We start from the raw sequence: 112,954 nt of genomic DNA on the forward strand, positions 1-112,954 counted from the left end.
ACTCTTGACGAAGCGGCGCGAAAACGCGCGGTAGCCGGAGAAGATATCGGTGAAGTCAGGGCCGAAGATCATCCGGTAGAGCAGGTTGAAAAGCCGGTTGCCGAGCGCATGGCCCTGACGGCCGGCATCGTCATGCACGCCGCGGCGAGTGCCGACCACCATGTCGGCGCGCTCCGTCAGCAGCGTGCGCACCAGCTCTTCGGCATCCTCCGGGGCATAGGTGCCGTCACCGTCGGCGATGATGTAGATGTCGGCGTCGATATCGGCGAACATGCGGCGCACGACATGGCCCTTGCCCTGGCGCCGCTCGCGCACGACATGCGCGCCGGCAAGCATTGCCTGCAGAGCGGTGCCGTCGGTGGAATTGTTGTCGTAGACATGGATCGCAGCATCGGGCAGCGTCGCCCGGAAGCCCTGGACGACAGGGCCGATCGTCGCCGCTTCATTATAGCAGGGAAGCAGGACGGCAATATTCAGATTGTCGGTACGCGATCGGGCCATGACTCTACTCGTTACACTTAAAGCCGCGCCCAGCCTAAATCACGCGCCGTTAATAAGACCCTATGACGCAGGCAAAATCGGCAGCTGCCACAAACGGCTTTACGCTTTCTTGATCGGCGGCGGCTAAGCTTCGCTATCTGGAAACGAACCGCTAACCACAATGAACGCTGTGCAGTCGATCGCCCATGCATCCTCCGTGACCGGCGCCCCCAGGGGCGGGGTACGCGGCCTGCTGACGCGTCTCTGGCCAACCGTCATCGCCTATAGCGTCATCCTTGCGGCCGCCATCCTCATCACCAAGCTTTCCGGTGCCACCGATTACGTCGGCCCCGACAATGACGACGGAATGCGTCTCGTCGAAGTTCGAGATTTTCTGGCTGGGCAGGGCTGGTTCGATCTGATGCAATACCGTCTCGGCCTCGACGGCGGCACGCTGATGCACTGGTCGCGGCTGATCGACCTGCCGATCGCCTCGCTGATCTGGTTCTTCGGCCTGTTTGTACCCCATGAGACGGCCGAGGCGCTGGCGCTCGGCGTCTGGCCGGTATCGCTCATCCTGCCCGCTATGCTCGCCATGGCGGTTGCCGGTCGGCGCATCGGCTCCGTTGCCGCCATGCACATCAGTCTCGGCTTGACCGGTCTTGCGATCTACACCGGAAACCGTTTCGCGCCGGGCGCCATCGATCATCACAATGCGCAGCTGGCTTTGGTCGCGACGATGATCGCGATGCTGCTGGATCCCGAGCGTCGCGCCTTGAGTTATGCGGTCGCCGGCATCGCGGCAGCGGTTGCCATCGCCATCGGCGCCGAGACGACACCTTTCGTCGCCGCGGTCTGCCTGACTATTGCCCTGCTCTGGGCATGGGAGGGCGAAGATTTCGCTGCCGCCGCGAGGGCCTTCGGGCTGGCGCTGGCGATTGCGATCAGCATCCTCTTCTTCGCAACAGTGCCGCCCCGGCTTTATTCGGTGGTCACCTGCGACAATCTCTCGCTCGGCTATTACAGCCTGGCGGCGATCGGCGGCGGCTTGCTGTTGTTTTCGGCGGTTTTTGCCAGCCGCCTGCGCCGGCCCCTACGCTTTGCCGCGCTCGCCGTCGTCGGCGCCGGTGTTTTCGGTTCGGCGATCGTGATTGCACCGCAATGCCTGAGCGATCCGCTGGCCAGTCTCGATCCGATGCTGGTCGAGCTCTGGCTGAGGAATGTATCGGAAGCGCAGTCGTTTTTCGTTCTCGGGCGCACCGATCCCTTCTCGATCGGTGGCTTCTATGCGGCCGGCCTGTTCGGTATCGCCGTCTGCATCTTCCGCATCGTTCAGCGTGACCGCGTGCAGATCCACCTTATCCTGCTCTTCCTGCTGATGACGAGCTGGGCAATCGCACTGGTCCAGGTGCGCGGTTCCACGTTCTCGAACCTGATCTCGATCCTGCCGCTTGCCCTGCTGATCATCGATATCAAGCGCATCTCCAACGGCGACAGCGAGAATGTCGCCGCCGCCTTCATCTATATCGTGACCGTGCTCGCCAGTGCTCCGGCCGCCTGGGCTGTCGGAGGTGGGTTTATCTCGCTGCAGATGGAAAATGCTGCCCAGAAGAAGGCAGCGAAGCCGGCAAAGGAAATTTCCTGCACATCGCAAGCGGCGCTGGCGCCGCTCGCCGGGCTACCGGCCGGACTGATCTCCGCGCCATCGGAAATGGGCGTGCCGATCCTGCGCTTCACCAAGAACCGGGTTCTCTCCGCGCCCTATCATCGCAATCAGGGCGGCATGCTGACGGAACTGCATATCGGCATGGCGGAGCCGCAGGAGGCGGAAGCCTTCCTCAAGGGGACTGGCGTGACGGCGCTTGCCTTCTGCCCCAGCGACCTGCAGACGCGCGAGATCGCCAAGCTGAAGCCGGATGGGCTCTATGCGCAGCTCGGCAAGGGGAATATCCCGCCCTATCTGGAACCGCTTCCGAAGGCGGCCGACGTGGGCGTGCAATTCTTTCGCTATCGGCCGGCGATGAATTGACGCCGGCAAGTTTCAAGGATGGAATAAAGCATGTCGCGCAAAACTGTGCGGCGGTTTTGCGATAACGACATGCGTTTGAGATAAGGGCCTAAAGCGCGAGGAGCGATCTGAAAGATCGCGACGCGCTTTCAGTGTGAGACACGCGTGGCGCGACGGAGGCGCTGTTTGGCAAAGAGCCCGAGCACGAAGAGCATGAGGCCGCCATTATAGCCGAGCACGGCATAGACGAATGCCAGAATGGACACTGGGCCGGGCGAGGTTATCGCCGCCAGCGCGAATGTCATTCCGATCAACGCGGCGACCAACGCGATCACGCCAGCCGAGCGCATTTGCCCGGCGCTGATGCCCAATGCTGCTGCTGTGAGAATAATCATTTCAGCACCTTCCCAGAGATAACGAGGGGAAGCATAGGAAGCGCCAACTAACAAAGATTTACCGGCAGGCTTTGCCGAAAAGCCTTTGTATTGCGGTGGTTAGCAATCCCTTTCATGTGAAACGCATTGTCTAACTATACGTTCCGCAACAAAACAGATTTACTCGATTTTGTTGTTTGTCCACCTGGCTGCAACGAGTGCATGTGCGGGATGCGTTGAGACGAGCGCGCTCGACGCAACGGCGACGAACCCTCCCGCCAACGATTTCAACGGCCGGGAAAACCAAGCCCCGCCCCCAATGCCGACCTTCCCGTTTACCGCTGATCGACATAGAAAGGAGGGATGAGCAACGTCTTCGACAGCGATTCGCCGACCAACCTTGCCGAATATTCGGTTTCGGAGCTTTCCGGCTCGATCAAGCGCACCGTCGAAACCGCCTTTGACCAGGTTCGCGTGCGCGGCGAGATCTCCGGCTATCGTGGGCCGCACTCCTCGGGCCATGCCTATTTCGCGCTGAAGGACGACCGCGCCCGCATCGACGCCGTCATCTGGAAGGGCACCTTCTCGCGGCTGAAGTTCCGCCCGGAAGAAGGCATGGAAGTCATCGCCACCGGCAAGGTCACCACCTTTCCGGGCTCCTCGAAATATCAGATCGTCATCGAGACGCTGGAACCGGCCGGCGCCGGCGCGCTGATGGCGCTGATCGAGGAGCGCAAACGCAAGCTCGGCGCTGAGGGCCTGTTCGATGCCGCCCGCAAGAAGCGGCTGCCCTTCATGCCCAGCGTAATCGGCGTCGTCACCTCGCCGACCGGCGCGGTGATCCGCGATATTCTTCACCGCATCTCCGATCGTTTTCCCGTGCACGTCCTTGTCTGGCCGGTGAAGGTTCAGGGCGAGGGATCTGGCGAGGAGGTGGCGAACGCCATCCGCGGCTTCAACGCACTGGAGCCGGCCGGCGCCATTCCGCGCCCGGATGTGCTGATCGTCGCGCGCGGTGGCGGCAGCCTGGAAGATCTCTGGAGCTTCAACGACGAAATCGTCGTGCGTGCTGCGGCCGAAAGCGAAATACCGCTGATCTCCGCCGTCGGCCATGAGACCGACTGGACGCTGATCGACTATGCCGCCGATGTCCGTGCTCCGACGCCGACAGGGGCTGCCGAAATGGCGGTGCCCGTCAAGGCGGAGCTCGAGGCGCAGGCCGCCGCTCTTGCGGCACGCCTGCAGGGCTGCATGAACCGGCAGATGGATCAGCGCCGCCAATCGGTGCGCGCGCTGATGCGGGCATTGCCGTCGCTCGATCAGCTTCTCGCCTTGCCGCGCCGCCGTTTCGACGAGGCGGCGACCGGCCTCGGCCGCGGGCTGGAGCTCAACACCATCAACAAGCGCCGCGGCTTCGAGCGCGTCGGCTCGCATCTGCGCCCCGATCTGCTGTCCGGCCGCATCGCCGAGCGCCGCCAGACTCTGAACGAGCGCATGGCCCGGGCCGAGCGCATGGTCGAGCGGCTGATCGACCGCTCGAAATCACGCGTTGACCGCGCCGAAGCAATCCTCGCCTCGCTGCCAGCCCGGCTGAAGACCCAGACCGACCGCGGCCGCGAACGCCTTGGCAATCTTTCGCGCCATGCCGATACGGCGATCCGCCACCAGCTGACCCGTGCGCGCGCCGAGCTTTCTTCGCAGGACCGCGTGCTGCAGTCGCTCTCCTATAAGAACGTGCTGAAGCGCGGTTACGCCGTCATTCGCGATGAGGATAACAGGCCGGTCTCGCAGGCTGCTCAACTCTCCGCCGGCATGGGCATCGCCATCGAATTCGCCGACGGTCGTGTCGGCGCCATGACCACGGAAGGCGGCACACCGCCGGCCGGTGCCAAGAAGCGCAGCGTAAAACCCGCAGAACCGCCGAAGCAGGGAAGCCTGTTCTGACAATGCGGATCCTGCTGGTACTTGCCCATCCACTGCAGGACAGTTTCGCCGCCTCGGTGGCGCGAACGGCCCGCGAAGCACTGGAAGCCTCCGGCCATGTCGTCGATCTGCTCGATCTCTATGCCGAGAATTTTGACCCGCACCTTTCCGAAGCTGAACGCCGCGGCTATTTCGACGTGCCTTATGACACCTCAGCCGTTGCCGATATCGTTGTCCGCCTGAAGGCGGCCGATGGCCTGATCCTCGTCTTTCCGCAATGGTGGTTCAATTTCCCCGCCATCCTGAAGGGTTTCTTCGACCGTGTTTTCGCCCCCGGTGTTGCCTTCAGCCATGACGCCGCCGGCGGCCGTATCGTGCCGCAGCTGACCAATATCCGGCTGCTCTATGCGCTGACGACGACAGGCTCGCCCTGGTGGCTGGTGCGTCTCTATATGGGCGATCCGGTGCGCCGGCTCTTGAAGCGCGGCATCGCCGCCTTCTGCTCGAAGCGGCTGAATTTCAAGATGCTCAGCCTGCACGACATGGACCGCGCCACCGATGCAAAGCGGACGGTGCATCTCGATCGCGTGCGCAAGCTGCTATCGGCGATCCGCTAAAGCAATTCCAGCAAAAGTGTGCAGCGGGTTTGCGTTCTAGCGCATGCTGCTGGGGCTGCGCGGTCTCGTCCTGAAGCATGATCCACGTCGCTTCGAAGGATCACCTGAGGCACGCGCTCGCGCCAGCCTCATCCTCAGGTGCCCCGGAGGGGCCTCGAAGGACGGGACTGGCCGCGCCAGCATTCTGTCAGCCCACGATGATGCCGCTCAGGCCCATTCGCCCTGCCGCATCACCGGAACCCGCGAGCCATCAGGCTTGAGGCCGTCGATATCAACCTTATCGGAGCCGATCATCCAGTCGATATGGATCAGGCTGGAATTACCGCCCTGCGCCTTGATCTGCTCCTGGCTCAGTGTCGCGCCATCGAGGAAGCATTTGGAATAGCACTGGCCGAGCGCGATGTGGCACGAGGCGTTTTCGTCGAACAGCGTGTTGTAGAACAGGATGCCGCTGGCCGAGATCGGCGAGGAATGCGGCACTAGCGCCACTTCGCCGAGCCGGCGTGCGCCCTCGTCGGTATCGAGCACCTTGTTCAAGACCTCTTCACCACGCGAGGCCCTGGCTTCGACGATGCGCCCGCCCTCGAAACGCACCTGGATATTGTCGATTAGCGTGCCCTGGTGCGAGAGTGGCTTGGTGCTCGACACATGGCCTTCGACGCGAAGCGCATGCGGCGTGGTGAAGACTTCCTCGGTCGGGATGTTCGGATTGCAGGTAATGCCGTTCTTGGCGGTGGAAGCGCCACCGTGCCATTCATGTCCGTCGGCAAGGCCGATCGTCAGGTCGGTGCCCGGCCCCTGGAAATGCAGCGAGGCGAAGCGCTCGCCGTTCAGCCAGGCGGAGCGCTTGCCAAGATTGGCATTGTGCTCGGCCCAGGCGGCAACGGGATCGCTGACATCGACGCGCGAGGCGGCAAAGATCGCCTTGGCGAGCTTGGCGATCGCGATCGGTTCCGGATCGTCGGGGAAGACCACCTTGGCCCAGGAGGGGTTCGGGTAGGAGACGATGTTCCAGTTGATGTCGAAGTTCGAGATCTTTTCCAGCGCCGGCTTATAGGCAGTGGAGTTGGCGCGATTGGCGCGGCCGACCTTGCCGGCATCCTGCTCGGATAGCAGCATCGGATTGTCGCCGGCGACCGCGAGGCGGGCCGCCCCGTTGGCATAGGCCTTGGCCATGCCCTCGTAGAGCCAGCCGGAGGCGCGGTCGAAGCTCTCGTCGCTGCCATATTGATAGCGCGCCAGTGTCGTCTCCTCGTCGGAATAGAAGGCGGAGACCAGCCCTGCGCCGGCCTGATAGGCGTGCTTGGTGATCAGGCGAACCAGCGGCAGCGCCACGACAGGCGCGGTGATCACCAGATCCTGACCTTTCTGCAGTTGCAGCCCGACCTTGATGGCGACTTCCGCAAGCTTTTCCAGCTTGACGGGATCAACGGTGTTCTGGCTCTGGGGCATGAAAGTCATGGTTCAACCTGCCTTCTGTCATCGACGGTGGGAGGCTGGAAGACTTAGACCCGTTTGCGGCGAAAATGAAGCGTATTGCCGCCGAATTGCAAGCGGCCGGATATATGTACGGCCGCCGGACGCGCTTCAGGCGGCGGCAGCTTGCCTGAGCAGGATTGAGTTATGCTTTTCGAGGAATTCCATCAGCCGCTGCGGGTAGTCCGCGCCGACGGCGGCCCTGACGCTCGCCCGCTCGGAGAGCGCCTTGCGCCAGCGCGCCACCCGCTCAAGCCCTTCGAAGATGCCGCTGTCGCCGAGCGTGTCGAAGAGATCGAAATACCGGAAGACCGGCGCGAAGACGGCGTCGACGAGGCTGAAGTCGTTGCCGGCGAAATAAGGCCCATCCGTCAGCACACCCTCGAGCGTCGCGAATTTGGCGATGAGCGCCTTGCGCTTGGCCTCCAGTGGGTCCGCATCCTGTGCCGTCTCATAGCCCCAGAGATCGGAAAGCACGGACGAGCCGAATTCCATCCAGCCGCGATGGCGGGCACGCGTCAGCGCGTCTTTGGGATGCAGTGCGACGCCCGGCTGCGTTTCCTCCAGATATTCGCAGATGACGCTGCTTTCGAACAGCACCGCCTCGCTGCCGTCCTCTTCCTCGATCCGCAGCAGCGGCACCTTGCCGAGCGGCGAGATCTGCAGGAACCAGTCCGGCTTGTTGGCAAGATCGATGTTGATGCGCTCGAAGGGCACGCCCTTTTCGAGAAGCGCGATCGCGGCGCGCTGCACATAGGGGCAGAGATGATGGCTGACGAGGGTAAGTTTGCTCATGACGGTCTCCATGCGGCGATGATAGATGTAACTGCATCTAATATCGCTTGCGGCGGAATTCAAGATAGATGTAATTGCATTTATGTCCGAAAAAACGTCGAATCCGAGCGAAGCGGTCACCTCTGCCTGGACGAGCATCATGCGCGCCCGCGAACGCTTGCTCGCTGCCATCGAAGCCGATCTGAAGGCGGCCGGCATGCCGCCGCTTGCCTGGTATGACGTGCTTTGGGAATTGACGCGCTCGGAAGATGGCAAGCTGCGCCCTTACGAGATCGAAGAGCGGACATTGCTGGCGCAGTATAATCTTTCCCGGCTGATCGATCGGTTGGAAAAAGAGGGGCTGGTCCGGCGCGAGGCCTTCGCTGAAGATGGGCGCGGCCGCTGGGTGGTGATGTCAGATGCCGGCCGAAAGCTTCGCGAGCGCATGTGGACCGTCTATGCCAGATCGATCGAGACCCATATCGGCTGCAAGCTTGCCGACAACGAGGCGAAGACGATCGCTGACCTGCTCGACCGCTTCCTCTAGAACAGGATGATTTTAGGCCGGTTCATGTTGTCCGAAAACCGCTTACACTTTTCGGCATCATGCTCCGATCAGGCAATCAGCGGCGCGGCGACAGCCTTCAGCACCTTCAACGCAGCCTTCGGATCGAGCCGCACCTGCAGCCCGCGCTGCCCACCATTGATATAGACCAGCGGTTCGGCAAGGGCGGCTTCCTCGATCGCCGTCGGCACGGTCTTCTTCTGGCCGAACGGGCTGATGCCGCCGACATGATAGCCCGTCAGCCGCTCGGCATCGGCAGGCTTCATCATGTTGGCCGATTTGCCGTGAAAGGCGCTCGCAACCTTCTTCATGCTGACCTCGCGATCCGACGGTACGACGACGCAGACCGGTTTGCCGTCCACTTCCGCCATCAGCGTCTTCAGCACCCGATGCGGCGCCTCGCCGAGCGCTTCGGCCGCCTGCAGCCCGACACGCTCAGCATTGGGGTCGTAGTCATAGGCATGAACTGTGAAGGCGACGCCCGCCTGCGAAAGAAGCTGTGTCGCGCGCGTGGTCTTGGACATCTCTTTCCCTCGTGAGCTCAGCGGGCCGCCTGTCAGCCTCCGAGCATACCGGCGTAAATCTCCGGCTTGAAGCCGATCAGCAGCTTGCCCTTCGCCTCCAGCACCGGCCGCTTGATCATCGACGGCTGGTCGAGCATCAGCTGGATTGCTTTCTCCCGGGTGAGGTTCTCGCGGTCGGCATCGGGCAGTTTGCGGAAGGTGGTGCCGGCGCGGTTGAGCACGGTGTCGAGGCCGGCTTCGTCGATCCAGGCTTCGAGATGGGCGCGGTCGATACCCAGCGCCTTGTAATCGTGAAACTCATAGGCGACGCTGTGTTCTTCCAGCCAGCTGCGGGCCTTCTTCATCGTGTCGCAATTCTTGATGCCATAGATGGTGACGGCCATGCCCGATCGATCTCCTTGTGATGGCAGCGAGATAACATGCACAAAGGCCGGCGCAAACGCCGTGCGACGTTTTATCCCCGAACGCGTCGACAATCGCAGCAGGACAAAACCGGCCTCGTTCAATTCTCCAGCGTGCCGGCCTTGCGGGAGGCCTTGCTGGGTTCGTCGCAGGCGATCTTCATCAGGTCGCCGCGCCGCCGCACCAGCCGGTCGGAGGTTCGGGTCAGGATCAGCCCGTCCTGCGGCGCGGTGAGCTCGATGCTGCCGCCCGGCTGTCCCGGCCGGGTGACGATCGTCACTAGGCGGTCGCCTTCCGCAATCTTCTCGCCGATATCGCGATGGAAAAGCACGGCGCCGCCTTCTGGAGTGCGAATGATCTCGATATTATCGAGCGGCACGGCCGGACCGGAAAATGGCGTTGCCGCTGGCTTCCCGTCACTGACGATCCCCCGTGTCGCGAGGAAGTGCCAGAGCCCGTCGGCATCCTTTTTCGCCAGCACCGGATCGACATCGCGCTTGCCGCGCAGCTCGACAGTGACGGAGAGTTTGCCGGGCAGCCGGGATTGGCGCTCGCCGGGAACTTCATATTTCCATGCAAAGCCGACGGCCTCCTCGAAGGCCGAGCTTTCGCCGTCCGAAAGCAACACGGCCTCCATGTCGAGTGAAGCGGCGAGATCGGCCGCCTCCGGCCAGAAGGCCTCGTCGATATAGGCATATTGCAGGGATTCGTCGTCGCAATGCAGGTCGAGCACGAGATCGGCCCCGAGCGCCATGTGCAGCAGCTGCCGCTTCAACCTGTCGGTAGCCGGGTAATCATCGAGGTCTTCGATCAGCGCGGCGCGATCCGCAACGGAGATCAATGGGAAATCCCGGTTGAAATTGGTGCGCGAGCCCAAGTCGAAACGGCCCTGCAAATCGCCGAAATGCGACTGCGCCGCACCGATCGGATTGGCCTGCGGCACGATGGTGATATCGCCGGCGATCCCGCCTTGGCTCTCCGCTTGCCGCAGCCTCTCGCAGAGGAAATGCAAGAGCACTGTTCCCGGCAGCTCGCCGGCATGCAGGGCCGCCTGGATATAGGTCTTCGGCGCCTTCGGATCGCCGCCCGTAAAGCGCAGCACCGGCAACCGCCACTCCGTTCCCGGCGTATCTCCAGGGATGATGATCTCTGAAACGTCCATGCTGATTTCGCTCCCCGTGCAGCACCTGAACGAGCTTTATGCGCAGAAGCTAGGCAAGCGCAAGCCGTGGCCAAGCGCATCAGCGGCACGGCCTTGCGGTCGGAGAGAAGCGGCTGAAGTGGACGTTCGACCGAAATTGCAGCATCGCGATCTTTCCGGGAAGCCCGGCGCGCGCAAGAAACGGGTTGAAACAGCGGCCGTCTCATACGATTTTGAGGTCATCGCAAACGCGGAGCCTTTGTCATGGCTGAGACAATGCACCACTATCTCATCTTCGAAACCGCGGGCGGTTTCTGCGGCATCGCCTGGAGCGATGCCGGCATCACCCGTTTCCAGCTGCCGACCAAATCAGCGGAAGCGACCGAACGGCTGCTGTTGCGCCGCCTGCCGGATGCCGAATCCGGCGCACCGACGCCTGCTGTGCTCGAGACGGTCGCTGCGGTGAAGCGCTACTTCCAGGGCGAGGAGACGGACTTTTCCGGCGTCGAACTCGATCTTACCGGCCAGGATGCCTTCTTCCGGGATATTTATGCGGCGGCACGGCGTGTCGGCTGGGGCCGCACGACCACTTACGGCGCGCTGGCGAAGGAGCTCGGTGTCGGGCCGGAAGCCGCCCGCGACGTCGGTCAGGCGATGGCGAAGAACCCGGTCGCTTTGATCATCCCCTGCCACCGGGTGCTGGCCGCCGGCGGCAAGATCGGCGGCTTCTCCGCTCCCGGCGGTTCGTCCTCGAAAGCCCGCATGCTGGAACTCGAAGGCGTCCACCTTGCGCCGCCACCGCCTGCCCAGCAGTCGCTGGGTTTCTAGAGCAGTTCCGCAAAACCGCTCTAGACTTTTGCTGGAATTGCTTTGGCAAAGTCTCAGCGGATCAATGCGGGCTGGCTGTCGGCCGGATGATGATCTCGCTGACATCGACATCATCAGGCTGGCTGACGGCGTAGAGGATCGAATTGGCGATGGCCTCGGGGCTGATCGTGATCGCCCTGAACGCCTTCATGGCATCCCGCGCCGTCGGATCGGTGATCGTCTCGGCCAGTTCCGATGTCGTCGTGCCGGGGGAGATGACGGTCACCCGGATGCGATCGGTTTCCTGCCGCAGCCCGTCCGAGATCGCCCGCACTGCGAATTTCGTCGCGCAATAGACCGCCGCGGTCGGAGAGACGCTGTGGCCGCCGATCGAAGACAGGTTGATGATCTGCCCCGATCCCTGCGCCTTCATGATCGGAAGGGCCGCCGCGATGCCGTAGAGAACGCCTTTGATATTGACGTCGACCATCCGGTCCCACTCGTCGACCTTGAGGGCGTCTAGCGGCGAGAGCGGCATGACCCCGGCATTGTTGACGATAACGTCCAGCCGGCCGAATTCGGACTTGGCAAAGCCTGCGAAGGCTTCCACATCCGCCCGGTCGGTGACGTCAAGCTTTTGCAGGCGCACCGACCCACCCTTTGCCGCGATGTCGGCGGCGAGTTCCTCCAGGCGCTCGGTGCGGCGCGCGCCAATCAGGACATGGGCGCCTGCGGCAGCCAGCACCTTTGCCGCAGCCTCTCCGATACCGCTGCTGGCTCCGGTGATGGCAATGACTTTTCCTTTGATCTCAGACATTTCAAGCTCCATTTGCACGCCGCTCGCCTGGCGATACGGCTGAGGGTTTTCTTGGGGTTTAGCTTGGGAAATCGGCGCTGAGCGTCGTCTCCGCCCAGGCTTCGAAATTTGCGCGCAGCGCATCGAGCCGTTCGCGGGCGATCGTCAGGGCAGGTGCGCCGAGCAGCAAGCGCAGCGGCGGCTCGTCCGCCTCGAACGCCGATATGATTGCTGTCGCGGCTCGCACCGGATCGCCCGGCTGGTTGCCGGAGACCGACCGGGTGACCTGGCGCCGCTTGCCGGATGTCTCGGCATAGTCGTCGATGATCGTACTGGATTCGACCATCGACCGGCCGGCCCAATCCGTGCGGAAGGCGCCCGGTTCGAGGATCGTCACATCGATGCCAAGCGATTTGACCTCATGCGAAAGCGATTCCGACAAGCCTTCGACCGCAAATTTGGTGGCGTGGTAGTAGCCGGTTGCAGCAAAAGCGACGAGCCCGCCGAGCGAAGAGACGTTGAAGATATGTCCTTGCCGGCGTGAGCGCATGCCCGGCAGAACCTGCTTGGTGACAGCGATCAAACCGAACACATTGGTTTCGAACTGAGCGCGTATCTCGGCATCGTCGCCCTCTTCGATCGCCGAGAGGTAGCAGTAGCCGGCATTGTTGACGAGGACGTCGATTGCGCCGAAATGCGTTTCGGCGTCGTGAACCGCGCCGGCGATGGAGTTGCTGTCCGTCACATCGAGTGCAAGGGCAAGCGCGCGGTCGCCGTGCTCTGCCGTGAGATCTGCCAGGGTCTCGGGTCTGCGCGCCGTCATGACGGCGCGCCAGCCGCGCGCCAGGACCGCTTCGGCGAGTGCCCGGCCGAGGCCGGACGATGCGCCGGTGATGAACCAGGTGGGTGCTGGGGAAGACATGATCGTCATCCTTTCCGGCCGGCAAATGCGGCCTTATCCTTGGTGATGTTGCCTTTCAGGCCGCACGTCATTGGCGGCGAAGCACCATGCCGCCATGATGGAGGGTATTGCCGTCGACGAAATCGCCGTCGGCCGTAAAGCCCGTGTCATCCCAGTATTCGATGTGGCTTCCGGTGACTTCGTAACGGCCGCGATAGGCGCTTTCGCGGTTTCCGCGGGCTTCGTCGTAACGGCCATTGGGCAGAAGTTCGTGGCGGATGCGGCCATCATCCGTAACCCACATGCCGACATAGGGGTGTTGCTGCATTCTGTTCTCGCTTGTTTGTTGCTGCTGATCTCGGTCGTTCACGGCATCGGTGGCGGACGAACTGGTCGCCGTACCAGCAAGGGTGACCGCCGTGAAAAACTGCAGAACCGGGCTTTTGAAAATCCTTCGCATTGCCTTGCCTTTCGAAGAGAATCTGCCGATGCGTGGGTCTTGGCGTTGATCTCGACTTGAAAGATAGCGTGCCCATCCGCGGCGATTAAGTTGCCAATCGAGGATGCCTTGGTTAGGAATGCTAACCAATGGTCGATGATCTCGAAGGCATTTCAGTTTTTCTTGCGGTGGCCGAGGCGCGGAACTTCCGGCTTGCCGGCGAGCGGCTTGGCGTCACCCGCTCCGCCGTCAGCCAGGCCCTGCAGCGCCTGGAGGATCGGGTTGGCGTCGCCCTGGTCCAGCGCACGACGCGTAGCGTCAGCCTGACCGAAGCCGGCGAAGTGTTCTTCGACGCGGTTCGTCCATCGGTCCGGCAGGTCAAGGATGCGATGCAGACGGTGCGAGAAATGCAGGCGCGCCCGAGCGGCCTGCTGCGGATCACCGTTTCCTCGATCGCCGAGAACTTCCTGTCCGGCACGTTACTGGCCGGTTTCATGGAAGCTTGCCCCGACATCAAACTCGATATCACCATCACCGATGACGAATTCGATATCGTCGAGGCCGGTTTCGACGCCGGTGTCCGGCTGGGCGAAGTGATCGAGCAGGACATGATCGCGATTTCAGTCTCCGAAGAGCAGCGACAATGCGCGGCCGCATCCCGCAGCTATCTCGAGCGCCGCGGCCATCCCCGCCATCCCCGCGACCTGCAGGATCATGCCTGCATCGGATGGCGGCCACGCCCGGATACGGCGCCTTATCGCTGGGAGTTCACTGAGAACAATCGCGACTTCGACGTCTCCGTCGATCCCGTCGTCACGACCAACGACATGGGAATGATGATCCGCATGGCCTGCGCCGGAGCAGGCATCACCTTCGGCATGGCGGAAACCTTCCAATCCTATATCGAACGCGGGGAGCTCGTGCCGCTGCTGGAGGATTTCTGCCCGCCATTCCCGGGCTTCTATCTCTACTACCCCAGGCGCCAGAGACAGCCGCTGAAGCTGCGCGCATTGGTCGATTATGTCCGCAGATTTGACGGGCTCTAGACTTGCGATCTTCGATCGCAAGGTGCAACGCCTGAGATGGCGGAGATTAAGATACTGCCGCCTCGCCGGCGAGCGCCTGGGTTGCCTTAGGCTGAGGACGCAGAAGCAAATAGAATGCGAAGACGTGGGTGATCATCAGCAAGGGCACGTAAATGATCGGGATCGCGTATGCGGCGCCCAATTCCTCCGCCCGCGCCGGCAGGCCGGCCTGGATCGCGTGATAGTAGTCGAGCACGAGGTCGCCCATTCCCACGAGATTGAAGGCGACGACGAACAGCCAGAAGACCGGACGCATGCGGATCGTGACGAGCGCCAACATGGCGAGCAGCCCGGCCGCGAGGTCGCCATAGGCAGCCAAGATGGCGAAGCTGGTGGGCAGGTTGGGACCGACGACGCGGGGCAGAATGAAGACGAGCCCGAAGAAGCGGAAGCTGTGCAGAGTGGCGATGGCGCGGTGCGCCTTGACCCTGTCCATCGATTTGAGCCAGGGCAGAATATAGGCGCCGAAGCAAAGCAGCCACGCGACATAGCCGAGCGCGAGATGGGTTTGAAAGATGGATTCCGTCGACATCGGGGCACTCCTGATTTGTGGGGTCCAGATGTACGGCCGCTTCCCGCGATCGACTATTGGCGATAATATCGATGCGGTATGAAGCAGAACTTCACAGTCAGGCAAGGCGCGCTCGACGGCGTTGAGGCGTTTCTGAGCGTTGCCCATCACCGTAGCTTTCGCAGAGCAGCCGCGGAACTCGGGGTGACCCCCTCGGCAGTCAGCCAGGCCGTACGCGCTCTTGAGGAGCGTGTCGGCGCAGTACTCTTCATCCGCACGACGCGCAGTGTCGGTCTGACTGAAGCCGGCGAGCGGTTCCTCACGCGCGCAAAGCCCGCTTTCGAGGAACTGGTCGCCGCAAGCGCGGTTGCGCGTGAGCTCGGCCAGAGACCGGCTGGACTGTTGCGGCTCACCGTGCCGCCGTCAGTGGTGCCGATCCTGCTGGAGCCACTGATTGCATCCTTCTGCCAGGCCTTTCCCGAGATCGAGGTGGAGGTCGCCGCGAATGAGGAACTGGTCGATATCGCGGCCGAAGGATTTGACGCCGGTATCCGGCTCGGCCAGTTCATCGCAGCCGACATGGTCGCGGTCCGGCTGACGCCGTCCTTCCCGCTGGTGGTCGTCGGCAGCCCCGAATATCTGCACCGGAGAGGGCGGCCCGAGCGTATCGACGATCTGCGTCAACATGCCTGCATCCGCATGCGCCGCTCGAACGGCTCAATCGCGCCGTGGTCGTTTGTCAGCGGCAAAAAGCCGATAGAGGCTGTTGTCTCCGGGCCGCTGATCGCCCATGATTTTCCCACCATGCTGGGAGCCGCCGTCGAAGATATGGGGCTTGCGCAAGTGCCGGAGCCAATCGCCGCCGGACCAGTGAAGGCGGGAAAACTCGTCCGCGTCCTGGAGGCGTTCGCACCGATGGCGCCGGGTGTGTTCCTCTACTATCCCAGCCGTCATCAAGTGATGCCGAAGCTGCGGGCTTTCATCGATCACGTGAAAAGCCGGGCCGACGCTGCCGACAAAACCCGAATTCACATCGATGACAAGCAAACACCAGCCACAAAAATGCGCTGAGGTGGGACGCGCGGAATTCCATTGAGTTCGAACACCTGAATGACGCTCAAGATTGCCCATGACACGCGGTTTTGCTATTCCCGATCCTCAAGGGATCGGTGGTGGCGAGTCTACCGATCATGGCTCCAGTCTCACGGCCTGGCAGCCCGAGCCCCACGATCATCCATCCTGTTGTCGGAGAACATATGCTCGACGAGGTCTTTCCCATTCCGACCAGGGCCTTGATCCGCCAGGGCGGGCGGGCCTGTTTTTTTCGTCTCGTCAATACGAGCCCCCTGTTGATACAGGTGCAATCGGGAACGAAGATCGTCATGGCAGATGACAAGGCTTTGCGCCTCGAGGCGGGCGCCTACGGCTTGCTGCCCGACTATCGACCGTTGACGATGGAGAATATTCCCAAGGCGCCGCAGAAGTATCAGACCCTGGCGCTTCCCGTTCCGCGACAGCTCTTCGAGGAAGCCTATACCAGGATGGGATCGCTCGCCGTTCCATCGAGGCCTGTCCCGACAGGCACCTCGAAGCTGCCGGAGGAAGCCGCGGCATTGTTTGACTATTGCTGTCAGCCCGGCAATCTGACGAGGCTTCCCGGCGCCATTGCCAAGGCTCGTTTGATGGAGCTGATCACCTGGTTTGCGCTCTGCGGAGCGGTGTTGGGCCAATGCCAAAGCCCTCGGCTCGAGGACCGGCTGCGGCAGATGATCGAAAGTGATACGACCTTTGATTGGACGCTTGCACACGCGGCGCGCTCGTTCAACATGAGCGAAGCGACGCTGAGGCGTAAGCTGGCCGCCGAGAATACCGGCTTCAGTGAGATCTTGAGCGATACAAGGATGAATCGCGCCTTAGGCCTCATTCAAACCACAACCCTGCCGATGGCGCAGGTCGCGCTTGAGGTCGGTTACGATTCCCCGTCGCAATTCGCGGCGCGGTTCAAAGAGCGGTTTGGCGTCAATCCACGCCATGTGCGGGGCGGCTCTGAGCGTTTTGAGCGGATCGGGGCAGAAGTTGAGCATAGCGGGGCAGATGCACTTGCTCGGTGACGATAGTTTTCCTGCATTATCAACCGCAGGAAAACAGAATGCGTTTTATCACAGCAGTACTTCTCGCCACATCCGTCTTTGGCGCGACGGCCGCACAGGCCGAAATGAAGCTCACCTCGAAGGATTTGACCGCCGGCAAGGCCATGGCCGATGCACAGGTCTTCAACAGCTTCGGCTGCGCCGGCAAGAACATCTCGCCGGAACTGACCTGGTCGGGTGCTCCCGAGGCGACCAAGAGCTTCGCCATCATGGCTTACGATCCGGATGCTCCGACCGGCTCGGGCTGGTGGCATTGGTCGGTGTTCAACATTCCCGCAAATGCCTCGGAGATCGCCACTGGCGCCAGCGGTGACAAAAAGCTTCCCGCAGGCACTGTCGAAGGTCACACCGATTTTGGTACATCCGGCTATGGCGGCGCATGCCCGCCGGCCGGCGATGCGCCGCACCATTACCAGTTCACCGTCTACGCGCTCTCAGTGGATAAGCTTCCGCTTCCCGATACCGCGCCGGCCGCCATGGTTGGCTTCTATGTCAGGGCAAATACGCTCGACAAGGCCTCCGTCGAGGTCACCTACGGCCGCTGAAGCCGGATAGCAGTCGTCATCCCCTAGGACAGCGGCCGGCCGAGGTAATTGAACCTCGGCCGGCCGTTTCCCGTGTGGGCTTATTCGGCCCGTAACCTTAGACCGTCATTGCTTCCCAGCAAATCAATGGACCGTCTTCGGCATCGATACGCTCGCCGGCGCGAATGAATCCATTGCGTTCAAGGACACGCTGTGACGCAATGTTCGCAACCCCGGTCTCTGCGGAGATCAGAGCAACGCGAGGGTCGCTCCGCCCCCACTCCAGCAACTGGCCTATGGCCCGCGCGGTGCATCCACGGCCCTGGCGCGAAGGCGCAATCCCATAGCCGATATGGATGTTTCCATCTTGTGGAACTCGAACGATGGAGCAGAGGCCGACGATCTCGCCATCCTCCACGATCATCCAGGCCGACGGCGAGAATTCAGCGCCTATGTCAGTCGCGAGGCGGTTCAACATCTCCAGTACTTCAGGAGGCGCAATGGTGCTGTCTTGGACAAGGCGCAGATGACGTGGCGCGATGCCCTTCAGCAGCGCTTCAAAATCATGAGACGTTAGTTCGATAATCATAGTCTTCTCGACACTAGACATGCGCCAGCATTGGGCGCGCTAAGGCCGAGCGATAGAATGGAGGAGTAGCTCTCGGTCACGATGCCGAGCGCCATCATCCTTACCGCCGCAGCCGGTGAGTTCTGGATCGTTACGACGGCAAACAAAGGCATTCTCCTCTAAGATGGAAAAGCGAAAACAGTGCCGGGCGAGGATCGCAAGACGCTCCGATCGGGCGGCACCGGCTGATCCATGCCAAACCGCAAGATCGGTCGGGCGCTGGTTGCCGGAGGAATCTAGTTTGAGCTGCCACGGAGACCAAGGCGAATGACCGCAGCGCTTCGGAATTATCATGAGCGGATGCAGCGAGTGCTGGATTATGTCGACCGGCACCTCGATGACGATCTCGATCTTGACCTTCTGAGCGGTGTCGCGGCTTTCTCGAAGTTTCATTTCCACCGGCAGTTTACGGCGACCTTCGGATTATCAGTGCATCGCTATATCAGGCTTGCCCGCATGAAGCGCGCTTCATACCGGCTGGCTTACAGGGACGAAGAACGCGTCACTGACATAGCGATGGATGCCGGTTACGACGCACCGGATGCCTTCGCCCGCGCCTTTCGGCAACGGTTCGGGCAGTCGCCTTCGTCGTTCCGGAAGTCTCCTGACTGGGAGCCGTGGCTTGCCGCCTTCGGGCCTCTCGACAACGCAAGGAGCAAGCTCATGCAGAAGACTTTTACCACTGACGACGTGAACATTCGCAATGTGCCCACCACGCCGGTGGCGATTATGGAACACCGGGGCGACCCGGCGATGCTCGGCGCCACCATCCAGCGGTTCATCGCCTGGCGCAAGGCCGCTGGCTTGCATCCCAAGACAAGTCCGACCTTCAATGTCTGGCGTTCCGAGCGGCGTCCTCAGTCGCCTGCCGATTATAGCGTGGACCTTTGTGTCGGGACCGATCAACCGATTGAGGCGAACGGCAAAGAGATCAAAGCCGGCGAGATCCCTGGCGGACGCTGCGCGGTGCTGCGTGTCGTCGGCAACACCGACAATCTGGAGCCCGCCGCGCTCTACCTTTATCGCGACTGGCTTCCGGCCAGCGGCGAGGAAGCACGCGATTTCCCGATCTATTGCCAGCGGCTGAGCTTCTTCCCCGAGGTGCCGGAGCATGAGGCGGTGGCGGAACTGTTCCTGCCGCTGAAATAGCGCCCTCTGGCGGCGGCCTGTCCATTCTGATCGCCGGAAGCGGACAGGCTGTTGTCCACCACATCAGGTTGCGGATTTATGCGCACTTCAAAAACCAATTGCGATATAAAACCAGTTGAGCTAACTTACAACCGATTGCATAATGCAATCAGACATGCGGATATGCTGTTTAAGGAAAGGAAGTGAGTATGGCTAAGCTTGTGTTCGGAATGAACCAGTCCCTGGACGGCTACGTCGATCATATGGCGTTTGGGCCAAGCCCCACACTCTTCCGCCACTTCATCGAGGAGGCTCAGCGGCAGGCGGGCAGTGTGTATGGTCGCCGGATGTATGAGGTCATGCGTTATTGGGACGACGAACATCCTGAATGGGACGCAGAGCGACAGGCCTTCGCGGCAGCGTGGCGGAACCAGCCGAAATGGGTCGTCTCGCGCTCGTTGACGTCGGTCGGTCCCAACGCCAGGCTTGTTGGGGAAGATCTTGAGGCCGCGATCCGCAAGCTGAAGGCGGAACGCGACGGGGAGATCGAAGTTGCCGGCCCCAATTTGGCGCAAAGCCTCACCGAACTTGGCCTGATCGACGAGTATCGAATCTACCTGCACCCCGTCGTGCTCGGTCACGGCAAGCCATATTTCGCCGGACCCCGGCCGCCGCTCCGCCTGATGGCTCATGACCGGATTGGCGAGGATGTGATCAGGTTGACCTACGTTCCGGCCTGATCGGGCGACTCGCCAGATGAAAATCGCAGCTTGGCTTCCGACCGGATTACGGCAGGCGTCGCCGGCGACCTGCCGGGCGTCAGTCGGGCGATATGGACAGCCCCGCGAGAAGCGGAGCATACGCGGCGAGCCTGCGGGATACGAACTCCGTGAAGAGCCGGACGCGCTTCGTCTTGCGTGTCTCCCCCTGCGTCAGAAGCCAGAGCGTTCCATGCATGTGCAGGTCGGTGCCCGGCACCCTCACCAATAGGGGGTCGGCATCTCCGACGAAGCACGGCAGTGTCGTCATCCCGAGCCCTTGCCGTACTGCGACGATCTGCGCCTCGCCGTCCGTGGTCCTGAACGGAACCCCTGTGGTGCGAACATCACCCTCGCGGACCCAATCCGGAATTCCATGAATGCTTATGACGATCCACCGGATGGGATCCAACGCGCCCGCACGCCATGCGGCCAGTCGATCGCGAGACATGTAGACGCCGCTGAAGAGCTCCGGTCCCTTCAGGCCGTGAAGATTGAGCGGCAGGGTTTTGCGGTCGTAAACGACGCGGATCGCCACGTCGGCCTCTCGGTTGGTCAGATTTGCCAGCTCGCCGGACGAGATGATTTCCATCTCGATATCGGGATGCAGAAGCGCGAAATCGGCGAGATCCGGCATGAGCAGATGTGTCGCAAGGGTTGGAGCCAACGTCACCCGCAGAAGCCCGCGCACGCTCTGGTCGCGACCGAAGACGCGCGTCTCCAGCTGGTGCGACGACGCTTCCATCTGGTTCGCGAGCTCGAGGACCTCCTCGCCCGCAGCCGTCAGGCGGTAGCCCGAAGGCAGCTTTTCGAACATCTGCGCCCCGAGGCGTTCCTCGAGCTGAGCGATGCGTCGCAGCACGGTCGAATGATACATCCCGAGGCCCTCGGCGGCAGCCCGCACTGAGCCTCCGCGCGCCACGGCAAGAAAGTAGCGAATGTCATCCCAGTCGATCATGGTGCAATCCAGCACCGCGCGGTGCGCCTTCCAAAGCCCGTATCCAACGCGTCGTACAGCAGTACGGGCTGTCATCATAGCTTATGTCGACGAGCGCGGCTCAATTCCGAACGACAGACACCGATCGTCGCGGCTGGCGCCAGACGTCCAGGCGGATCGATTTTGCACCACCGATGTGCGCGCTTCCGCACTCAACGCCTGACTCCGGCGGACCTATTTGGAGGGTCTCGGGGGCGTCCCCGAACGATCAAAGGCAGAGCCTGGAAGGAGAAGTCATGGGAAAGCTTGAGGGTAAGGTTGCGGTCATCACGGGTGGATCGAGCGGCATGGCGCTGGCGAGCGCCAAGCGGTTTGTTGAAGAAGGCGCCTATGTTTTCATCACGGGCCGGAGGCAGGAGGCGCTCGACGAGGCCGTCAAGTTGATTGGCCGGAACGTGACCGGCGTGCGCGGCGACGCGGCCAATCTCAACGACCTCGACCGTCTGTTCGACACGGTCAAGCGGGAAAAGGGCAGCATCGACGTCCTGTACGCGAGCGCCGGCATGGGCGAAGCCGTCCCACTGGGCGAGATTACCGAGCAGCATTTCGATGCGGCCTTCAACCTGAATACGCGCGGCACGCTGTTTACGGTTCAGAAGGCGCTGCCGCTGTTCAACGATGGCGGATCGATCTTCATGACCGGGTCAGTTGCTTCGGTGAAAGGTTTTCCTGGCTACGGCGTGTATTCGGCGAGCAAGGCGGCGTTGCGCTCATTCGCACGCACTTGGCTCAACGAACTCAAGGGCAGGAATATCCGGGTGAACGTGCTGAGCCCGGGGCCGATCGCCACACCGATGCAGGACCAAGTTCTCACCGAGGATGCGAAGCGGATGTTCGAATCTCTGATCCCGCGGGGAAAGATGGGTCGTCCTGAGGAAATCGCGGCGGTCGCGCTGTTTCTTGCTTCAGACGATTCGAGCTTCGTGAATGGGGTGGAGCTGTCTGTCGACGGCGGCTTCTCGGCCATCTGAATTCGCGCCGGATCGCCGGAACTGGCTGACCCGTCCGGCCGTGCGGAATTCGTTCACGGCAGGACGTCTCCGCGAAGGTCGCCACACAGTGGAACGGATAACCCAGCGCCGTTGACGGCCGGGGAATTAATAGCAACACGGATTGGAGAAGCATTATGAGCTATGCGATTGTAGGGTTCGGTAAGATAGGCCAGGCCCTCGCCCACGCCTTCGCCCGTAAGAACATCAAGGTGGCCGTCGCGAGCCGCCGGCCGCCCGAGGCGTTGGCGCCGCAGGCTCGGGCGATTGGCCCCACGGTCGTCGCCAAGTCGCTGCGGGATGCGCTCGAGGCCGACACAATCATCTTGGCGGTCCCGTTTGAGGAGCATCGCGAGGTTGCGAAGGCTCTGCCGAGCTGGAAAGGCAAGACGGTCATCGACGCGATGAACGCGTTGGTTCCCCTTGAGGAGCTGGACGGTCTCCCGTCCTCCGCCTTCGCAGCGAAGTCGTTCACCGGCGCCAAGTTCGTGAAAGGGTTCAATCACCTGATTGCCGCCACCCTGGCTGCCGACCCGGTCGTCGAGGGCGGCCACCGGGTCGTCTTTCTGTCGAGCGACGACGAGGACGCGATCGCTCCCGTGGCGGATTTGGCCAAACAGCTCGGGTTCGCACCCGTCAAGCTGGGAAAGCTCAACGAGGGTGGCGCGCTGGTGCACGCACGCGGCCGCACTTGGGGCCAGCTCATCTTCCAGGATTTGTTCAAGAAGGAGCAGTAATCGATCTAAGGCCGTGTGATTTGGCCCGAGAAGTACGATGGCCTAGGATTCGCTCGAGTGTCCTCTGCCATCCGATACTACCCCACGGTACTCCGCGTCACTCCCACTCGATTGTGCCCGGCGGCTTCGACGTAACATCGTAGACCACGCGGTTGATGCCGCGCACCTCGTTGATGATGCGGGTCGCGGCGCGGCCGAGGAACTCCATGTCGTAGTGGTAGAAGTCCGCCGTCATGCCGTCGACGGAGGTGACAGCGCGCAGCGCGCAGACGAATTCATAGGTGCGCCCGTCGCCCATGACGCCGACCGTCTGGACTGGCAGCAGCACGGCAAAAGCCTGCCAGATAGCGTCGTAGAGGCCGGCCTTGCGGATTTCGTCGAGATAGATCGCATCGGCCTCGCGCAGGATCTCCAGCTTTTCGCGGGTGATGCCGCCGGGGCAGCGGATGGCCAGGCCGGGGCCGGGGAAGGGGTGGCGGCCGATGAAGCTGTCGGGCAGGCCAAGCTCGCGGCCGAGCGCGCGCACCTCGTCCTTGAAGAGCTCGCGCAGCGGCTCGACGAGCTGCATCTTCATGCGCTCCGGCAGGCCGCCGACATTGTGGTGCGATTTGATCGTCACCGACGGGCCGCCGGTGAAGGAAACGCTTTCGATGACGTCGGGATAGAGCGTACCTTGGCCGAGGAAATCGGCGCCGCCGAGCTTCTTGGCCTCTTCCTCGAAGGTCTCGATGAACAGCCGGCCGATGATCTTGCGCTTGGTTTCCGGGTCGCTGACGCCTTCGAGTTCGCCGATGAAGCGGTCGGAAGCATCGACGTGCAGCAGATGCAGATTGTAGTGCTCGCGGAACATGGCGACGACGCCCGCCGCCTCGTCCTTGCGCATCAGCCCGTGGTCGACGAGGATGCAGGTCAGCTGGTCGCCGACGGCCTCGTGGATCAAGAGCGCTGCGACGGAACTGTCGACGCCGCCTGAAAGCGCGCAGATGACGCGCTTGTCGCCCACCTGCGCGCGGATCTGCTCGACCGCCTTCTGGCGATAGGCCGACATCGACCAGTCACCCTTGATGCCGGCAATGTTGTGAATGAAGTTGCCGATCAGCTTGGCGCCATCCGGCGTATGCACGACTTCCGGGTGGAACTGCACGCCGTAATATTTGCGCTTCTCGTCGGCAATGAAGGCGTAGGGCGCGTTGGAGGAGGTGGCGACCACCTCGAAACCATCCGGCAGCGCGGTGACGCGGTCGCCATGGCTCATCCAGACCTGATGGCGCGAGCCGGAGGACCACAGGCCCTCGAACAGCTGGCAGTCCCTGTCGACCTCGAGGAAGGCGCGGCCGAATTCGCGGTGATGGCCGCTCTCGACCTTGCCGCCGAGCTGCATGCACATCGTCTGCTGGCCGTAGCAGATGCCGAAGACTGGCAGGCCGCTGTCGAAGATGATCTGAGGCGCTCGCGGCGATCCCTCGTCCACCGTGGAAGCCGGGCTGCCGGACAGGATCACGGCCTTCGGCTGCAGGCGGTTGAAGCCCTCTTCGGCCGATTGGAAGGGAACGATCTCGCAATAGACGCCAGCCTCGCGCACGCGACGTGCGATGAGCTGGGTCACCTGGCTGCCGAAATCGACGATGAGAACGGAGTCGGGATGTGCTGTCTGGGTCATGGCGAGGCTTTAATGAAAAGCGCTTCGCCTGGCAATGCGGGAAATCGGCGGTATCGGGTTTTTATTGTTCCAATTGTCCCGCATTCAAGGGCTCAGAACCAGAATACCCCGTCCTCCAGTGCGGTGAACAGGCTGTCGACGCCGTAAGAGAGCTTGCGGTCGACGATGTGCAGATATTCGGTCCAGCCCGAAATATGCTGCAGCTCGACGGCGCCGTCGGAAATGCCGCGAAGGCCGATCAGCGGCAGCTTGTAGCCCTGGCAGGCGCGCAGCACCGCATAGGTCTCCATGTCGACCATGTCGGCGTCGATGCCGGTATAGGCGGCGCCCGAAATGATGTTGCCGCCGGTGGAAAGACTTGCTTCGGCAATGCCGGGAATGCGCAGCGGCAGTTCGAGCGTTGCGGGCAGGTCGAGAAAGGGTGTCTTGCCCTTTTCGAAGCCGAGCGGCGAGGCGTCCATGTCGCGGTAGGAAACCGAGGTCACCTGATAGACTTCGGTCTGCTCCAGTTTCGCGGAGCCGGCCGAACCGAGGGACACGACGAGATCGGGCAGTTCGTCGACTGCATCCAGCCGCGCCAATGTCTTGCTCAGCGCGATGGCTGCCTCGACCGGGCCGACCCCGGTCATCAAAGGTTCGATGCGCGAACGCAGGAAGGGACCGTATTCGGCCTCCGCCGCCATGACGAAAAGGATGGATTTCCCCGCGACCGATTTCAGTTCGAACTTCATCCCGTAATGCCCTCTCTACCGCGGATCACCATCATCGTTCCGGTCATGGAGGCGATGAGTTTGGCCGGCCCGTCGCTGATCGCGTAGCCTCGTCCGTCGGCGACGATGATGGTGGAGCCGGGTTTGGTGATTTCCCCGCGAAACAGGAAACGATCGCCACGCCCCGGCGACATGAGATTGACCTTGAACTCGATCGTCAGGATCGAGGCTTCCGGGTCAATGACGCTGTAGGCGGCAAAGCCGCAGGCCGAATCGAGCGCTGCGGAAATGATGCCCGCATGCAGGATGCCGTGCTGCTGTGTCAGCTTGACGTCGAAGGGAAGCTCGATCTCGACGACGCCGTGCTCGACGCGCGTCAGCTCCGCGCCGATCGTTTCCATCGCCGCCTGGCGCGCAAAATTGCGGCGGATTCGCGCGCGGAAATCGCCCCTGTCAGTCTCGCTCATGTCTGCCCCTCTTGCAGCCGCGAAAGTGGCATGGCGCGCCGCATTCGACAAGCTGGACATTGCTGAAATCGGTCCGGGCGGCGATGGAAACCCGGGACCGTGTCGCCGGGGCAACCTTTCACCTTTGCGCCGCCGCGCAAGCCGGTAGCTGGCCAGTACCGTTGGATTGTGGCGATCCGATGCGAAGACGATTGCAGCTTCGCGCGGTGCGCGTATTCTCCGCACCGGGTCGCGAATGATGGAGCGCCGGCATGACGACGATATCGCAATCGGTCCGGAATTTCGAGACCTGGCTGGCCGGCGAACTCGGCGACGATCTCGTCAAGGACGATCTCCGGGAGAAGCACGAGAAGATGCGAAGCGACGATTTCGTCTTCCTGCGCGCCACCTATTGGCGCTGGTGCGAGATCATCCTCGATATCTGCCCGGAACTTACAGGCGCGCCTGAGGTGCTGGCGATCGGCGATACGCATCTGGAGAATTTCGGCACCTGGCGCGACATCGAGGGCCGGCTCGTCTGGGGCGTCAATGATTTCGACGACGCGGCGGTGATGCCCTATGCGCTGGATCTCGTTCGCCTTGCGGCAAGCGCCATCCTGGCGCGCGGCGACGACGGTCCCTCGGTTCGCATGATCGGCGAATTGATCTTGAGCGGCTATCGCAGGGGCCTTGAAAATCCGTTGCCCGTCATCCTCGAGCGCGACCACAAATGGCTGCGCAAGGCGCTGATGCTGCCGAATTCCGAACGCCGGGAATTCTGGGAGAAATACGAACTGTTGCTTCCCGGCAGCAAGCCGCCGCCGTCAGCCTATATCAAGGCGCTCGCCGCCGCGCTGCCGTCCGGGGCAGGGCCCTTCGTGCCGAAGCCGCGCAGCGGCGGCACCGGCAGCCTTGGCCGGCCGCGTTTCGTCGCCTATGCCGAATGGCAGGGTGGGCCGGTGCTGCGCGAGGCGAAGGCGCTGCTGCCGTCCGTCTGGTCGCTTCGCCACAGGCCGCAGGACGTGGCGATCCATGCGGACGAGATCGCCAATGGACGGGCGCGCTCAGCCGATCCTCACTACCGGGTCTCCGGTCGTATCCTCGTGCGCCGGCTCTCGCCGAACAGCTGCAAGATTGAAATCGACCGGCATCCCGAGATCTTGCTTTCGCCGACGATGCTGGAACTGATGGGCTTCGAGATCGCCAATTGCCATTCCGACGATGCGGCGGCGGTTGCAGCGATCCTGAAGGACTTGGCGGTGCGGGGAAACGAATGGCTGCACGAGGCGGCAAGGGCCGCGGCATCGAGCGTCAGCGCCGAGCAGAAAGCCTATTCCCGCGCCGGCTAAAGCAATTCCAGCAAAAGTGTGCAGCGGTTTTGCGTCCGGAATTGCGCCTCTCTGATTTAGATCCGCACGATGTGCTGATCCCAGGCGACGTCGCTGCGGGTCGACAGGAAATCGCCATCATAGGAGGAAACGGCAAAGCCGCCTCTTGCCGGCGCGATGCCCGCCGCATCGGGAACGACGGTCTCGGCCAGCACCTTGCCCGACTTTGCGTCAAGGGTCACCGAGGCGCCGCCCTTCGGTGAGGTGATGCCGACAAGACCTTCGCTGCGATTGACGGCGATCGCCCCGACGTAATTGGCAAGCCTGCGCGTCGTCTCCTCCGGCAGGTCGATGAAGGAGAGATCTTCACCCTTGGCGAAATGGCCGACGAGCGGCGGCAAATCCTTGCGGTGGCCTTCATACTGGCAGGCGAACCAGATGCGGCCCTCGCCGTCGAGATCGACGTGGCGGGTGGAGAGTTCTGCCCATTCCGCCGGCAGCACATGTTTTTCGACCAGCGCCCCGGTTGTCGCATCGATCAGCGCCAGCGATGGCTGCATCTCGCCGAGATTGAGCTTGGTGCGGCCGAAATCCGGATGCGTCTCGATGCCGCCATTGGCGACGATGAGAAGGCGTCCGTCCTCGGAAACGGTTATGTCGTGCGGACCGATGCCGTAGGTCTCGAATTCGCCGATGCGGGCGAAGCGGTCGGTGGCGTCGTAGAGGCCGATCATGCCGCGATTACCGTCGAAGTCGTTCTCGCTGGCGTAGAGCAAACGACCATCGGGAGAGAAGGCGCCGTGGCCGTAAAAATGCCGGTCCTCCCTGGAGTTGATGACAACAGGCTCGCTTTTGTTCCAGGGATCGAAGATCATCGCATAGGTGCCGGGCCGGCGCGCGAAGGCGACAGTCTTGCCGGTGCTGGCGCTGAAGGCCATGCCGTGAGCGCGGGCGGGAAGCGCCACATGATCGACGATCTCGCCACGCTCGGTCACGGTCGCAATGGCAAAGGAGCCGTCGGCTGCACGAATGCCCGATGCATAGACCGCATCGGCCCGCTCCAGCGCCATCAGCGACCTCGGCGCCAAGGCCGCAAGGAAGCCAAGGCCGGCCGCCTTGACGAAGTTGCGTCGGTCGATCGCGGCACTTGGCATCATCGTCTCAGTCTCCGTCCGAAAAGGAAAAGCCGGCTGAAAGGCCGATGGCCGCGCCATATTCGTCGCTGATCCGGGTGATCAGGTCGCGGCTATCGGCAAGCAGCGTATCGAGCTTGGCCTTCTCCGCATCGCTTGTGGCGACATCGATGTCGGGATTGAGCTTCGGCACACTGTCGAGCAGCGATTTGAAGTCCTCGTCGATCGAGGCGGCAATCGGCTGCTTGTCCGGCGGCAGCAGCTCGGCCATGCCGGCCTTCTGCCAGAGCGTGCGAAGGCCCTCCAGATTGGCGGCCATCGATTTCCAGGTATTTTTGGAGCGCCAGTAGATCGCCATGCGCGGCCGTGGCGCGGTGTCCTTGCCCTTGTAGAACTGTTCCAGCCGCTGGTCGCGGACATTCTCAGCACCATGGACGAGAATGCCGAGCAGCGCCGTCACCGCTTCCTTGTTGTCCATGAAATCGTTGCTCTGCGGGCCTGGATGTTTCCAGCTCGCCTGCACGCCATCGGGCTTTTCCCAGGCGGCGACGACTTCGCCGGCCTCACGCTGGATATTGCCGGCGACCGCCTGGCCGTAAAGGCAGCGGAAACTGCCTTTCTGCCCGACGAGATCGTCGGAGCCATTGCCGTAAAGCACGTATTCCAGCGCCGTCAGGCCTTGCAACGCAACACTCTTGCCGGCGATCGCATCAACGGTCGCATCCTTCGGATCGGCCTTGGCGATCAGCGCCTGCACCTGCTTGAGGCCGACGCCCTTGCGGTCGGGATAAAACAGGATGTGCTCGAAGAGATTGTCTTGGATAACAGGTCCGGTCTGGACGATCTCGATGATCGACCAATAGCGGATCGTATCGTCGAAGGTGGACTTTGCTTTGTCGAGCGTCTGCTGCGTGCCGTCGGCGCAAAGATCCTTCATCGCCGTCGTCAGCCGGGCGGCCGATTGCTGCATGTTGCGATAGCCGGGACGGATCACGTCGTCGACGGCGCGCTGCATGACGGCGGGAACGGCATCCTCGTTCAGCCCTGCCGGGGGAGTGGCCGTCTGGGCGGTCGCTGATGTCGCGAGGCCGAGCAGAGTAAGGCAGAGCAGGGGGTGCCAAAGGCGCATCAAAGTGACTCCAGGAATGTAATCAGGGCCGCCCTGTCGTCGGTCGACAGGGAGGAGAAAGCGTTGCGGGCCTTTTCAGCTTCGCCGCCATGCCAGAGAATCGCCTCGGTGAGGCTCCGCGCACGGCCGTCATGCAGGAAAAAGCTGTGTCCGCTGACAGTCCGGGTCAGTCCTATACCCCATAGCGGCGGCGTGCGCCATTCACGTCCGCTTGCAAGGCCAACCTGTTGCCCGTCGGCAAGACCGTCGCCCATATCGTGCAGGAGAAAGTCGGAATAGGGCCAGATCAGCTGGAAGGATTGTGCCTTGTCCGGCGTATCCCGGCGGGTGACGAATTTCGGCACATGGCAGGAAATACAGCCCGTTTCGTAGAAGATCCGCTTGCCCCTCAGCGTCTCGGGGAAGCTTGCCTTGCGGCGCGAGGGAACCGCGAGATTTTCGGAATAGAAGGTCACGAGGTCGAGAATGGGACCCGGCGCTTCTTGCGCGCCCAGCCGTTTCTGCACCCCTGTCGGCATATCAAGGCATTTTTCTTCCGCCCTGGTGCAGTCGCCCTGCGCCTTCGGCTGATCGGGCGTCGAGATGCCGATATCATTGGCGAAGGCATCCGCACTCTGGTCGCGCACCGTAGCGTTCTGTGCCTTCCAGCCAAATCGTCCGAGCGCGATCTTGCCGCTGCGATGGTCGCGCACGATCGCCGCCTTCCCCGAAATGCCGTCGCCATCGGTATCGTCCGGATCGGCATGGGCGAGGATATCGGCTTCGGGAATGGCCTCGATCAGTCCGAGGCCGATCATCGCCGAGGCGACACGCGGCGAAATCGTCGTCGCGGGATCGAGCGGTCCATAAGCGGGATTGACAACCGCATAGCTCGGCCGGCGCAGCGACACGATCTCGCCGTCGCCGAGCGTCACCCTCTCTTCCTGGTAGCTGATCGCCATCTTTCCTTCGGCAGCAAGGCCGGGAACGGCGAGGTCCTGCAGCTGATGGCCGTAGGCCGGATCGGGAAAATTGACGACATCAGCCTGCACGATCGCCTTTTCTTCCTCCGGCGTCCCGGCCGCGCGGGAAAGCCGCAGCAACATCGAGGTGGCGCTCGGGCCTCCCTCCGGCGGTTTGCCGCGGCCGTCATTGACATGGCAGCTCATGCAGGAGCGGGCGTTGAAGAGCGGCCCGAGACCATCGGAGGCCTGCGTCGAGGAGGGAGCGGAAACCCAGAGCTTGCGGAAGAGCGCGTTGCCGAGCTTGAAATTCTGCTCTTCGTCGAAGGGGATGTTGGCCGAAATATGCGAGAAGCTGTCCTCGGTGACGGGGTCGATCGAGGTCGTCGCCCCTGCCTGCATCGCTTCGTATTGTTCTGCCTTGGAAAAATCCGCCGTTGGCCGGGTGACCTCGGCGACACGTTTCAGATCGGCCGCGGAAAGGTCGCTGCGTTTCGTCGGCAGATCGAAACCGGCGGCGATGCTGACGGAAAAACCGGCAAGCGTGGCGCAGAGCACTGCGCTGGCGATCAATCGGCGGGCCGGGGCATGCGACATTTCAGGGTCCGGGCCGCCTCGGCTTTCGAAGCGGCCCGCCTTTTTGCTTATTTGAAGACGGCGTTAGGATTATCCAAGCTGTCGGAACCTTCAAGCTGAACCGTGCCGAGATCGAGTGCGGCAATAACGCGCTGCACCGATTTCGTCTGGTCGATCAGCCCGTCGATGGCGGCCTGGACGACGGCATTGCCTTCCTTGTTGCCCTCGGCGATCATCTGGTCGTACTTCTCGACCGTCTCGCCGCGCTTAGCCATGGCGTTCATGGCATCGAGCGTCTTGTTGAGCTTGCCTTCCACTTCGGCATCGAGCGCCTTGTCCTTGGCGGCCACCAGATCGTGCAGCGACGGGCCGCTGAGCTTGGTGCCGTCGACGCGGGTATAGTTGCCGGTATAGGCGGCGGCGATGCCGATCGCGTCGTTGAGATGCGAGTTGTAGGTATTGTCCGAGAAGCAATCATGCTCTTCCTCGGGATCGTGCAGCAGCAGGCCGAGCTTCATGCGCTCGCCGGCAAGCTCGCCGTAGGAAAGCGAACCCATGCCCGTCAGGATCGCGACGAGACCGGCCTTCGGATCGGCTTCGACGTTCTTCGTCGCAGCACCGTCCGGCGTCCAGTTGTCGGTCATTTCCTGCAGGTCGGAAACGAGCAGGGTGGAGGCGGATTTCAGATATTCGGCGCGACGGTCGCAATTGCCGTGCGTGCAATTCTTGAGATCGTAATCCGTTGCCGGACGGTCGCCGGCGCCAGGCCCGGTGCCGTTCAGATCCTGACCCCAGAGCAGGAATTCGATGGCATGATAGCCGGTCGCGACATTGGCTTCGATGCCGCCGGCCTCGGCCAGCGTGCCGGAGAGGAATTCCGGCGTCAGCTTGGAGGCGTCGACATCCTTGCCGTCGATCTTGATCGTCTTGTTGGCGATGACATTTGCCACATAGAGAGAGTTTTCGTCGCTCTCGGTGCCGTAAGAGGCATCGACATAGTCGATCAGGCCTTCATCGAGAGGCCATGCGTTGACCTTACCTTCCCAGTCGTCAACCATCGGATTGCCGAAGCGATAGACTTCCGTCTGCTGGTAGGGAACACGTGCCTTGATCCAGGCGTCCCTGGCGGCCTTGAGCGTCGCGTCGGTCGGCGCCTTCAGGAAGGCGTCGATGGCGGCGTCGAGCGCCTTGGCTGTCGTCAGCGAGTCTTCGTATTTCGCATGCGCCACATCGGCATAGTGTTTCACTACGGCGGCAGCATCGGTCTCGGCATGCGCGGGAAGGGCGAGCAGGGCGGCGGGGGCGATCGCCAGCACGGCTGCGCGGAATTTGCGGTTGAGCTTCATGATCCTCTCCTGTGACGGGATTTTCCGTCTAATCGGGCTCCGTCTCTTCGCCCAAAAGCAAACTGGTGTCAAACACTCTAGTTTGGAATGATTTTAAGAATGGACAGGCGCGGCCAACCGGTCATTTTTGAACGGCATCTGCTTGAAAAATCGGCAGCAACCGTGCCATTTCGCCGCGGCATCGCCATCCGTTGCAGGCCTCCGCTAAGCCGCGTCAGCCCTTCCGCTGCATACGGCAAAAGAAGAAGCCGTCCGTGTCGGTGGAGGCGGGCGTCAGCGTCACCGTCAGGCCGTCGGAAGAATGCGGACGCGGGGCGTCCTTTCCAAAGAGCTGGTCCCAGGCAGGCAGGGCGCTGACGATCTGAAAATCAGGATTGGCGGCCGTGAAGCGGCGCGCCTGTTCCTCGTTCTCCTGGGGCAGGACCGAGCAGGTGACGTAGATCAGTTCGCCGCCTGATTTGACGAAGCTGCTCGCCTGCGCCAGCGCGTCCTGCTGCTGGGCCGTGCGTTCGTCGAGGTTCTTGGCCGTCAGCCGCCACTTCGTATCGGGGCGGCGGCGCCACGTGCCGGTGCCGGTGCAGGGCGCGTCGACCAGCACCTTGTCGCAGCGTTCGGCAAGGGCGGAGAGCGCCCTGGCGTCGTCATGCACCTGGACATTGCGCGTGCCTGCCCGCTTCAGCCGCTCGATGATCGGCGCCAGCCGTTTGCGGTCGGCGTCATAGGCGTGAACCTGTCCCTTGTTCTGCATGGCGGCCGCCATGGCGAGCGTCTTGCCGCCCCCGCCGGCGCAATAGTCGAGAACCTGTTCGCCATCATGGGCGAGCACCAGGTCGGCGACGATCTGCGATCCCTCGTCCTGAACTTCGAACCAGCCCTTTTGGAACGAAAGCTCGGCTGTCACGTTGGGAAGACGCGAGGCGCCTTCGCCGGCGGCAATCCGGATGCCGTGGCGGGCGATCTTCGCTGCATGCGCGTTGGCTCTTTCGAGCGCCTTGACGACCTTGTCGCGGGAGGCCTTGAGCAGGTTGGCGCGCAGATCGAGCGTCGGGCGGGCGGCGAGTGCCTGTGCCTCGGCGAGCCAGCTGGCACCGAAGGCCTGTTCGAAGGAGGGTTGGACCCATTCGGGAATATCGCCGCGGATATGCGGCGGCGCATCGTCGAGGGAGCGGCTTTGAAAGGCCGAGGCGGCGTCGGCTGAAAGCGGCGTCGGCGCAAACTTGTCATCCGCCAGCTCAGTGGCAAGACTGTCCGGGGTGAAACCCCATTGGCGGAACATGACGGCATGGGCAATTGCCGCGGCACTATCGTCATCCATCAGCCAGGCATGGGAAAGCCGCATGCGCAGTGCGTCATAGACGATGTTGCCGATCGCAGCACGATCGCCGGAACCGGCGAAGCGGTGCGCGAGGCCCCAGTCCTTCAGCGCGTCGGCGACGGGCCGCTTGCGGGCATCGATGTCCGCGAGCACTGAAATCGCCCCTTCGAGGCGGCCGCCCAGACGCATTCACATGTCTCCTGTTGCCGTGGCGTGTGAACGACCAGCGCAAACGCGATAGTCACGCAGTGGATTGTTCACAAGTCTCAACCGGGTGGTAACCGCGATTGACGGCAAGAGCAAGCGCCGCTTCCGGCGCCTCAGCTGATGACCTGGTAGCAAACCTTCGCGGTGCCGGAGCTCACCATGCCGATATTCTGCGCGGCGGCGCGGGACAGGTCGATCACACGACCACGGATGAACGGACCACGATCGTTGATACGAACGACGACAGTGCGGCCATTATTGCGGTTGGTGACCTTCACCTTGGTGCCGAAAGCAAGCGAACGATGTGCGGCAGTCAAGATGGCAGGGTTCATACGTTCCCCGGAAGCAGTTTTGGAGCGAAGTGCGTACCATGAAGCACCGCCACAGCCATTTGCAGCAAAACCTTCCGCCGGAAGCATGGAAGAACAGGCGGCAATAGTTGCGGCGACGATAATAGAACGACGTATTTTCTTCAAAACAGAGTATCCCTCAACTATTGAACTCACGCCCTTGCAGGCGGCGGGGCTTAAATCTGCGAAAAAGTGGCGAAAAAGTGCCGGATGTGTTCACGGAATATTACAATCTGTAACATTCGTGAGTGCGGTGATGGAATCTCAGGAATCCATGCCGCCCTCAAATGTGGAAAAAACCTAATAAAATCAGCTAAAATCCGAACGAATTTTCCGAAGGGATAGTTAACGGCCTGGCGTTCACGAAAATCGCGAAAATATTTTTCCGATTTCGCCATATTTGTTGCCACATTTGGGCAAATTTAAAGGCCGTTAACCATAAGATGCGGCGAAAATTGTCCAGCCAAAGCGGCAAAGTAGGAATTTCCTACTCATTTTGGATGAGTGCATTCGTCGCAAACGGGACTGCGTTCTAACCGCGCCAGCGTCCGTCCTGCCACAATTGCGCAAGCGACATCGGATAGTTCGGGAAGGAGAATTCGAAGCCGGTGGCCTTGAGTTTCGCGTTCGAGATGCGTTTGTTCTCGCCGTAGAAGGAGCGTGCCATCGGCGTCAGTTCGGCGGTCTCGAACGCCTGCTCGGGCGGCGGTTCGACGCCCATCAGGCGGGCTGCCTCGACGATCACGTCCTGCGGTGGGCCGGGCCGGTCGTCGGTAACATTATAGATGCCGCCGAGACCGCGCTCCGACAGGAAGTGGGTCGCGGCACCGATATCTTCGACGCGAATGCGGTTGAACACCTGGTCCTTCTTGATCAGCCGTCGCGCCGTGCCCTTTTCCAGATTGCAGAAGGCATTGCGGCCCGGCCCATAGATCCCGGAAAGACGAAGCACTGCCGCCGGCACGCCGCGCTCCCGGCCCATCGCCAGCCAGCCCTCTTCTGCCTCGAGCCGCTCCTTCGACCGCCCGGAAATGGGCAGGCACGGCGTTTCCTCACTCACCCAGGCTCCCTTGTGATCGCCATAGACGCCGACGGTGGAGAGATAACCGATCCATTCGAGCTTCGGCAGCAGACTTGCGCCGTCCTTGTCAAGCAACCGCAGCAGCGGGTCGGCCTTTCCAGGGGCGATCGACTGCACGAGATGCGTTACACCAGTCAACGCCCGGCGCAGCTCCTTTTCCATGCTCTCGCCGTCGAAAAGGAATGCTTCGATGCCATTCTGGCGGAGCACGTCCATCTTGTCTGGCGAACGCGTGGTGCCGGAAACACGCACGCCGTTGCCGGCAAAGGCCTTGGCGATCGCTGTGCCGGAATAACCGCAGCCAAAGATCATCACATGCATCAGCCCACTCCCGCCAATCGCCATTCGTTCAGGACGTCGTCATCCTTCTCATCCGCCCTTTGTGCGGCAAAGACCGAGAATTCGCCAGCCTCCATCAGCCGTGAAAGCGCCCAGACCGCCATGCCACGCACTACGGGCGAGGGATCGTCCGAAAGCTCGCAACATGGCCCGATGAGCACCTTGTCGCCGGAATTGCCGGCGGCGATCAGGACGTTGCGGACGAAGCGGTCGCGGCCGATCCGCTTCACCGGCGAGCCGCTGAAAAAGGTACGGAAGGCGGCATCGTCAAGCGTCAGCAGAAAGGCGATCGACGGCTCCTTCAGATCTTCCCGCGCCTGCAGCTTCATCTCGGAGGCGGAGCTTGCGAACTTGTTCCAGGGACAGGCGGCAAGGCAGTCGTCGCAGCCATAGATTCGATTGCCGATCAGCACTCGCAAATCGGCGTCGATCGGTCCCTTGTGCTCAATGGTGAGGTAGGAGATGCAGCGCCGCGCGTCGATCTGGTAAGGCGCCGGAAAGGCAGCCGTCGGACAGATGTCGAGACAGGCGCGGCAGGAGCCGCAATGATCGCTCTCCGGCGCGTCGATGGCAAGATCGGCGGTGGTGAACATCGTGCCGAGAAACAGCCAGGAACCGTGCGTGCGGCTGACGAGATTGGTATGTTTGCCCTGCCAGCCGAGCCCCGCCGCCGCCGCTAAGGGCTTTTCCATGACAGGCGCCGTATCGACGAAGACCTTCACGTCGGCGCCGGCCCGTGCCGCAAAGCGCGTGGCGATTTCCTTCAGCCGGCCCTTGATGACGTCGTGGTAATCGCGGTTGCGGGCGTAAACGGAAATTGCCGCTTTATCAGGCTTGTCGAGGATACCGCGGGGATCTTCCTCCGGTGCGTAATTCAAGCCGAAGACGACGACGGAGCGCACGTCGCTCCAGAGTGTGCGCGGATCGCCGCGCCGGTCGCGAGTCTCCGCCATCCAGTCCATCGTCCCGTGGCGCCCGGCATCGATGAACTGGCCGAGACGCTCCTTGGCTTGCGGGATCGCGTCCGGGCGCGTGATGCGGCAGAGATCGAAGCCCTTGGCAGCAGATTCCGCCCGAACGAACTCGGTCAAATTGTCGCGGCGGCGGCGCCCTTTGTCGTCATTGTCAGGTTCGGGCATGAAGAGCCCTCGTCAGAAATCCAGATCGGCATAGTGTGAAACCGGTGTCAGTCCGCGCACGCGCTCGGTCAGCATCGGCCGGAAGGAGGGACGTGACTTCAGCCGCTGGTACCAGTCCTTGACGACGGGCGAATCCGCCCACTCGATCTCGCCGAGATAATCGAGGATGGAGATCGAGGCCGCGGCGGCCAGGTCGGCATAACTCATCCGCTCGCCCGCCAGCCACTGACGCGAACCGGCGAGCCAGGTGAGATAGCGCATATGCTGGCGGATATTCGCGCGCGCCGTGCGTAAAACCTTGGAATCTGGCGCTCCACCGCCCTGATCCGCTGTCATCTGCAACTTGTAGACACGCTCGCGGGCGAGCGGCTTGGTCACGTCGTTTTCCATTTTCTGCATGAACCATTCGGTCAGCCGGCGGATTTCCGCCCGCTGGAAAGGATCTTCGGCGAGCAGCCGCCGGTCGCGCTTCAAGACGCCATGCGTCTCGTCTAGATACTCGGAAATGACGCTCGCGCCGCAGAGCGCGCGCATGCTGTCGTCGACATAGACCGGCAGCGTGCCGGCCGGATTGAGCGCCAGGAAATCCCGGCGCTTCTCCCATGTCTGCTCTTCGATCAGATCCGCCTGATAACCGTATTCCGCCAGGATCAGCCGGACGAAGCGAGATGCGGATGACATGGGATGATGATAAAGCGTGGGCATCGATACTCGGGCGTTGTGATTGCTGTTACAGGACTGTGTGGCAGCTCAATTATAGCGCCCTAGTCATGACTCATTGGTTGAAGCTATAGGAGCTTGGCCCCGCCAATACAAGCGAATCGGATTTTTCAGGCCACCTGATAGTGGCGAAACACGGTCTAACGAACGAATGGAAGCGGCAGCCTGATCGGCCCAAGCGCTCAGGCCCGACCGAACTTTAAACCGGAGACAATGTATGGATTATATAAATGCTGCAATTCTCGGCGTCATAGAGGGGATCACCGAGTTCCTGCCGATCTCGAGCACCGGCCATCTGATCATTGCGGAGCAATGGCTCGGACATCGGTCGGATATGTTCAACATCGTTATTCAGGCGGGCGCCATCCTCGCCGTCACCATCATTTACTGGCGTCGGCTGCTGGATCTGGTGCTTGGCTGGCGTGATCCTGCCAACCGCGATTATGCCGCCAAGCTGATCGTCGCCTTTCTCATCACCGCCGTTCTTGGTCTGGTCGTCAAGAAGCTCGGCTTTGAACTGCCGGAGACCGCGACGCCGATTGCCTGGGCGCTCATCATCGGCGGTATCTGGATGATCTTTGCCGAATGGGCCGCCGCCCGCAGGCCGCCTCATAAAGAGATCACCTGGCTTGTCGCCATCCTGGTCGGCATCGCCCAGATCGTTGCCGGCGTCTTCCCGGGAACCTCGCGCTCCGGCGCCACGATCTTCGTCGCCATGCTGGCAGGCACGGGCAATCGCGCCGCTGCGACCGAATTCGCCTTTCTCGTCGGCATCCCCACAATGTATGCCGCAAGCGGCTATGAATTGCTGAAGACGTTCAGGGATGGTGGAGCGGCAGGCGAAGACTGGACGGCGCTCGGCGTCGCCTTCGTCGTCTCTACGGTCGTCGCCTTCATCGCCGTCAAATGGCTGCTTGCCTATATCAGAAGCAACCGGTTTACCCTGTTTGCCATCTACCGCATCATTCTCGGTGTCTTGCTGCTCGGCATGGCCGCGACCGGCTTGATTGCCTGAGACATCCGTCCCGCATTGCATTCGCGCAACTCCCGGCGCGAATGCAATGCCCGCCGGACTTCTCGAATAGACACTCGATTACCGGCAGGGCGCCGATTTTCAGATAGGCGATGTTGAGGGGATACGCTCCTGCCGCCGTTTTGAAACAGGCGATATTGAGCGGTGATCTGGAAGCGCCCTGTTTTAGGCGTTCCGGTCGACTGCTTGCTTGGAGCAGCATGCCGGCCCAGGGCCGGCCTTTCGTCAATGGATGATCGAAGCCGTCGAGCAAGGATCGACGCCGTAGGCCGGCGAGCAATCGCCCTTTACCGCCGCGACCGAACCGGGTGCAACGAAAGAGCCTGCAAGGATAACCAGCGCCGCACACGCAAACAGGAGCGCGATTGACTTGCCCATTGAGAAATGCCTTTCACAGTGATTGCCGCGCGCGACCGCAGGCGTTGAGTCCGTTGGAAGACGCGCGGGTTTGGTAGTCAGTGGAATGGCAAATAGCAATAAACGTTCCTGCTAAATTTGGCGTTAATTCCACAAAAATTCCGATGCGTCTTTTATGCAACGCCGCTGAGTATGCCGAGCACCAGAACACTTCAAACTTGCGCCGGGCTTTGCGGGACACGCCAACGCCAAAACGCCGCCCGCGGTATCGGCGGACGGCGTTATCGTTCCTCGGAAAAGATGGTTAGGCGGCCTTGCCGGTGCCGGTGTACTGGCCGTGCGGACGATAGTGCACCAGGTAGGAGCCAAGCACCGATGCCACCATGGTGGGCGTAATACCGAGGCCCTTCAGCGTGCGGCCTTCCGCCTCGGCTTCCGGGGAGACGACATTGTCGCGCTTCAGCAGGCGCACCTGGTCCGGCGTGATCGGCGGCGTTATGAAGGGGACCAGCGAAGCGATGCTGCCGATCATCGAAGCGATGCCGAAGGGCAGGGATACCAGCGGGTTCTTGCGGCACGTCACCTTCAGCATCGTCTCGAGACATTCGCGGAAGCTGAGCACCTCAGGCCCGCCAAGCTCATAGACCTTGCCGCCGGCGACCTTGCCGTCGACGGCACGGGCGACGGCCTCAGCGACATCCTCGACATAGACAGGCTGGAATTTCGTCTTGCCGCCGCCGACGAGCGGCAGGATCGGCGACATGCGCGCCATCTCGGCGAATTTGTTGAAGAAGCTGTCCTCCGGTCCGAAGACGATCGACGGACGGAAGATCACCGCATCGGGCTTGACCGAGAGGATGGCCGTTTCGGCGCGACCCTTGGTGCGGCCATAGTCCGAATCGGATTTCGCGTCGGCGCCGATCGCCGAAATATGCGTCAGCGTCGCGCCTGCCCCGCGCGCCGCCTCAGCAATCGCACGACCGCCGAATTCCTGCACGGCGTCGAAAGTGTTGCGGCCGACCTCGTGCAGAATGCCGACGCAGTTGACGACGTGGCTCGCACCGTCGACGGCCCGGTCGATCGAGCTGCGGTAGCGCAGGTTCGCCTGCACGAAGGAGATCTGGCCGACATTGCCGAGCGGCTGCAGAAAGCCGGCGAGATCGGGACGGCGCACGGCGACGCGGATGTTATAGCCGCGCTTGGCCAGCGCCCGAACCACGTGCCTGCCCACGAAGCCGGACCCTCCGAACACGGTGACGAGCGGCGGCAGGTTGGCAAGGGTCATGGCAGGCTCCTCGAAAGGCTTTGCGGAATGCTTGATTGGCTTCGTCTTAGCCGAATCCCGGCGCGACGGGAAGGCCTATCGTACCGTCAGTTTTGCGGGATGCGAGACCGCTCTAGACCCCTTCGACGACGACCATTTCCGCATCCGCGACTTCCTGGCGGATTTTCGCGGCGATCTGGTATTCCGGCGAATTATAGCAGTTGACCGCATGCTGCATCGACGGGAATTCGATCACCACGTTGCGGACGCGCGCCTTGCCCTCGAGTTCGGTGAAGGCGCCGCCGCGCGCCAGGAAATTCGCGCCATACTTTTCGAAGGCCGGCTTGGCGGCCGCCACATAATCCTTGTAGCGCTCGGCATCGCGAACGTCGACACGGGCGATCCAATATCCCTTGGCCATGGTCTTCTCCCTTTTGTCGTTGAAATTATTAGCGGTTTGCCGGCCAGAGCGCCGACACCATCTCGCTGAGGATGGCACGGGCGGCATCTCGGGGCTCCGGCGCCTTGACGACAGGCCGGCCGACGACGAGATGCGTCGCTCCCGCCTTCAGCGCGTCGAAAGGCGTCATCACCCGCTTCTGGTCGCCCTTGTCGCTACCATCAGGGCGAATGCCGGGGGTGACGATCGCCATCTCGGGTCCGACGATTTCGCGTACCTCAGCCGCTTCCGCCGCCGAGCAGACCACGCCGCCCATGCCGGCCGCGCGCGCCTGTTCGGCGCGGCGCAGCACCAGGCTGTGCGGATCCTGGCTGTAGCCGGCATCGGCAAGGTCATCGGCATCCATCGAGGTCAGCACGGTCACGCCGAGCAGGCAGAGGCCGGAGCCGGCCGCGGCCTCGACCGCCGCCTTCATCGTTTTCGGATAGGCGTGCAGCGTCAGCATCGACATGCCCATCTTGGCGATGTTCTCGACGCCGGAGGCAACGGTGTTGTCGATGTCGAGCAGCTTCATGTCGAGAAAGATCTTCTTGCCGCTGGCGGCAAGATCGCGGGCGAATTCCAGGCCGCCGGCAAAGACCAGCTGATAGCCGATCTTGTAGAAGAGAATGTCGTCGCCGAGCGCGGAAACCAGTCTTTCCGCCTCGCCGATCGTTGGAACATCCAGGCCGACGATCAACCGCTCGCGTGCGTCCATCTGAAGTCACCCCTGCCAGTCTTCGATGGGTGTCCAGTCGCATGATAAGCGGCGGTCCGCAAGACCGAAAGCATAGAGATTGCCGCCACCGCCCGGCTGGTCACGGTCGCGGGAGATCGGCCTGCCCGCCAGATGGCATTTGAGCAGCGTGCCGACGCCGCCATGGCCGACAAAGGCGATCGGCGCCGTCGCATCATGCGTGGCAAGAACGGCGTTAACAGACTCGACGATGCGGGCTTGCGCGTCGACGGCGCACTCCCAGCCCTTGAAGCTTTGTTCCGGATGGGCAAAGAACCAGTCGGCGGCTTCTTCGAATTGCGGCGGCGGCAGGAAGCCGGTGGCCGAGCGGTCGTTCTCATGCATGCCGTGGACGATCTCGATCGTCACGCCGGAAGCTTTCGCCAGGATTTCGGCCGTTTCGATCGCCTTCGTCTCGTCGCTGGAGATGATGCGCTGCAACTGCCTGGCCCAGCCGCTCTCTGTCGCTTTGCGGGCACGCGCCGCGCCGACATCGGAAAGCCCCCATTTCGGCACCGGCACGTTGGCGTCGATCCTGACCTGCGGATGAGTGATGTAGATCCCGAACATCTCAGCCGCGCTTGTAGATCCAGAGCTGCGCCGGCGGAATGTTGCGCATGACGAAGTCGAAATGCTGGATATGGTAGCGGTCGGGATTGGCGGCGATCGGCGAGATCGCCCCATAGGAAATCTGCACCATCGGCCGGCCGGCCGGCAGTCGATCGAGCAGGCTTTCGAGCAGAGAGATGCGCTTCGCCATCGGGAAATTCAGAAGCGGAATGCCCGAGACGACGGAATCGAAGGTGAGACCGCCGAAATTGCCAAGAGTGGTCTGAAGATCGAAAGCGTCGCCGTTGATGAAGTGCACGCCGGGATAGGTCCGCAGCAGATGTTTGTGGAAATCCGTCGAATATTCGATCGCAACGAGATTTTCCGGACGAACGCCGCGGCCGAGGATGGCCTTGGTGATGGCGCCCGTGCCCGGCCCGAGTTCTAGCACCGGCAGCCCGGAATGGATATCGACGACGCTTGCCATGCGCTTCGCCGTGATCGAGGAGGTCGGCACGATCGAGCCTACCGTCTTCGGCCCCTGCATCATGCCTCGGAAGAAGCGGATCTCGTCGTCGAACCTCTTCCCGAACCGTTCCTTCACCTTGACCCGTAAGCTCATTCTCCACCCATCCGCATGTTGATCGAATGCCTTAATATGCCGCTTGTCGCTTAAGGGACAAGGATTTTCGCAACAAGGACATCGGCATCAACAGTTCATGCGGCTTTCGGCGCGGAACCGGGCATGAGATCGGCCAGCCTTTCGGCCAAGTGATCGGCGTCGACAGGTGCGCGCAGCTTCACGTCGGTATTGTCGAAATAGAGATAAACGTCGCGGCCCTTGGTGCGCGCCGCTACGGGCGCCAGCACCCGCGTCGCATTCTCAGGTTCTCCGCCCGTGGCCCAGGCGCGGATGCGTTGCGCCCAGATGTCGAGTGCTTCGTCCTCGTAGCCGCTGACATAGAGCTTTTCGGAGCCATGCAGGCGGCAATAGACGAAATCGGCGGTGATATCCATCAGCAGCGGCCATTTCACCGTATCGGCGCAGACGAGAGCGACCTTGTGACGCCTGAGCATGTCGATGAAGGCGGGTGAGCGGAAGCTCTCGTGGCGGATTTCGAGCGCATGGCGGATCGGCTGGTGCCCGTCGCTTTTAAGCCAGGCCGGTCCCTTGATATGCCAGTCGTGGCGCTTCGCAAGCGCTATCGCCGCGTCGCGGTCGTGCGGCAGCAGCGACAAAAAACTTTCGAAAAGGGATGGATCGAAGGCCATGTTCGGCGGCAATTGCCAGAGGATCGGCCCGAGCTTGGGACCAAGCCGCAGCAGGCCGGAGGCGAGGAAATTGGCGAGCGCCGTCTCGATATTCTGCAGCCGCAGCATATGGGTGATGAAGCGCGGTCCCTTGACCGCGAAGATGAAATCATCCGGCGTCTCGTCGCGCCAGCGGCCGAAACTTTCGGGCCGCTGCAATCCGTAGAAGGTGCCGTTGATCTCGATCGACCGGAAGTGGCGGGCGGCGTAGGAAAGCTCCTGCTTCTGCGGCAGGTCCTCCGGGTAGAATTGGCCGCGCCAGGGCGCATAGGTCCAGCCGGATATGCCGATGCGCACCGTTCCCGTCCTTTTGGTCATGGGATCCTCCGTTTTGACAGGAGGAAAAACGGCAAGCGGTCGCCTTCGTTCCCCTCAGACGCGCATCGGCATCAGCACGTAGAGCGCATCGTCGCCCGCCGTGTCGCGGATCAGCGTCGGCGAGCCGGCATCGGCAAGCAGGAAGATCGCTTCCTCGCCGGAAAGCTGGGCGGTGATGTCGAGCAGGTATTTGGCGTTGAAGCCGATTTCCATCGCATCCGTGTCGTAGCCGACGGCGACTTCCTCAGTCGCACTGCCGGAATCGGGATTGTTGACGGTCAGCATCAGCTGCCCCTCGGAAAGCGCCAGCTTCACGGCGCGTCCGCGCTCGGAGGAGATGGTCGAGACGCGGTCGACGGCCTGTGCGAAGGTCGTGCAGTCGACGCGCATTTCCTTGTCGTTGCCTGTGGGGATGACGCGCTGATAATCGGGGAAGGTGCCGTCGATCAGTTTCGAGGTCATGACGATCGAGCCGATCGTCAACCGGATCTTGGCGTCGGAGACCTCGACGGTCACCGTCGTCTCGGGATTGTCGACCAGCTTCTGCAGTTCGCCGACCGTCTTGCGCGGAATGATGATGCCGGGCATGCCCTCGGAGCCGGAGGGCGCATCGACATCGGCGCGCGCCAGCCGGTGGCCGTCGGTCGCAACCGCCCTGAGTTTCAGCTCGCCATTGCTCTCGATCGTGTGGAAGAAGATGCCGTTGAGATAATAACGCGTCTCTTCCGTCGAAATCGCGAACTGCGTGCGGTCGATCAGCATCTTCAGATCGGTCGCCTTCAGCTTGAAGGAATGTGTGAAGTTACCGGCTGTGAGATCAGGGAAGTCCGACTCCGGCAGGCACTGCAGCGAGAATTTCGAGCGGCCGGACTGCACGGTCATCGCGCCGCCGTCGGTGCTGGTGGCAAGCAGCACTTCCGAGCCGTCGGGGAGCTTGCGCACGATATCGTAGAGAAGATGGGCGGGAACGGTAGTGGCGCCGGGCTGCTCGACGCTTGCAGGCGTCGCCTCGGTGATTTCGAGGTCGAGGTCGGTCGCCTTCATGTCGAGCTTCTGGCCGTCGGCCTTGAGCAGTACGTTGGACAGGATCGGGATCGTGTTGCGACGTTCGACCACGCGGTGGACGTGGTTCAGCGATTTCAACAGGTTTGACCGCTCAATAGTAATACGCATGGGATGCTACCGCTTTCGACCGTGACTGTCCGGGCGCGTCGAGCACCCGAAGAATGCTGTCCCGGCTTGAGGCCGGGGGAGTGGACGGGCAAAATGGCAGACTTCAGCATTGCTTTGCAAGAGGCATGGACGCCGGCACCCCTGCATTTGCGGTTTTCCAGAGCAATGCTCACAGAAATCCGAACCCTTGCCGAAGCCGTGCCGCTCGCCCATAAAGGCTTCGATGCCGGCGACGAGCCGGCGGGACGAAAGCAAATGGCATGAATGAGGAAACGACGGCGGACGCCGCCAGCCGGCGAAGCTTCCGCCTGCACAATGCAACGGTGCCGGCAAGGCCGCTGGAGCCGGCGCTCTATCTCGTCGCCACCCCCATCGGCAATCTCGGCGACATCACGCTGCGGGCGTTGGAAACGCTGGCCGGCGCCGATGTGCTTGCCTGCGAAGATACGCGCGTCACCCGCGTGCTGCTCGATCGGTATGGCATCCAGAACCGCCCCTTCGCCTATCATGAGCACAATGCTGACGAGGCCGGTCCCAGGCTGCTGCAGGCGCTCGAAGCCGGGCGCTCGGTGGCGCTGGTCTCCGATGCCGGCACGCCGCTGGTTTCCGATCCCGGTTACCGGCTGGCCCAACAGGCGATCGCGGCAGGGTACCGCGTCATTCCCATTCCCGGCGCTTCCGCGCCGCTCGCAGCCCTTGTCGGTTCCGGCCTGCCGAACGATGCCTTCCTTTTCGCTGGCTTCCTGCCGGCCAAGGACAAGGCCCGCCGCGACCGTCTCGGTGAACTTGCCGCCGCACCCGCGACGCTGATCTTCTTTGAATCGCCGCACCGCATCGGTGCAACGCTTCTGGCCGCCGCCGATGTGCTCGGGGCCACGCGGCCCGCCTCCGTCTGCCGCGAGCTGACCAAGACCTATGAGGAGTTCCGTCGCGGCACGCTTGCCGACCTCGCCGCCCATTATCAGCAAGTGGAAAACGTCAAGGGCGAGATCGTCCTCGTGATCGGTCCGCCAGAGCCGGTCGAGACTGATGAGGCCGATGTCGAAGCCATGCTGGCCGACCTGTCGAAGTCAATGCCGACGGCAGGCGCCGCCACCGAGGCCGCCCGCCTCACCGGCCTGCCGCGCAAGGTGCTCTACCAGCGCCTGCTGGAGATCAAGAACACCGATGGGCGATAATGATCTCACCGCCATCAGGAGGAAGGCGCTGCGCCGGGGCCGCATGTCGGAATATGTCGCGGCCGCCTTCCTGATGCTGAAGGGCTATCGCATCCTGGCTCTGCGCCACCGCACCCGGCTCGGCGAGATCGATATTATTGCCCGCAAGGGCGATCTCGCCGTCTTCGTCGAGGTCAAGGCCCGCCATGGCGAGGCCGCGGCGGTCGATGCCGTCTCTATCGCCGCGCAGAAGCGGATACGGGCGGCAAGCGATCTCTGGCTCGCCCGCCAGGCGGACCAGGCTCGCCTTTCCCAGCGCTATGATATCGTGGCGATCATGCCCGGCCGCCTGCCGCGGCACTTTCTGGATGCGTTTTAGCGCCTTTATGGTCCAATCCGTTTTCGAATCGTTAAACTTTTAGTTCCCGCGTGAACGAGCTTCTTACGACTCTCTGCTACCCCAAATCTCGGTAGGGATAACAATTGGGGATTGTTTCATGGCCTGGAAGCTGATGCTTGCAAGTGCGGTCGCCATGGCCGCGCGCTCCGCGCCTTATGCCGTGGCGAAGCCGGCCGGGAAATCCTTCGTCGCGCATGCGAGCGATCTGCTGCCATTGAAGCCGACGCCGATCAATCCGGACTGGATCGTCAGCGGCAATCCGCAGGCCCGCACCGCCGAACATTCGCGCGGCCATGACGAAGCATCGCTGACGGCGATCTGGGATTGCACGGCGGGTGAATTTCGCTGGCGCTTCGGCTGGGACGAGACCGTGATGATCCTCGAAGGCGAGGTCCATATCACTGCCGAGGATGGCACCGAACGCACCTTGCGCGCCGGCGACGTCGCCTTTTTCGCCGGCGGAACCTGGGCGAGCTGGCGGGTCGACAATTATGTCCGCAAGGTCGCCTTCCTGCGCAAGCCCTTCCCGAAGCCCTTGGCGATCGCCTACCGTCTCCGCAACATGCTGCGCAACAGCGGCAACCAGGGCATCGCCGCCTGACGATCGACTTCGATGTTCGGGCCTATGCGCTAATCGGGCTGAGGCGGGGCGGTTGTTTCGCCCTTCAAGATCTCGCAGGCGAATAGGATCGGATTGTCGAGGTCGGGCGCGGTTTGCTTGTTCAACAGAACGGCCACCGCAGCTGCGGCTATATCTTGAATCGGCTGTTTCACTGTCGTCAGGCGTGGCGTTGTCATGCTTGCGAGCGGGATGCCGTCGAAGCCGAGGATCGAAAGGGCTGCCGGTATCGGGATTCCCAGATCATGCGCCGCCCTCATGCAGCCGATTGCCTGCTGGTCCGAACTTGCAAAGATCGCCGTCGGCCGCTCGTTTCGCGCGCGGGCCAGAAGATAATTTCCGGCGGAACGGCCGCTCTCGTAGTCGAAGGCCGCCTCGGCAATCAGCGGTGGTCCTGCCATTCGTGTGCCGTCTGCCTGCTCCCCCGCCTGCTCGATTGCATCGAGATAGCCCCTGAGTCGATCGTTGGCGGGGACGGAGTGGCCGGGCCCCGAAATGAAGCCGATGCGGCGATGGCCGAGCTGCAAAAGATGCTCGACGCCAAGACGAACGCCATTGCGGTGATCGGCGGCAATGCCGGAATATCCTGGCATAAGCCGGTCGACGACGACGATCGGCAATCCCTTCGGCAGCTTGAGTGTGTGGAAATCATTGCTGGGAACCAGTATGATGCCGTCGACCTTTCGGCTTGTCAGCTGTTTTATGCGGTCAGCCTCCTTGGCCGCATGATCAAACGACGTCATGACGATGATATTATAGCCGTGATTTGCCGCCGCTTGTTCCGCCGATTGGACAAGTTCCGCGAAGAAGGGATTGGTCAGATCCGGAATAACGATGCCGATGAGGCGGCTGACCTTGCCGCGCATGCTTCTCGCCGACGGGTCGGGCATATAGCCGAGGTCTTTGATGATCGCTGTGACGCGCGCCCGCAATTCCTTCGTCACCGAGGGATGATCATTCAAAATTCGCGAAACGGTCCCGGTGGAAACTCCCGCAAGCTTGGCAACCTCTCGAATCCCGACCTTTGACATAACGGAAACAGTGGCCCTTTCTCTGCGCCTTCGGAAGACACCGAAGGGCGCCTGATCGAAGCTTCCAGCTAATGGTCTTTACCGCCCTCGTCAAAGGGCTACATTTCAATATTGACCGCCAGTCTCCATAGCATGAGCGCGGGCCAGCGCTCAATGGAAACGGTTCATCACATGCGCACCGATATGAGCCAAACATAGGAGCAAAAGCGGGCGATTGGCTTCATTTCCACTGCTTGACAATTTTTAACGGCGTGCTACCCAGATATCGTTGGAAACGGTTCATTGCCGCAGGCAACTCAGGTGGAGCTGAGCCCAGGGCCGTTCGGAGGAAAAAATGTCCAATTCTATGAAGCGTGAATCCGTCTTGATCAATGCGCCGCGCCGTGCGGCATTGAAGCTCGGACTTGCCGGCACCTTGGTGCTTGCGCTGTCCTGCGGCGTGTCGCCCGCCTTTGCGGCCGGCAAGCCGAAGGTCGGCCTGATCATGAAATCCTTGTCCAATGAGTTCTTCAAGCAGATGAAGGCGGGCGCCGACAAATATGCGGCCGAGAACAAGGACAAGTTCGACTTCAAGGCCGTCGGCATGAAGGACGAGCGTGATTTCGCTTCCCAGGTCGATGCCGTCGAAAACTTCGTCACGCAGAAATACGATATCATCGTTGTCGCGCCGGCCGATTCAAAGGCCATGGCAACCCCGCTGGCAAAGGCGGTCAAGGCTGGCGTCAAGGTCATCAACATCGACGTGCCGCTCGATGCCGATGCGAAGAAGAAAGCCGGTATCGATCTCGCTTTCTTCGGGCCTGACAATAAGGGCGGGGCGACGCTTGCCGGCGATGCGCTTGCCAAGGATCTGGGACCCGGCGCCAAGGTCGTCATCCTCGAGGGTAACCCCGAGGCCGACAATGCCAAGGAGCGCAAGGAAGGCTTCATGGACTCGGTCAAGTCTGGCAAGCTCGAGCTTCTCGACAGCAAGACGGCTCATTGGGAGACGGAAGAAGCCAATACCGTCATGACGAATTTCCTGACGAAATATAAGGATATTCAGGGCGTTATGGCAGCCAACGACTCGATGGCCCTCGGCGTCGTCAAGGCGCTCGATGCGACCGGCCAAAGCGGCAAGATCAAGGTTGTCGGCTTCGACAACATTCCGCCGGTCCAGCCGCTGATCAAGGATGGCAAGATGCTTGCCACCGTCGAACAGTATGGTGCGCAGATGGCGGTCCTCGGCATCCAGTATGGCATGCGCGAACTTGCCGGCGAGAAATTCACCGGTTGGGTCAAGACCGACATCAAGCTGGTCACCGCAGCGGATCTCAAATAGTTGGGATCGCCCGCATCGCGCGTCTGAAAAATGACGCGCGGCAGTGTACGGGAAGCGCCGGCTGCGGCCGGCGCTCACCGCTAGCAACCGATTGACGCGTTGATCGCTTCAGGTGAGGCTCGCTTCCGAGCCCCTGGGATGCGTGCTGCGTGGTGTTCGAACAGAGCGTGCATGAGGTCGACGTGTCAGACGCAGCAGATGACGAGATTTTGAGGCTGGAAGGGATCGGCAAGCGCTTCCCGGGCGTCGTGGCGCTCAAGGATGTCTCCATGCGGATCGGCCGCGGCAAGGGGCACGTTCTTCTGGGCGAGAACGGTGCCGGAAAGTCGACCCTGATCAACCTGCTCGGCGGCGTTTTCAGGCCGGATGACGGTCACATCCTGTTTGACGGCAAGCCATACCATCCGGCCTCGCCGCTGGAGGCATTCAAGGCGGGCATCCGGGTCATTCACCAGGAACTGCATCCGCTTTCCAACCTCACGGTGGCAGAAAACCTGCTGTTTGAGCATCTGCCGCGCCGATATGGCCTGGTGAACTATCAGGCGATGAACAGCAGAGCGGCGGAACTCCTGGAAGAGGTCGGCCTCGACGTGGCTCCGACGACACTGGCGAGCCGGCTCAGCGTCGCCCAGCTTCAACTGGTCGAGATCGCCAAGGCGCTTTGCTACGAAAGCAAGCTTCTCGTTCTCGACGAACCGACGGCAACCTTGACCTCCAAGGAGGTCGATCGCCTTTTTGAAATTCTCAAGCGCCTGAAGCGGCGTGGCGTGACCACGCTCTACATCTCTCACAGGCTGGAGGAGATCTTTGACGTCGGCGACGATGTGACGGTGCTGCGCGACGGCCAGCATGTGATCACGCGTCCGCTGTCCGGACTTGCTATTCCTGACATCGTCGAACTCATGGTCGGGCGGAAGCTTTCGGATCATGGCATTTTTCGCAGCGACAGCACCGTCTCCGGCGAGGCGCTCGGAGTGTCCGGCCTGAAGGTGACGCGTACTAGCCCGGAATTGTCATTTTCCGTGGCGAAGGGGGAAATCGTCGGCATTGCCGGCCTTGTCGGCAGCGGCCGGACGGAGGCGGTTCGCGCCATATTCGGCGCCGATGCCAAAGCGACCGGCGAAATTCGCGTGAATGGCGAGCCGGTTGAGATTCATTCCCCGAAGGACGCCGTTGCTGCCGGGCTCTGCCTGGCAACCGAAGACCGCAAGATGCAGGGCTTGATGCTCGATATGAGCTGCGCCGAAAATGCCACCATAACCGATCTCGCCAAGATCTCCCGCAACGGCTTGATCATGCGAAGGGCGCAGGATGATCATTCGCAGCGCCTCGTGCGCGAACTGCGCATCAAGACCCCGTCCATCCATCAGGCCGTCAGGACGTTTTCCGGCGGCAACCAGCAAAAGGTCGTCATTGCAAAATGGCTGTTCCGCGGTCCCAAAGTGCTGATTTTCGATGAGCCGACCCGTGGAATCGACGTCGGTGCAAAGGCCGAGATTTATGAGCTTCTGTGGAAGTTTGCGGCTCAGGGAAAAGGCGTTCTGGTCGTCTCTTCGGATCTGCCGGAGCTCATGGGCATTTGCCATCGCATCATCGTATTTTCCGACGGCAAGATATCGGGCGAAATAGTTCGGGAACAATTTGACGAGAGCAGGATCCTTTCGCTCGCCTACAAGGAGTACAGTCGTGTCCGCCAACATTGAAAAACAGACCGAGGCGAAAGAGGTGAGCGTCTGGGACAAGCTTATTCGGATCTCGCTGAAGGAGGCGGGCGTCGCCATTGCCCTCATTCTGATCCTGGCGTTTTTCTCGGCGACGGCGCCCTATTTCGCAACGCCGGAGAACTTCCTGAAGATCTTCGTGCAGATTGCCATCAACACCGTGCTTGCTGCGGGCATGACCTTCGTCATCCTCGTTGGCGGCATCGATCTCTCGGTCGGGTCGCTGCTTGCCCTTTGCACGGTGATCGGTGCGACGATCATGATCAATCCGGCGTTTTCGCCATGGCAGGCGATTGTTCTCGCATGTCTTGCGTCGATGGGCACGGGTGCTGCTCTTGGCGCTGTCAACGGGTGGATTTGCGAGAAGTGGAAGCTTCCTTCCTTTATCGTCACCCTTGGCATGCTGAACGTCGCGAGCGGCCTGGCGCGCGTGGTCAGCGACAATTCGACGATCACCGGTCTGCCTCAGCCTTTCGTCGATTTCGGCAACCTGATCTTCTGGGGCATATTTCCGTCGATCTTTCTGATTGCGATCGTCGTCGTCCTGATCGGCTGGTTCGTGCTGCGCTACACCGTCTTCGGGCGCTTCGTCTTCGCGATCGGCACCAACGAAGAGGCTGTCCGGCTATCGGGGCATGAGCCCAAACGATACAAGATTGCGGTCTTCACGATCTCAGGGCTGACGGCCGGCATTGCGGCCATGGTCTATCTGCTCCGTCTCAATGTCGGCAGCCCGGTTGCGGGCATCGGCTACGAGTTGAATGCGATCGCCGCCGTCATCATCGGCGGAACCAGCCTTTCGGGTGGCAAAGGCTCGATTGTCGGCACGCTGGTGGGCGCCTGTATTCTGCAGGTGCTGTCGACGGGATTGCAGCTCTTGGGCGCCGACGACAATATCAAGCCGATCGTCATCGGCGCCGTCATCGTGCTCGCCGTCATTCTCGATAGCTATCGCGGCCGTTTGATGCGGAAACTCGAAACGCGGTGAAAAGCAATTCCAGCAAAAGTGCGCAGCGGTTTTGTGTCCGGAATTGCGCAAAAAACAAAAATGCTCCAGTGCCGAAGCCCTTGATTGGCCGTTGCGTTTGATATCTGGCCGACCTACATCTGTCCGGCATTCAGCGAGGGATGGAAATGGCAAAGATCACCAATGTAGCGGTCCAGATGGATCATGTCGCAAGCATCAATATCGCGGGTGATTCCACCTTCGCCATGAGCCTGGAAGCGCAGGCGCGCGGCTACAGGCTCTTCCATTACACCCCCGACCGCCTGAGCTTCCGCGACAACCGGCTCTATGCCAGCGTCGAGCCGATGGTGCTGCGCGACGTCAAGGGCGATCACTACGAGCTTGGCGCGCCGGAGCGCGTCGACCTCGCGACCATGGATGTCGTGCTGCTGCGCCAGGATCCGCCCTTCGATATGGCCTATATCACCGCGACGCATCTGCTCGAGCGCATCCACCCGAAGACGCTCGTCGTCAACGATCCGGCCTGGGTGCGCAATTCGCCGGAGAAGATCTTCGTCACCGAATTCTCCGATCTGATGCCGAAGACGCTCATCACCAAGGATGCCGCCGAGATCCGCCGCTTCCGCGACGAGATGGGCGATATTATCCTGAAGCCGCTTTACGGCAATGGCGGCGCCGGCGTCTTCCATTCGACCCGCGACGACCGCAACCTCTCTTCGCTGCTCGAAATGTTCGGCCAGCTTTTCCGCGAGCCCTTCATCGCCCAGCAATATCTGCCCGACGTGCGCAAGGGCGACAAACGCATCATCCTGGTCGACGGCGAATTCGCCGGCGCCATCAACCGCGTGCCGGCCGAACACGACAGCCGCTCCAACATGCATGTCGGCGGCCGCGCCGAGGCGACCGAGCTGACGCCGCGCGAACAGGAAATCTGCGCCCGCATCGGCCCGGCGCTGAGGGAGCGCGGCTTCCTGCTCGTCGGCATCGATGTGATCGGCGATTACATGACCGAGATCAACGTCACGTCGCCCACAGGCATTCGCGAGGTGAAGAAGTTCGGCGGTGCCGATATAGCAGCCCTGCTTTGGGATGCGATCGAGCGCAAGCGCGGCTGAGCCAGCCGCCCATGACCGTTCTGGTCCCGCGACCGAGCGCAACCAAGGTCACAGCGGATGCTTGACTATGTTCTTTGATTGTTCTTGTTTTATTCCGGCTTCCATGCCAGATTGCAACCGCTGGCCCTAATGCATGTCGCCCAAAACTGTGCAGCGGTTTTGGGATCACGACATGCATCGAAAATGGCTGCAGGGCGGTATATAAAAGTTTGCGGCAAGGGGATGGGTTGATGGTCGCGCGTGTCAGTACGGTTGCATTTCAGGGTATCGAAGGTGTGCCGGTCGAGGTCCAGGTCATGGTCGCTCCCGGAAAGGTCGGGATGCAGATCGTCGGCCTGCCTGACAAGGCGGTTGCCGAAAGCCGCGAGCGCGTGCAGGCCGCCCTCCACGCCTCCGGCCTGGCGCTGCCGGCCAAGCGGGTGACCGTCAATCTGGCGCCTGCTGACCTGCCGAAGGAAGGACGTTCTCGGCCACTTTCGTCACATTGTATGCAGACGAAAAAGCAGCGTAAACAACGGTACTTGAGACGGTTTGCTCTCCATATGCGGTATGGAGACGATGTGGAAAATCAGCGCAGTTTTTTAGGCAATCTCATCGGACACTTCCTGCTTCGTTCGTAGGCTCCATTTGTCTACGAACCGCTGCTTTTTGAAGTCGATGAGTGTCGTGTCCAATTAAGATTGGACCGTATCGGTCTTTGATCGGGTGATTTCGCCGCCGAAGGCGTAGATCCAAATTACAAACTCGCGATCAACGAGGCTTACATTTTTGCGGGCCGCAAATTCCCTTTCAGTGGGGCAGGCTCATAGAGCAGACAGCGAAGCCTCACCGACTGTTCAGTGGGCTGCGATCGCATCACGTTAGGCTACGGCTGACACTGCGCGAAGACGTAGAATCCCGGCGCGCAAAACCTTCTTCACAGGCAAAAGAAATAAAAGTAAGATCTCAGCGAATCGAAATAAACGCAGGAGTTAGTTATGTAGTAATTGTTGACAATTTGCAAGGGTGAAAATTCATCAATCTCAGTCCTTGCAAATATTGCCGCGAATCCTTTGGTGAGGCCCATCGAATCCTTGGTTGTCGGACCAAAGGACATTGATTTAGCGCGCAGCAACACTTCTGACATCGAGAAACGTTCTGTAATACTTATGGTAACAAATAATGGCGGATGAACAAAGTTATGTATTCTCGATACCGGGTCATCCGACACGATACCACCTGACGCCAGTTTTAGGACTCTACGGCGGAAAGTTCTGCGCGTCGCTCTCGCGAGCGTGGAAAACTATCTTCGGAGATAAGTTCACCGGAAACACCAGCTATCGATATTTCCAATACACAGTGAGCGCGCTGGTGTGGATCGCAGGAAAGGCCGCTTACCTCCAAGATGGGCCGGAAGTAAGAGTGTTTGCCGCGTGCGTGAAGGGTCGCCAATCGCTGTTGCCACCGTCGGACATCGAGGCATGCCTAGCAAATATGTTCGATTCCTTGTGCGATGGAAGCGACGAGAGTCTCAGCCGGGCTAAGAAGGCTGTGGCAATTAACTCCAGCATTGAGAGTATCAGGGCCGGCTTTGGCCATCTCGCGGACGCCGGCTTTTTTCCGTACCACGAATTCTCAGCAAGTGTCCCAGAAATGGCAGGGTCGCAAACGCCATCTATCGCGACGCTCTTAATCGATGCGGGAAGGTTCGATCTGGGTGGTATGGACGCGGAGACCGCGCCCCAAGCTTTCGCCGCCAAAAACGTCGATGGCTTAGAGGCACTTCGTTCGTCCCTCTGCGATGAATTCGAAAGTGAATGGCGGGCGTTTACCTGGGGCCAAGAATTGATGGAGGACCCCAAGATTCCAGGCGGGGAAGAGACCTCGGAGATCCTAAAAGATTACGTTGGCATTGGAACCGTCGATGTAAAGGAATGGCTCAAGGAAAAATTGGGACTAAATGACGATCAATATCTTGGATTGGTCGCGAAGTTCATCCGAGATAGGAACCGCAGAGATTTCAAATATAGCCTGAAGAAGTTTTACCGGTTGATCAAAAGCGCCGGGGGGCACTACGCCGTTCATAGGCTCGTGATGCCGTCCTCGATTGCCGCGAACGCAGCCTACCATATCGTGGTGATCGACACTGTACTCAACGATAGCTCAGTGGCGTCCCTGCCGGCGGAGCTGTTTACGGGAAAATTGAAAAGAGGAAGTGTGGAGATAAATACACTTCACACCCATAAATCCAGAAAGAACGGCCATCGGAAGAATGTTGTCACGGCAAGCGTCAAGAGTACGGCGGTTGCTGAAAACGACGACACCCTATTCGTTTCAACGCGATTTAAACGTCAACTGTCTTTCAAAACTGTCATCGACCGATGGCTTAAGATGACAGAGACGATTCGAGAAAATCCTCGGGTCTCGGCCGCGCTAAAAGAGCTTCTTTGGGTATATCAAAGGCCTGGACAACAAAGAGTTCGGACCATAGCGCATTCCATTATGACGGAATGGTGGCCGGCGTTCTTAACCCGCATATCGGGTGATCCCCTCCTAGGCGGTCTTCCTCTGACAAGAATGGTGATCCGGAAGACCGCTTTGAACGGCAAGGCGGAACTGGACGATCTGCAGTACGCAGTGAACACGGGGTTGGGCAATCATGCACCGGGCCCGATGCCATTCTATTATATGGATGAAAGAGGCGTGAAATCGGTCTTGGCGTCTCTGATCCGAAAATTCCTGGACAAATGGGAAGCTGTCGCGGTTGGGGGTATCGAGAGAGCCGCCGAGGCGCTGGGTTTGAGTCAACGAGATCTTGATCGTCGTTTTCAACTAGGCCTGAGATCGGGTCTCGACTTTGCTAACGTACGCCCTCGTGCTGAAACGGCTCCTCCAGAGGACGTCGAGACGATGTCGTTCCTTCCAGACTCGGTTCGATTGCTTCCGGTGACCGAAGCGTCAATGTCAAACCTTCATCTGGCACGCCGCACCCTCGAAACCAAAATGCAAGAGATGCTTCATACCAACCCTGAGCGCTTCATTAGAGCGTGGGTTCCGTGGTTGGCGATCGTGCAGGTCTACGAAGAAAAGTTGCGCGAAAGTCGCTTCGCAAAAGCCTTTGAAACGATCTGCATTGCAATCGATTCCGGATTGGAAAGCGGCGCGGTCGAGCCTCTCTACATTTGGTGACCATGCCAAAATCCCTCACCGGCAAATAATAGGAGGAACAAGTGCTCGTTGAAATCAGCTCATCAAACGATACCAGAATCTATCATGATTATGTCATGGGCAGACTTCCACATCGGCGATGGTTGAAAGGGGGCAGGTTCGAAAATGACCGATGGGTCATAGAAACACAGAACCCGGACACGATGCGGCTCACAAGTCGTACTATTTCCTTCGATGCGCTCTTGACTCCTATGCCATATCAAAAGCGGCTCAATGACGCTGGCTTGGAGAACGACTTGATAACCGCCAAGCTGCTTGTGTTTTATAGCCTCGAACCTGCCCCTGTCGGTTGGAATGAAAGTGCGTCTTCAGTCGACATAGATTTCAAAAAATTTTTAGTTTTTTTGCAATGGCGATACGACCGGGGCATTCCCAACAACCGAGCTCTCACCGGCGGATGGCATAGGGAGTTTGAGCAGTCCTTAAAAGAGAACGGTCGTGAAGGGTTGCTGAGGTTATCGTCCCGCGTCGACACTCTTGTGAGCATGTATCGCGCTGACGAAATCGACATTCCTTTGAAAGCCGGCCACAGGTCGGCTTCACCTCAGAAAATTGCAGAGCTGTTAGGGATATATGGGGCGAGAAGTCTGACGCCGGAAGCGCGAAGGGTTTTGGATAAGTTTCTTCTAAGCGCGGGCGTCGCCGGAAAAGCGGTGATCGCTCGTCTGAATCGTGAAGGGCTGGACGACGAAGATGACGAGGCGAAAGCCAATGGTAATACTGTGTACAAGATGCTGTTTGTTTGGTTCGCGTTGTGGAAACTTCGAGGCAAGCTTACCCACGACCCAATAGGGGTCAAAGCCTACAACAGCCCGAGACACATCTACAAAAGCATCCGTGGTTGGACGAAAAGGTGCGACCCATGGCCAGACCCACCGAGCTATCAAGCGAGTTGGCTTATCAATTCGGCACTTACTTTGATCCTCGATGATGCCACCACACACCTCTTAAATCTGGCGGAGGCCCGTGCACGGAACAATACCGAGCGCGCGCACCAACAACTAATCAAGGCCAACCAGCGTCTACAGAAACTTGGCGCTGAGGAAATCACTCCCAATGTCGCGAGTCGCGTACGTCAGGATCGTACCGGTCTGCGTTATGCAATCTACGAGATCCTGGTCGCCGCATGCGTCATCGTAATCGCTGCGTTCTCCGCGAGACGGAAAAACGAGATTTTCGCGCTCAAGGTCGGTTGTATAGAACTTGATCCAAACGGTGCCGTCTGGCTTCACTCTCTGATTTTGAAAAACAAGAAGGACGTGGATCGCATTCCCGTGCCGAAGTCGGTGCAAGTGGCCGTCTCTATCCTCGAGCGGTTGCGCGAAATAGGTGAAACGCCAGCGGACAATTGGCTGCTGCAATTCAACTGTGTCTTCACCGGCCAACTGATCGATGTCGACATCAATGCTTGCCTAACCTCCTTTGCTGCGTGGTGCGAGACTCCACCGCTGCCGGATGGAACGAAGTGGAATTTTTCTGCTCACCAGTTGAGGAAATTTTTCGGTATCACTTACTTCTGGAGATATATGTATCCGAACTTAGCGGCACTGAGCCTACAGTATCGACATTTCAACCCAGAAACGACGATGGGCTACATATCGTCTCGGTCACGGAGCACGATTAAGCTTTGGGACGAGAGGCAGGCAGCAGAGCAAAGACGCTCAGCAACCGAACGGGCAACCGTGGAACGTTTGGTAGTTGTGGAAAGTAGCAGGCTGCAGTTTACCAAAGATATCCTACAGTCTGTGGCGGAAGGCGCTGTCCTCTCGGGTCCCCTCGGGCGGCTCCTTACGGACGAGATCGATGCTCTCAAGAAACAATTTGCGTCAGAAGTGCATATCACTGGCGCCACGGGTGCGCCCGCAACTTTCCTGGATGCCTTGGCTGGCTTAGCTAAGGAGAGAATGTTGCGGGTACACAAAGAAGGTCATTCGCTATGTGGCCTGGGCCAAAACCCCGCAGATAACGCACACGCCTCTTGTTTGAAGTTGAAGTCCGATGTGACAGGGATTCCGACCGCTGTCTTCGATGGTCCAGACTTCACATTTGCGGACGAAGGTGGTTGCCTTGTTTGCCCTCATAGAGCGGGCCTACCAGTCCTTGCGCCTTTTTGGGACCGTGAAGTAGCGTCGGCGTTCGCATCTCTCCGCGAAGCGAATGATGAGCACCTTGTTTACGTCGAACAGCGCGTGAAACTCCTGAACACTCACGCCGGAGCTTAATGCAATGGCAATAGAATCATCTGCGCTGAAAAAACAGCCGTCGCGAGCCAAGTCGCTCAGTAAGGGAAAAAAGGGCCCATTTGTGCTGGAAACCTTCCGTGTGAAGGTAGAAGCGATGGAGAGGTCGTACGAGATCGCCAAGAGTGCGAAGAAGCTCCCAGATTACTGGCCGAAAACGCTGGAAGACTTCCGAGAGTGGGACGATCCAGGCCGAGGGATTTTCAAGTTCTCGGATCCAACACTGACTTCTCCAAAATGCCCGCAAGGATATAAGCTTCTGCGCGAGCGCTTAAACGAGGTGCGAAGAAAACTGTCCGAACTCGAGGTGGCAGTCGGATCGCTGGCGCCTGGTGACACCGTAAAGTCTTTGAAAGCCGTTGTCGCCGCGCAGTCAGAACAATTGACGCGGCTGCTGATGTTCGCGTCAGAGTTCAGGGATGAGATCGCTCGATTATCGCCAAAGAGCAAATACCTTACGTCGGCGTGGGATTTGTACTGATGGAACTTGCTGCGACACGAGTGATCGCGAGAGCGTCTAATCTACGGGTTGGTGGACGAAAGGTGAGCAAGCTCGTGACTTGCTTTAACCAACGCGAGGGCAACGTCAATGCCTTGAACCGCTACCTTACTACCTTAGCACTTGACGGCGCCGGATGGCGGACGGTCGAAAAGGCCGCTTATGCGTTGGCGGATTTTTGGGATTATCTTTTTTTCAACGCCATCAGCTTCAGAGAGGCGGACGTAGACGACCTGAAGAATTATGCAGCGTCCGGGTGCTCACGTTTCGGAAACGTGGTGACTTTCAATCCTTTAAGCAAAGTCAACTATACCGAAACAGATGGAGCCAAGCTTAATACCATACTGGCTTTTTATCGTTTCCTTGCAAAGGAGCCCGGCGTCGTCCTTCGCGAGCGACGAGGTGATACGCTCGCCACGATTCACCTTAAGAGGATTGGGTATAAAATCGACGACCACAGCACGCCCATCTCGGTGCAGTATCGGGAAGAGCAAAAACAAAAAATACGAAAGGGTCGCCCCACCCCGAGCGACGAAGAGGCAGGGGAGATAATTACATCGACCCAGATTGAAGTTGATCTGAATCGTCGAAGCACCTGGTTTCTGGTGGCGAACTTAATGCGTTTTGCCGGATTTCGGGCGATAGGCTGCTCCAACGTATGCCTGAGTGCTATCTATGCGGCTTTAAGTGAAGAAGCCGTGTTCTTGAAGCGGGGTCTTAACACGAGACTTAAAGACGCAAACGACGACTGGAAGACGCAGCTCGAAGTGAAATCTGCCCTCAACGAAATGCTTCTTCAGAGAAGAAAGTTCGTTCCAGTTTCTATCGTCGAGAAAGGGGGCTCGTCGCGTCTAGCACCTGTGCCCATCGGCCTTTTGATGGAACTGTTGGATTACGTTTGGGCTGAGCGCATTCAGTTTATCGAGAAGCGGCGACGAAGACGCAATTCCTACAAGCCGCCGGATGAGATATTCCTGTCGTACAAGACAGGCTCTGCGCTTCAAAGTGATTCGATCAGCAACAAGATGTCGAGCATTTTCAAACGTTGCATGATCCCCGGCAGCGGACATCGGCTGAGGGCAACATTTTGCCAAGAGGTAGTGCGCGATCTCTATCTTCGAGACAGGGCGCTTAATGGCAGAGCGTGGCAGCCCGACGTCGTTCTGGCGCTCGCACGTGACATGATGGGCCACCTAAGTGTAGAGACACTGGGGAGTTACCTCAACGACATTGTCAACCAAGAAAACGCCTACAACGGCGAGCCGGTGCTTGTTCGCGATACCGAGGATGCGGCGGTGCTTCGAGGCCTCACCGACGTTTACGAAGGTGAAAACGCAGAGTGGGTGCGTGCTGAGTTGAAACGAATTTTGATGGAAGCGGGTGGCAAGCCTCGAAAGGAATCGAATATGTTTCGTTCGCTGGAAGAACTCGAACTTTCTCTCAACCCGTGATGAGCAAAAGAGATGGTCAAGGGGACAAAACCAGAGTCGACTAGAGCGGTTCCTTGCTTTTCGGAATCGGGGCAGGATTCCCGAATCATCGGATTTGTGATTCATCATGGATGCTGGAATGGAGGCCAGCATCCATGACACGACCCTATTCGAATGACCTTCGCGAGCGTGTTGTTGCAGCCGTTGCGGCCGGGCAGAGCTGTCGGACCGTGGCAGATCGGTTCGACATTGCCGTCTCGTCTGTGGCGAAGTGGTCGCAGCGCTATCGAGCGACCGGCAGCGTGTCGCCCGGCAAGATGGGCGGCCATCGCCGGCGTATTTTGGAACCGCATCGTGCCTTCATCGTCGAGCGGATCGAACAGACCTCGCACCTGACGCTGCACCGCCTGAAGGACGAACTGGCCGCCCGCGGCATCACCGTCTCCCACAATGCCATCTGGCAGTTCATGCGCCGCGAAGGCCTGAGGTTTAAAAAACACCTTGTTCGCCCTTGAGCAGGGCCGCGCCGACATTGCCCGGCGCCGAGCGCGCTGGAAGGCTTGGCAAGACCGCTTCGATCCGAAACGGCTGGTGTTCATCGACGAAACCTGGATCAGAACCAACATGGCGCCCTCGCGCGGCTGGGGACCGAAGGGCAAGAGGCTGCGCGGCTTTGCACCGCATGGCCGCTGGCGCACGCTGACCTTCCTCGGCGCCTTGCGCTGCGACGAGCTCACCATTGCGTCTTCGACGGTCCGATCAATGGCGAGTGTTTCCTTGCCTATGTCCGCCAGCAGTTGATCCCGACCTCAAGCCCGGCGACATCGTCATCCTCGACAATCTCGGTTCCCACAAAGCCAAGGCCATCCGCGATGCCGTCACGGCGGCCGGGGCGAGGTTGTGGTTCCTGCCGAAATACTCCCCCGACCTCAATCCGATCGAGCAGGCCTTCGCCAAGATCAAGCATTGGATGCGCCAGGCCCAAAAGCGAACCGTCGAGGACACCTGGCGCCATCTCGGCCACCTCGCAGACACCATCAAGCCAGACGAATGCGCCAACTACTTCGCTAACGCAGGATGCGCTTCGGTCAAAACATGAAACGCTCTAGCTCGAATTCGTGATTGCCGTTCCCTGGCTGCAGAGATGCGGTCATTGATCAGGCGTGAACTCACTAGGCACTCCCCGGCCATCGCGATGATGAAGCCCATATGCCAGGAGTTCCATCCCAGAACGCCCCTACGAAGGTGACCCGAGCTAGCAGCGGCATAAGTGTCCAGGTCACTCGCGCTGCCGCTAGTTTAGTCGCTCTATGCGGCGCAGGCTACATATGGATCTGCGCGCGTATCGAGGAACATCTGCCTGACGAGTAGACCGTTCGCCTCCGCCTGCGCACGCGCAAAATTTGGAAGTTCCTGCTTGGCGCGCCGTACGTCATCGAGATCCATATGTTGCTCACGTTCGTCGAGATCAACTCGCAGGACGTTGGGCTTTCCGACGAGCAGATAGGCCTGGCCAAGTGCATTCTTGCTCTGTGCGCGGCACGCGAGCCGAAACAGCAGCGGGACCTTCCGCGAGACCCCCCAGGCCAGCTTGCCTCCCTCAAGGTGCTGCTTCGCCAGCTTTACCGTCTCATCGCCCGTTCCGATCGATAGGATACGAATGTTCTCGCGAGGTACGTCGTAGCACGCGAGCACATCGACCAGGGCGTTCATGATCGGATTGTTGGCCCAGATCCCACCATCGAGCATCAGATACCCGTGACTGTCGACGGCGGAAAGATACGACGGCGCGGCTGCCGTATGGAGCGCAACGTCCACGAATGCCTTGTGTCGGTCCATCTTGTAGTCGGGATGATGCGGCGTCTTATAGATGAAGGGTTCCCCGTACTTCCCTTCGAAGCACGGGATGACAGCGCGGCAGGTCGCGGCGCCCAAGACCTCCTGATCGAATACGCGAAGCAGTTCATCGCGCAGGTTCGTGCCACGGTGCTTGGGACGGAAGAGAGACTTCAGCCAGTGCCAGGGACCCATCACGAAACCGGGCTCCGGAAAGATGAACTCTCCCCTCTCGGTGTAGATCTTCGATATTTCGGCTGCGGTTTTCCCGGATGCAAGGCCGAGCGCGATAATCCCTCCTGTGGAGGTTCCCGCGACCATGTCGAAATGATCCGCGATGGATTCGCCGCCCAGATACTTTCGCTCGATCTCGGCCAGATATGAGGCGCCGAACAGTCCCCTGATGCCCCCGCCGTCGAGCGACAGAATGCGGAAAGGCCGGTCCTTCGGCCACGGTTGCTTGATTCGGGTGTGCTCGATCGTTCCGTCCGAACGCCGCGGAGGATTATAGGTCATGGGCGGTTCTCAACGTTAATGCGGCGTCCATTCGAGGGAGGATGGCGGCCGCCACCGTCCCAGACGCCCGTCATAAGCCAGAATTCGTAACAAGCCAGCCAGTCGATCGCCCAAGGCACGGTCGTTTCGGACACCAGCCGCCAGCCGCTCCACTGCTCTCGAGCAGGGTCAAACAGGCAGAGCACTGGATCGTTGTCGCGGTTATAGACGTGGGGTATCGATCCTTCCGGATTGCCCGGAAGGCGCGTCAGGCCTGGAGAAAGCACTCTTACCTCGGGGCCGTCGAGCACCATGTCCATGCTGTATGCGATCTCGACTTCGTAGGGCCGGCTATGCGGCTTCAGCATGCCGCGCCAGATGATGGCTTCAGCGCGGAAACGACGCTGTGCGAACAAGGGCCACGCCGCGCTCATGGCGGCGGCCTGCTCCTCGATGGTGTACGGAAGGAACGACATCAAACCGGGTCCCCGAAGAAGTCGTGCCTGCTGGCGCTGATTGGCGACGCCGTCTTCGGTGACGCCAGCGCTGGCGTGGCTACTGCGGAAGCCGGCAGCAGGATTCCGCCCGTTTTCGTATAGCTCTGCGTTGCGCCCCGGACGGCGTCGCCGTTGTCCTGGGCAAGCTTCCGGATCGCCTCGGTCACGACATAGTCGCCGAAGAGCTGGCGAAGCCGCTTGGGAACGTCGATAGGATCCAGCTTGCCGGAGCGGACTTGATCGACCGCCGTCACTAACTCGACGAGATCGCCTGCAAATTCTTCCTGCTGCGCGATGGATTCGGGCCAGCGATCGGTGAACTCGTCCTGATCCCAGGTGGGATTCACGACGACAAGAGTCCTTCCAAGCGAAGTTGCCCTACGGATGTCGACGATGAGAAGATTGCACAGAGTAATCAGTGCGTCGGTCAACGTTCTGTTAGGCACGGCGGAGCATGCTGCGTAATGGGCGAGCAGCACGGAGGGTGCCATCCTGCCGGTACGGCGCTTGCGGTCGTAGGTGATGTTCCTGTGGCGCTTCACGAGCTGCAGCGCGAGCGTCGCCGTGTTCTTGACGACGAAGGGTGTCTGATCGGGAACCTCATCAACTTCCGCGTCGGCGCGAATCCTGTCGTAGACTTCCCACTTGCGCCTGAAGGCTTCAGTGACAGCGGTTTCGACAGGCGTCCGTTCCTTGTAGTGCTCGGCAAAGCCATATGCATTGCTCGGCACCTCGCAGTCGTCGGCAGAAGGATTCGGTCCCTTCGCATGCATGATCTGGCTGCGTCGCTCGGGGGTACCACCTTCCCGAAAGGCGGCGCTGACGTCGAGATGCATCTTGTCGGCGTAGATGAGAGTGACGCAGCGCGTCTGCCGGATGACCTTCTCGACCGGGTAGTCGCTCAGGGCAGCCTCGAGTGTCAAAAGCACCCCGAGCGGACCGAGCCGGCGGTACCGTGCGGCAAGCTGGGCGATGATGTCGATGTCGTATTCGTCGTCGGTTCCCCGCGTCGAGATCGTGGCATCGATGGCCATGGATCCCTGGGGGTAGAAATGCTCGATGCCGTCGCTGAAGAAAGTGGTCGCCTCGAGATGGCGACGTACGGCTTCGTAGCGGCTGATCGCTTTGCCGTGCAGCGAAGGCGGAAGCTGAATGTTGAACGCGATCTGCGCCAGGATCCGGTCGGCCGGATCGAGAAACGGATCAATCCCAGTGAAGGCACTCATGTTCATGTTCGATTTCCTTTGGAGGTTTCTTCGACTTCACAATGTTCACACGCATGCTGGCTCCCTTTTGTTCACTCTAACTTAAGTTAAAGTATCGCTACTCCGAACAAGATGGGAGCGTTGCCTTCCAGAGTCAAGGGCCGTAGGATACTTCTACACCGAACAACAAAAACCAAGAACGGTCCCATCATGGCACAACCAACATTCGGCAAAAGAATCAAGGAGCTACGCACGGCGAAGGGGTTGACGCTCGATCAGCTCGCAACCGCAACTGCCTCTTCGAAGAGTTACATATGGGAGTTGGAGAACAAGGATCCTCCGCGCCCCAGTGCAGAAAAGCTCGCAGACATTGCCGCAGTCCTTGGAGTCACGACCGATTATCTGATTGGACGCGAAGAAGTCACGCTGGCCGACGCCGAGGACAAGGCATTCTTCCGGGAATACAGCCAGATGTCGGAAGGCACCCGGAAAAAGATTCGAGCTATGGCAAAGCTTATGGGAGGAAAGGCTGACGATGACTAAGTCGCCCCGTAGCGCCGCAAACAACATCTCTCTTATGCTGAATACAGTCCTCGGCGCTGACCGGTTCGAACGGGGTCCTGTTAACGTCGCCGAACTCGCCCTCGAATACACCAAGCAAATTGAACCGAGCAGCCATATAGAGAGGATCGTCGCCGATGATCTTCCAGACTGCGAGGGTGCACTGGTTCCCGGCGAAAGCAAGCCGCGGCGCTGGGCGATCATGTACAATCGGAAACAGAGTGCAGGCCGACGAGCCTACACTATTGCGCATGAGCTGGGGCATTTCGTGCTTCATCGAAATCTTGTCGACGACGATCCCAATTTCGATGGCGGCTTCTACTGCTCAAAGGACGCCGTTGAACACGGCGTCGGTCGGAACATCGAGAAGGAGGCGAACGAGTTTGCGGCCACGCTCCTGATGCCGCTCGACGATTTCCGAAAATTCATCCCGTCCGACAACCTGGCGGGCCTCGATCGCCTGGGCGAAGCCACCGAGAGATATGGGGTGTCGTTGACAGCGGCCACGCTCAGATGGCTGGAATATACTAAGACGCGGGCGATCGCGATCGCATCAGTCGATGGATTCGCGCTCTGGGCCAAGTCGAGCGATGCGGCGTTCAAGTCTGGTAGGTTCATCCGGACGAAAAACGAGATTTTCGAGCTGCCAGCCGCCTCAATGGCGGTCCGGAAGGAATTCGGAGAGGATTCGGTGACAGGTATCCCTCAGGCCGCCGGCGTCTGGTTCCCCGAGCCTGCGATCGAGATGTGCATGCGGACGGATCGGTACGATTTCGAGCTCACCTTGCTTCACTTCGAGGGAAAGGCGCCCGCCTGGCAGGCCGAGGATGAACTCGAGGACGCCTACACGCAGTTCTTCAAGATTGCTGAACCTCGGCACTAAGAATTTAAATCAATGGCCCTTTTCGACACGAAGAAACGCACACGAACTTCGCCAATGCGGCCAGGCGAGAAGAGTTATGATTTCTACGACACCGCCGGACGTGCGTCGTTCGACATCTATCGTGACTTGGTGAACGGATGGATCAGCGAGTTCCCAGACGCGGAACAGGCAGAAGTCATCAGCCGGATGAAAATCGGTACCAACGCGCAGTACGAGCAGACCCTTGCCGAGATCGTGATCTTTTTGGCGTTGACCCGCTTGGGTCATTTGGTCGAGATTCATCCCGAATGCCCTCATCCGACGCATCGCCCGGACTTCCTTGTGCGGAACCACCAAGGAGACGTCCTGGCTTATGTCGAAGTGACGTCGTTCGGTCCTGACCAGAAGATTGTGGCAAGGGATCATCGAGAAGCAGAAATCTATAACGCTCTTGAAACTGTCGATCTTCCGGCCGGCTGGCTGCTTGGCTACGAGGTGGATGTTCACGGGGCCGGATCTCCAAGTCTAAACAAGTTGAAAACCGAGGTGGAGCAGTGGGCTCAAGAGGCGTGCGGCGAAGATTCTACGCAGATGCCCCGACGCATATTTGAGGCGCAAGACTGGCGAATCGATCTGACGCTTCTTGGAGGCTTCAGGAAGGACAAGCAGTATGAGCGTAAGATTGGCGCGGCCATGGCCGGCGTCCGCGAGGTTTCACCACAAGTCGACCTTCGACTGGCGCTTCGCAATAAGGCGAGAAAATACCGGATCGAGAACGTGCCCTATGTCATCGTCGTTGCCGACTGCAAGAATTCGATACCTGTGGGCGATCACGTGGAGGACACTCTCATCGACGGTCTGTTCGGGACTCGGCACGTGGTATTCAAAAAGCTGGCAGATGGGTCCTTCGAAACGTTCGACGATCGAGGCGACGATGGCTTCTGGGGCCGGCACGGAGCTCCACGGAATCGAAATGTGAGCGCCGTGGCGATCTTGCCCGAGCCCAACCTTTGGAAGCTGCGCGACGACCGCTGGCAGCCAATCATCGCCTATAATCCATTTGCAATTAACCCCGTTTCAAGTGACCTGCTACCGCTAGCTGGCTTCGGTAACGTTGACAACGAGGAAGGCTATGGTCACATAGAAGGAAGCTGGCTCGCCGATCTATTAGGTCTTCCGGGGGAATGGCCACCTGCCGATGAGTAAGGCAGCCACAAGAGATCACATGGAACTGCTGGAATTCGATCTGGACAAGCCGACGGTTACGAGAGTGCCGTCTCCGGGAATTTGCATCTACTGCATGGAGACGACCGAAGGACTGACTGACGAGCACGTCATTCCGTATGCACTCGCCGCGAACACAATGATCCTAGAAAACTCCTGCTGCCTATCTTGCCAGGGCATCATCACGAGCTACGAGCAGGATGTGTTGCGACGGCAGCTAGGGATATTCCGCATCCAAGTGCAAGCGCCTTCACGAACCCGAAAGAAGGATCGCCCGACCCACGCGGACGTTAAGTTTATGGAGGTGGATGCCTCCGGGAGGATCTTGCGCGATCTCGTCACCAAGAGCATCCCGATCGCTGAGCTTCCTGTCGTCTTCGCGCTTTGGCAGTCGCCGCCACCTACCATCCTCCAGGGGCGCATAAATTCGCCCAGCAAGCCGTGGTCGTTCGTGGAAATGGACGTCGTCATGCGCTTCTGCAAAGAGGTCGGTGAGGAAACAGGCGCCACGCTCGTCGCGATGAAGGTCGCCGACGTGAACAAGAACAACTACCTTCGCTCGCTCGCGAAGACTGCTCACGCCGTTGCCACTGCTCGTTACGGTGTCGGGTCGTTCGAGCCTTATCTCAAAGACATCATCCTGAAGCGATCTGACGACCTCGAGCGGTATGTGGGGGATGTGCCCGGCCAGAGTCCATTCGAGGAGCATCCGGCCCATACGATGCAAGTGTCTGTGGGGGGAGTTTCTGATGGCCCCGCAGCCGGATCGCTCGTTGTGCGGATCCAGCTCTACCCGAGCCTGAAGAGCCCAGAACATCTGATAGTAGTCGGCAAACCTACCCGGAACCTTGACCCGGATTGCTGAACTGCAGCCACGGCGCCGTGCAAAGGAGATTCGCTACCAGTGGCTCGTCGACACAGGATGCTTGGACTTTTGTGTTCGAGCTTTGCTCATCATTCTCCGCAAATCCAGTCTCGAATCTTGTTTAAAAGATCAGACCATTTTGTTATGCAGGAGCACCTACGGTTGCAAATGTTGGAAAGGTGACAATTTTCGAGGTTTGGTGATTTTTAATCTGTTGACCAGCTACGGGCGGCATGGCTCCCTCCCATTTTGCAGTTCCTGGTGGCCGCGAATCCTTTAACGTGGTCGAGCAGTCCCTTCAATGACACAGCCCGTTTGACTTGCCATTTGAAAGATGCAGGCGCACGAGCGTTCGAGACGTCTGAATTAAATTGATCTGTCGTGGTGCAACAGGTGGCAACGGAAATAGAAGCCACGAAAGATGGTGTGTATGAGCGAACAATTCTTCGAGAAGCCGATCCTGAATTCGCCTTACGCTTTTCCGGGCCGCCATTGGGAGCTCGATGAAGATGGGCAGCCGACCAACCAGATTATTGAGACGCGCCGACGTTCGGACCTGATCACTCCTGTCCCGAAGCCGAAGATGCGCCGGCAGAATCAGAAGCAGGGTTCGTTGATCCTCGGCGGCGACGATGACCTTTCGACTGAGGAACAAGAATACAACCCGACTCCGATCATCAACGAGATTCGGACCTACGTCGAAATCTGGCGCAATCTTCCAAACCCGGATCAGTGGCTCGTCACCCCTGAAACGGCTCGCCTGTTGACGCATTGGCGACACCACCAGTTTGAGGGCATCCGCCCGTTCTTCTGTCAGATCGAGGCGGTGGAGACGGCGATCTGGCTTGTCGAGGTCGCGCCGAAGCTTGGCGCTCGGGTCGCGAAGTTCTGGGCGCACGTCAAGGGCGGCAACGAGCAGGCCAATCCCGAGTTGCTTCGCCTGGCGTTGAAGCTCGCTACCGGCGCGGGCAAGACCACAGTAATGGCGATGCTGATCGCGTGGCAAACGGTCAACGCCGTGCGGCACCCAAACAGCAAACAATTCTCGCGCGGCTTCTTGATTGTCGCGCCGGGCATCACCATTCGCGATCGTCTGCGCGTCCTGATCCCCAACGATCCTGAGAGCTATTACAAGCACCGGGAGATCGTGCCGCCGGACATGTTGGCGGATATCGACCGCGCCAAGATCGTCATCACCAATTATCACGCCTTCAAGCAGCGCGAACGCATGGAGGTTGCCAAGGGCACCCGGATGGCGATCGAGGGATGGCGCGGCGAAAAGCTTCAAACCCTCGAAACCGAAGGCCAGATGCTTCAGCGCGTCATGCCAGAACTGATGGGTATGAAAAACATCGTTGTGCTGAACGACGAGGCGCACCACTGCTATCGCGAGCGCGTGAAGGATGCTGCAGGCGAAACCGAAGAGGACTTGAAGGGCGAAGAGAAGGACGAGGCGAAGGAAAACAATGAGGCCGCACGGATGTGGATTTCCGGCCTTGAAGCCGTCAAACGGAAGCTTGGCCTAGCGCTCGTCTATGACCTTTCCGCGACGCCGTTCTTCCTGCGCGGATCGGGCTACATCGAGGGCACGTTGTTCCCCTGGACGATGAGCGACTTCTCGCTGATGGATGCGATCGAATGCGGCATTGTGAAGCTGCCGCGCGTGCCCGTCGCCGACAACGTGCCAGGAGGCGATACACCAAAGTTCAGAAACCTCTGGGATCATATCGGCAAGAAACTGCCGAAGAAGGGGCGTGGCGCATCTGGCAAGTCCCTTGATCCTTTGAGCTTGCCCGCTGAACTATTGACGGCGCTCGAAGCTCTTTATGGCCATTACGCCAAAACATTCGAGCTTTGGGAGAACGAGGGGATCGGCGTTCCGCCGGTGTTCATCGTCGTATGCAACAACACATCAACATCGGAACTCATCTACAAATACGTCTCTGGCTTCCATCGCGATAACGACGACGGATCGACCACGCTCGAGAACGGGCGCCTGGCGCTGTTCCGAAACTATGATGATTTCGGCAATCGCATCGCCCGCCCGAATACAATCCTGATCGACAGCGCACAGCTCGAATCCGGCGAAGCGCTCGACAAGGACTTCCGCGAAATGGCCGCCGACGAGATCGAACGGTTCCGCCGCGAGATGATCGAGCGCACCGGCGACATTCACGCCGGCGACACCATAGACGAAGCCACGCTGCTACGCGAAGTCATGAATACGGTCGGAAAAGAAGGGAAGCTTGGTGAGCAGATCCGTTGCGTCGTGTCGGTCTCGATGCTCACGGAAGGCTGGGACGCAAACACCGTCACCCATATCCTGGGTGTCCGCGCCTTCGGGACCCAGCTTCTCTGCGAGCAGGTCGTCGGCCGCGGCCTGCGTCGCCAGTCATACGACTTGAACGATGAAGGGCTGTTCAACGTCGAGTATGCCGACGTCCTCGGCATACCGTTCGACTTCACTGCAAAACCAGTCGTTTCGCCGCCGGCGAAGCCGCGCGAAACGGTGCGCGTCCACGCAGTCAAACCGGATCGCGATGCTCTGGAAATTGTCTTCCCGCGTGTTGAAGGCTATCGCGTTGAATTGCCCGATGAGCGGTTGGAGGCCGCGTTCGGCCCTGACCATATCCTCAACCTCACACCACAACTCGTCGGCCCGTCGGTGACAAAGAACCAGGGGATCATCGGCGAAGGTGTCGATCTGACGATCGCGCATCTGGAAGACATGAGATCTTCGACGATCCTGTTTCATCTGGCGCGGCACCTGCTCTACAACAAGTACCGCGACCCCGGTGAGGAACCGAAGCTGCACTTGTTCGGCCAGTTGAAGCGGATCACGCGCCAGTGGCTCGAAGGCGGATATCTCAAATGCACGGGCGGCACCTATCCCGCTCAGTTGATCTACAAGGAGATCGCCGATATGGCGGCTGAGCGGATCAAGGCTGCGATCACGCTGAGCCTTGTCGGCGAGAACCCCGTTAAAGCGATTCTTGACGCGTATAACCCGATCGGTTCGAGTGCCGATGTGAATTTCACAACCTCGAAGGAAACGCGCTGGCAGACGAGCGGCCCGCCGCCGAAAAGTCATGTCAACTGGGTGGTCTGCGACAGCGATTGGGAAGCGGAATTCTGCCGGGTTGCTGAGGCGCATCCGCAGGTGCGTGCCTATGTAAAGAACCAAAACCTCGGCCTCGAAGTGCCGTATTTGATGGGTTCGGCGCCGCGCAAATACATCCCCGATTTCGTGGTGCAGGTGAACGACGGCAACGCAGAGCCGCTGAACCTGATCGTCGAGATCAAGGGCTTCCGCGGCGAGGACGCCAAGGAAAAGGCCAACACCATGCGTGCCTATTGGGTGCCGGGTGTGAACAACTTGGGCAAGTTCGGCCGCTGGGCCTTTGCCGAATTCACAGCCGTCTACGAGATCGAGGCGGAGTTCAACAAGCTGATCGAATCGCTTTGCGCTGCCGGCGCATCGAACGTGGCGGCGTAAAATGGGACGGACCAGATGAAACAGACCGCTTTCAAGACTAATCCGATTAGCCTCGAAGAACTCCTTCGCCATTGCGGCAGCGGGAAGATTCAGCTTCCTGACTTCCAGAGAAGCTGGGTTTGGGACGAAGACCGGATCAAGAGCCTTATCGCGTCGATCTCTCAGGCCTTCCCGGTCGGCGCCTTGATGACGCTCGAAATGAAAGCGGGCGCGGCCGACACTTTTGCCCGTCGACCCGTACAAGGCGCGCCGGCGGATGCCATAGCCCAGGCACCCGACCAACTTCTGTTGGACGGCCAGCAGCGCATGACTTCGCTCTACCAAACCTGCATGCGGCGGGAAGTCGTTCAGACCATCACACCGCGGCTGAAGCTCGTGAAGCGCTGGTTCTATATCGACATCCGCGCCGCGCTTCGCCCCGATGCCGATCGGGAAGAGGCGATCGTCGGCGTTCCCGAGGATCGCCAGGTCAAATCTGATTTCGACCGCAAGATTGACCTCGATCTTTCGACTCCGGAGCTCGAGTACGAGAACCTCATGTTCCCGCTGAATCGCGCGTTCGACTGGGACGAATGGCAAGACGGCTTCAACGAATATTGGCTGGAGAAAAATCCTGAGACTCGCAAACTCTTCAAGCCGTTCAAGGACGAAGTCCTCCAGAACTTCAAGGGCTACCAAGTTCCTGTCATCGCTCTGGGGCCGGATACATCCCACGCCGCTGTCTGCCTCGTGTTCGAGAAGGTGAACACCGGCGGCAAACCACTTGATGCGTTCGAGCTTGTGACCGCGATGTATGCAGCACAGGGGTTCCGCTTGCGGGACGATTGGCTCGGCGCCGATGGAAAGCCTGGCCTGCATCATCGCCTCCAGATGTTTGGGCGCGCCGCCGATCAGAAGTTCGGTGTGCTCGAAAAGGTCGCGAGCACCGATGTCTTGCAGGCCATCTCCCTCCTGCACACCAGCAAGATTAGGGAAGACGAAGTCGCCAGCGGCAAGAAAGATAGCGAGCTCTCAGCGGTTCGGGCTACGCGGCAATCACTGCTGGAATTGCCGCTGTCGGCGTACAAGCAATACCGCGAGCTGGTTGAGGAAGGGTTCAAGACGGCCGCGAAGTTCCTCCGGCAACATCACGTCTATCGCGTCATCGATCTGCCCTACCAAGGCCAGCTCGTTCCCTTCGCCGCCATTCTGGCGAAGATCGGCGACAAATGGAATCACGCCACAGTCAAGGAAAAGCTGGCGCGCTGGTATTGGTGCGGTATTTTCGGCGAACTCTACGGCTCGGCGATCGAGTCCCGGTTCGCAAAGGATATACTCGAAGTCCCGCTCTGGATCGATGGCGGCGCCGAGCCGGCCACGGTTCGCGACGGCATATTCCGCGCCGAACGCCTGAAATCCATGCGCACCCGGCAGTCCGCCGCCTACAAGGGCATTCACGCCCTGCTGATGGGCGAAGGCGCGATCGATTTCCGCTCAGGCCAATCCTTCGGTCAGACGATCTTCTTCGACGAGAGCGTCGATATTCACCACATCTTCCCACAAGACTGGTGCAAGAAGCAGGATATCGACGTGAAGGTTTTCGATACGATCATCAACAAGACGCCGCTCGGCTATCGCACCAATCGAATCCTCAGCGGCGCGGCGCCATCGAAATATCTTGAAAAGCTTGAAACCGGCGGCAAGGACGCGCCCCGGATCGAACCCGTGGCGCTCGATCGCTATCTTTCGTCGCACGCCATTGATCCCGCGCTGCTGCGCGCTGACCGGTTTGCCGACTTCATGGAGGACCGCGAGCTCCGCCTTCTCGCGCTGATTTCGAAGGCGACCGGGCATCAGATCGTCAAAGCCGGCGCGGCAACCGAAGAAGGCGAAGACGTTGCCGAAGAGGATATGGACTTGGCCGCGACTGACAATCAGATGGAGGCCGCGTGATGGCGAAGAGACCAATCGAGGTCACCGCGCTGAAGCATGATGCCGCCACGCGCCGCAATATTCCAACGGCGGAGTATGAAAGCTTGATGCGCGATGAGGAAAAGACACCAATTCAACTTGCCTATGATCGGCGCAACCGCGACCTGGATCCGCAGCTCGTTTGGCGCGGCAAGGACGAGCAGGACTGGTCGGATCTAGTTGTCGCGGCGCCTCCGCTATACATCCAGGAGAAAGTGCACCCGAAGGCTATTATTGACGATTTAGAACGCGAAGCGAAGAAGCGCGTTGATGAGACCACGCCGCCAACGCTCGATCTCTTCGCGGATTTCAATGGCCTTAAGGACAGTGAGTCCGCGACCGAATTCTACCAACATGATCAACACTGGTCGAATCGAATGATTTCCGGTGACAGCCTCTCTGCAATGGCGAGCCTAGCGGAGCGCGAGGGACTGCGCGGCAAGGTGCAGTGCATCTACTTCGATCCACCTTATGGCATTAAATTCAATTCGAATTTCCAGTGGAGCACCACCTCGCGCGATGTCAAGGACGGTGCGAAAGACCAACTGACCCGCGAGCCAGAACAAGTACGCGCCTTTCGCGATACATGGCGTGACGGAATTCACTCCTATCTGACCTACTTGAGGGACAGACTGACTGTTGCACGGGATCTCTTATCCGAGAGCGGTTCAATTTTCTTGCAGATCGGCGACGAGAACGTTCACCTGGCTAGAGCTCTGATGGATGAAGTATTCGGGGCCGACGCTTCTGTGGCAATGATTGCCTTCACAAAGGGTGCAATCGGATTGTCCGCTAGCGACCGCATGCCGGCTCGTTTGGATTACATTCTCTGGTACAGCCGCAGCGCAAACGCGAAAATAAAATATCGACAGCTCTTTACCCTGAAAGGTGAGCGAAATGATCCAAACTTTCCGTGGGTCATCTTGCCAAACGGAGAACGGTTAAGAACCGCGGAATGGGAGAAGCGGGGTGAGGCGCTGCCAGAGGGCGCCCGGCTCGGCCAAGACGTATCACTGAGCAAACCGGGACCGGGTGCTAAGTACGACATCTGGTATCGAGGAAGAAGCTTTGATTCTGGAAAACGGTGGTGGGGAACCACGAAGGAACAACTTCAAAGAGCGCTAAAGACTGGTCGCATTATCGTAATTGGTAACTCTCTTAGACATCTCAGATATTTGGATGAAAGCAGCCTTACCGCGATTGGCAACCTCTGGGACGGGTTTCTGGGCCAAACCTCGCCAGTTTACGTGGTTCAGACTAATACAGACATCGTCCAACGTTGCATTCTAATGACAACTGACCCCGGTGACCTGGTATTGGACCCGACATGTGGTTCTGGCACTACGGCCTATGTGGCCGAACAGTGGGGCCGGCGCTGGATTACAATTGACACAAGCCGGGTCGCTATCGCACTGGCCAGATCACGTATGATGGGCGCTCGATACCCATATTATCTTCTGGCTGACAGCCCGGAGGGCCAGCGCAAAGAGGGCGAAATTGCCCGGATACCGCCTAAGACCACGCAGACGCGCGGTGACATTCGCCACGGGTTTGTTTACGAGCGCGTGCCTCACATCACGCTCAAATCGATCGCCAATAATGCTGAAATTGATGTCATCTGGGAAAAGGCGCAGGCGGTGCTTGAGCCACTGCGTCAGAGAATGAATGCCTCAATCGGCAAGGTTATGGAAGAGTGGGAAGTACCCCGTGCCGCCTCCTCCGATTGGCCGGATGATGCACGAGCATTCCATGAAAAGTGGTGCCAAGCACGTTCTGATATGCAACGGGAGATCGACGCATCGATCGCAGCCAAAGCGGATTATGAGTATCTTTACGACAGGCCATACTCACATAAAGATCGGGTTCGTGTTGCTGGACCGTTCACCGTTGAAAGTCTCTCGCCACACCGCACACTCGCGGTCGACTGGAATGATGAGCTGGTTGATTTGCTCGAAGCTGCCGAGGGAAAGCGCAAGGTTGCGGAGCGTAGTGATGCAATAGCTGACTTCGCCCATATGATCCTCGAAAACTTGAAAGCCGCTGGTGTCCAACAAGCGCACAAGGAGGACCGGATCACATTCCACAGCCTGGTAGGCTGGCCCGGCAACTATGTCTGCGCCGAAGGCGCAATTATGGAGGGGGACCAACCGAAACGCGCGGGCATCTTCATCGGACCCGAATTCGGCACTGTATCGCGTCCAGACCTCGTGGCCGCTGCGCGCGAGGCGGGGGATGCGGGGTTCGATTTGCTGATTACCTGCGCCTTCAATTACGACGCCCACTCCGCAGAGTTTGATAAGTTGGGCCGTCTGCCCGTCCTGAAAGCTCGCATGAACCCAGACTTGCATATGGGCTCTGACCTTAAGGCTACGGGCGCAGGCAACCTCTTTGTCATCTTCGGTGAGCCCGACATCAAGATCGAGGAAGTCGATGACGAGATGATACGAGTACGCGTTTTCGGCGTCGACGTCTTCAAGCCGCAGACCGGCGAAGTCCTATCAGAAGGTACCGAGGGCATCGCGCTTTGGATGCTCGATACCGACTATAATGAAGAGAGTTTTTTCGTCAGGCACGCTTACTTTCTTGGCGCGAATGATCCCTACAAGTCTCTCAAGGCCACTCTGAAAGCCGAAATAGACGAAGAGGCGTGGGAAAGTCTCAATAGCGATACATCACGTCCATTCCGCCGTCCGTCGTCGGGTCGCGTCGCTGTAAAGGTAATCAATCATCTCGGTGACGAAGTGATGAAGGTCTTTGCGGTGTCCTAACAAAAAGGCGTCTCGCGAGAAGTTCAATGATTGGGGGCGTCATGCAAAGGCGGGTGAGGTTTCATGGGCAAAGTCGACTGCCGTTGGCTATCAGTGGGTTATTGAATACAGGGTGGAGAATACGCAGCGCTCCGGACGAGACTGTTCTCCCGAGAAACGGCCAGGCTTTCGTTCTTGAAGGCGGTGCCGAGGACAAGCGTATTCGTCTCTTTGCATATACAGTTACGTCATCCAGCAGAAATCGTCCGCACGAGAAGCGGGTCGAGATAACAAGGACTTACAATGGGACGCTGATGCGATCGCCTCTCTTTGAGGATGTCGTTATAGCGTTTGACCGAGAAAGAGAGACTTGGGTGGGGATCGATGGACGTCGCTTAGACTACGGTGGGGCCACGCACAATGCCTCGACCTTCTTGCCGAGCGCGGGATTTGCGAACGTTCCCACATCTGGCATTCATATTCTACCCATGGAATCGAACATCATTTCCCTCGAATTCGCCGCTTTCTTCAATCCTAACAGCATCGCCGAGTATATCTTTAATCGCGATGCCATCCACGCTGGATCTTACAGTGGACGCGGTAAGTTCTCTGGAAATGTTGTCGTGAAGAAGCCAGCGAACTTGAAGTTGGAGAAGGGTGCGTTTCACGGAAACGATATAGTTATCCTCGGGCCGCCTTCTTTATCCAAGGCCGCGGTTGTCGATCAGCAAGCAGTTGAAGCGATGATAAGCGGTGACACCGCGGCCATCCGAAAACTAAAGTTGACACGTGAGGAACTACTCGAAATCAAGAGGCGATGCGACGAAATCGGACTTAAAGGAGAGCGATGGGCGTTGGATTATGAACGCAAACGTCTCAAGCGGGCCGGCCTTCACGACTTGGCTAACCAGATTGTTTGGGTTAGCCAGACCCACCCATACGAGGGATACGATATTGAATCTTTTAACGAAGACGGAAGTCCAAAATTCATTGAGGTCAAGACAACCGTCTCGAAATCGAAGCAATTCGAGATCTCAGACAACGAGTGGCGTCGAGCAGACGAACTGGGGTCTCAGTATGAAATATATCGAATTACCGGCGTCGAAAGCATGCCAAATTTAAGGCGCCTTCCTGACCCTATCGGTCTTTTGAAGGCGGGAGCGTTGTCCAAGGCTGCGTCCTCATGGATGGTGAAGTACAGCTAAGCCGGGCAAGATTTTTGTACCAGGAGCCATTATGGGGAACGAATTTAGGATTGCCGATACTTTTACGGCTAGCTTAGGACGGCTCACGGCGCAAGAGCAAAAGTCAGCCAAGACGACGGCGTTTGATTTGCAGATGAACCCTTCTGCACCGGGCCTCTCATTCCACAAGCTGGATCACGCCAAGGATACGAATTTCTGGTCGGTGCGCGTCAACGCCGACATCCGCCTAATTGTTCACCGCACGTCGGCGAGCTTGCTACTGGCCTATGTCGATCACCATGACGCCGCCTACAAGTGGGCCGAGCGCCGCAAGATCGAGCGGCATCCGACGACGGGTGCCATGCAATTGGTCGAGGTGCGCGAGCGCATCGAAGAGGTCGAGATATTCAGGACGAAGGAAGTCGCAGCGCCTGTTGTAGCCGCGCCCGTGGTGAAGGCGAGCGTGAGCCTGTTCGACAATCTGCGGAAATACGAGTTGATGGCTTTCGGCGTGCCCGAGGAATGGGTCGATGACGTTCGCAAGGCAACCGAGGACACGCTGTTTGATATCATCACACATCTGCCGCAAGAGGCGCAGGAAGCACTGCTGAAGCTGGCGGTCGGCGAGAAGCCCGAACCACCCGAGCCCGCGCCGGTCGACGCCGATCCCTTCGCGCACCCCGACGCCCAGCGCCGTTTCCGCGTGCTGACCAATGTCGACGAGTTGCGGCAGGCGTTGGACTACCCTTGGGACAAATGGACGGTATTCCTACATCCGGCGCAAAGGGCGCTGGTCGAGCACGAGTTTTCCGGCCCGGCGCGAATTTCCGGTTCGGCGGGAACCGGCAAGACCATAGTGGCCCTTCATCGCGCGGTTCATCTCGCGCGCGTTCACCGCCAAGCGCGGGTGCTGTTGACAACGTTCTCCAAGCCGCTGGCCAATTCATTGCGTATGAAACTCGCCAGCCTCGTTGCAAGCGAGCCGGAGATCGCCGCACGCATCACCGTTAAAGCGATTACCGCCGTCGGCTACGACCTCTATGCGGCGCGTTTTGGCCAACCCCAGATCGCGGCGCCCGCGCTGATCAAGACCTTGCTCGCCAAGGCGGCGGCTGAAGTCGAAGGCCATAAATTCTCGTCGCATTTCCTGTTCGGGGAATGGACCGAAGTCGCCGACGCCTGGCAGTTGAAATCATGGGAAGCCTACCGCGATGTTTCGAGGCTGGGCCGAAAAACCCGTATCGGCGGCAAGCAGCGCGAAATTCTCTGGACAATCTTCGAGCGCGTTCGCGCTGGTTTGGCCGAGCGCAAGACCGTGACATGGCCCGAGGTTTTCGGCCGGCTTGCCGATCAACTGGCGACGGACAAGCAGCGGCCCTACGACCACGCAGTTGTCGATGAGTGCCAGGATCTCGGTGTCGCCGAAGCGCGATTCCTCGGTGTGCTCGCGAGCGGCGAGCCCGATGGGCTGTTTTTCACGGGCGATCTAGGCCAGCGTATCTTCCAGCAGCCCTTCTCATGGAAGGCGCTCGGGCTGGATGTGCGCGGGCGATCCTTCACGCTTCGGATAAACTACCGCACCTCGCACCAAATCCGCCTGCACGCGGATCGCCTCCTCCCGTCTACGGTTTCCGATGTCGATGGTAATGCCGAAGGACGGCGCGGAACCGTTTCGATGTTCGACGGGCCGTCACCACTGGTGACGGTGTGCACTGATACCGCCAAGGAAGCCGAAGCCGTCGGAACATGGATCGCGGAACGGCTGCGCAAAGGATGCCAGCCTCACGAAATCGGCGTCTTCGTGCGTTCCGATGCCGAGCTCAAACGGGCAAGGGCTGCGCTGAAGATCGCCGGAGCGCGGTCCATTGAACTCAACGACAAGATTGAGGTTGAAGACGGCGCCATCGCCATCAGCACGATGCACTTCGCCAAGGGCCTGGAATTCAGATCCGTCGTTGTCATGGCTTGCGACGATGAAGTCATTCCTCTTCAAGAACGGATCGAGAGCGTTGCCGACGATGCCGACCTTGAGGAAGTGTACGATACCGAGCGTCATCTGCTTTACGTCGCCTGCACGCGCGCCCGTGACCATTTGCTGATAACCGGCGTCGATCCGGTGTCGGAATTTCTGGACGATTTGGTGAAGGGCGACCAAAGGCGAGTGGTGTAGGTTTACCCAGATATTTTCTCTGAAACTACGTCGAGCCCAAGTAGCTTGGAAACCGGAGATTTGCTGGGCGTCTTCAGCCAATGCGCGCTCCAGTGCGTCACGGAGGCGCGTGAAGAAGGCGCGGTGGCACTCATGGCAGGCACCCGGCGCGCCTGTCCAGTTCGTGGTGCGGATCCCGAACATCAGCACGAGGTTCACGGACTGGAAACCGTCGACATGTCGCAAAAGGCTGTGGTCGCCGAGATGGCAAAGATCCGCGCAGAAAGCGCTGACCTGAAACATATCATGGGATCTCTAAGCGCGGAGCGTGAGGGCTTGATCGCGCGCCGCCGAAAAGGAGGAACTCCTCAGGCAAGCCGACTTAGGCATCGCGAACGCTCGACCAGCGGAACTGCAGGCCAGGAAGTCGTACGAAGAGATCGACCAGACCCGGCAGAGAAACCGCGAAGGCCTCGGACTGAAGAGGCGTATTGACAACTTGAATGAGGCTATCGCCTCGGTTCGACTAAAATGGTTGCTTCAGTCTCTGGCGAGGCGTTGGATACCATTTAGACCAAAATCGTGGTCGATGAGATCATTTTGCGCTGATGGCTTTCCAGCCCCATTTGTTTCGCTTTTTATCGAAATTGATGATGGCGAGACCTTCCGCCCTGTCGCCGTCGGCCAAACCTGATATCGCAATGATATCCGCTGGAATGAAGATCCCCGTCGAAGTAAAGCCGAGCCCATTTCGGATTTCAAGATCGTCATCGAAACGCTTCATCACATCCGGCCCAGGCGATAGTGTCGTCGAGGATGCTGACAGAACCCGAGTGCGCACGCCTTGCCGATTGCGGTAGCTGGTCATCCTCACCGCTACAGCCTGTCCAATCTCCGCTGGGCCTGAGAAGTCGTTCAAAGAAATGGTGCCTTCAATATCCTTAGCCACCACAAAATGAAGGAGGTGTTTCCCGTGGTTGATGTGATCAACCACTCCACATAGTTCCGGCACAACGTCGTTGCTGGTTCCGTCACGCTGATGGATGCGATGCACTGTTGCCTTCCAGGGTTCGGCGGACGACACCTCCATCTGAACCTTTATGGGCGCCCCAGGCAGGCAGCGTCGTACGTCCGGATGCCCTGCTGGAACGCTTACTTCCAGAGGAAGAGGGGATGACTTCACGAGCAATCGCCTGCGGACACGGTCCTTTTGCCCGTCCTTACCCTCGATTACGAATTCATCGCCAATCGATGCGTCGGTCCATGGGATATGGGCGAAAAGCAATTCCTCGGCGCGGTGCTTGAAGCGCTCGTAGAACTGACGGCCCGTTGCCGCTGTGATTGCAGATTGGAACCACGCACTCTCCGCCATCTTCTGAGCCTCCGCAGGAACGCGGGTTCCTTCGCGGCGTCTGTGCTCAATCACTCGCTCGACTTCGGCTCTCGCCTCTCCGGGGTGGTCCGTTCTTATCAAGGACGCGAACTTAAGACGAAGTTTGCTAACGAACGTGTCGTCCTCGGAGCACGACAGTGCCTTGGCGTAGCACGAAAGCTGCATCTCCGGCTCGACCTCTAGATCGCCGATCAGCTCCCATGTCCAATAGTCTCCTGCCTTGCTGCGAGCGAAATCCGTCGCAAGGCGACGGGCGTCGTCGACCCGCTCCAGGCCCCGAAGCACCTTTACCATGTTCAGCTTCAGCCAAGCGTTTTCTGGGAAGTGGCTCAAGCCTCGTTCGAGGTGCGGCAGAATGTAGTGCATTTCCGCTTGAGACCCGCCTTTTGCAGCCTCTTTCGACGCGCGCTGCAGGACCGCTTCCGCAAGCGGAGGGAAAGTTTTGCCGTCTTCGAGCCGAGTTTCGCGAAAATCGTCAGACTGAAACAAATCCAACCCCCATAATCGGGCGAATGCGACGAGGCGAAGATGATCGCCATGGGATAGTCGGATCGCTTGCTGCATCATAAGGCTATGCAGAAGTCCTGGCTCGGAGATGCCGAGCTTGAGATAGGTGTTCAGGTTCCTCTTAATGGCGTCGATAGCGCTCGTCGGCAAATCTCCCGACCCCGCGCTCCGGAATGTGTCTTGGACGACCCGATAAAGTTCCCAGCCGAAAGCGACCTGGTCGACCTTTGTAAGACTCCCGTTCGCCATTACTGCAGAAAATGCTTTGACGGCGGCGTCGTGCTGTCCATCCTTGCCAAGCTTCCGAGCGGCCAAAACTGCGCGGCGATCAGCGTCCCCCAGAGACAGCGCCCTCTCTCGGTGCTCGGCCAGAAGATCATTGCCACCCGGAACTTCGAACCTCGTCAGTAAGCCTAGATAATCGCGAAGCGACGCTTGATCTTGGTCGACAGCATGACGCCGCACGAGATCGATCAGGCACCAACCATACGCGCCGAGCTCCCATTCGTTGGCTCCAGGGACCGCGACCAGTTCCGCAGCGAGCTTGAACGCTTCGTCGAGTTGCCCAGCCTTACGCAGCGCGGTGACCTGCTGCGACGGCTTCACGGGATGACCTGTTCGGTAAGGAGTTGAAGCACCTCAGGGAGCAGGGAACTATGAGGGCCTCCCAGTCTTCCGCCGACGTTGATCGGCATGCATTTCGTGAACCGATCCCGCCCGTCGTAGAAGACGTCGACGACCACAGCATCGCCGTCACGCGAAAACGTGTAGCGCTGGCTCCACGCCTGCTCCTTCAGTCCGACGACATGAATTTGACGTTCCTCCAGAAGAGGCAACAAGCGGTCGTGAAACTGCGCAAGAAAGGGGCGACTCGGCAATGGCGTGTTGGACGAGCCGCCGTTTCCAGTAACTGCAGCGGTTGCTCCGACGGACTGACCTACCAAAGTCCTGAGGCTCTCCGCTATCTGTTCGCTGAAAGCCACTGTCGGCTGGGTCGTTACCCCAGTAATCTTGAACCTCCCGTTGTAGCTGATGTTCACGCGTGCGGTGTCGAGTTCGCGGCGAAGATAGAAGGCTTCTTGATATTGGTGATGGGCGACATCGTCGATTTGGATCCCGGTCCCCGCGAGAAGGTCTCTTACACGCGCCAGAACGCCAAGGCGAAACGCTTCTTGTGGCGATACCGACGCCGCCTCTGGCGGTGCGATAGCTGGTCCAGCAACCATGGATCGCTGCTCACTCCCCGGCGTCGACTGTGCCTCGGGAGATGACCACCAGTCGGATCCGGCGATCTTCAGTCTGATTTCCGGCGGGTCGATTAAATATAGCTTTCCGCTCGCGCGGGTCATCGCGGTGTAGAGCCAGCGGAAGTAATCCGCCGATCTTGGATTCTGGCCAGACGGGCAGCTTACAAAGACGTTTTCCCATTCACCACCCTGCGCCTTGTGACAGGTCACGGCGTAGCCGAACCTCACGCGGAGTGCACTGAAGTACGGGTCCTGACGTATGATGTCACTGATCCGATCTCGATCGTTGCCGTTCCTCAGGTCCGGATGACGTTTTAGGAAGTCCACATAAAGGGCGCGCTGTTGGACTGCATCCACCCCGCTGCCGCTATCATGGAGATGGTCGTCGAGAATTTTCGCTGTCAGAACCGCCTCGCCGTCGTCCAGCGACGAGACCGCCAATCGAATGTCGCGGAATACAAGCGGCACTTCGATCACCTCGACCGCCCCCGTCTCCTCGTCACGGCGTCGGAGACTAACAAATCGTCGCTCCACCATGGTCTCCGCATCGACGACGTCCACGAACTCGCCATTTGCCAGAAAATTGCCGTTCACAAACCCATTCGCAGTGACGATAAGCCGATCACCGGCAGCAACGAACTCCCGTCCGGGAAACAATGAACTCCTGATCGCTCGGTTGAAACCTGCAGCCTCTTTGTTCGACCGCGTGATGACGATCGGAGCTTCGCTGTTAGTGCGCGTGGCCATGTATAACGGCAGGACCTCGTCCGAACGAAGACGACGGACATCTTCGTCGAAGTCGAAGCTAAGGCTCCCAAATGTACCGCTCGACAGGCTGTCGCGAAGCGGCATGACATTGCGTATGACGGCGCTATCCGCCTTCTGCCGCAGCACGTGCTTCAACTCGTATTCGGTGGCCTCCAGCCCGAATTTCGCACGAAGGTAATTTGCATCCAAAGCCGGGGAAGAGGACATTCCTACTGGGGGAAGCTGAGCGGGATCACCTACGAAGATGATCTTCCGGTCAGTCTCGCCGTGCTCGAAGCCGACGTAGCTGATCAGGTCATTCAAGACATATCCGGTGCCCGATCGGAAGAACTCGCTTTCCGAGTAGATGTCCGAAAGGAGCGACGCCTCGTCCACGATGTAGACCGTGTTGGCCGGATCTCGGTTGGACGCTATCCTCGCATAGAACTTGAACGTCTCAGACCCGAGTTCTTGGTTCTCCTGCGCATATTCCTTCAGGTCGCCGAAGTCGTAGACCTCGCTATGCACCGTTCGTGCATAGCGGCCAGTCTTTTCCGAGATGATCTTCGCGGCGCGGCCCGTCGGCGCGGCGATACGGAACGCGCGCCCCTGTGCCGAGAAATACTCGGTGATGCCCTCGGCTAGGAAGGTCTTCCCGGTACCGGCGTAGCCTTTCAGGAGGAAGATGCGGTGCGTTGGACTGGCAAGAAATGTCGACAGAGCATCAAGACACGCTGCCTGATCATCCGATAGAGTTTCAGTGAAGGCCTCGCGAAGAGTGATGACCGTCCGAAGTTGACGCACTCGCGGATCAACTTCCGCCATGGCGCGGGATACCTGCTCCTGTATACGCCGGACACGCTCCTCGGGGAACTTGAGCACATTTGACTGTCTGCCCGCTGCTGTCGGCTGGCGCTCGACAGACAATTCCTTCGCTTTGGTAGAAGAAGCAAACTGGTCGGAGCTTGCGTTCTGCCTCACCGGCGTCAGCCATTCGATGTCGGGACGCATAAAACGACAGAACCAACACGAAAGAGACCAAGCGTCCTCCAGGAGAGACTCAGCCTGGGCCTGCGCGACCCTCCTGTTATGTGCGGCGTTGTTGCCAACCTTTCGGATGGCGTGAAATTTGGAAAGGATGCGGGCATCGAGCAGATCAGCGCTCTCGAGCAGGACCAACCTGTCAAAATGTGATTGTGCTGGATCGCGATTAAGTCCCAGATGACCGAATAATTCGATGGCCATTTGCTCGGTCAGACCTCGAAGCCGAATAGCCGCGATATCCGGCTGATGCGACCCAGCCTGTTCAGCTTTTCTTCCTAGGTCGTGGAGGTCCGGCCAAAACCGATGAAGGAAATGGAAACTGTCGGAGTAGTCGTCATTCATCTTTACGCTTTCCGAACTGCAATGATCGCCAGATTGCCTAGCGCACCAACCATTCACTACATCTCCTCCATGTTTTCAACTCCTTAAACCGGCCACTGCCGGTGAACCTCACGTCCAGACTTCCTGGTCGCGAGAACCTCCAATGTACTCTCCATGGAGAAACTCCCGTTGCTCATCCATGGATAGGCGATGACAGACCAGGGCGGGAAGACTACGTGGGAGCGGAACACCGGTTACCATACTTCGAAGCACGGCGATCTTTCACCGGACGAGGTGCTGGTCAAAAACGCGGCTGAACACATATTTCTATGAATACCTGGAACGGCAGTCGTCACACGCTCAGTTCATCATCATCGTGGAGAATGATCCGCCACCGTTCCAGCTCTCGCCTGCGGCAAAGGTCACGACCTTTACCGGCCCGCATGCGGAAGAAGGGCGTCGCGGCTTACTCTAGCCCGAGGATGAGGCCTTTTTTGAAGCGGTTGGTGGGGTCAGGTTCCAAGGCATCTTGACGCCCCGGAGTCCACCAGCGCAGGTTTTTTGCTGAAACCGGAACCGCGGCTATGATTCCAGAAGAGCTACTTACCGAGGATACGACGACGAATAGAAAGGCGGCCATCTCGCTTTCCGATTTGAAGAGACTTGGGCCGCTACTAGGAGATGATTTCATCGACGTGCTGCGTTCCGTACAAAATGACACCGACGGCACCTTCCGCGAGTTCGCGGAACGCCTTTCCGCTTTTCTTCCGAAGATTGTCAAGACCGCGGCCAAATCACACCCTACATGTCGCGACCTTGCACCCGAGGCTTTCGAGGCCGATGGCATCGACATGCTGAGGCTGGCCATTGCTGGGATTGAACCCGACGAGGTTCTGACGGAGCGAGGATGGGACGTCGGGGATGCGCTGGCGGACATTAAATCTCAGTTTCAGATGCTAGAAGAAGAGTTCGTGGTTGCCTTCATCGGCCAGGAAATTGTCACGGACGAGTATGAAGAAGCTGGCAACAATAGACTCGAAGCAAAACGTTACCAGATGTTTCGGGACTTCGTCTGGGACATGCGGTCTTTCCTCGATACCATTCATCTGAACCGTCGACTGATTGCCGGCCGCGAAGAGGACATGGAGAGGTTGATCTCACGACACGAGTTAGGATTCTGAGATGGAACAAAGGCAAAGCATTTAAACACTACCTGTCTGCTATCAGGTGACGAAGGTTTTCTGCACGTCTTTACTCAACGTTCCGGCGATCCCCGCGGGGCTCAGTAAGCGAAAAGAGCAGTTTGCTCTATCGTCCAAGTCCGCCGCTGGGGTGGCGTATCGGTCAATACAGTGCCACGGCCCCTCATGCGCGGTCCCTGCTAACGTTCAACAAGACTGCCGAGAGCCGATGGCGCGGATCTCGGGGAAGGTGTATTGTCGCCATCTTCAAGCGAATAGGCTCGACGGTCGAATGGGAAGCGGTAATATCATTGGTGAGGAAGGGGCAGACGCGACACGGTCTGATAAAGAAGAGCCGCTATCTGCGAGTGTGTCAGAAATCTCGAAGAATGAAGAGGACGATGGCTCGTTTTCTCGGCGCATCGTTGGCCAAGGCCGACGCCGCGAAACCCTGAAACGTCGCAGTGTCACCAGCGAACGTTCGTAGGATTGCCTAATCGGGGCCAGCTTGAAACAACGTCGGTTCCATATTGTTGCCAACGATGATCCCGGTGCGGACGCGACCGTTCAAGGACAAGCGGATCGCGTCGAATCCTTCCCTGAAGTCATGCTCTTTGCAGCGATCGCTGCGACGTCCGTTGACCCGACGTATTCCTTTTCCAGAAGCTCTTCCGCGAGCTCGACCAGAAATGCCGACTGTTCGGAGAGGACCGTTTTGGCACGAGCAAACTGTTCTTCGAGAATCTGGGTGATCTCGTCTCGCAGGTCGGCCGGCAGGCGAGATGCCCGCCTGATATCCATGTGATGAGATTCTATTAAGAACCGGAGTCGCCGGCCCAGGCCATATGACGCGACCATGCGTGCCGCGATGGCTGACGCCGTGTCGAGGTCGCTTCCCGCTGAACCGCTGAAACCAGTCGATCTGGAACCCAGATGCAATTCTTCCGCCGCCGCTCCAGCCAGCGTTCGGCAGATGACATTCTCAAAGTCTGAGTTCGTTGGAAGCAGGTCATAGTCGTCGTCTTCATATCGGGTCCAGCCGGGCGCCAGATCTCGCGAACCCACGAGGCGGAGCTTCTTCCGGATCGACACGCTCACCCTGCAACCGGGAGAAAGGACTGACGCAACGATAGCATGCCCGGCTTCGTGAAAAGCGACGCGGCGAGCCTGGTGGGGAGAAAGAGCCTGCACCGGAGGTAAAGACTCGAGCAGATCGTCTATCCTGACCCCTCGGCCATTCATCCGGCCCCGACCTTTGGCCTCTCTTGCGAGCATGTCCAAGTCGGCGCCGCTCCAGCCTTCAAGATCGGCGGCAATGTCCATCAACTCTATTTCGATATTCTCCACTCCCAGGTGGAAGCGGAGGATTTCGGCCCGTTCGCTTGCGTTTGGGAGATCGATTCTGATGTGACGTTCTATCCGACCGCTACGGAGAAGGGCCGGATCGATTGCTTCCTTGAAGTTTGTGGCGCCAATGACCAGGATTTGGTCTCGACCCTTTGCGCCATCAATCTGCTCCAACAGAAAATTGACGACCTGGCGACTGTAGTCAATATGATCGCCGGAGAATTTCGACCTGTCGCCGATCGAGTCCAGCTCATCGATAAATATGATCGCTGGCTGCTTCGCTCGGGCCTTGTCGAATGTTTCGCTCATTGCTTTCAGGAGATCACCCAGATGGCCGGCCGCCTGCCACCGAGAAACCGACGCCGATATCAGCGGCAGGGCTGCCGACCTGGCGAAGGCCTGAGCGAACATGGTCTTACCGGTGCCCGGAGGACCGTAGAGGAGAATGCCGCGGGGCATGTTCGACCAGTCCATCTTTCCATGTCGGAAGCGGTCGAGATCTACGATGAATGCCTGGGCCCACTTTTTCACCGGGGAGTAACCAGGGAGCTCTTCCAGCCGAGGGCCGACACCTGCCGAATTCCCGGAGGAGGCCGACAGCAGACTTAGCGCTTCGGTATCGGAAAGACGGTGTTTGCACACGACCGGTACGAGCAATGGAAATTCCAGGTCCACGAGCAGCCGAGCGGTGTCGTCATTGATCGGCGTCCGCCGAAGCAACCGCCGAATTGCATGAATGTGCTCCACAGTAGGCTTTGGCATGTCCACAATCGCATCGGCAATCAAAGACATCCCTGGGGGGATATCTGACCGGCTGTGAACGAGAACGACTATGACGTCGTACCTGCCATGCTCATCCAGAATTGGATTGTCGACTTTGGACGTTTTCCGGAGTGGAGGCGTGAGAACATGCACAAGGACCTCCTGATGCCGGCGAAGCCTCGCCCGAACATCTAGCGATCCCGTCGCGACAAGTTCCGCTGCTTTTCGATGGCTTTCGCTGACGGAGGCACCCCCTGTGACGACGATCACGGTCGAGGGTAATCCTCGCATGAGCGCATGTTGCGAACGGAGTGATCGCCGGAGTGCCGCGTGAGCAAGAAAGAGACCCGGCGATCTGCGCATCATCAGCTTTGCTTTCGCCAGCTTGGTCAGCGCGCGGAGCGTCGCAGCCCTAGCTGTCATCTGTGGCTCCAAGCCGCGAGAGTATCCTTGGCCCAAGGGCTTGGTGTCCCGAGCCGGTACCAGCATGCCATTGAGCGGGCAAGATTTGCTTCCACTGACAGGAGCTCCAAAGGCGCGGTGAAGCTGAGCCATTCCGACGCCCACGGGTCTGGCTTGTTCGGATAATGGATGTAGCCGGTCAACATCGCGGCCGGATAGTTCTCGATCACCCATTGTTCTATGATTGGCGTTTCGAGAGGATCGATAACTGGCAGTCGGCGATCTTTGAGAATTCCGCGCAAGTCGGACGACAGCAGGTCGGAAGCCTCCACGCGGCGCCGGATCGCCCGTAGCGACGAATTACCTTCGGCTTCCCCAAATCTGAGAATCCTCATCTATTCATCCTCCAAAGGTCGAGCCCGCCGGCCCACCGCGTGATCTCGCATTTTGATTGAAAGTGCCCTGGCGGCACCATCGCCTACGGGATTTAATGAAAAAGACTTCGCCCGCCACGATTCCATCCGCCGTCTGGCAGGGATTGGTGACCCTCCACGATGCCCTCGAGGCGTGGGGCTTTTCTGAAATTGTGTGTCCAATTGGTATGGCCATGAGCGCGGCGCCGCGATCGACCTGCTTGTGGAAGTTCGAGGCCGTTACGAGTCGATTCAGTTGAGAAATATGTTCCGCCATCTGTGAGTTCATGATTCGCCCAACTCCGCTATGCCGCTATCCATTTAAAGGATTCGCGACTCATTTGGCGACAAAATGACGCCAATGAGGACTCATTAAGCCGAATAATTGTTCGGCGTCAACATTTGTTGACAACATGTTTTGCTCAGGCTGTGGAAGCGTGCTTATGAGTCCTTATGCCGCGAGTGCCAGCCGTAATCATGAAAGCAGCCAGAGAGTTTCTGGGCCTCAGTCAGGAAGACGTCGAGGCTGTCTTCGGCATGTCTAGGAAGACTATTCAGCGGGTGGAGAAAGGCGTGGACGTGAGCGAGCATTACGTCGCAGCGTTGCAACGATTCTATGAGGATCAAGGCATCACTTTCGTGTCGCCCGCCGATGGGAACGGTTGGGGCATGTTCAACGCCAACACGAGCGACAACATGCAGTCGTTGAATAAGCTTGAGAACATTCCAGTGGCCAAGCGAAAAAGAGATCGCCGAACTAAGCTTTGATGCGGTGTGGCGAGCGACGAATGAATATTGACGTCGATCATGCGATATGGCCTAATGGAAATACGGTACAGGCAGGGATGCCGATGACCGTGAAGGGTTAGACTCATCAATGTCGTTTGCAGCCGTGGAACTTCTTATTCCGCGGTCATTTTTGTTTGCAGCGAACGGCTACATTCCCCCCGCGCCCCCGAAGACCGGGGGCTGTCTGCCCCCGGACCCCCGAGGATATTTCGCTGAAGGGTTAGGCTACAGGGCCGCTGATAAAGCCCATAGTCTCTCCATATAAAATATTGAAATATGGCATAAGCTCGCATTTCGATCTGCCGATCGCGCTTGCCCTGATGGCTGCCCTCGGCGCCATTCCCGCCGATGCGCTGTCCGATTTTGTCGTCGTCGGCGAGCTCAATCTCGACGGCACGATCGCCGCCATATCAGGCGCGCTGCCGGCCGCGATCGGCGCCAATGCGCTCGGCAAGGGGCTGATCTGCCCCGCCGAAAGCGGCGCCGAAGCCGCCTGGGCAGGCGCCGACGTCGATATCCTTGCACCCCGCAGCCTGATTGCGCTTGCCAATCATTTCCGCGGCACGCAAGTCCTATCCAGGCCGGAGGCGTCGATCCGCGCCAATGCCGCAAACCTGCCGGATCTCGCCGAGATCAAGGGTCAGGAAAGCGCCAAGCGGGCGCTCGAGGTGGCGGCCGCCGGTGGCCATAATCTGCTGATGGTCGGTCCTCCGGGCTCCGGCAAGTCGATGCTGGCAGCCAGGCTGCCGTCCATCCTGCCGCCGCTTTCGGCCGCCGAGCTGCTTGAAGTCTCGATGGTGCATTCGATCGCCGGCCAGCTCTCCGGCGGCAAGCTTTCCGATCGCCGGCCCTTCCGCACCCCGCATCATTCCGCCACCATGGCAGCCCTCGTCGGCGGCGGTCTGCGCGCCCGTCCAGGCGAAGCCTCGCTTGCCCATCACGGCGTGCTGTTTCTCGACGAGTTCCCCGAGTTCACGCCGCAGGCGCTGGATGCGCTACGCCAGCCGCTCGAAGGCGGCGAATGCGTGATTGCCCGCGCCAACCACCGCGTCTCCTATCCGGCGAAATTCCAGCTGATCGCGGCGATGAACCCCTGCCGCTGCGGCATGGCCGGCGAGCCGGGCCATAGCTGTGCCCGCGGGCCGCGCTGCATGAGCGATTACCAGGCCCGCATCTCCGGCCCGCTGATGGATCGCATCGATATCCGCATCGATGTGCCGGCCGTCTCCGCCGCCGACCTCATCCGGCCGATGGCGGCCGAAACCAGCGCCGATGTTGCCCGCCGTGTCGCCCGCGCCCGCGCAATCCAGCAGGAGCGCTTCGAAAGTACCGGCGCAAAGGGTATCGGCACCAATGCCCGCTGCTCTACGGCGATGATCGAGAAACTGGCCGAGCCCGATGCCCCTGGCCTGCAGCTGCTGCGCGACGCCGCCGAGAAGATGAAGTTCTCCGCCCGCGGTTACCACCGCGTGCTGAAGGTCGCCCGCACGCTGGCCGATCTCGACGGCAAGCCGACAGTCGGCCGCATCCATCTCGCCGAAGCGATCTCCTACCGCATCGCCGGCGAAAGGCTGACGGCTGCGGCTTAAGAAGAAGGGCGGATGCGCGTAGATATTTTGAAGTACTAGTCGTCAGGCCGCTCACCGATCTGCCGATCGCGCTGGCGCTGATGCTGCCCTCAGCGAAATCCCCGCCGGTGCGCTGCCGGATTATGAGATTATGTCGCTGTCCGCGAACCCAACCCCGACGGAACGATTGATCGCTGCCGTTATGGCGCGCTGCCGGCCGCGAATGCTCTTGGCAGGGGCTGACCTGCCAGAAGCGGTGCCGAAGCTGCCTAGGACGCCGATTTAAACATCCCTCTGGTTGCTTATCCGTTAGGGGTAAGGGCCTCTCCTCACTTCGTCGCTATTTACAATATTAGATTAGGCTGAAAAAATTTCGAGAAGGATGTCGGTCCGTTCGACATAGTCGATCGGAGGTGACGGATAAGAAAATCTGCCGGGGATGTAGATGAGTAACGAATATCCGGGCTCGAACGCTAACCCATCGGAGGTTCTAGACTTAGCGAATGCCTACTCTCTCGCTTCGAAATTCTTGTTCGGGAAGGGTCAGAAGCGAGTTGCAATATCCATTGCTCCAGCTCGAATGTGCGCCATTCACGCTATCGAACTCTACTTAAATGCCTTCCTGCGCCATGAAGGCGTTGCTCCAGAAGAAATACGAAAACGGATGCACAATCTCGCTGAGCCTTTGTTCGTTGCCAAACTTAAACTGAGAAAGAAGACTGCCTTGCATCTCGAGGCAATGACAGCAAAGCGTGAGTACATCATATCGCGCTATGCTCCGGAGCGGACGAGAGAGCACACTGAGCTGAATCGTTTGACCGCGACGCTGGCGGAAGTCATGGCGAAGGTTGGCAAACACCTGCATTCAACGAGCTCAGGTGGACGTCGACAATCGTTATTGCGGACTGCCACAGAACTTTCGTCCCACGTCGATTGGGATGCAGGTGACGGCACAAATGATGGGGCGCCGAAGCGCCCCGATATTCTGCAGGATAAATTGCCGGCGGAAAGGCCCCGCCATAGCCACCTTTAGCTCCCGAGCCCTTCAAACAGCGCCGTCGACAGATAACGCTCCGCAAAGGACGGGATGATGATGACGATGTTCTTGCCGGCGTTCTCGGGACGGATGCCGACCTTGATGGCGGCGGTCAGTGCTGCACCCGAGGAGATGCCGACCGGCACGCCTTCGAGCCGGGCGACGAGGCGTGCCTGTTCGAAGGCCTCGTCGTTGGAAACGGTGACGACTTCGTCATAGATGCCGGTATCGAGGATCTTTGGCGCGAAGCCGGCGCCGATGCCCTGGATCTTGTGCGGGCCGGGGTTGCCGCCGGATAGGATCGGCGAATCGGCCGGTTCGACGGCGATGATCTTGATCTCGGGCTTGCGGCTCTTCAGCACTTGTCCGACGCCGGTGATCGTGCCGCCGGTGCCGATGCCCGATACGACGATATCGACCGTGCCGTCGGTATCGTTCCAGATTTCCTCGGCCGTCGTCTTGCGGTGGATCTCGGGATTATCAGGGTTTTCGAACTGCTGCGGAATGACGGCATCGGGAAGGGAGGACGCCAGTTCCTCGGCCTTGGCGATGGCGCCCTTCATGCCCTTTGGCCCCTCGGTCAGCACCAGCTCGGCGCCGAGCAGCGCCAGCATCTTGCGGCGCTCGACCGACATCGTCTCCGGCATGGTGAGGATCAGCCGATAGCCCTTGGCGGCGGCGGCAAAGGCGAGCGCGATGCCGGTATTGCCGGAGGTCGGCTCGATCAGCACCGTCTTGCCGGGGGTGATCTTGCCTTGCGCTTCGAGGCCCTCGATCATCGCGACGCCGATACGGTCCTTCACGGATGCGATCGGGTTGAAGAATTCGAGCTTGCCGATCAGGTTCGCCACGACGCCTTTTTCCCGCGCCAGCTTGTCGAAGCGCACGAGCGGCGTGTCGCCGATGGTCTCGGTGATCGAGGAATAGATGCGGCCGCGGCCGGGCTTGTGCGACATGGGTGCTCTCCCTTTGAAATCCTGCTCCTGAAATCGAGGGGGAGAATAGGGTCAAAGACCCGTCTAGGCCAGACCGCGTTCGACCTGGAGGAGCGGTCAGGAGAGAAAAAAACCTTTGATAACCGTTTCTTGCCGAATGTTTATTTCAGGCCGCCCGCGTGGCGATGAAGGCTGCCGTGCCGGCGAGGATGCCGGCGGCAACCCGGTTCAGCGCCTGCAAGGCCCGCGGCTCTCTCAGCATCGTGCGGGCCCGCGAGGCAAGCAGCATATAAGGCACAAGCACGACGATCAGCACCACGAAGGTGGCGGCGAGCAGGATCGCATAGTCGCGTAGCCCGATATTGCCGATATCGATCAGCGTCGGCACCAGGGCGACATAGAAGAGCATCGTCTTCGGATTGCCGAGCGTCACCAGCAGGCCGGAGAGGAAGGACAGGCCGATATTGGTCGATTTCCGTGCCGCAATATCCTGCGGCAGCAGCCCCGCCGTCCAGAGTTTCCAGGCGATGTAGCCGAGATAGAGGACGCCGGCGATCTTGATTGTTATGAACACCTCGGTGAAGGTCTGCGCCACGAAGGCAAGGCCGAGAATGACCGCTGTGAGATAGGTCATGTCGCCGATCACCAGGCCGAGACCCATGAAGAAGGTCTCGCGGAAATTCGAGCCGAGCGCACGCGCGACGATTGCGGTAATCCCGGGTCCCGGAATGGCCGCGGCGATGAACAGCGCTCCGGCATAGGTGATCAGGACGGTGAGGCTCATCTTCTTAACCCTCAGGGCTTCCACCGCCCATCTATAGGCAAGCGCCGCTTCTTCATCAATGCTTTGGCGCTGATCGGTCCATAACCATAAGGAATAGGTCTGCTAGACCATGATCTACTTGGAAAGCGACCCGGCCTTGCTATTTCTCTCTCTGCAAATGCGCGATCAGCGCGGCCCGCCGCGGTTGTCCCGGCCGGTGGCGCTAGAGATTTTCATCACCAAGGAGAGATTAAATGTCCCATACGCCAGCCGAAACCCGCAGGCTTTCGCCACTCAAGACGCCGTCCAGCCTGCCGACCAACGCCATTACCGATATTTCGGCGGCGCTGACCGCGCTGCTCGCCGATGTCTTTACGCTTTATGTGAAGACCAAGAATTTCCATTGGCACATGTCCGGCCCGCATTTTCGCGACTATCATCTGCTGCTCGACGAACAGGCGGAACAGATCTTCGCGATGACCGACGACATTGCCGAGCGTGCCCGCAAGATCGGCGGCACGACGCTCCGCTCCATCGGCCAGATCGCTCGCCAGCAGCGCCTTTTGGACAATGACGCGGATTTCGTCACGCCCGAAGACATGTTGTCGGAACTGCGCGAGGACAACGCTCAACTCGTTTCGCTGCTGCGCGAAGTGCATGGCCTTTGCGACGAGCACAATGATGTCGCAACCGCCAGCCTGATCGAGAACTGGATCGACGAGGGCGAGCGCCGCACCTGGTTCCTGTTCGAAACGACGCGCCCGCAGAGGTAATGTCGGCAACCGGGCGTCTCGGCCATCCCGATCGAACGCCCGGTTCAGCTCTCCACCGCCCGCGGCCGCAGCCAGCGCGGCGTCCAGCCGAGATTCATGCCGGCGGCGGCAAGGAGAATGATCGCGGCGCCTGCGATCTGCATCGGCTGCAGCGCGTGGCCGAAGGCCAGCCGGTCGACCAGGATCGCCGCGATCGGATAGATGAAGGACAGAGCGCCCGTGAGATGCGTCGGCAGCCTCTGGATCGCACCGTAGAGCAGCACATACATCAGCCCGGTATGGACGACGCCGACGGTCACCAGGATCGCCCAGGATCCGACATCGCCGGGCGGATGAGAAAAATCGGTCATCGGCGCCAGCATCAGCATGCCGGTTGCGACCTGGATGAGCGCGATCAGATGCGGCGGCGTGCCTTTCAGCCATTTCGCGGCAAGGGCGGCGAGCGCGTAGAAGAAGGCGGCACCGAGCGCCATCAGGATGCCGAGGCCGTAACCGTCAGATGCCGCCCCGCCTGTCCCCGGTTTTGCCTCGACGATGGCAATCATGCCGGCGAAGGCGAGTGTCAGCCAGAACAGCTTGGTGGCCGTGATCTTCTCGCCGAGAAAAAGCGCGCCGAGCACGAGCAGCATGAAAGGCTGGGTGTTGTAAACCGTCGTCGCGATCGAGATCGTCGCATGCGAGTAGGAGGCAAACAGCAGCAGCCAGTTCAAGACGATGGCGATACCGCCTGATATGGCGATGCCGAAGGCGCGCAGCGTGATGATGCCTGGCCGCAGCAGCCCGAGAGCACCGCAGATGACAAGCAAAGTGAGCGCGCCGAACAGGCAGCGCCAGAAGACCACGCCGCTGACAGGCTGGCCCGACATGACGACGAACCAACCGATCGTCCCCGAGATCAGCATCGCTGCCGTCATTTCCACCGTGCCTCTTTTGATGTCACTGCCCATGATTGCCTCCATTTCGGTGGCATAAGAATATTGCGGCGATAGGCGATTTTATATAAGGATATGAAGGAAGATGATCGATGTTGCCTAATCATAAGAGGAGAATATCTCGCCGTGGCTAATGATGTGCAATCGCTCGACGAAATTGATCAGGCCATTCTGGAGGCGCTGGCCGGGAATGCGCGGATCTCGCTGAAGGAACTGGCCCAGCAGGTCGGCCTCTCTTCGCCGAGTGCGGCCGAGCGCCTGCGGCGGTTGGAGGAGCGTGGCGTCATCAAGGCCTTCACCATTGATCTCGATCCCGCCGCCGTCGGTTATCCCCTGCAGGCGATCGTGCGCGTGCGTCCGCTGCCGGGGCAGTTGCACATCGTCGAGCGCATCATCGAGGAAATTCCCGAAATCATCGAATGCGACAAGGTGACGGGTGATGATTGTTTTATCGCCCGCCTGGTCATCCGCTCCATGGCCGATCTCGACGGCATCCTCGACCGGGTTGCCGAAAGGGCGGAGACCAACACCGCGATGATCAAGGCCTCGCCCGTCAAACGCCGCCTGCCGCCGCTTTCCCGGCGGAAATAGGGGGCGGCGAAACGCCTTTTTGTTTTTGCGCATTCCGGTCGCAAAACCGCTGCGCAGTTTTGCTGGAACTGCTCTAGAATTCCGCCATCGGCGACAACATCGCCGGAAAATCCGGGGTGGCATGGCCGAGCCCGCGCAGCATCAACCTCGTGCCGCTTTCCAACGGTTGCGGAACACCGTCCCAGCCGAGCTTGTCGGGACGGAAAAGCACTTCGACAGAGGCGGGGGCGATCTCCAGTCCGCCAAGGATCGCTGCAAGCGACGGTATGTCAGCCGCCACGACGTCGAGGAGGCTGAAGCGGCCTGCCTCATCCATCTTCCATGCGATCGCCGCCTGCCGGTCTTCCAGGAAGCTGATGCGGATATCGGGATCGAGCCGGGTGTTGATCAGAAACATCGCCGCATTGACTGTGACCGCCAGCGAGGTCGAAACCGGGCGTCGTCTTTTCAGCAGCGATTGCAGCAGGGCAAGATCATCCGCGTTTGTCGGCAAAAGCGGCCGGGCGCGGGCGGCGGAAGACGAAGGGTCGGGCGTCGGTCCCTCGTATCGGTGCAGCGCTATCGCGCGGAAACCGTAGGGTTCGTAGAGCGACGGTTTGTCGGTATAGAGGATGACGGCTTCAAAGCCCTGTCGCTCGCACCAGTCGAGGGCTTTTACCGTGACGTCGCGATAGAGCCCGCGGCCGCGCCATGGCGGCCGCACGGCGCCGGATTGCAGGCCGGCGGCATGGACGTTCCTGCCGTTGAGGACGAAGGGCAGCGCAAAGGCCGAGATATTCGCCGCAAGTTCCCCTTCGGCGTCGAACCAGCCGAAGGGCATGCTGGTGGGGTCGGGGCCGCCGAGCTGTTGCAGCGGTCCGATATCGATGCCGAAAATATCCCTGAGCAGGCAGACCAGCGCCGCCCAGCCGGCGGGGTCGCCGAAATAATCCTGCCGGAAGGTCAGGCCCGCGCTGTCGAGGCGCTGTGCCATCAGACGCCGGTGGAGCCGAAACCGCCTGCGCCGCGCACCGTTTCGCTTGCCTCGGTGATCTCCACCACCCGTGCCTGGGTCACCGGCGCGATCACCATCTGGGCGATGCGCATGCCGCGCGAAATGACGAAGGCTTCCTCGCCGAGATTGACGAGCAGCACCTTCACTTCGCCGCGATAGTCGCTGTCGACGGTACCAGGCGAATTCAGGCAGGTGATGCCGTTTTTGAAGGCAAGGCCGGAACGCGGCCGCACCTGTCCCTCGAAATGCTCGGGGATCTCGAAGATGAAGCCGGTCGGCACCAGCGCCCGTTTGCCGGGCAGAAGCGTCAGCGGTGCTGCCTCGTCAACGGCAGCGCGCAGGTCCATGCCGGCCGCCCCCTTGCTTTCATAGGCGGGCAGATCGAGGCCTTCGCCATTCGGCAGGCGGATGAGTTTCAGCCTGGGGCTGACGTCGTGATGAATGTTCATGGGCCATTACTTTGCGCGCGCGACGCCGAGGTCAATTGCAAAGTCGGCCTTTAGTCGCTAGATACGCGGCAATTCCACAGGATTCACAAGTATGGCCGAAAGTCTCGCCGAGGCGGTCTCCCGCCGCCGCACATTCGCTATTATCGCCCACCCGGACGCGGGTAAGACGACGCTCACCGAAAAGCTGCTGCTGTTCGGCGGCGCCATTCAGCTTGCCGGCGAAGTCAAGGCAAAGAAGGATCGCATGCAGACGCGCTCCGACTGGATGAAGATCGAGCGCGAACGCGGCATCTCCGTCGTCACCTCGGTGATGACCTTCGAATATAACGATAATGTCTTCAATATCCTCGACACGCCGGGTCACGAGGATTTCGCCGACGACACCTATCGCACGCTGACGGCCGTCGATGCCGCGGTCATGGTCATCGATGCCGCCAAGGGCATCGAGCCGCGCACGCTGAAGCTCTTCGAAGTCTGCCGCATGCGCGATATTCCGATCATCACCTTTATCAACAAGATGGACCGCGAAAGCCGCGATCCCTTCGAGATCCTCGACGAGGTGGAAGAGAAGCTGGCGCTGGATACCGCGCCGATCACCTGGCCGATCGGCCGCTCCAAGACCTTTTGCGGCTCCTACAATATCGCCGCCAACACGGTGCGCGGTTCGGATACCGAAATCGAGGGAACGCCGGTCAACGGTCCGCAAAGCGTCGCCGGTAGGCTGCCCGAAAACGAGCGTAAGGCTTTTGTCGAGGAGACCGAACTGGCGATCGAGGCCTGCCGTCCCTTCGACCGCGAATCCTTCCTGGAAGGCCATATGACGCCTGTCTTTTTCGGCTCGGCGCTGCGCAATTACGGCGTTCGCGATCTCATCAACGCGCTCGGCGATTTCGCGCCGCCGCCGCGTGACCAGGTCGCCGATACCAGGACCGTGCATGCGACCGACGACAAGATGACGGCCTTCGTCTTCAAGATCCAGGCCAACATGGACCCCAACCACCGCGACCGCATCGCCTTTGCCCGCATCTGCTCCGGCAAGCTCGAGCGCGGTATGAAGGCAAGGCTCGCCCGCACCGGCAAGCAGCTGGGCCTGACCGCGCCGCAATTCTTCTTCGCCTCGCAGCGCCAGCTCGCCGACACCGCCTATGCCGGCGACGTCGTCGGCATTCCCAACCACGGGACCCTCCGGATCGGCGATACGCTGACCGAAGGTGAATCGCTGGTCTTCCAGGGCGTGCCGAACTTCTCGCCGGAGATCCTGCGCCGCGTGCGCCTGGAAGACGCGATGAAGGCGAAGAAGCTCAAGGAAGCCCTGCAGCAGATGGCCGAGGAAGGCGTCGTCCAGCTGTTCTCGCCGGAAGACGGCTCGCCGGCGATCGTCGGCGTCGTCGGCGCCCTGCAGCTCGACGTCTTGAAGGAGCGGCTGATGGCCGAATACGGCTTGCCGGTCTCCTTCGAAATGTCGCGTTTCTCCGTCTGCCGCTGGATCTCGGCCGAGCAGCCGGCCGATCTCGAGAAATTCCTCACCGTCAAGCGCGGCGATATCGCCCGCGACCTCGACGGCGACCCGGTCTTCCTCGCCCAGGACGGTTTCTCGCTGCGTTACGAGTCCGAGCGCCATCCGACGATCAAGATGGTCGCCATCAAGGAATATCACGCCGCAAAGGCGGCGTGATCTCTACAGCGCCGCGCGTCTTTTCAGACGCGCAAAGGACGCTGTAGCACTTTGAACTACCGCATAATTCCTTAAATCAATTCCGACTTAAGGAGTTATGCGGGGCCGCCAGCCGTTCGGCCAGGAAATCGACGACGGCGCGCACTGCCGGCAGTTGGCCACGCCGATGCGGCATCAGGATCGTCGTCTCGATGCTGCCCGCCGTCCATTCCGGAAGCACCCGCACCAGCCGCCCGTCTGCCAGCGCCTTGCGGCAGACGGATGTCGGCAGGCAGGTAATGCCAAGCCCCGACACGGCCATTTCCATCAAGACATAGGGTTCATCCGCCGCCATGACGGAATGCAGCGTGACGAGAGCCTCGTCGCCGCCATCGGAGTGGAGCCGCCATTGGTTTTCCGTCAGGCTGGTCATGATCGTCGCATGCTGCGCCAGTTCCTCCGGCAGGCGCGGCTGCCCATGGGTGCTGATATAATCCGGCGAGGCGAGGATGAAGAAAGGGTGGCTGGCGAGCTTCCGCTGTACCAGTGCGGAATCCGGCAGCGGCCCGCGATGGCTGCGCAGCGCGATGTCGAAACCTTCCTGCACGATATCGACGAAGCGGTCCGTCACGTGCACGGAGAGCCTGAGCTTCGGATATCGCGCTGCCAGCGCCGGCAGATGCTCCGTCAAGGTAAACTGTGCCGTCGGCACCGAGGCGGTGAGGCGAACGCTGCCTGCGGGTTCAGCCAGATGCCGCCGCACGATGCCTTCGGCCATCTCCGCCTCGATGATCGAGGCCTGGGCGTGCTGAAAGAATTCCCGGCCGAGCTCGGTCAGCGCGAAGCTTCGCGACGTGCGCTGGATCAGCCTGACGCCAAGCCGTGCCTCCAGCTCCGCAACGCGTTTGCTCACAGTCGATTTCGGAATGCCGAGATGCCTGGCGGCGGCGGTAAAACTGCCGCTGTCGACGGCCTGCACGAAAAGATGGAGGTCGTTGAGGTTGAAGAGCGTCATTGCTATCTTCCAGATATGTGGACATTGCGACGCATTTATAGCCTCTACCGCAGGATCGTCCACATCTTCACATTCATCGTGTCCAAACGGGGTCAATTCTGAAAGGAACGATTGATGTCACCCATATTGTTTTACGGCGTGCCGGAGGGCTGCTCCTTCGGCTCGATCGTCGCGCTGGAATGGTCCGGCCTGCCTTATCGGCTCTGCCGAGTCGAGATGCCGGAAATGGTTTCCAGCGAAGACTACATCAGGATCAACAAAGTCGGCGAAACGCCGTCGCTGCTGCTCGAGGATGGCAGGACGATCAGCGAAAGCTTGGCGATCCTCCATCATATCGGCGCTCGGGCGATCGGCGGCGGTCTGGGTTTTGCGCAGGGGTCGGAGGATTTCGATCGGCTGAACCAGATGCTCGCCTTTCTCAACACCAGTTTCTTCAAGGCCTTCGGCCCGCTCTGGTATGCGTTCGAACACCCGCTGGAGCCGCAGCAGAAGCAGGCCCTTACAGCCTATGGCAGCGCCGCGGTCGAAAAGGCGCATCAGACGCTGGAGCGTCTGCTCGATGGCCGCGAATGGCTTCTCGGCAATGGGCCGAGCCTGGCGGACGCCTATTTCGTCGGAATCGCCCGCTGGAACGATTTTCACAAGGTCGTCGACCGCCGGCAGTTTCCCGGCCTGCATCGCCTCTATGAGCGCATGCAGCAGGAGCCGGCCGTGCGTTTTGCCCACGCGATCGAGCATCGGCAGGAGGCGAAAAGCAGCGGCGGTTTCCGCGGCGAGGTCGATCTGGCCGAAGCGCTCGGCCTGTTGAAACAGGCGGCCTGATCGCCGCCGCCGTCGCACCCCTGCGGTGCGACGGCCAATGTGCCTTAGCCGGCAGCGATGATCTCGATCTCGACCAGCCAGTCGTCGCGCAGCGTTTCGACGATGATCGCTGTGGTCGGCACGGCGCGGCCGCTAAGTGCTCGAAGACGGGCATTCTGGTTCGCCTCCATAAAGGCGCCGTTGCTGAGATAGCTCGTCAGCCGCACGATATTGTCCACGGTCATATCAGCGGAGGTGAGGATGGCGCCCAGATTGGACCAGATGAGCTCCAGCTGTCCTTCCAGATCGGCCGCCGCCATTCCCTCGTGATCGAGACCCATGGTGCCGCTGACGAAGAGCAGCCGGGATGGATGCCTGACCTCCAGCGCATGGATGTAATCAGGGCTGGCCGGATAGACCCCACTTGCCGGATTGCGCGCGATCATCTCCATGAAATCTTTCATCCTCCGAATATTCTATTGAATAATGGTAGTATCGACGATTATTCTTCGGCAGAAAGAGGGTTTTGCGGAATGGCGAAAAATACAGAGGATCTTCGGCAAATTCGCCCACAGCAGCCGGTCATCGATGCCTTCGACCGAAAAATATTAGCCGCGCTCGCCGCCGACGGCAGCCAGAGCTATGCCAGGCTTGGCGAAACGGTCGGCCTGTCGGCGCCGGCCGTGCATGAGCGTGTGCGCCGCCTGAGACAATCCGGCACCATCAAGGGCGTGCATGCCGCGCTCGATGGCGCAGCGCTCGGCAAGCCGCTGCTTGCTTTCGTGCATGTGGAGGCGGCCGGCTGGGGCAAGAGCGAGCGGTTGATGCAGGTTCTGCAGTTTCCCGAGGTCGAGGAGATGCATTCGATCGCCGGCGACGCCAGCGTTCTCTTCAAGGTCCGCACCGCCAGCCCGCAGGCCTTGGAGGCTTTTCTCTCGCAGATCCATGCCGTTCCCGGCGTCACCGGCACCCGCAGCTATATCGCGCTTTCCACCTATCTGGAGCGTCCGGTACAGGCCGGCGTCACCGACAGTTGGCCTGATATGCATCTGCCGGAATAGGCTCGCTGCAAGCGTTGTGGACGAGATGTTCCATGAAATATAACGCCATGGCATAGTCCCGGCCGATTTTGCGGTTTGAATGAGGAAAAGCGATGGTCCGTGAGAATGAAATCCGCGAAAACGAAGTGGCAATTGAGCCGCCGGCGCCGACGGATGCAGGCCTCGTTTTCATCGGACGCATCGCCACGCTGTGGACGTCACGGCTGGAAACGCCGCGTCAGGGCCGTCATGATGGCCCCATCTGCCGGATCGAGATCTTCGAGCCCTGGGTGCCGGCACTACAGGGCGTCGAGGCTTTCGAGCGGCTGGAGGTTCTCTACTGGCTCGATCGCTCTCGCCGCGACCTGCTTCTGCAAAGCCCGGCGCGAACCGGCAAGACCCACGGGACCTTTTCGCTTCGCTCGCCGGTCCGGCCCAATCCGATCGGCACCTCGATCGTCTGGCTCGAAGCCGTCGAAGGCGCGATTCTGCTCGTGCGCGGTCTCGATTGTCTCGACGGCACGCCGCTTCTTGACCTGAAGCCGGACCGCACGCTCTTCACGCCAATCGCACCGCCGCAGCCGGGCGATTTTCAAACCGGCTGACGATCGGGCCGATGATCGTCAGTCAACCGCGACCATGACATCGGAGGCCTTGATGACAGCATAGGCATCCGAACCGACCGCAAGACCGAGTTCGTCGACGGCCTCGTTGGTGATCGAAGCGGTGACGATCGTGCCATTGCCGATGTCGATACGGACATGGGCGGTCGTCGCGCCTTTGACGACCTCGACCACTTTGCCCTTAATACGGTTGCGCGCACTGATCCTCATGGCTTTCTCCGGGTTCCTATCCGCCCAGCCTGACCGCTGTCCCTGCCACTCGTCTGGCCGGCATCAAGCTAATCCTCACCCTCGAAACGTGGCAGCGGTTCGATATTCTCCACCCCGGGCAAAGCCGACCGGCACCATATCTGTTTCCTGGGCGTCAGCTCCCGCCGCTGGTCGATGCTGCCGACGCGGATACCGATCGCGCCGCCTTCGCCGTCCGTGCGGTAGAGCGGCGATCCGCAATTCGGGCAGAAGAATTGCCGGCTGAGACCGCCGCTGTCGCCATATTTTGCGTAGCCTCTCGGCTCGCCTGATAGGAGTGTGAAACTTGCCGGCCGCGCCGGTGCGGTGATGCGATAGGCCGAACCCGTCAGCCGCTGGCAATCGGTGCAATGGCAGATCGAGATCCGCTCCGCATCGATCTCCGCCTGATAGCGGATCGCGCCGCAATGGCATCCTCCGGTAATGTGCATCGGCAAGCCCCCAAAGCATGTCGCGCAAAAGTGTAGAGCGGTTTTGCGATCACAACATGCGGAAAACAAAGAACCAAAGCATGGCAGGCGAATCTGATCGCGCTACGCTTTACTCAGCGGGCTGGGCGGCCGGGTGTGAGGCGTAGAAGGCCTTCGCATCCGCCGTGAAGGCGGTCCGCTGATCGGCTTTCGTATAGAACATATGCCCGCCGCGATAAAGCTTTAGCCCGACGCGGCCGTCGGCGAGCGAGGGCGGCAGATGGTCGACGACGTAGCGGCTGACGCTGTAAGGCGTCACCAGATCGCTGTAGCCATGCGCGATCAGCAGGTGGAATGCCGAGTTCGAGGCGAGCAGCTGCCGGATGTCGTCGGTGGCGCTGGCCTGGAAGCGCGATCCGCCGCCGCGCCCGCCGCCCCATTCCCAGCGCCGGCTGATATCGCCGTCGAGCAGCGAATAGGTCATCTCCGTCTTGAAGCCGAGCTCGTTGCGGGCGTAATCGGCAAAGGCGCCGCCATAGGCGCGGGTGAAGCCGTCAAGGATGGCGTCGTCGCCGCGGTCGTAATCCGATTCCGGATAGGGATCGGGTGCTGCAAAGGAGGCGTCGTAGGCGCTCATCACCTCGCCGCCCCCATCTGAATGTTTGACGAAGGAACTGCCGAGGAAGCCGCGGTTGCGGGTGACGATATCCTCTGGAATGCCCGTCAGGCGCGCGATCCTGCCATAGAAGGCGGCGGCATCGGCACCCATCGGCGGTGGTCCGGCCAGCGTCGTCAGATAGTCGCCGAGCGCGAAGGTCTCGGCCTCCTTCTGCTTCTCTTCGTCAAAGGCCTTGTGCCGGTCGAGTTCGGCCGCCGCCAGTGACGGCAGCTCCAGCGCCGCGCCGAGCGCAAATTGATCGGCATTGAACATCAGCTGGCCCTCGAGCAGGGGGGAAAGCATCACCGCGCCGGCGACGATGATGCCCTGGCTTTCCTGCAGCACCGAGGCGACCTTGGCCGCACGGAAGCCGCCATAACTCTCGCCGAGAAGATATTTCGGCGAGTTGGAACGGTTGTTGTGCGCGACATAGAGCGCAATTGCCTTGGCGATGCTCTGGGCATCGGCACTGACGTTATAATAATTGGAGGCGTCGTCGGCCTTTGCCGTCCGGCTCCAGCCGGTGCCGATCGGGTCGATCAGCACGAGATCGGTGAAATCGAGCCAGCTTTGCGGATTGTCGACGAGTTTCGCATTGGCACCGTCGCGTCCGTCCGGCCCGAAATCGAGTACCTTCGGCCCGACCAGCCCGAGATGCAGGAAGGCGGAAGCAGCACCCGGCCCGCCGTTGAAGGCAAAGGTCAGAGGCCGGTTCGGCCCGCCATCCCTTGCGACATAGGCGGTGTAGAAGACCGCGCCGGTCTGTACGCCGTCCTGGCCGAAGAGATCCAGCGTGCCGGCGGTGGCAGTATAGGCAATCTTCCGGCCGCCGATCGTCAGCGCGTGCTCGGTGACGGAATCGGCCGGCAGCAGCTTCAATACGCCGTCGCGCGCGCCGCTCTGGACATTCGCCCTCGGTGGATCGCTTTCCTGCGCATGGGAAAGGGCAGGTGCCAGCGACGCCATAAACGCGGCGAGCAGAAACAAGATTCGGATGCGCAAGATGTCTCCTCCGGCGTGGGGAATGAGAGGCTGAGATAGCGTAGCATCCGCGGCCGACGACCGACATCAAGAGATGGTGATGGGCCAGTGAGCGAAGAGCTCAGCCGGCCTTCTCAATGGCATGGACATTGATCTCCACCGCACGGCCGGCCTTCCAGCCGTTGATCGCCGCTCCGAGCCCGAGCGCAACGAAGAGGGCCGCGCACCAGGAAAAGCTTCCGGTCCAGCCGCGGATGAGGCCGACGATGAGCGGGCCGATGGCGGCAAGCAGGTAACCGACGCATTGCGCCATGCCGGAAAGATGGGCGGCGACATCGGGATCGCGTGAGCGCAGCACGATCGTCGTCATGGCCGCCGCGATCAGCCCACCCTGGCCGATGCCCTGCAGCACCGCCCATAGCCAGACCGTCGAAAGTGGCGCGAAGAGCAGGCCGAGCAGGGCGATGACGGCGACGCCGCAGAGGCTCGCATTGATCAGCCGCTGGTCGCGGCCGCGCACGGCGATATGCGGAACGATCAGGCAGGATGCCGCCTGTACCATCACCGACAGGGAAACGATCGCCCCTGATGTGACGCCGTCGAGCCCGCGTTCGCGTAAGATCGGAACCAGCCAGCCGAAGACGCAATAGGCAAGTGCCGATTGCAGCCCCATGAACAGCGTCACCTGCCAGGCAAGCCGGTCGCGCCAGAGGCCTTTGACGTGGAAGCCATTTCGTCTTGCCTGTCTGCCGCTGCGAAGAACTTCAGGCAGCCAAAGCAAACTGACGGCGAGCGCTGGAAGCGCCCAGACAGCGAGGGCACCCTCGAGAGAGCCGCCGAGTGCGTGCTCGATCGGCAGTGTCAGCCCGGCGGCACTTGCCGCACCGGCGCAAAGCGCCATCGTGTAGAAGCCGGTCATCAGTGCGGCGCGCCCGGCGAAATCGCGCTTCACCAGCCCCGGCAGCAGCACGTTGCCGACAGCAATACAGGCGCCCGCAAGGGCGGTGCCGATGAAGAGCAGTGGCACGGAGGAAAGCCCGCGCAAACCCGTGCCGAGTGCGAGAAGCAGCAGGACGCCGAGCAGCGTGCGCTCCGTCCCGAGGCGCTGGGCAAGACGAGGCGCAAGCGGCGAGAAGGCACCAAGGCAGACGACCGGTAGCGTCGTCAGTAGGCTGGCGCCCAGCGCGCTGACACCGAGCTCCGAGCGGATCTCCGGCAGAAGCGCCGAGGCGCTCGAGAAGACCGGGCGCAGGTTGAAGGCGATCAGCACCAGGCTCGCGCCAAGCAGGAAACGCCCGGCAGCTCCCCGCACCGGCGTTGCCTGCGGCGGCGGAAGGCTGCCGGCCTCGGCATCGATCAGCAATTCGTCGGCGGGGTCGAGCGCGCTGGCAGCATGGCTGGACGGCGCGTTCATGACAGGATCATCCGGTCGAGGGCGGCAAGAACGGGCGCCATGAAACGGCGCACCGCCGCATCCGCCTTGTCGGGATCGCCGGTTTCGATAGCGTCGACGATATCGGCATGCGCCTGCATGTCCGGTTCGGGAATATCCTTGCCGAGTGTCGCTGCGATGGTATCGGCGATCGAGGTCGAGAAGAAATCGTAGATCTCGATCATCGCCCGGTTACCGGAAGCGGCGATGACAGCCTTGTGGAAGGCGAGGTCGCGTTCGATGAAGGCGGCCTGATCGCCGCCGTCGTAACTGCCGCGTTCGGCAAGCAGCCTGCGAAGCCCTGCAACCGTCTCCGGCGTCTTGCGGATCGCCGTCAGCCGGGCGGCCTCGACGTCGAGCGCCAGGCGCGCCTCGAACTGGTCGCGCAGGCTGGCGCGCCGGGCCATCGTCAGCGGTCGGCCGGCATCGGTCGTCGAGCGGACATAGGTTCCCGAACCCTGCCTTGTCTCGAGATAACCCTGGGAGACGAGAACGCGCACCGCCTCGCGCACGGTGCCCCGGCTGACGGAAAGCATGGCCGACAGCGAGGCTTCATTCGGCAATTTCTCGCCGACCGTCCAGCGTTTGCCGAGAATGTCGCCGCGGATCGCCTCGATCGCCTCATCCGCGAGATTGGTCTTGCTGAGCGCTCGCATCTCACTACTCATAAAGTCATCAGATGACTTTATGAGTAGTGAGATTTCGATCTTTCGTCAACGCCTGACTCAAGACGATAAAGACATCGAGACAATAAAAAAGGGCCGCCTCAGCGACCCTTTCCATGAGTTTGGCCTCAAACTGGCCTGGACTGTCTATGCAGCCCTAGGAAGGCGGGGATTAGAGCGAGGGCTGCCTCGCCTTCGTCACCTCTTCCATGCCCGTTACGAGGTCCGAAATCTCATTAGACATTGGATCACCTTCCTTTCGTTCTGTTGCTGATGGCTTAAAGTTAGGCTGATTCTTCTGAGATGCAAGCAGAAATGCACGCATGCGCTGCTTTGAGAGAACCGCGGGTGTTCACAAAGGAACACGGCTTTTCGCCGAATGTGAAGGTGCCAGACGTCACGAAACCGTCATGTTGCGCTTGCAAACCGGCAACGCGTTAAGCTGTTATTAGCCGTGACATCAGACAATTTAGCGCATTCCCGCCGACGCGGCGGCGGGTTCCGGAGCAAGAAAGCCATGTGTCGCTGGGCAGCCTATCGCGGAGACCCTCTCTATCTTGAGGAACTGGTATCCTCGCCTGCGCACTCGCTCATCGAGCAGTCCCATTGCGCCACCCGCGCCAAGACGGCGACGAATGGTGATGGCTTCGGTATCGCCTGGTATGGCGACAGGCCCGAGCCCGGCCGCTACCGCGATATCCTGCCGGCTTGGTCGGATTGCAATCTGAAGAGCCTGGCACGGCAGATCCGTTCGCCGCTCTTCCTCGCCCATGTCCGCGCTGCCACAGGCGGCGGCACGCGCCGCGACAACTGCCACCCCTTCACCCATGGCACCTGGTCTTTCATGCACAACGGCCAGATCGCAGGCTTCGAGCGACTGCGCCGGCCGATGGAGGCGATGCTCGACGACGAGCTGTTCAATGCCCGCGGCGGCACGACCGACTCCGAACTGATGTTCCTGCTGGCGCTGCAATTCGGTCTGCGCGAGGCGCCGATCGCTGCGATGGCTCACATGATCGGTGTCGTCGAGGACCTGGCCGACAGCGTCATCGGCTCGATCCTGCTGCGCTTTACCGCTGCCTTCTCCGATGGCAACATGCTCTATGCTGTTCGCTATGCGACCGATCGCAAGGCGCCGACGCTCTATGCCTCGCCTGTGGGTGAGGGCTATTGCCTCGTGTCCGAGCCGCTGAACGACGATGGCGATGCCTGGGCGGAAATTCCGGATGGCAGCGCCGTCACCGTCGGTAAAGACGGTATCGACGTCGCCGACTTCCGGCCGGAGAAGCGGAGTGCCTCCAAGCCGCCGCGCGTGGCTATTCCTGCCTGAGCCGCTCGACGATAGCTGAGGCGCTGGCGATTAGCTGAGCTGCTTGGCGATCAGTGCCGCGAGTCGTTCGGCGACCTCTTCCTTCGCCAGGTCAGGCCATTGCTCGACGCCGTCGCGGCGAACGAGTTTGACGCGGTTGCGGCTGCCGCCCATGATGCCGGTCGCAGGAGAAACGTCATTGGCGACGATCATATCGGCGCCTTTCCTCTCGAGTTTCGCCTTCGCATTGCTTTCGACGTCCTGCGTCTCGGCGGCAAAGCCGATCACCAGCTTCGGCCGCATTGTATGATGGCCGACGGTTTTCAGGATGTCCGGATTCTCGGTCAGCGCCAGCGTCGGGATGGATTCGCCGGGATGTTTCTTCAGCTTCTGGTCGGCCGCCGAGGCGACGCGCCAGTCCGCCACCGCTGCGACCATCACGGCGATGTCGGCCGGCAGCGCCGCAAGCACGGCATCACGCATTTCTTCAGCCCGCTCGACATGCACGACTGTCACGCCGACGGGGTCGGCGATTGTCACCGGCCCCGATACGAGCGTCACCTCCGCTCCGAGCTTTGCAAGGGCTGCGGCGATCGCATGCCCCTGCCGGCCGGAGGAGCGGTTGGCGATATAGCGCACCGGATCGATCGGCTCATGCGTCGGTCCTGACGTGACGATTGCCTTGCGTCCCTTGAGCGGCTTTTCTCCGTCGTCGAGCATGGTTTCGGCAGCAGCGACGATCTCCAGCGGTTCCGCCATCCGGCCGAGCCCTGCCTCCCGGCTTTCCGCCATCTCGCCGGCCATCGGCCCGACGAAGCGGATGCCGTCGGCTCTGAGCATCGCGGCATTCCGCCGCGTCGCCGGATGCGCCCACATGGCGGGGTTCATCGCCGGTGCGGCAAGCACCGGCCTATTGGTCGCCAGAAGCACCGTCGAGGCGAGATCGTCGGCAAGCCCGTTCGCCATCTTCGCCATCAGGTCGGCGGTCGCAGGGGCGATCAGCACGAGGTCGCAGTCGCGCGCCAGCCGGATATGACCGATATCCTGTTCGTCCTGTCGCGAAAACAGATCGAGGTAGACATGGTCCGCTGCCAATGCACCGACGGCAAGCGGCGTGACGAATTCCTGGGCGCCTTTGGTCATCACAGGGCGCACGCTCGCGCCGCGCTCGCGCAGCCGGCGGATCAGATCCAGGCTCTTATAGGCGGCGATGCCGCCGGAGATGATGAGGAGGATGCGTTTGCCGCTGAGAGCCATGGCCTTCTACCCGTTGCCTTTTCTGACCGCCATCGACCCTAAGCCTTTGGCGGAGAACATGCAATCGCGAGGGCGACAGGCATCGGAGCTACTCCGGAAGCCGCCGCATGACGATCGGGATCGCCATGCCGAGGCGGGCAAGCTGCGGCGGCAGCCAGTCTCCGCCGCACTCGTGGGTCAGAGGTTGCTCATCCCGCCGTCGATGATGAGTTCGCTGCCGACGATATAGGCCGCCTCATCGGAGGCGAGGAAAACGATCGTCTTGGCGACTTCGCCGGGGGTTCCGAAACGGCCGACGGGAATCTGGGCCTGGATCTGCGCAGTCATCGCCTCCGATTGGGCTTGCGAAGCGCCGAGCTTGCTGTAGAGCGGCGTGGCGATCGGACCGGGGCTCACGGCGTTGACGCGGATGCCGCGGCCGATGAGTTCGCCCGACAATGTCTTGGCAAGCGTCAGCAGCGCACCCTTCGTCAGCGAATAGACGCTGGAATTCGGCATGCCGATATGGGCGTTGATCGAAGTGTTGAGCACGATCGCGGCCTGCTTCGAAAAAATCGGCAGCAACGCCTGAATCAGGAAGAATGGGCCCTTGACGTTGATATCAACCGACTTGTCGAAGGCGGCTTCGCTCCACTGTTCCAGCGGCCCGAATTCGGCGACCCCGGCGTTGACGAAGAGGATGTCGAGCGTGCCGAAAATCTCTCTCACGCTATCGGCGACGGCCTTCTGGCCGACCGCATTGCCGGCATCGGCCTGGATGACGGTGGCTTTGCCGCCGAATTCGGCGCGGGCCGCCTCGACGCTTGCCGCGCTGCTGCCGGTAACGACGACGCGGGCGCCCTCAGCGATGAACTGGCGGGCGGTCTCGAGGCCGATGCCGCTGGTGCCGCCGGTGATGAGGGCTGTCTTGTTCTGCAGGCGTGACATAATGAAGTTCCTTTGATCGAATGTTGGCGCGCGGCCCGTTCTTGTTCAATGCGAGAATGCTCTGAAAAAGGCGGCGCGATAAGCCGGCGCGTTGAAGGATCATCAACCCGCAGCGGATAACCGCGCCGCGCCGCCTCAGGTGCGGGTGATCGAAGCGCCGCCGTCGACCAGCGATGCCGTGCCGGTGACGAAGCTCGCATCGTCGGAGGCGAGGTAGAGGACCGAGCGGGCGAGCTCTTCGGGTGTTGCGACACGCTTCAGCGCATGCAGATTGGTGACGAAGGCCTGCTTCTCAGGCGTATCGTTCATGTCCCGATACATGTCGGTATCGACCGCACCCGGCAGGATGGCATTGATGCGCACGCCCTGCTGGCCGAATTCGGCGGCAAGCGCCTGCGTCAGGCCGATCAGCCCGGATTTGCTGGCGGCATAGGCGGCAACGCCAGGAAAGGCGAAGCTGTAGCCGACGAAGGTCGAGGTGAAGATCACCGAGCCGCCGCCATTTTCCACCATCGCGCCGATCTGCTGCTTGGCGGCGAGGAAGGAGGCCGTCAGATTGATCGCCAGCGCATCGCTGAAACCCGCTTCGGAAACGGCGGTGCTCGGACCGGCTTCGCCGAGCGTGCCGGCATTGTTGAAGGCGATATCGAGCTTGCCGTAATTTCTCACGGCGGCGGCGACCAGCGCCTTGTGATAATCTTCCGAGCGCACGTCGCCGGCAATGGCGATGGCATCGCCGCCCTCTGCCTTGATCTCCGCAACGAGGCTGTCAAGTTCACCTTGACGGCGGGCGCCGACGACGACCCTGGCGCCTTCGACTGCGAAGAGCTTTGCCGTGGCGCGGCCGATGCCGGAGCTTGCGCCGGTGACGATCGCGACCTTGTTGTTCAAGCGGTTCATGGTTCCATCTCCTGTGTTGAGGTGAGGCGGCCCTTGCCGTCCCTTCCGTTGAATGGAAGATGGCATTTTCCTTTCGTTCGGATTAGTCTCCAGATCGGGGAATTCGAATTCGGAAAGACCGAACGATGATCAGGATAGAAGGCATTGCGGCTTTTGTCGCCGTGGTCGAGGCAGGCTCGGTCAGCGAGGCGGCCCGGCGTCTTCGGCTGTCCAAATCCGTCGTCAGCGAAAGGTTGGCCGAGCTGGAGAAGTCGCTCGGCGGCATCCTGCTGCACCGAACGACCCGCAAGCTTACTTTGACCGAGGATGGCACGGTCTTCCTGGAGCGGGCTGCGCGCATCGTGCGCGAGATCGAGGAAGCCGCGGCCGATATGGCGGAGCGGCGCGGAACGCTGTCAGGCCCGATCCGCATCGCCGCTCCCGTCACCTTCGGCCGCATGCATCTCGGCCCGGCGCTCTATCCCTTTCTCGCCAAACATCCCGAGATCGAACTGACCCTCGATATCGATGACCGGCGGGTAGATGCCGCTTCGGACGGCTATGATGCCATTATCCGCAATGGTCCGATCGCCGATAGCCGGCTGGTCGCCTGGAAGCTCACGCGAAGCCGCCGTCTTCTCTGTGCCTCACCGGATTATCTCGCCCGCCAGGGAATTCCGTCCTCGCTGGCTGATCTCAACGGCCATCGCGGCATCTTCTACACCAATCGTGGCGTTGCCGACTGGCGCTTCCAGACGCCGGAGGGTGCGATCGTCGTCCGTGCGAAACTGGCGCTCGGCATCAACAATGGCGACATGCTCCGCGACGCCGCGATTGCCGGCCTCGGCATTGCGCTGCTGCCCGCCTTCATCGCCGGCCCGGCCATCCGCGAGGGCCGGCTTGCCGAAATCGATGTCGGCCATAGGCCGGAGGTCGAATTCATCTATATGGCCCATCCCGAGGGCCGAAATCCCTCCGCCAAGCTCCGCGCCATCGCCGATCACCTGAAGAAGAGCTTCGGCGATCCGCCCTATTGGGATCCGGCGGGCTAGAGCATGTCGCGCAAAAGTGTGCAGCAGTTTTGCGAAAACGACATGGGCAAAAACAAAGACCTAAAGCGCGAAGAGCGAATCTGAAAGATCGCGACGCGCTTTAGCTCAGCAGGCTCATCAGGTTCTCGGTGACCGGCGAGCGGTGTGTTTTCAGGATTGCCAGCGCCAGGCGCGCCACGGCCGGCGGCCCCTCGATCGGCCGGTAGGCCACACCTTCGAGCTTGATCTGCGAAATCGAGGCCGGCACGATCGAGACGCCGAGATCGGCCGCCACCAGATTGACGACCGAGGAAATCTGCGGCGCCTCCTGCGCCACGGTCAGCTCGAATCCCGCCTTGCGGCAGGCGAGCACGACATCGTCGTAGAGGCTCAAGCCCACGAGCCGGGGAAAGAGGATGAAGGGTTCGTACGCCAGCATTGCAAGCGGCAGGCTACGATGTCTTGCCAGAGGATGGCTGGCGGGCAGGGCAATCACCATCGGCTCGTCCGGCAGCCGCCGCAGCCGGATGCCGGCCGGATCGTCCAGGCTGGGGCGCATGAAGGTGGCGTCGAGCTCGCCGCGTTCCAGCTTCTGCATCAGCGCCAGCGTATTCATTTCCGTCAACGACAGCCGAACCTCCGGCCAGCGCGCGCGAAACCGGCGGATCGTCGTGCTGACCACGGGGTTGAAGGCGGAGGATGCAGTGAAGCCGAGCG

Annotated in this window: 105 protein-coding genes and 2 pseudogenes (2 of these 107 running past the window's edge); 50 read left to right on the forward strand and 57 right to left on the reverse strand. The window is 60.3% G+C overall.

What is annotated here, in order from left to right; all coding sequences use genetic code 11:
* Positions 1-501, reverse strand: the 5' end (the start) of a protein-coding gene (locus AB8B31_RS23090; protein WP_018447922.1) for a glycosyltransferase. 507 nt of this gene lie to the left of the window's left edge; only the first 501 of its 1,008 coding nucleotides appear in the window; the start codon lies at positions 499-501; its stop codon lies off the left edge, out of view.
* Positions 502-661: 160 nt separating this feature from the next.
* Between AB8B31_RS23090 and AB8B31_RS23095 the strand changes: the two genes are divergently transcribed.
* Positions 662-2,509: a hypothetical protein gene (locus AB8B31_RS23095; RefSeq protein WP_439007514.1), complete on the forward strand. Its 1,848-nt coding sequence runs from the start codon at positions 662-664 to the stop codon at positions 2,507-2,509.
* A gap of 128 nt (positions 2,510-2,637) precedes the next feature.
* Here AB8B31_RS23095 and AB8B31_RS23100 read toward each other — a convergent pair whose 3' ends face one another.
* Positions 2,638-2,883, reverse strand: a complete 246-nt coding sequence (locus AB8B31_RS23100) for a hypothetical protein (protein WP_018447920.1) — start codon at positions 2,881-2,883, stop codon at positions 2,638-2,640.
* A gap of 342 nt (positions 2,884-3,225) precedes the next feature.
* Between AB8B31_RS23100 and xseA the strand changes: the two genes are divergently transcribed.
* Positions 3,226-4,806 carry an exodeoxyribonuclease VII large subunit gene (gene xseA / locus AB8B31_RS23105; protein WP_018447919.1) on the forward strand — a complete coding sequence of 527 codons (1,581 nt, stop codon included), beginning with the start codon at positions 3,226-3,228 and terminating at the stop codon, positions 4,804-4,806.
* A gap of 2 nt (positions 4,807-4,808) precedes the next feature.
* Positions 4,809-5,402, forward strand: a complete 594-nt coding sequence (locus tag AB8B31_RS23110) for an NAD(P)H-dependent oxidoreductase (RefSeq protein ID WP_018447918.1) — start codon at positions 4,809-4,811, stop codon at positions 5,400-5,402.
* A gap of 207 nt (positions 5,403-5,609) precedes the next feature.
* Here the strand turns inward: AB8B31_RS23110 and AB8B31_RS23115 are convergent, their stop codons facing one another.
* Both AB8B31_RS23115 and AB8B31_RS23120 read right to left on the reverse strand, forming a co-directional pair.
* The gene (locus AB8B31_RS23115; RefSeq protein WP_128408675.1) at positions 5,610-6,863 is read right to left on the reverse strand and encodes an aminopeptidase; all 1,254 of its coding nucleotides are present in this window, start codon (positions 6,861-6,863) and stop codon (positions 5,610-5,612) included.
* Between the two features lie 126 nt (positions 6,864-6,989).
* Entirely contained in the window at positions 6,990-7,673 is a 684-nt protein-coding gene (locus tag AB8B31_RS23120) for a glutathione S-transferase family protein (RefSeq protein WP_065276960.1), read from the reverse strand.
* Positions 7,674-7,755: 82 nt separating this feature from the next.
* Here AB8B31_RS23120 and AB8B31_RS23125 point away from each other — a divergent pair, with 82 nt between their 5' ends.
* Positions 7,756-8,199 carry a MarR family winged helix-turn-helix transcriptional regulator gene (locus AB8B31_RS23125; protein ID WP_128408674.1) on the forward strand — a complete coding sequence of 148 codons (444 nt, stop codon included), beginning with the start codon at positions 7,756-7,758 and terminating at the stop codon, positions 8,197-8,199.
* Positions 8,200-8,267: 68 nt separating this feature from the next.
* On the opposite strand, the gene ybaK is transcribed toward AB8B31_RS23125, so the two are convergent.
* The 3 genes from ybaK to AB8B31_RS23140 form a co-directional block, all read right to left on the reverse strand.
* Complete coding sequence (gene ybaK / locus AB8B31_RS23130) at positions 8,268-8,741, reverse strand: Cys-tRNA(Pro) deacylase (protein WP_128408673.1); 474 nt, start codon at positions 8,739-8,741, stop codon at positions 8,268-8,270.
* Positions 8,742-8,773: 32 nt separating this feature from the next.
* Positions 8,774-9,124 carry an ArsC family reductase gene (locus AB8B31_RS23135; RefSeq protein ID WP_018244403.1) on the reverse strand — a complete coding sequence of 117 codons (351 nt, stop codon included), beginning with the start codon at positions 9,122-9,124 and terminating at the stop codon, positions 8,774-8,776.
* 119 nt (positions 9,125-9,243) lie between these two features.
* Positions 9,244-10,305 carry a succinylglutamate desuccinylase/aspartoacylase family protein gene (locus AB8B31_RS23140; RefSeq protein WP_128408672.1) on the reverse strand — a complete coding sequence of 354 codons (1,062 nt, stop codon included), beginning with the start codon at positions 10,303-10,305 and terminating at the stop codon, positions 9,244-9,246.
* Between the two features lie 243 nt (positions 10,306-10,548).
* Here AB8B31_RS23140 and AB8B31_RS23145 point away from each other — a divergent pair, with 243 nt between their 5' ends.
* On the forward strand, positions 10,549-11,112 hold the full coding sequence (locus AB8B31_RS23145; RefSeq protein ID WP_128408671.1) for a methylated-DNA--[protein]-cysteine S-methyltransferase: 564 nt from the start codon (positions 10,549-10,551) through the stop codon (positions 11,110-11,112).
* Positions 11,113-11,173: 61 nt separating this feature from the next.
* Here AB8B31_RS23145 and AB8B31_RS23150 read toward each other — a convergent pair whose 3' ends face one another.
* The 3 genes from AB8B31_RS23150 to AB8B31_RS23160 are packed head-to-tail and all read right to left on the reverse strand — an operon-like array spanning position 11,174 to position 13,248.
* The gene (locus AB8B31_RS23150) at positions 11,174-11,908 is read right to left on the reverse strand and encodes an SDR family oxidoreductase (RefSeq protein WP_128408670.1); all 735 of its coding nucleotides are present in this window, start codon (positions 11,906-11,908) and stop codon (positions 11,174-11,176) included.
* A gap of 58 nt (positions 11,909-11,966) precedes the next feature.
* Complete coding sequence (locus tag AB8B31_RS23155; RefSeq protein ID WP_197730797.1) at positions 11,967-12,818, reverse strand: oxidoreductase; 852 nt, start codon at positions 12,816-12,818, stop codon at positions 11,967-11,969.
* A 58-nt stretch (positions 12,819-12,876) separates the two neighbouring features.
* Positions 12,877-13,248, reverse strand: a complete 372-nt coding sequence (locus AB8B31_RS23160) for an Atu4866 domain-containing protein (RefSeq protein WP_018244408.1) — start codon at positions 13,246-13,248, stop codon at positions 12,877-12,879.
* A 128-nt stretch (positions 13,249-13,376) separates the two neighbouring features.
* On the opposite strand from AB8B31_RS23160, the gene AB8B31_RS23165 reads away from it, so the two are divergent.
* A complete protein-coding gene (locus AB8B31_RS23165) occupies positions 13,377-14,273 on the forward strand; it encodes a LysR family transcriptional regulator (protein ID WP_018447907.1) in 897 nt (298 codons plus the stop codon).
* Positions 14,274-14,319: 46 nt separating this feature from the next.
* Here the strand turns inward: AB8B31_RS23165 and AB8B31_RS23170 are convergent, their stop codons facing one another.
* Complete coding sequence (locus AB8B31_RS23170; protein ID WP_128408668.1) at positions 14,320-14,844, reverse strand: hypothetical protein; 525 nt, start codon at positions 14,842-14,844, stop codon at positions 14,320-14,322.
* A 78-nt stretch (positions 14,845-14,922) separates the two neighbouring features.
* Here AB8B31_RS23170 and AB8B31_RS23175 point away from each other — a divergent pair, with 78 nt between their 5' ends.
* The 3 genes from AB8B31_RS23175 (at position 14,923) to AB8B31_RS23185 (ending at position 17,518) form a co-directional block, all read left to right on the forward strand.
* A complete protein-coding gene (locus tag AB8B31_RS23175) occupies positions 14,923-15,894 on the forward strand; it encodes a LysR family transcriptional regulator (protein ID WP_128408667.1) in 972 nt (323 codons plus the stop codon).
* A 185-nt stretch (positions 15,895-16,079) separates the two neighbouring features.
* The gene (locus tag AB8B31_RS23180; protein WP_439007515.1) at positions 16,080-16,934 is read left to right on the forward strand and encodes a helix-turn-helix transcriptional regulator; all 855 of its coding nucleotides are present in this window, start codon (positions 16,080-16,082) and stop codon (positions 16,932-16,934) included.
* 38 nt (positions 16,935-16,972) lie between these two features.
* Positions 16,973-17,518 carry a YbhB/YbcL family Raf kinase inhibitor-like protein gene (locus AB8B31_RS23185; protein ID WP_128408665.1) on the forward strand — a complete coding sequence of 182 codons (546 nt, stop codon included), beginning with the start codon at positions 16,973-16,975 and terminating at the stop codon, positions 17,516-17,518.
* A gap of 97 nt (positions 17,519-17,615) precedes the next feature.
* On the opposite strand, the gene AB8B31_RS23190 is transcribed toward AB8B31_RS23185, so the two are convergent.
* Complete coding sequence (locus AB8B31_RS23190) at positions 17,616-18,107, reverse strand: GNAT family N-acetyltransferase (RefSeq protein WP_128408414.1); 492 nt, start codon at positions 18,105-18,107, stop codon at positions 17,616-17,618.
* A gap of 285 nt (positions 18,108-18,392) precedes the next feature.
* Here AB8B31_RS23190 and AB8B31_RS23195 point away from each other — a divergent pair, with 285 nt between their 5' ends.
* Both AB8B31_RS23195 and AB8B31_RS23200 read left to right on the forward strand, forming a co-directional pair.
* A complete protein-coding gene (locus AB8B31_RS23195; protein ID WP_131605453.1) occupies positions 18,393-19,274 on the forward strand; it encodes an AraC family transcriptional regulator in 882 nt (293 codons plus the stop codon).
* Positions 19,275-19,462: 188 nt separating this feature from the next.
* On the forward strand, positions 19,463-19,993 hold the full coding sequence (locus tag AB8B31_RS23200) for a dihydrofolate reductase family protein (RefSeq protein ID WP_131605454.1): 531 nt from the start codon (positions 19,463-19,465) through the stop codon (positions 19,991-19,993).
* Between the two features lie 79 nt (positions 19,994-20,072).
* Here the strand turns inward: AB8B31_RS23200 and AB8B31_RS23205 are convergent, their stop codons facing one another.
* On the reverse strand, positions 20,073-20,969 hold the full coding sequence (locus AB8B31_RS23205) for a LysR family transcriptional regulator (protein ID WP_131605455.1): 897 nt from the start codon (positions 20,967-20,969) through the stop codon (positions 20,073-20,075).
* Between the two features lie 275 nt (positions 20,970-21,244).
* Between AB8B31_RS23205 and AB8B31_RS23210 the strand changes: the two genes are divergently transcribed.
* Together AB8B31_RS23210 and AB8B31_RS23215 are read left to right on the forward strand one after the other, a co-directional pair.
* The gene (locus tag AB8B31_RS23210) at positions 21,245-21,979 is read left to right on the forward strand and encodes an SDR family NAD(P)-dependent oxidoreductase (protein ID WP_131605456.1); all 735 of its coding nucleotides are present in this window, start codon (positions 21,245-21,247) and stop codon (positions 21,977-21,979) included.
* A gap of 155 nt (positions 21,980-22,134) precedes the next feature.
* Positions 22,135-22,734 carry an NADPH-dependent F420 reductase gene (locus AB8B31_RS23215; RefSeq protein ID WP_131605457.1) on the forward strand — a complete coding sequence of 200 codons (600 nt, stop codon included), beginning with the start codon at positions 22,135-22,137 and terminating at the stop codon, positions 22,732-22,734.
* A 97-nt stretch (positions 22,735-22,831) separates the two neighbouring features.
* Here AB8B31_RS23215 and guaA read toward each other — a convergent pair whose 3' ends face one another.
* The 3 genes from guaA to AB8B31_RS23230 all read right to left on the reverse strand — a co-directional run bounded on the left by guaA (position 22,832) and on the right by AB8B31_RS23230 (position 25,571).
* A complete protein-coding gene (guaA, locus tag AB8B31_RS23220) occupies positions 22,832-24,394 on the reverse strand; it encodes a glutamine-hydrolyzing GMP synthase (RefSeq protein ID WP_047617382.1) in 1,563 nt (520 codons plus the stop codon).
* Between the two features lie 92 nt (positions 24,395-24,486).
* A complete protein-coding gene (locus AB8B31_RS23225; protein ID WP_018244421.1) occupies positions 24,487-25,125 on the reverse strand; it encodes a 5'-methylthioadenosine/S-adenosylhomocysteine nucleosidase in 639 nt (212 codons plus the stop codon).
* Positions 25,122-25,571, reverse strand: a complete 450-nt coding sequence (locus tag AB8B31_RS23230) for a PaaI family thioesterase (RefSeq protein WP_003544704.1) — start codon at positions 25,569-25,571, stop codon at positions 25,122-25,124. The genes AB8B31_RS23225 and AB8B31_RS23230 overlap by 4 nt, the downstream gene beginning before the upstream one ends.
* Positions 25,572-25,822: 251 nt before the next feature.
* Here AB8B31_RS23230 and AB8B31_RS23235 point away from each other — a divergent pair, with 251 nt between their 5' ends.
* Complete coding sequence (locus AB8B31_RS23235; protein WP_131605458.1) at positions 25,823-26,899, forward strand: DUF2252 family protein; 1,077 nt, start codon at positions 25,823-25,825, stop codon at positions 26,897-26,899.
* 56 nt (positions 26,900-26,955) lie between these two features.
* On the opposite strand, the gene AB8B31_RS23240 is transcribed toward AB8B31_RS23235, so the two are convergent.
* The 9 genes from AB8B31_RS23240 to AB8B31_RS23280 form a co-directional block, all read right to left on the reverse strand.
* The gene (locus AB8B31_RS23240; RefSeq protein ID WP_131605459.1) at positions 26,956-28,035 is read right to left on the reverse strand and encodes a DUF1513 domain-containing protein; all 1,080 of its coding nucleotides are present in this window, start codon (positions 28,033-28,035) and stop codon (positions 26,956-26,958) included.
* A 4-nt stretch (positions 28,036-28,039) separates the two neighbouring features.
* Positions 28,040-29,140 (reverse strand): imelysin family protein, encoded by a 1,101-nt coding sequence (locus tag AB8B31_RS23245; protein WP_131605460.1) that lies wholly within the window; start codon positions 29,138-29,140, stop codon positions 28,040-28,042.
* Positions 29,140-30,678 carry a di-heme oxidoreductase family protein gene (locus AB8B31_RS23250; protein WP_131605461.1) on the reverse strand — a complete coding sequence of 513 codons (1,539 nt, stop codon included), beginning with the start codon at positions 30,676-30,678 and terminating at the stop codon, positions 29,140-29,142. The genes AB8B31_RS23245 and AB8B31_RS23250 overlap by 1 nt, the downstream gene beginning before the upstream one ends.
* Before the next feature lie 47 nt (positions 30,679-30,725).
* Complete coding sequence (locus AB8B31_RS23255) at positions 30,726-32,003, reverse strand: imelysin family protein (protein ID WP_128408405.1); 1,278 nt, start codon at positions 32,001-32,003, stop codon at positions 30,726-30,728.
* A gap of 214 nt (positions 32,004-32,217) precedes the next feature.
* Entirely contained in the window at positions 32,218-33,507 is a 1,290-nt protein-coding gene (locus AB8B31_RS23260) for an RsmB/NOP family class I SAM-dependent RNA methyltransferase (RefSeq protein ID WP_131605462.1), read from the reverse strand.
* Positions 33,508-33,638: 131 nt separating this feature from the next.
* A complete protein-coding gene (locus AB8B31_RS23265) occupies positions 33,639-34,001 on the reverse strand; it encodes a septal ring lytic transglycosylase RlpA family protein (protein ID WP_018244428.1) in 363 nt (120 codons plus the stop codon).
* A gap of 406 nt (positions 34,002-34,407) precedes the next feature.
* Entirely contained in the window at positions 34,408-35,277 is an 870-nt protein-coding gene (locus AB8B31_RS23270) for an SDR family oxidoreductase (protein ID WP_131605463.1), read from the reverse strand.
* A complete protein-coding gene (gene queG / locus AB8B31_RS23275; protein ID WP_283185881.1) occupies positions 35,277-36,434 on the reverse strand; it encodes a tRNA epoxyqueuosine(34) reductase QueG in 1,158 nt (385 codons plus the stop codon). Before queG ends, AB8B31_RS23270 begins: the two co-directional genes overlap by 1 nt.
* A 12-nt stretch (positions 36,435-36,446) precedes the next feature.
* A complete protein-coding gene (locus tag AB8B31_RS23280) occupies positions 36,447-37,139 on the reverse strand; it encodes a glutathione S-transferase family protein (protein ID WP_003544722.1) in 693 nt (230 codons plus the stop codon).
* Between the two features lie 232 nt (positions 37,140-37,371).
* Between AB8B31_RS23280 and AB8B31_RS23285 the strand changes: the two genes are divergently transcribed.
* Complete coding sequence (locus AB8B31_RS23285) at positions 37,372-38,169, forward strand: undecaprenyl-diphosphate phosphatase (RefSeq protein WP_131605465.1); 798 nt, start codon at positions 37,372-37,374, stop codon at positions 38,167-38,169.
* A 243-nt stretch (positions 38,170-38,412) separates the two neighbouring features.
* Here the strand turns inward: AB8B31_RS23285 and AB8B31_RS23290 are convergent, their stop codons facing one another.
* The 8 genes from AB8B31_RS23290 to dnaN all read right to left on the reverse strand — a co-directional run bounded on the left by AB8B31_RS23290 (position 38,413) and on the right by dnaN (position 44,334).
* Positions 38,413-38,565, reverse strand: a complete 153-nt coding sequence (locus tag AB8B31_RS23290; protein ID WP_003544729.1) for a hypothetical protein — start codon at positions 38,563-38,565, stop codon at positions 38,413-38,415.
* Between the two features lie 283 nt (positions 38,566-38,848).
* Positions 38,849-39,829 carry a complex I NDUFA9 subunit family protein gene (locus AB8B31_RS23295; protein WP_018447885.1) on the reverse strand — a complete coding sequence of 327 codons (981 nt, stop codon included), beginning with the start codon at positions 39,827-39,829 and terminating at the stop codon, positions 38,849-38,851.
* Positions 39,830-39,941: 112 nt separating this feature from the next.
* Complete coding sequence (locus tag AB8B31_RS23300) at positions 39,942-40,229, reverse strand: DUF1330 domain-containing protein (protein ID WP_018447884.1); 288 nt, start codon at positions 40,227-40,229, stop codon at positions 39,942-39,944.
* 28 nt (positions 40,230-40,257) lie between these two features.
* Positions 40,258-40,965, reverse strand: coding sequence for an orotidine-5'-phosphate decarboxylase (gene pyrF, locus AB8B31_RS23305; RefSeq protein WP_018447883.1), 708 nt, complete (start codon positions 40,963-40,965; stop codon positions 40,258-40,260).
* A gap of 6 nt (positions 40,966-40,971) precedes the next feature.
* The gene (locus AB8B31_RS23310; protein ID WP_131605466.1) at positions 40,972-41,553 is read right to left on the reverse strand and encodes a histidine phosphatase family protein; all 582 of its coding nucleotides are present in this window, start codon (positions 41,551-41,553) and stop codon (positions 40,972-40,974) included.
* Between the two features lies 1 nt (position 41,554).
* On the reverse strand, positions 41,555-42,154 hold the full coding sequence (gene pmtA / locus AB8B31_RS23315) for a phospholipid N-methyltransferase PmtA (protein WP_018244435.1): 600 nt from the start codon (positions 42,152-42,154) through the stop codon (positions 41,555-41,557).
* A 95-nt stretch (positions 42,155-42,249) separates the two neighbouring features.
* Complete coding sequence (locus AB8B31_RS23320; RefSeq protein WP_128408396.1) at positions 42,250-43,161, reverse strand: DUF72 domain-containing protein; 912 nt, start codon at positions 43,159-43,161, stop codon at positions 42,250-42,252.
* A gap of 54 nt (positions 43,162-43,215) precedes the next feature.
* Positions 43,216-44,334, reverse strand: a complete 1,119-nt coding sequence (dnaN, locus tag AB8B31_RS23325) for a DNA polymerase III subunit beta (protein ID WP_128408395.1) — start codon at positions 44,332-44,334, stop codon at positions 43,216-43,218.
* Positions 44,335-44,427: 93 nt separating this feature from the next.
* Between dnaN and AB8B31_RS23330 the strand changes: the two genes are divergently transcribed.
* The 4 genes from AB8B31_RS23330 to AB8B31_RS23345 all read left to right on the forward strand — a co-directional run bounded on the left by AB8B31_RS23330 (position 44,428) and on the right by AB8B31_RS23345 (position 46,492).
* Positions 44,428-44,598, forward strand: a complete 171-nt coding sequence (locus AB8B31_RS23330) for a hypothetical protein (RefSeq protein WP_018244438.1) — start codon at positions 44,428-44,430, stop codon at positions 44,596-44,598.
* Positions 44,595-45,512 carry a 16S rRNA (cytidine(1402)-2'-O)-methyltransferase gene (rsmI, locus tag AB8B31_RS23335; protein ID WP_128408394.1) on the forward strand — a complete coding sequence of 306 codons (918 nt, stop codon included), beginning with the start codon at positions 44,595-44,597 and terminating at the stop codon, positions 45,510-45,512. Before AB8B31_RS23330 ends, rsmI begins: the two co-directional genes overlap by 4 nt.
* On the forward strand, positions 45,502-45,870 hold the full coding sequence (locus AB8B31_RS23340) for a YraN family protein (protein ID WP_018447878.1): 369 nt from the start codon (positions 45,502-45,504) through the stop codon (positions 45,868-45,870). Before rsmI ends, AB8B31_RS23340 begins: the two co-directional genes overlap by 11 nt.
* A gap of 118 nt (positions 45,871-45,988) precedes the next feature.
* A complete protein-coding gene (locus AB8B31_RS23345; protein ID WP_018244441.1) occupies positions 45,989-46,492 on the forward strand; it encodes a cupin domain-containing protein in 504 nt (167 codons plus the stop codon).
* Between the two features lie 29 nt (positions 46,493-46,521).
* Here the strand turns inward: AB8B31_RS23345 and AB8B31_RS23350 are convergent, their stop codons facing one another.
* Positions 46,522-47,541 (reverse strand): LacI family DNA-binding transcriptional regulator, encoded by a 1,020-nt coding sequence (locus AB8B31_RS23350; protein ID WP_128408393.1) that lies wholly within the window; start codon positions 47,539-47,541, stop codon positions 46,522-46,524.
* A gap of 334 nt (positions 47,542-47,875) precedes the next feature.
* Here AB8B31_RS23350 and AB8B31_RS23355 point away from each other — a divergent pair, with 334 nt between their 5' ends.
* The 10 genes and pseudogenes from AB8B31_RS23355 (at position 47,876) to AB8B31_RS23400 (ending at position 61,140) form a co-directional block, all read left to right on the forward strand.
* Complete coding sequence (locus AB8B31_RS23355; protein ID WP_128408392.1) at positions 47,876-48,862, forward strand: sugar ABC transporter substrate-binding protein; 987 nt, start codon at positions 47,876-47,878, stop codon at positions 48,860-48,862.
* A gap of 182 nt (positions 48,863-49,044) precedes the next feature.
* Positions 49,045-50,565 carry a sugar ABC transporter ATP-binding protein gene (locus AB8B31_RS23360; protein WP_128408391.1) on the forward strand — a complete coding sequence of 507 codons (1,521 nt, stop codon included), beginning with the start codon at positions 49,045-49,047 and terminating at the stop codon, positions 50,563-50,565.
* Entirely contained in the window at positions 50,549-51,571 is a 1,023-nt protein-coding gene (locus tag AB8B31_RS23365) for an ABC transporter permease (RefSeq protein WP_018447874.1), read from the forward strand. The genes AB8B31_RS23360 and AB8B31_RS23365 overlap by 17 nt, the downstream gene beginning before the upstream one ends.
* Before the next feature lie 146 nt (positions 51,572-51,717).
* Positions 51,718-52,665 carry a glutathione synthase gene (gene gshB / locus AB8B31_RS23370; protein WP_018447873.1) on the forward strand — a complete coding sequence of 316 codons (948 nt, stop codon included), beginning with the start codon at positions 51,718-51,720 and terminating at the stop codon, positions 52,663-52,665.
* Positions 52,666-52,895: 230 nt separating this feature from the next.
* Positions 52,896-53,126, forward strand: a pseudogene (locus AB8B31_RS23375) (magnesium chelatase domain-containing protein); the annotation flags it as partial.
* Between the two features lie 700 nt (positions 53,127-53,826).
* Entirely contained in the window at positions 53,827-55,833 is a 2,007-nt protein-coding gene (locus tag AB8B31_RS23380) for a hypothetical protein (RefSeq protein ID WP_222148820.1), read from the forward strand.
* A 41-nt stretch (positions 55,834-55,874) separates the two neighbouring features.
* Entirely contained in the window at positions 55,875-58,094 is a 2,220-nt protein-coding gene (locus AB8B31_RS23385) for a hypothetical protein (protein WP_439007516.1), read from the forward strand.
* A gap of 4 nt (positions 58,095-58,098) precedes the next feature.
* Complete coding sequence (locus AB8B31_RS23390; protein WP_222148818.1) at positions 58,099-58,593, forward strand: hypothetical protein; 495 nt, start codon at positions 58,099-58,101, stop codon at positions 58,591-58,593.
* Between the two features lie 62 nt (positions 58,594-58,655).
* Positions 58,656-60,062 (forward strand): hypothetical protein, encoded by a 1,407-nt coding sequence (locus tag AB8B31_RS23395; RefSeq protein ID WP_439007517.1) that lies wholly within the window; start codon positions 58,656-58,658, stop codon positions 60,060-60,062.
* 134 nt (positions 60,063-60,196) lie between these two features.
* A pseudogene (locus tag AB8B31_RS23400) lies at positions 60,197-61,140 on the forward strand (IS630 family transposase).
* 209 nt (positions 61,141-61,349) lie between these two features.
* Here AB8B31_RS23400 and AB8B31_RS23405 read toward each other — a convergent pair.
* From AB8B31_RS23405 to AB8B31_RS23415, 3 genes are read right to left on the reverse strand one after another with little or no spacing between them, the layout of a single operon-like run.
* Complete coding sequence (locus AB8B31_RS23405; RefSeq protein ID WP_222148816.1) at positions 61,350-62,393, reverse strand: CBASS cGAMP-activated phospholipase; 1,044 nt, start codon at positions 62,391-62,393, stop codon at positions 61,350-61,352.
* Complete coding sequence (locus AB8B31_RS23410) at positions 62,390-62,848, reverse strand: hypothetical protein (RefSeq protein WP_027690968.1); 459 nt, start codon at positions 62,846-62,848, stop codon at positions 62,390-62,392. The genes AB8B31_RS23405 and AB8B31_RS23410 overlap by 4 nt, the downstream gene beginning before the upstream one ends.
* Positions 62,848-64,101, reverse strand: coding sequence for a nucleotidyltransferase domain-containing protein (locus tag AB8B31_RS23415; protein WP_222148815.1), 1,254 nt, complete (start codon positions 64,099-64,101; stop codon positions 62,848-62,850). The genes AB8B31_RS23410 and AB8B31_RS23415 overlap by 1 nt, the downstream gene beginning before the upstream one ends.
* Positions 64,102-64,284: 183 nt before the next feature.
* Between AB8B31_RS23415 and AB8B31_RS23420 the strand changes: the two genes are divergently transcribed.
* The 9 genes from AB8B31_RS23420 to AB8B31_RS23460 all read left to right on the forward strand — a co-directional run bounded on the left by AB8B31_RS23420 (position 64,285) and on the right by AB8B31_RS23460 (position 79,133).
* A complete protein-coding gene (locus AB8B31_RS23420; protein ID WP_027690970.1) occupies positions 64,285-64,617 on the forward strand; it encodes a helix-turn-helix domain-containing protein in 333 nt (110 codons plus the stop codon).
* On the forward strand, positions 64,610-65,518 hold the full coding sequence (locus AB8B31_RS23425) for an ImmA/IrrE family metallo-endopeptidase (RefSeq protein WP_130827893.1): 909 nt from the start codon (positions 64,610-64,612) through the stop codon (positions 65,516-65,518). Before AB8B31_RS23420 ends, AB8B31_RS23425 begins: the two co-directional genes overlap by 8 nt.
* A 12-nt stretch (positions 65,519-65,530) precedes the next feature.
* Positions 65,531-66,703, forward strand: a complete 1,173-nt coding sequence (locus tag AB8B31_RS23430) for a hypothetical protein (protein ID WP_130827894.1) — start codon at positions 65,531-65,533, stop codon at positions 66,701-66,703.
* A gap of 19 nt (positions 66,704-66,722) precedes the next feature.
* Positions 66,723-67,586, forward strand: coding sequence for a hypothetical protein (locus AB8B31_RS23435; protein ID WP_130827895.1), 864 nt, complete (start codon positions 66,723-66,725; stop codon positions 67,584-67,586).
* 430 nt (positions 67,587-68,016) lie between these two features.
* Entirely contained in the window at positions 68,017-71,082 is a 3,066-nt protein-coding gene (locus tag AB8B31_RS23440) for a BPTD_3080 family restriction endonuclease (protein WP_130827896.1), read from the forward strand.
* Between the two features lie 15 nt (positions 71,083-71,097).
* Positions 71,098-73,014: a DUF262 domain-containing protein gene (locus AB8B31_RS23445; protein ID WP_130827897.1), complete on the forward strand. Its 1,917-nt coding sequence runs from the start codon at positions 71,098-71,100 to the stop codon at positions 73,012-73,014.
* Positions 73,014-75,800, forward strand: a complete 2,787-nt coding sequence (locus AB8B31_RS23450) for a site-specific DNA-methyltransferase (protein ID WP_130827898.1) — start codon at positions 73,014-73,016, stop codon at positions 75,798-75,800. Before AB8B31_RS23445 ends, AB8B31_RS23450 begins: the two co-directional genes overlap by 1 nt.
* Before the next feature lie 26 nt (positions 75,801-75,826).
* A complete protein-coding gene (locus AB8B31_RS23455; RefSeq protein ID WP_130827899.1) occupies positions 75,827-76,984 on the forward strand; it encodes a DUF3883 domain-containing protein in 1,158 nt (385 codons plus the stop codon).
* A gap of 133 nt (positions 76,985-77,117) precedes the next feature.
* On the forward strand, positions 77,118-79,133 hold the full coding sequence (locus AB8B31_RS23460; protein ID WP_439007518.1) for a 3'-5' exonuclease: 2,016 nt from the start codon (positions 77,118-77,120) through the stop codon (positions 79,131-79,133).
* 574 nt (positions 79,134-79,707) lie between these two features.
* On the opposite strand, the gene AB8B31_RS23465 is transcribed toward AB8B31_RS23460, so the two are convergent.
* Complete coding sequence (locus AB8B31_RS23465) at positions 79,708-81,618, reverse strand: DUF7017 domain-containing protein (protein WP_130827901.1); 1,911 nt, start codon at positions 81,616-81,618, stop codon at positions 79,708-79,710.
* A complete protein-coding gene (locus AB8B31_RS23470; RefSeq protein ID WP_130827902.1) occupies positions 81,615-84,392 on the reverse strand; it encodes an ATP-dependent DNA helicase in 2,778 nt (925 codons plus the stop codon). The genes AB8B31_RS23465 and AB8B31_RS23470 overlap by 4 nt, the downstream gene beginning before the upstream one ends.
* A gap of 563 nt (positions 84,393-84,955) precedes the next feature.
* Between AB8B31_RS23470 and AB8B31_RS23475 the strand changes: the two genes are divergently transcribed.
* A complete protein-coding gene (locus tag AB8B31_RS23475; RefSeq protein ID WP_130827903.1) occupies positions 84,956-85,552 on the forward strand; it encodes a hypothetical protein in 597 nt (198 codons plus the stop codon).
* A gap of 567 nt (positions 85,553-86,119) precedes the next feature.
* On the opposite strand, the gene AB8B31_RS23480 is transcribed toward AB8B31_RS23475, so the two are convergent.
* Entirely contained in the window at positions 86,120-88,084 is a 1,965-nt protein-coding gene (locus tag AB8B31_RS23480; RefSeq protein WP_222148943.1) for an AAA family ATPase, read from the reverse strand.
* Positions 88,081-88,458 (reverse strand): hypothetical protein, encoded by a 378-nt coding sequence (locus tag AB8B31_RS23485; protein WP_165447401.1) that lies wholly within the window; start codon positions 88,456-88,458, stop codon positions 88,081-88,083. The genes AB8B31_RS23480 and AB8B31_RS23485 overlap by 4 nt, the downstream gene beginning before the upstream one ends.
* 495 nt (positions 88,459-88,953) lie before the next feature.
* Here AB8B31_RS23485 and AB8B31_RS23490 point away from each other — a divergent pair, with 495 nt between their 5' ends.
* The 3 genes from AB8B31_RS23490 to AB8B31_RS23500 all read left to right on the forward strand — a co-directional run bounded on the left by AB8B31_RS23490 (position 88,954) and on the right by AB8B31_RS23500 (position 91,866).
* On the forward strand, positions 88,954-89,244 hold the full coding sequence (locus AB8B31_RS23490) for a helix-turn-helix domain-containing protein (RefSeq protein ID WP_245277343.1): 291 nt from the start codon (positions 88,954-88,956) through the stop codon (positions 89,242-89,244).
* 257 nt (positions 89,245-89,501) lie between these two features.
* On the forward strand, positions 89,502-90,854 hold the full coding sequence (locus AB8B31_RS23495) for a YifB family Mg chelatase-like AAA ATPase (RefSeq protein ID WP_439007527.1): 1,353 nt from the start codon (positions 89,502-89,504) through the stop codon (positions 90,852-90,854).
* 424 nt (positions 90,855-91,278) lie between these two features.
* Positions 91,279-91,866 (forward strand): hypothetical protein, encoded by a 588-nt coding sequence (locus AB8B31_RS23500; RefSeq protein ID WP_128408389.1) that lies wholly within the window; start codon positions 91,279-91,281, stop codon positions 91,864-91,866.
* On the opposite strand, the gene cysK is transcribed toward AB8B31_RS23500, so the two are convergent.
* Both cysK and AB8B31_RS23510 read right to left on the reverse strand, forming a co-directional pair.
* On the reverse strand, positions 91,863-92,825 hold the full coding sequence (gene cysK, locus AB8B31_RS23505; protein WP_018244449.1) for a cysteine synthase A: 963 nt from the start codon (positions 92,823-92,825) through the stop codon (positions 91,863-91,865). The genes AB8B31_RS23500 and cysK overlap by 4 nt on opposite strands.
* Positions 92,826-92,970: 145 nt before the next feature.
* Complete coding sequence (locus tag AB8B31_RS23510) at positions 92,971-93,588, reverse strand: LysE family translocator (RefSeq protein ID WP_128408388.1); 618 nt, start codon at positions 93,586-93,588, stop codon at positions 92,971-92,973.
* Between the two features lie 233 nt (positions 93,589-93,821).
* Here AB8B31_RS23510 and AB8B31_RS23515 point away from each other — a divergent pair, with 233 nt between their 5' ends.
* Positions 93,822-94,340 (forward strand): Dps family protein, encoded by a 519-nt coding sequence (locus AB8B31_RS23515; protein WP_018447826.1) that lies wholly within the window; start codon positions 93,822-93,824, stop codon positions 94,338-94,340.
* A 44-nt stretch (positions 94,341-94,384) separates the two neighbouring features.
* Here the strand turns inward: AB8B31_RS23515 and AB8B31_RS23520 are convergent, their stop codons facing one another.
* Positions 94,385-95,299: a DMT family transporter gene (locus tag AB8B31_RS23520; protein WP_018244452.1), complete on the reverse strand. Its 915-nt coding sequence runs from the start codon at positions 95,297-95,299 to the stop codon at positions 94,385-94,387.
* Between the two features lie 99 nt (positions 95,300-95,398).
* On the opposite strand from AB8B31_RS23520, the gene AB8B31_RS23525 reads away from it, so the two are divergent.
* Positions 95,399-95,863: an Lrp/AsnC family transcriptional regulator gene (locus AB8B31_RS23525; RefSeq protein WP_018244453.1), complete on the forward strand. Its 465-nt coding sequence runs from the start codon at positions 95,399-95,401 to the stop codon at positions 95,861-95,863.
* A 73-nt stretch (positions 95,864-95,936) separates the two neighbouring features.
* Here AB8B31_RS23525 and AB8B31_RS23530 read toward each other — a convergent pair whose 3' ends face one another.
* Both AB8B31_RS23530 and dut read right to left on the reverse strand, forming a co-directional pair.
* Positions 95,937-96,836: a GNAT family N-acetyltransferase gene (locus AB8B31_RS23530; RefSeq protein WP_018244454.1), complete on the reverse strand. Its 900-nt coding sequence runs from the start codon at positions 96,834-96,836 to the stop codon at positions 95,937-95,939.
* Positions 96,836-97,306, reverse strand: coding sequence for a dUTP diphosphatase (dut, locus tag AB8B31_RS23535; RefSeq protein ID WP_018244455.1), 471 nt, complete (start codon positions 97,304-97,306; stop codon positions 96,836-96,838). Before dut ends, AB8B31_RS23530 begins: the two co-directional genes overlap by 1 nt.
* Before the next feature lie 91 nt (positions 97,307-97,397).
* Between dut and AB8B31_RS23540 the strand changes: the two genes are divergently transcribed.
* Positions 97,398-98,981: a peptide chain release factor 3 gene (locus AB8B31_RS23540; protein WP_018244456.1), complete on the forward strand. Its 1,584-nt coding sequence runs from the start codon at positions 97,398-97,400 to the stop codon at positions 98,979-98,981.
* Between the two features lie 76 nt (positions 98,982-99,057).
* On the opposite strand, the gene AB8B31_RS23545 is transcribed toward AB8B31_RS23540, so the two are convergent.
* A complete protein-coding gene (locus AB8B31_RS23545; RefSeq protein WP_065276925.1) occupies positions 99,058-99,975 on the reverse strand; it encodes a LysR substrate-binding domain-containing protein in 918 nt (305 codons plus the stop codon).
* Positions 99,976-100,089: 114 nt separating this feature from the next.
* Here AB8B31_RS23545 and AB8B31_RS23550 point away from each other — a divergent pair, with 114 nt between their 5' ends.
* Entirely contained in the window at positions 100,090-100,797 is a 708-nt protein-coding gene (locus tag AB8B31_RS23550) for a glutathione S-transferase family protein (RefSeq protein ID WP_128408387.1), read from the forward strand.
* Positions 100,798-100,841: 44 nt separating this feature from the next.
* Here AB8B31_RS23550 and AB8B31_RS23555 read toward each other — a convergent pair whose 3' ends face one another.
* Positions 100,842-101,228, reverse strand: coding sequence for a RidA family protein (locus tag AB8B31_RS23555; protein ID WP_128408415.1), 387 nt, complete (start codon positions 101,226-101,228; stop codon positions 100,842-100,844).
* Between the two features lie 27 nt (positions 101,229-101,255).
* Here AB8B31_RS23555 and AB8B31_RS23560 point away from each other — a divergent pair, with 27 nt between their 5' ends.
* Together AB8B31_RS23560 and tsaA are read left to right on the forward strand one after the other, a co-directional pair.
* Positions 101,256-101,837, forward strand: a complete 582-nt coding sequence (locus tag AB8B31_RS23560; RefSeq protein WP_128408386.1) for an Lrp/AsnC family transcriptional regulator — start codon at positions 101,256-101,258, stop codon at positions 101,835-101,837.
* A gap of 92 nt (positions 101,838-101,929) precedes the next feature.
* Positions 101,930-102,421: a tRNA (N6-threonylcarbamoyladenosine(37)-N6)-methyltransferase TrmO gene (gene tsaA / locus AB8B31_RS23565; protein WP_128408385.1), complete on the forward strand. Its 492-nt coding sequence runs from the start codon at positions 101,930-101,932 to the stop codon at positions 102,419-102,421.
* An 18-nt stretch (positions 102,422-102,439) separates the two neighbouring features.
* On the opposite strand, the gene AB8B31_RS23570 is transcribed toward tsaA, so the two are convergent.
* The 5 genes from AB8B31_RS23570 to AB8B31_RS23590 all read right to left on the reverse strand — a co-directional run bounded on the left by AB8B31_RS23570 (position 102,440) and on the right by AB8B31_RS23590 (position 106,825).
* Entirely contained in the window at positions 102,440-102,649 is a 210-nt protein-coding gene (locus tag AB8B31_RS23570; RefSeq protein WP_018447815.1) for a TOBE domain-containing protein, read from the reverse strand.
* A gap of 68 nt (positions 102,650-102,717) precedes the next feature.
* The gene (locus AB8B31_RS23575; RefSeq protein WP_047617326.1) at positions 102,718-103,119 is read right to left on the reverse strand and encodes a GFA family protein; all 402 of its coding nucleotides are present in this window, start codon (positions 103,117-103,119) and stop codon (positions 102,718-102,720) included.
* Between the two features lie 109 nt (positions 103,120-103,228).
* The gene (locus AB8B31_RS23580; protein ID WP_128408384.1) at positions 103,229-104,758 is read right to left on the reverse strand and encodes a S10 family peptidase; all 1,530 of its coding nucleotides are present in this window, start codon (positions 104,756-104,758) and stop codon (positions 103,229-103,231) included.
* A gap of 100 nt (positions 104,759-104,858) precedes the next feature.
* Positions 104,859-106,151: a CynX/NimT family MFS transporter gene (locus AB8B31_RS23585; RefSeq protein ID WP_128408383.1), complete on the reverse strand. Its 1,293-nt coding sequence runs from the start codon at positions 106,149-106,151 to the stop codon at positions 104,859-104,861.
* A complete protein-coding gene (locus AB8B31_RS23590; RefSeq protein WP_128408382.1) occupies positions 106,148-106,825 on the reverse strand; it encodes a FadR/GntR family transcriptional regulator in 678 nt (225 codons plus the stop codon). The genes AB8B31_RS23585 and AB8B31_RS23590 overlap by 4 nt, the downstream gene beginning before the upstream one ends.
* Positions 106,826-107,351: 526 nt before the next feature.
* On the opposite strand from AB8B31_RS23590, the gene AB8B31_RS23595 reads away from it, so the two are divergent.
* Positions 107,352-108,164 carry a class II glutamine amidotransferase gene (locus AB8B31_RS23595; protein ID WP_128408381.1) on the forward strand — a complete coding sequence of 271 codons (813 nt, stop codon included), beginning with the start codon at positions 107,352-107,354 and terminating at the stop codon, positions 108,162-108,164.
* A gap of 30 nt (positions 108,165-108,194) precedes the next feature.
* Here AB8B31_RS23595 and coaBC read toward each other — a convergent pair whose 3' ends face one another.
* The 3 genes from coaBC to AB8B31_RS23610 form a co-directional block, all read right to left on the reverse strand.
* Positions 108,195-109,400, reverse strand: a complete 1,206-nt coding sequence (gene coaBC, locus AB8B31_RS23600) for a bifunctional phosphopantothenoylcysteine decarboxylase/phosphopantothenate--cysteine ligase CoaBC (protein ID WP_128408380.1) — start codon at positions 109,398-109,400, stop codon at positions 108,195-108,197.
* Positions 109,401-109,577: 177 nt separating this feature from the next.
* A complete protein-coding gene (locus tag AB8B31_RS23605; protein WP_128408379.1) occupies positions 109,578-110,327 on the reverse strand; it encodes an SDR family oxidoreductase in 750 nt (249 codons plus the stop codon).
* A 135-nt stretch (positions 110,328-110,462) separates the two neighbouring features.
* Positions 110,463-111,227, reverse strand: coding sequence for an SDR family oxidoreductase (locus AB8B31_RS23610; protein WP_128408378.1), 765 nt, complete (start codon positions 111,225-111,227; stop codon positions 110,463-110,465).
* Between the two features lie 125 nt (positions 111,228-111,352).
* Between AB8B31_RS23610 and AB8B31_RS23615 the strand changes: the two genes are divergently transcribed.
* Positions 111,353-112,258, forward strand: a complete 906-nt coding sequence (locus AB8B31_RS23615) for a LysR family transcriptional regulator (RefSeq protein ID WP_128408377.1) — start codon at positions 111,353-111,355, stop codon at positions 112,256-112,258.
* A gap of 100 nt (positions 112,259-112,358) precedes the next feature.
* Here the strand turns inward: AB8B31_RS23615 and AB8B31_RS23620 are convergent, their stop codons facing one another.
* A protein-coding gene (locus tag AB8B31_RS23620) for a LysR family transcriptional regulator (RefSeq protein ID WP_128408376.1) crosses the window boundary here: on the reverse strand, positions 112,359-112,954 show its 3' portion. Its footprint extends 280 nt past the window's final position; 596 of the gene's 876 nt are visible here — the last part of the coding sequence; its start codon lies off the right edge, out of view — the gene reads right to left on this strand; the stop codon is at positions 112,359-112,361.

The organism is Rhizobium sp. 62_C5_N11_2 (genome assembly GCF_051811185.1).
GTDB lineage: Bacteria > Pseudomonadota > Alphaproteobacteria > Rhizobiales > Rhizobiaceae > Rhizobium > Rhizobium leguminosarum.

Bases quoted from the DNA above. Each gene is read 5' to 3' on its own strand.
- AB8B31_RS23530 (WP_018244454.1), bottom strand. From the start codon at position 96,836: ATGGCACAGCGCCTCGACAGCGCGGGCCTGACCTTCCGGCAGGATTAT.
- AB8B31_RS23160 (WP_018244408.1), bottom strand. From the start codon at position 13,248: ATGCGAAGGATTTTCAAAAGCCCGGTTCTGCAGTTTTTCACGGCGGTC.
- AB8B31_RS23145 (WP_128408671.1), top strand. From the start codon at position 10,549: ATGGCTGAGACAATGCACCACTATCTCATCTTCGAAACCGCGGGCGGT.
- AB8B31_RS23210 (WP_131605456.1), top strand. From the start codon at position 21,245: ATGGGAAAGCTTGAGGGTAAGGTTGCGGTCATCACGGGTGGATCGAGC.
- AB8B31_RS23320 (WP_128408396.1), bottom strand. From the start codon at position 43,161: ATGACCAAAAGGACGGGAACGGTGCGCATCGGCATATCCGGCTGGACC.
- AB8B31_RS23110 (WP_018447918.1), top strand. From the start codon at position 4,809: ATGCGGATCCTGCTGGTACTTGCCCATCCACTGCAGGACAGTTTCGCC.
- AB8B31_RS23215 (WP_131605457.1), top strand. From the start codon at position 22,135: ATGAGCTATGCGATTGTAGGGTTCGGTAAGATAGGCCAGGCCCTCGCC.
- AB8B31_RS23390 (WP_222148818.1), top strand. From the start codon at position 58,099: ATGGCAATAGAATCATCTGCGCTGAAAAAACAGCCGTCGCGAGCCAAG.
- AB8B31_RS23545 (WP_065276925.1), bottom strand. From the start codon at position 99,975: ATGACGCTCTTCAACCTCAACGACCTCCATCTTTTCGTGCAGGCCGTC.
- AB8B31_RS23125 (WP_128408674.1), top strand. From the start codon at position 7,756: ATGTCCGAAAAAACGTCGAATCCGAGCGAAGCGGTCACCTCTGCCTGG.
- dnaN (WP_128408395.1), bottom strand. From the start codon at position 44,334: ATGCGTATTACTATTGAGCGGTCAAACCTGTTGAAATCGCTGAACCAC.
- AB8B31_RS23590 (WP_128408382.1), bottom strand. From the start codon at position 106,825: ATGCGAGCGCTCAGCAAGACCAATCTCGCGGATGAGGCGATCGAGGCG.
- queG (WP_283185881.1), bottom strand. From the start codon at position 36,434: ATGCCCGAACCTGACAATGACGACAAAGGGCGCCGCCGCCGCGACAAT.
- AB8B31_RS23345 (WP_018244441.1), top strand. From the start codon at position 45,989: ATGGCCTGGAAGCTGATGCTTGCAAGTGCGGTCGCCATGGCCGCGCGC.
- AB8B31_RS23425 (WP_130827893.1), top strand. From the start codon at position 64,610: ATGACTAAGTCGCCCCGTAGCGCCGCAAACAACATCTCTCTTATGCTG.
- AB8B31_RS23155 (WP_197730797.1), bottom strand. From the start codon at position 12,818: ATGACGATCATGTCTTCCCCAGCACCCACCTGGTTCATCACCGGCGCA.
- AB8B31_RS23225 (WP_018244421.1), bottom strand. From the start codon at position 25,125: ATGAAGTTCGAACTGAAATCGGTCGCGGGGAAATCCATCCTTTTCGTC.
- AB8B31_RS23330 (WP_018244438.1), top strand. From the start codon at position 44,428: ATGGCAGACTTCAGCATTGCTTTGCAAGAGGCATGGACGCCGGCACCC.
- tsaA (WP_128408385.1), top strand. From the start codon at position 101,930: ATGGTCCGTGAGAATGAAATCCGCGAAAACGAAGTGGCAATTGAGCCG.
- pyrF (WP_018447883.1), bottom strand. From the start codon at position 40,965: ATGGACGCACGCGAGCGGTTGATCGTCGGCCTGGATGTTCCAACGATC.
- AB8B31_RS23310 (WP_131605466.1), bottom strand. From the start codon at position 41,553: ATGTTCGGGATCTACATCACTCATCCGCAGGTCAGGATCGACGCCAAC.
- AB8B31_RS23285 (WP_131605465.1), top strand. From the start codon at position 37,372: ATGGATTATATAAATGCTGCAATTCTCGGCGTCATAGAGGGGATCACC.
- AB8B31_RS23610 (WP_128408378.1), bottom strand. From the start codon at position 111,227: ATGAACCGCTTGAACAACAAGGTCGCGATCGTCACCGGCGCAAGCTCC.
- coaBC (WP_128408380.1), bottom strand. From the start codon at position 109,400: ATGGCTCTCAGCGGCAAACGCATCCTCCTCATCATCTCCGGCGGCATC.
- AB8B31_RS23570 (WP_018447815.1), bottom strand. From the start codon at position 102,649: ATGAGGATCAGTGCGCGCAACCGTATTAAGGGCAAAGTGGTCGAGGTC.
- AB8B31_RS23095 (WP_439007514.1), top strand. From the start codon at position 662: ATGAACGCTGTGCAGTCGATCGCCCATGCATCCTCCGTGACCGGCGCC.
- AB8B31_RS23245 (WP_131605460.1), bottom strand. From the start codon at position 29,140: ATGCGCCTTTGGCACCCCCTGCTCTGCCTTACTCTGCTCGGCCTCGCG.
- AB8B31_RS23280 (WP_003544722.1), bottom strand. From the start codon at position 37,139: ATGCCCACGCTTTATCATCATCCCATGTCATCCGCATCTCGCTTCGTC.
- AB8B31_RS23585 (WP_128408383.1), bottom strand. From the start codon at position 106,151: ATGAACGCGCCGTCCAGCCATGCTGCCAGCGCGCTCGACCCCGCCGAC.
- xseA (WP_018447919.1), top strand. From the start codon at position 3,226: ATGAGCAACGTCTTCGACAGCGATTCGCCGACCAACCTTGCCGAATAT.
- AB8B31_RS23555 (WP_128408415.1), bottom strand. From the start codon at position 101,228: ATGGAGATGATCGCGCGCAATCCGGCAAGTGGGGTCTATCCGGCCAGC.
- AB8B31_RS23300 (WP_018447884.1), bottom strand. From the start codon at position 40,229: ATGGCCAAGGGATATTGGATCGCCCGTGTCGACGTTCGCGATGCCGAG.
- AB8B31_RS23200 (WP_131605454.1), top strand. From the start codon at position 19,463: ATGGCTAAGCTTGTGTTCGGAATGAACCAGTCCCTGGACGGCTACGTC.
- AB8B31_RS23120 (WP_065276960.1), bottom strand. From the start codon at position 7,673: ATGAGCAAACTTACCCTCGTCAGCCATCATCTCTGCCCCTATGTGCAG.
- AB8B31_RS23480 (WP_222148943.1), bottom strand. From the start codon at position 88,084: ATGACAGCTAGGGCTGCGACGCTCCGCGCGCTGACCAAGCTGGCGAAA.
- AB8B31_RS23515 (WP_018447826.1), top strand. From the start codon at position 93,822: ATGTCCCATACGCCAGCCGAAACCCGCAGGCTTTCGCCACTCAAGACG.
- AB8B31_RS23540 (WP_018244456.1), top strand. From the start codon at position 97,398: ATGGCCGAAAGTCTCGCCGAGGCGGTCTCCCGCCGCCGCACATTCGCT.
- AB8B31_RS23380 (WP_222148820.1), top strand. From the start codon at position 53,827: ATGGCGGATGAACAAAGTTATGTATTCTCGATACCGGGTCATCCGACA.
- AB8B31_RS23455 (WP_130827899.1), top strand. From the start codon at position 75,827: ATGATTGGGGGCGTCATGCAAAGGCGGGTGAGGTTTCATGGGCAAAGT.
- AB8B31_RS23115 (WP_128408675.1), bottom strand. From the start codon at position 6,863: ATGACTTTCATGCCCCAGAGCCAGAACACCGTTGATCCCGTCAAGCTG.
- AB8B31_RS23195 (WP_131605453.1), top strand. From the start codon at position 18,393: ATGACCGCAGCGCTTCGGAATTATCATGAGCGGATGCAGCGAGTGCTG.
- cysK (WP_018244449.1), bottom strand. From the start codon at position 92,825: ATGTCGCACAAGCCCGGCCGCGGCCGCATCTATTCCTCGATCACCGAG.
- AB8B31_RS23420 (WP_027690970.1), top strand. From the start codon at position 64,285: ATGGCACAACCAACATTCGGCAAAAGAATCAAGGAGCTACGCACGGCG.
- AB8B31_RS23170 (WP_128408668.1), bottom strand. From the start codon at position 14,844: ATGTCGACGGAATCCATCTTTCAAACCCATCTCGCGCTCGGCTATGTC.
- guaA (WP_047617382.1), bottom strand. From the start codon at position 24,394: ATGACCCAGACAGCACATCCCGACTCCGTTCTCATCGTCGATTTCGGC.
- AB8B31_RS23485 (WP_165447401.1), bottom strand. From the start codon at position 88,458: ATGAGGATTCTCAGATTTGGGGAAGCCGAAGGTAATTCGTCGCTACGG.
- AB8B31_RS23230 (WP_003544704.1), bottom strand. From the start codon at position 25,571: ATGAGCGAGACTGACAGGGGCGATTTCCGCGCGCGAATCCGCCGCAAT.
- AB8B31_RS23450 (WP_130827898.1), top strand. From the start codon at position 73,014: ATGGCGAAGAGACCAATCGAGGTCACCGCGCTGAAGCATGATGCCGCC.
- AB8B31_RS23190 (WP_128408414.1), bottom strand. From the start codon at position 18,107: ATGTCTAGTGTCGAGAAGACTATGATTATCGAACTAACGTCTCATGAT.
- AB8B31_RS23415 (WP_222148815.1), bottom strand. From the start codon at position 64,101: ATGAACATGAGTGCCTTCACTGGGATTGATCCGTTTCTCGATCCGGCC.
- AB8B31_RS23270 (WP_131605463.1), bottom strand. From the start codon at position 35,277: ATGCATGTGATGATCTTTGGCTGCGGTTATTCCGGCACAGCGATCGCC.
- AB8B31_RS23405 (WP_222148816.1), bottom strand. From the start codon at position 62,393: ATGACCTATAATCCTCCGCGGCGTTCGGACGGAACGATCGAGCACACC.
- AB8B31_RS23550 (WP_128408387.1), top strand. From the start codon at position 100,090: ATGTCACCCATATTGTTTTACGGCGTGCCGGAGGGCTGCTCCTTCGGC.
- AB8B31_RS23175 (WP_128408667.1), top strand. From the start codon at position 14,923: ATGAAGCAGAACTTCACAGTCAGGCAAGGCGCGCTCGACGGCGTTGAG.
- AB8B31_RS23295 (WP_018447885.1), bottom strand. From the start codon at position 39,829: ATGACCCTTGCCAACCTGCCGCCGCTCGTCACCGTGTTCGGAGGGTCC.
- AB8B31_RS23235 (WP_131605458.1), top strand. From the start codon at position 25,823: ATGACGACGATATCGCAATCGGTCCGGAATTTCGAGACCTGGCTGGCC.
- AB8B31_RS23150 (WP_128408670.1), bottom strand. From the start codon at position 11,908: ATGTCTGAGATCAAAGGAAAAGTCATTGCCATCACCGGAGCCAGCAGC.
- AB8B31_RS23260 (WP_131605462.1), bottom strand. From the start codon at position 33,507: ATGCGTCTGGGCGGCCGCCTCGAAGGGGCGATTTCAGTGCTCGCGGAC.
- AB8B31_RS23460 (WP_439007518.1), top strand. From the start codon at position 77,118: ATGAACCCTTCTGCACCGGGCCTCTCATTCCACAAGCTGGATCACGCC.
- AB8B31_RS23180 (WP_439007515.1), top strand. From the start codon at position 16,080: ATGCTCGACGAGGTCTTTCCCATTCCGACCAGGGCCTTGATCCGCCAG.
- dut (WP_018244455.1), bottom strand. From the start codon at position 97,306: ATGAACATTCATCACGACGTCAGCCCCAGGCTGAAACTCATCCGCCTG.
- pmtA (WP_018244435.1), bottom strand. From the start codon at position 42,154: ATGAGCTTACGGGTCAAGGTGAAGGAACGGTTCGGGAAGAGGTTCGAC.
- gshB (WP_018447873.1), top strand. From the start codon at position 51,718: ATGGCAAAGATCACCAATGTAGCGGTCCAGATGGATCATGTCGCAAGC.
- AB8B31_RS23135 (WP_018244403.1), bottom strand. From the start codon at position 9,124: ATGGCCGTCACCATCTATGGCATCAAGAATTGCGACACGATGAAGAAG.
- AB8B31_RS23410 (WP_027690968.1), bottom strand. From the start codon at position 62,848: ATGTCGTTCCTTCCGTACACCATCGAGGAGCAGGCCGCCGCCATGAGC.
- AB8B31_RS23355 (WP_128408392.1), top strand. From the start codon at position 47,876: ATGTCCAATTCTATGAAGCGTGAATCCGTCTTGATCAATGCGCCGCGC.
- AB8B31_RS23500 (WP_128408389.1), top strand. From the start codon at position 91,279: ATGAGTAACGAATATCCGGGCTCGAACGCTAACCCATCGGAGGTTCTA.
- AB8B31_RS23165 (WP_018447907.1), top strand. From the start codon at position 13,377: ATGGTCGATGATCTCGAAGGCATTTCAGTTTTTCTTGCGGTGGCCGAG.
- ybaK (WP_128408673.1), bottom strand. From the start codon at position 8,741: ATGTCCAAGACCACGCGCGCGACACAGCTTCTTTCGCAGGCGGGCGTC.
- AB8B31_RS23350 (WP_128408393.1), bottom strand. From the start codon at position 47,541: ATGTCAAAGGTCGGGATTCGAGAGGTTGCCAAGCTTGCGGGAGTTTCC.
- AB8B31_RS23255 (WP_128408405.1), bottom strand. From the start codon at position 32,003: ATGAAGCTCAACCGCAAATTCCGCGCAGCCGTGCTGGCGATCGCCCCC.
- AB8B31_RS23575 (WP_047617326.1), bottom strand. From the start codon at position 103,119: ATGCACATTACCGGAGGATGCCATTGCGGCGCGATCCGCTATCAGGCG.
- AB8B31_RS23615 (WP_128408377.1), top strand. From the start codon at position 111,353: ATGATCAGGATAGAAGGCATTGCGGCTTTTGTCGCCGTGGTCGAGGCA.
- AB8B31_RS23205 (WP_131605455.1), bottom strand. From the start codon at position 20,969: ATGATCGACTGGGATGACATTCGCTACTTTCTTGCCGTGGCGCGCGGA.
- AB8B31_RS23445 (WP_130827897.1), top strand. From the start codon at position 71,098: ATGAAACAGACCGCTTTCAAGACTAATCCGATTAGCCTCGAAGAACTC.
- AB8B31_RS23510 (WP_128408388.1), bottom strand. From the start codon at position 93,588: ATGAGCCTCACCGTCCTGATCACCTATGCCGGAGCGCTGTTCATCGCC.
- rsmI (WP_128408394.1), top strand. From the start codon at position 44,595: ATGAATGAGGAAACGACGGCGGACGCCGCCAGCCGGCGAAGCTTCCGC.
- AB8B31_RS23290 (WP_003544729.1), bottom strand. From the start codon at position 38,565: ATGGGCAAGTCAATCGCGCTCCTGTTTGCGTGTGCGGCGCTGGTTATC.
- AB8B31_RS23100 (WP_018447920.1), bottom strand. From the start codon at position 2,883: ATGATTATTCTCACAGCAGCAGCATTGGGCATCAGCGCCGGGCAAATG.
- AB8B31_RS23475 (WP_130827903.1), top strand. From the start codon at position 84,956: ATGATTCCAGAAGAGCTACTTACCGAGGATACGACGACGAATAGAAAG.
- AB8B31_RS23520 (WP_018244452.1), bottom strand. From the start codon at position 95,299: ATGGAGGCAATCATGGGCAGTGACATCAAAAGAGGCACGGTGGAAATG.
- AB8B31_RS23490 (WP_245277343.1), top strand. From the start codon at position 88,954: ATGAAAGCAGCCAGAGAGTTTCTGGGCCTCAGTCAGGAAGACGTCGAG.
- AB8B31_RS23140 (WP_128408672.1), bottom strand. From the start codon at position 10,305: ATGGACGTTTCAGAGATCATCATCCCTGGAGATACGCCGGGAACGGAG.
- AB8B31_RS23440 (WP_130827896.1), top strand. From the start codon at position 68,017: ATGAGCGAACAATTCTTCGAGAAGCCGATCCTGAATTCGCCTTACGCT.
- AB8B31_RS23435 (WP_130827895.1), top strand. From the start codon at position 66,723: ATGGAACTGCTGGAATTCGATCTGGACAAGCCGACGGTTACGAGAGTG.
- AB8B31_RS23340 (WP_018447878.1), top strand. From the start codon at position 45,502: ATGGGCGATAATGATCTCACCGCCATCAGGAGGAAGGCGCTGCGCCGG.
- AB8B31_RS23250 (WP_131605461.1), bottom strand. From the start codon at position 30,678: ATGTCGCATGCCCCGGCCCGCCGATTGATCGCCAGCGCAGTGCTCTGC.
- AB8B31_RS23240 (WP_131605459.1), bottom strand. From the start codon at position 28,035: ATGATGCCAAGTGCCGCGATCGACCGACGCAACTTCGTCAAGGCGGCC.
- AB8B31_RS23470 (WP_130827902.1), bottom strand. From the start codon at position 84,392: ATGAATGACGACTACTCCGACAGTTTCCATTTCCTTCATCGGTTTTGG.
- AB8B31_RS23430 (WP_130827894.1), top strand. From the start codon at position 65,531: ATGGCCCTTTTCGACACGAAGAAACGCACACGAACTTCGCCAATGCGG.
- AB8B31_RS23595 (WP_128408381.1), top strand. From the start codon at position 107,352: ATGTGTCGCTGGGCAGCCTATCGCGGAGACCCTCTCTATCTTGAGGAA.
- AB8B31_RS23185 (WP_128408665.1), top strand. From the start codon at position 16,973: ATGCGTTTTATCACAGCAGTACTTCTCGCCACATCCGTCTTTGGCGCG.
- AB8B31_RS23605 (WP_128408379.1), bottom strand. From the start codon at position 110,327: ATGTCACGCCTGCAGAACAAGACAGCCCTCATCACCGGCGGCACCAGC.